This window comes from Sphingomonas sp. BRN-1R (assembly GCF_057748035.1).
This window is the reverse complement of record NZ_CM173236.1, coordinates 2362264-2477606: the sequence shown is the minus strand read 5'-3', so window position 1 is coordinate 2477606 and position 115343 is coordinate 2362264. Positions and strand designations below refer to the sequence as shown.

Below are 115343 nucleotides of genomic sequence, written 5' to 3'. Positions count from 1 at the left end.
CGGGCTGGGATCGGCTATTTCGACACCGCGCCGCATTACGGCTTTGGCCTTGCCGAGCGGCGGCTGGGGGCGGCCCTTGCTGCGCACGACCCGACGCAAGCCGCGATCGTGTCGACCAAGGTCGGCCGCCTGCTGGTGCCGACCGAGGCGACCGGTACGCGCCATGGCTTCGTCGACGCCGATCCGTTCGACGAGGTGTATGATTACTCGGTCGACGGCGTGCGCCGCTCCCTGGAGGCAAGCGCGGCGCGATTGCGGGGGCGGCGGATCGACATCGTCCTCGCGCACGATCTCGGCGTCGATACGCATGGTGCCGAGCATGCCCGTCACCGCGACGCGTTCCTGAACGGCGGCTACCGCGCGCTGTGCGATCTGCGCGATGCCGGTGTGATCGGTGCGGTCGGCATCGGCGTCAACGAAGTGGCGATTTGCGAGGAACTGCTCGACGCGGTGCCGCTCGACGTGATCCTGCTGGCCGGGCGGCACACGCTGCTCGAACGCGGCGCGGCGGACCTGCTCGATCGCTGTGCCTCGCTGGGCGTGCGGGTGATCGTGGGCGGCCCCTACAACAGCGGCATCCTCGCGCACGACACGATCGTCGCAGAGACTGGCGACCTGCATTACGATTACGCGCCGCCGCCGGACGCCATTGTCGCACGCGCGCGCGCGCTCGCGGAGGTCGCGGCGGAGGCGGGGGTTTCGCTGCCCGCGGCGGCGCTGCACTATCCGCTTCGCCACGCTGCGGTCGCCTGCGTGGTCGCCGGGCTGGTCGGTGTCGATCAGGTCGCAGCCATGGCGGCGCGGATCGCGGCGAAGATTCCCGAACCGGTCTGGGGCGCTTTCGATATGGTGGCGACGGACCCGCCGGCCCAGGCTCCGGACAAGCTCATCCTGCTCCACCCGGACGACAATGTGCTGGTCTGCGTCGCGCCGATCACGGCGGGGGACGTCCTGCCGGTGTCGGGCGGTACGATCCCGGCGCGCGAAGGCATCACGGTGGGTCACAAGGTCGCGCGGCGGTCGCTCGCCGCCGGCGAGAAGGTCATCAAATACGGCGCGCCGATCGGTTCGATGACGGCGGCGGCAGCGCCCGGCGAGTGGGTCCACATGCACAATATGAAAAGCGACTATATCGCCGCCCACGACCGCAACGCGGTGTCGGGGGCGCAAGCATGATGCTGGGGTACGCGCGCGCGGACGGGCGCAAGGGCATCCGCAACACGGTCGCGGTCGTGTATCTGGTCGAGTGCGCGCATCACGTCGCGCGCCGTATCGTGGAGAAGGCCGACGATGCCGACGTGCATCTGATCGGCTTCCCCGGCTGCTACCCCAACGCCTATGCCACCCGCATCATGGAAGCGGTGACGACCCACCCGAACGTCGGCGGGGTGGTGCTGGTGTCGCTCGGCTGCGAGAGTTTCAACCGCGAGCGCTTGCAGGCGCACATCGCCGCGAGCGGGCGCCCGGTCGAGCTGTTCGTGATCCAGCAGGTCGGCGGCACCGCCGCGACGATCGCGGCGGGCCTCGCCGCCGTCGAGCGGGTGCGCGCCGCGATCGCCGATAGCCCGCGCGTGCCGATGCGCGTTGACGAACTGGTGGTCGGCACGATCTGCGGCGGTTCGGACGGCACCAGCGGCATCACCGCCAACCCGGCCGTCGGCCGCGCGTTCGACCGGCTGGTGGCGGACGGCGCGACCTGTATCTTCGAGGAGACCGGCGAACTGGTCGGGTGCGAAGGCATCATGGCCGAACGCGCGGTCACGCCCGAACTCGGCGCGGAAATCGTCGCCTGTGTCGAAAAGGCGGAGCGCTATTATTCCATCATGGGCTTCGGCAGCTTCGCGCCCGGCAATGCCGAGGGCGGGCTGACGACGCAGGAGGAAAAGTCGATGGGGGCCTATTCGAAGTCGGGCTCCTCACCGATCAGCGGGCTCATCAAGCCGGGCGATGTGCCGCCGGCCGGCGGGCTCTATCTGCTCGACGTCGTGCCCGACGGCGAACCGCGCTTCGGCTTTCCCAACATCTCCGACAATGCCGAGATCGTGGAGATGATCGCGAGCGGCTGCCACCTGACTGTGTTCACCACCGGGCGCGGATCGGTGGTGGGCTCGGCGATCTCGCCCGTCATCAAGGTGTGCGCCAACCCGGAAACGGCGCGGCGACTGGCGGCGGACATGGACATCAACGCGGGCCGCATCCTCGACGGCGACGCGACGCTGGACGAGGTTGGCGAGGAGATCGTCGCGGCGGTGCTCGCGGTCGCGGGCGGCGAGCGTAGCGTGTCGGAAACGCTCGGCCACCGCGAGTTCATCCTCACCTACAAGGCGTTCGAGCCGATCGGGCCGGCATGTCTCCCGGCGGCGCGCTGAGCCGCGACCCCAGATTTGATCGTTAAGGAGTAAGACGTCATGGTCGATGTGACCCGCCGTGAGCTTGGGCTGGGGTTGGGCGGCGCTGCGCTCGCGACGTCGCTGGCGGCACCCGGGCGGGCAACCGCACAGACGCAACCCGCACCCCGCGCGGCGCTCGCCGACGGAACTTTCCCCCGCGATTTCCTGTGGGGCTGCGCGACGGCGGCATATCAGATCGAAGGCGCGGTGAACGAGGACGGGCGCGGCCTCACCAACTGGGACGTGTTCTCGCGCACGCCGGGCAAGGTCGCCAACGGCGATACCGGTGATGTCGCCTGCGACAGCTACCACCGCTATCAGGAGGATATCGCACTGCTGAAGGCGCTGGGGGTCGGCGCGTATCGCTTCTCCGTCGCCTGGTCGCGGATCTTCCCGGAAGGGCGCGGCAAGCCCAACCCCAAGGGCGTTGACTATTACGACCGGCTGGTCGACGGGCTGCTCGCCGCCGGCATCACGCCGCACGCGACCTTGTTCCACTGGGATCTGCCGCAGGCGCTGCCGGGTGGCTGGCAGTCGCGCGACACCGCATATGCCTTCGCGGAGTACGCCGGCTACATGGCGGGCAAGCTGTCCGATCGCGTCAGCCATATCATGACGATCAACGAACTGCGTTGCTTCACCGATCTGTCGTACATGACCGGGCTGAAGGCACCGGGCCTCAAACTGCCGATGCACGACGTCAACCAGATCCGCCACCACGGCGTGCTGGCGCATGGTCTGGGCGTGCAGGCGATCCGTGCGGCGGCGCGTGCGGGCACGCAGGTCGGGCTTGCCGACAACACCACGATGTTCGTGCCCGTCATCGAAACGCCCGAGCATATCGCCGCGACCCGGACGGCGATGCGCGAGGAGAATGCGATGTTCCTCACCGCCATTCTCGAGGGTCAATATCTCGACAGCTATCTCACCGCGCAGGGCAAGGACGCGCCCAGGGTCGCTGCGGGCGACATGAAGGTGATCGGCAGCCCGCTCGATTTCGTGTCGCTCAACATCTACACGCCGAGCTACGTCCGTGCCGCGCCCGACCATGCGCCCGGCTACGCGATCCTGCCGCATCTGCCCAATTCGCCGCGCATGGTCTCGCCGTGGCTCTACGTCGCGCCGGAGGTGCTGTACTGGGGCATCCGGCTGGTGTCGGAGCTTTGGAAGCCCAAGCGTATCTTCATCTCCGAAAACGGCTGCTCGGCCGACGACGTGTTGTCGCCCGACGGCAAGGTCTATGATGCCGACCGCGTGATGTACCTGCGCAACTGCCTGACCCACATGCAGCGCGCGGTGCGCGAGGGCTATCCGCTCGACGGCTATTTCGTGTGGAGCCTGATGGACAATTTCGAGTGGGAAGACGGCTATCGCACCCGCTTCGGCATCCACCATGTTGATTTCAAGACGCAGAAGCGCACGCCCAAGCTGAGCGCCGACTGGTACAAGGAGCTGATCCGCACCGGCAAACTGGTGTGAGGGAGTGTTCCGTGCGCGGTCGATGCCGCCTTCTCAGGCTCAGCCGCGCAGCAGCGCCAGCACCGTTGCGGCATGGCCGGGACGGGCGATGAGCAGGTCGGGCAGGTACACGTCGGCGTTGTTGTAGGTCAGCGGCGTACCGTCGATGCGCGAGCAATGCAGCCCGTATGCGGCGGCGACCGCGACGGGAGCGGCCGAATCCCACTCATACTGCCCGCCCGAATGAAGGTAGATGTCGGCATGCCCTTGCACCACCGCCATCGCCTTCGCGCCGGCCGAGCCCATCGGCACCAGTTCCGCGCCTAATCGCTCGGCGACCGCGAGCGCCTCTGGGGCAGGGCGGGTGCGGCTCACCACCATACGCAACCGCGCGGGTGCGGGCGGGATCGGGGCGGGTCGGTCGGTCCGCAACACCAGCCCCGCGTCGGGCAGCGCGACCGCGCCGATGCTGGCCACCCCGTCGATCGCGAGACCGATATGGACCGCCCAGTCGGCGCGCGCCTCGCCATATTCGCGCGTGCCATCGACGGGATCGACGATCCACACGCGCTTCATGCCGAGCCGCGTGCCGTCGCACTTCATCTCCTCGGACAGCAGCCCGTCATCGGGCCGCGCCTCACGCAATGCATGGACGAGAAACTGGTTGGCGGTCTGATCCCCCGCCTTGCCGAGCGCCTGCGCCGAAAACACGCCGCTCGCGCGCACGTCGCGCAGGATGCGCCCGGCAGTTTCGGCTAGGTGCGCAGCGAGTTCGGCGTCGGTCATCACAGGTCCGGGCTCCATATGCCGACGATTTTTTCGACGATCAGGTCGGCGGCATCGTGCGCGGTCAGCTTCGTCGTGTCGATGCGGATTTCGGGCGCGAGCGGCGGCTCATACGGGCTGTCGATGCCGGTGAAGTTCTTGAGCTGCCCGGCACGCGCCTTCTTGTAGAGGCCCTTCACGTCGCGCGCCTCGGCATCGGCGAGCGGGGTGTCGACATGCACCTCCAGGAACTCGCCGGCGGGCAGCATCTGCCGCACCATGTCGCGCTCGGAGCGGAACGGCGAGATGAACGCGGTGATGACGATCAGCCCCGCGTCGGTCATCAGCTTCGCCACCTCGCCGACGCGGCGGATGTTCTCGACCCGGTCGGCATCGGTAAAGCCGAGATCCTTGTTGAGCCCGTGCCGCACATTGTCGCCGTCGAGCAGGAAGCTGTGCTTGCCGAGCGCGTACAGCTTCTTCTCGACGATATTGGCGATCGTCGATTTGCCCGATCCCGACAGACCGGTCAGCCAGACGAGGCGCGGCTGTTGGCCCTTCTGGCTGGCATGCGCGGCGCGGGTGACGTCCATCGCCTGCCAGTGGATGTTGTCGGCCCGGCGCAAGGAAAAGTGGATCATCCCCGCCGCGACGGTGGCGTTGGTGATCTTGTCGATCAGGATGAACCCGCCGAGATCGCGGTTATCGGCATAGGGTTCGAACGGGATCGGACGATCGGTGGCGAGGTTCGCGACACCGATCGCGTTGAGATCGAGCGTCTTGGCGGCGAGATGCTCCATCGTGTTGACGTTGACCTGATATTTCGGCTGCTGGATCGTCGCGGAGACGGTCTGGGTGCCGATCTTCAGCCAATAGGCGCGGCCGGGCAGCATCTCGGCCTCGTCCATCCACACGATCGTCGCCTCGAACTGGTCGGAGACTTCGGGCGGCGCATCGGCGAGCGCAATCACGTCACCGCGCGAACAGTCGATCTCGTCGGCGAAGGTGAGCGTGACCGACTGGCCCGCCACCGCCTCGGCAAGATCGCCGTCGAGGGCGACGATGCGCTTTACGTTCGAGGTCTTGCCAGAGGGCAGCACGCGGATGGCGTCGCCGGGGCGGATCGTGCCGCTGGCGATCAGCCCGGCAAAACCGCGGAAGTCGAGATTGGGGCGGTTGACCCATTGCACCGGCATGCGGAACGGCTTCTGCGCGTCGGCCGTGGCATCGACCTCGACGGTTTCGAGATGCTCCATCAGCGCCGGGCCGGCATACCACGGCGTATTCGCACTGCGGCTGGTGATGTTGTCGCCCTTGAAGCCGGAGATCGGCATGGCGACGAAATCGGTGATGCCGATGCTCGCCGCGAACGCGGTGTAGTCCGCGACGATCGCGTCGAACACGGACTGGTCGTAGCCGACCAGATCCATCTTGTTCACCGCCAGCACGATGTTCTTGATGCCGATCAGATGCGCCAGATACGAGTGCCGCCGCGTCTGGACGAGCACGCCCTTGCGCGCGTCGATCAGGATCACGGCGAGGTCGGCGGTCGAGGCGCCTGTCACCATGTTGCGCGTGTACTGCTCGTGCCCCGGCGTATCGGCGACGATGAACTTGCGCTTTTCGGTCGCGAAGAAGCGGTAGGCGACGTCGATGGTGATGCCCTGCTCGCGCTCGGCGGCGAGGCCGTCGACCAGCAACGCGAAGTCGATCTCGTGCCCTTGCGTGCCCACGCGCTTGCTGTCCGCCTCCAAGGCGGCGAGCTGATCCTCGAAGATCATCTTGGCGTCGTACAGCAGCCGCCCGATCAGCGTCGACTTGCCGTCATCCACCGACCCGCACGTGATGAAGCGCAGCATCGTCTTGTGCTGGTGCACGTCGAGATACGCGTCGATATCCTGCGCGATCAGGTCGTCGGTCTTGTAGATCGTGTCGAGAGTGTCGGTCATCAAATCATCCCGTCGCCCCGGCGCAGGCCGGGGCCGCTAGGTTGTGGAGGGTGGCGCTTCAACACGCAGCGGCCCCGGCCTTCGGGCCCCATCAAAGTATTACTTTGATGGGATGCCATTCGCCGGGGTGACGTGTGCTAAAAATACCCCTCCTGCTTCTTCTTCTCCATGCTCGCGTCGCCGCCGTCCTTGTCGATCGCGCGGCCCTGGCGTTCGCTGGTGGTGGTGAGCAGCATCTCCTGGATCACCTGCGGCAGCGTCGTCGCCTTACTCTCGACAGCGCCGGTGAGCGGATAGCAGCCGAGCGTGCGGAAGCGGATCGAGCGTTCCACCGGCACCTCGCCTGCCCGCAAGCGAAAGCGATCGTCGTCCACCATCAGCAACAGCCCGTCGCGCTCGACGGTGGGACGCGGCGCGGAGAAATAGAGCGGCACGATCTCGATGCCTTCGAGGTGTATGTACTGCCAGATATCCAGCTCGGTCCAGTTGGAGATCGGGAACACGCGCATGCTCTCGCCCTTCGCTTTGCGCGCGTTGTAGAGGTGCCACAGCTCCGGCCGCTGCGCTTTGGGATCCCAGCGATGCGAGGCGGTGCGGAACGAGAAGATGCGCTCCTTCGCCCTCGATTTCTCCTCATCGCGCCGCGCCCCGCCGAACGCCGCGTCGAAGCCGTGGAGGTCGAGCGCCTGCTTGAGCCCCTCGGTCTTCCACATGTCGGTATGCAAGGGGCCGTGATCGAACGGGTTGATGCCGCGCGCCTTCGCCTCCGGGTTCTGGTACACGAGCAACTCCATGCCCGCATCCGCCGCTGCCTTGTCGCGCAAGCGGTACATTTCCTGAAACTTCCACGTCGTATCGACATGGAGCAGCGGGAAGGGCGGCGGCGCCGGGTAGAACGCCTTCTTGGCGAGGTGCAGCATCACCGCCGAATCCTTGCCGACCGAATAGAGCATCACCGGCTTGTCCGCCTCCGCAACGACTTCGCGCAGGATGTGGATGGCTTCCGCTTCGAGCCGCTGGAGATGGGTGAGGGTGTTCACGGGCATTCCGATACCAAAGGATGTCGCTCCTAAGTCGGTGCGCGGCCGCTTTCGGCAAGCGAGCGTTTCTAGGGAGCCCCCAACCCCAGCTAGGCGGCGCTACGCCGTACGGCTGTCGGCGCCCGCCCAGTGCAGCATCGCCTCGATCAGTGCGTCCGCTACGGGATGGCCGGCACCGGGGCCGAGCACGACGAATTCGATCTCCGGCAGCGCGGGCAGGGCGGCGTTAAGGCCGACCGGCGCGAGGCCGGCGGGGATCAGCCGCGCCGAATGCGGCATCAGCCCTATGCCGGCACGCGCCGCTGCGCTGAGCCCCGACAAGCTCGCGCTGGTGAAGGCGATCCGCCAGCTTCGTCCGGCCCGCTCCAACGTCTCGATCGCTTCGGCGCGCGTAACGCTTGGCGGCGGATAGAGCAGCAACGGCAGCGGCGCGGCGGGATCGGCACGGAAATCGGGATGCGCCACCCAGCGGATCGGCTCGCGCCACGCCGTCACCCCGCGCCGGTCGCCCGACCTGCGCTTGACGAAGATCACGTCGAGCAGCCCCGCATCGAACGCGTCGTAAAGATCGCGGCTGAGCCCGGCGCTCAGTTCGAGATCCACGTCGGGGTGCCGCCGCGCGAAGGCTGCCAGCACGTCGGGCAGCGCGGAAAGCACGAAATCCTCCGAGGCACCGATGCGCAGCCGCCCGCGCAGCCGCCGGTTCGACAGGCTCGCCTCCAGCCGGGCCTGCGCATCCAGCACCCGGCGCGCATGGTCGAGCAGCACTTCGCCCTCGACCGTGGCCGCCACACGGTGCGTATCGCGGTCGATCAGCCGCCGTCCGGTGAGCGCTTCCAGCCGCCCGATCTGCTGGCTGACGGTCGATTGCCGCAGCCCGAGCGTGCGGGCGGCGCGCGTGAAGCTGCCCGCTTCCACGACGGCGACGAAGGTTGCGAGCAGGTCGGGCGGAATCATCGTCATTCATATATACGATGAGCGTTATCGTGACGATCGCAATTGTGCATGACGGGTAACGATCTACATGGGCGTTCGGTCGCGCCGACGTGCGGTCTTGAGGAACCCTGTATGTCCGCTCTGCTCCGCCGGATCGACCGGTATCTGCTGCTGCTGATCGCCACCGTCGTGCTGGCGGCGGTGCTGCCGGCGCGCGGCGACGCGACCGTTTGGGTCGATCGCGGCGTGAACGTGGCGGTGGCGCTGCTGTTCCTGTTCTACGGCGCGCGGCTCAAGCCCGACGCGATCTGGGCGGGGCTGTCGCACTGGCGGTTGCAGGCGCTGATCTTCGCGAGCACCTACATCCTGTTTCCACTGGTCGGCGTGGTGGTGACGTTCGCGCTGCACGACGTGCTGTCGGCGGACGTGCGCGCCGGGCTGCTGTTCCTGTGCCTGCTGCCCTCGACCGTGCAGTCGTCGATCGCCTTCACCTCGATCGCGCGCGGCAACGTGGCCGGCGCCCTGTGCGCGGCGTCGCTGTCGAACATGCTCGGCGTGATCCTGACGCCGATCCTCGTATCGCAACTGCTGCCGGTGGCGAGCGGTGGCTTCTCGCTCAAGGCGCTGGGCGATATCGCGGTGCAGATCCTGTTGCCGTTCGTCGTGGGGCAGGCGCTCAGGCCGCTGATCGGCGCGTGGCTGCTGCGGCACCCGCGGTTGACGATGGTGGTCGATCGCGGATCGGTGCTTGTGGTGGTTTATGCCGCGTTTAGCGCCGGCATGGTTGCCGGTATCTGGCACCAGCTTTCTCCGGCGAGCATCGCTGGTGTGCTTGCGGTCGATCTCGGGATTCTCGCCTTCGTACTCGCAGCGACCACGTTTGCGAGCCGCCGGCTCGGCTTTTCGGTGGAGGACGAGATCGCAATCGTGTTCTGTGGATCGAAAAAGAGCATGGCGGGCGGTATCCCGATGGCGGCAATCCTGTTCCCAGGCCACGCGGTCGGGCTGATCGTGCTGCCGCTGATGCTGTTCCACCAGGCGCAATTGTTTGTCTGCGCGACGCTGGCGCGGCGCTATGCCGGGCGCGGGGCGTCTCTGCCGGCGTCCCGGCCGGTCGTGGCGGCGTGACATGAACCTCCGACGCCGTCCCGGCGTTGCAGCACCATGACGAAGCGATCGCGCATGCGGCCGCGCTACCAGCGCGCCACCCTGTCCGTCCGGCTCGGCCGCAGAGTCGGGCTGAGCGCGAACGTGAAGGTGACGAGCGACGGGTTGCTGTCGATCGCCACCCTCGTATCGAGCATCCTCGTGTCGACCGCGTTGCTGGTCCACATCGCCGTGTCAGACGGCGCGCAGGCATCGCGCAGCGACCGCTAACCGGCGCGGGCGGTACGCCGCGCCGCCCACTCGCGGCGCAGCAGGGCATAGCCGACCTCGTCGTGCCAGCGGTCGCCGAGCCGGCGGCTCTCGATCGTGTGGCTCTCCGGGCGCATCCCGATCCGCGTCATGATCGCCACCGATGCCGCATTGCTCGCCAGACAATGCGCGGTGACGCGGTGGAGCGCACGCCCGGTGAAGCACCACGCCATCAGCGCTTCCGCCGCCTCGGTCGCATAGCCGCGCCCGCGATGATCCGCGTTGAGCCACCAGCCGAGATCGGCGGTACGGCGATCCTCCGGCGCAACGAACAGCCCGATCTCACCGATGATGCCGCGCCGGTCGTGCCGCTCCAGCGCAAACATCCGCCACCCGGTCGCATCATCGCCGAGATCGGCTTGCGCCTGGAGGAACTCGAGAGCGGCAGCCTCGTCGAGCGGCGGCATGTCCTCGCCGGTTTCCTCGGGCGCGTTGCGATATGCCAGATAGCCGGCGAGATCGGCGCGGTCGGGCGTGCGCAAGGTCAGGCGGGCGGTGCGGATCGGCAGGGGCATGGGCGGACCCCTATCGCGCCCGCCGGCGGCGGACCAGCGGCGATGTTCGCGCTGGCCCTCGTTCAACGACCGGCATCCACCGCGTCGAACAGCGGCAGCGCGTCGTCCTCCGCCGCTTCGAAGTTGGAGACGGTCACGCCGACCAGCCGGATACCCTTGTCGGTCGGCAGCACCGATCGCACCAGCGCGAGGCTCGCCTCGTGCAGATCGGCGCGGCTGCGGATCGGGCGGGGCGCGCTGCGGCTGCGGGTGATCTGCTGGAAGTCGCGGTACTTGACCTTCACCGTCACCGTGCGGCCGAACGCCTGCGCCTTCTCGCACCAGTCCCACACATCGTCGGCCATCTCCAGCACGCCGGTCTCGATCTCCGCGGGTTCGGTCAGGTCGTTGCGGAAGGTGGTTTCCGAGCCGGAGGATTTGCGCACCCGGTCCGGATTGACCGGGCGATCGTCCACCCCGCGCGCGATCGCATGATACCAGTCGGCCGAACTGCCGAAATGCCGGCTGAGGAACGCGTGCGACTTGGCGCGCAGGTCCGCGCCCGTCTCGATACCGAGCGACGCCATCTTACGCGCCGTAACGGGGCCGACGCCGTGGAAGCGCGACACCGGCAACGTCTCGACCCAAGCCGCGCCCATCTCGGGCGTGACGGCGAACTGGCCGTTGGGCTTGCGATGATCGGAAGCGAGTTTCGCGAGGAACTTGTTGTACGAAATGCCCGCCGATGCGGTGAGGCCGGTCTCCTCCAGGATGCGCGCGCGGATCGCCTTGGCCGTCGCCCAGGCGGTCGGCAGGTTCTGGAGATTGGCGGTGACGTCGAGATACGCCTCATCCAGCGACAGCGGCTGGATGACGGGGGTGAACTCGGCGAAGATCGCGTGGATCTGCCGCGATACCGATTTGTACACGTCAAAGCGCGGCCGCACGAACACGAGGTCGGGGCACCGCCTGAGCGCGGTAACGGAGGGCAGGGCCGACTTCACGCCGAATACGCGCGCCTCGTAGCTCGCCGCTGCCACTACCCCGCGCGCCGACGCCGAGCCGACCGCCACGGGCACCCCCCGCAACGCCGGATCGTCGCGCTGCTCCACCGACGCGAAAAACGCGTCCATGTCGATGTGGATGATTTTCCGCACGGACGAGTCCATGCGGGGGCTATAGCCGATTACGAACGTAAGGGGAACGCCGCTGCACTCGCCCCGTGCTCCCACCTACGCGGGAGCACGGGGTGGGGGCTGGCGGAAGTTGATACCAACCGCAGCGGAAACTGGCGCTCCGCTCCGGTATGACGATCCTCGCAACTGGACCCCGGCCTTCGCCGGGGATCAGGTCAGCCCGTGACCGGCAGCGCTACGCTGCCGTCATCATGGCGCGTCAGCGGACCATAAGCCACGACCGTCTCCAGCAGCAGCGGGCCGCCGTACAGGTGCGGGAACAGCGCACCGCCGCGCGACTCCTCCCACTTCACCCCCTCGCCGAGCGCGTCGAGATCGACTGCGGCGACGTGCAGATCATCCTGACCGGCGAAATGCTTGTCGACCGTCTCGGTCAGCTGCGCGGCGGTGGAGAGGTGGATATAGCCGTCCGCCAGATCGACCGGCGCGCCCGCGAAGGCGCCCGTCTCCAGCTCGGCCATCTGTCCGGCGGTCAGCACCTTGTAGGCGGTGGTGGGCAACTCGCTCATTCGCCATTCTCCGGGCCGGCGATCGAATCCTCGGCCGTGTTGGCGCCATCGTCGGGCGCGGTTTCCTGCGGCGCGAGCGGATCGCGCACGTCGGCCTCGGCCTCGCCCTCGGTTTCCTCGATGCGCGCCGCCGAGACGACATGCTCGTTCGCCGCGACGTCGAACAGCCGCACGCCCGCCGAGTTGCGGCTGATGACGCGCAGCGACCCCAGCGACATCCGGATCAGCTTGGCCTGATCGGTTACCAGCATCAACTGATGCCCCTTCGACGCGGGGAAGCTCGCCACCACCGGACCGTTGCGCTTGACGTTGTCGATGTTGGTGATGCCCTGGCCACCGCGCCCGGTACGGCGATAGTCATAGGCCGAAGACAGCTTGCCATAACCGTTCGCGCAGACCGTCAGGATGAACTGTTCGCGTGCGACCAGTTCGTCGTAGCGCGCCTGTTCGAGGTTCGGCTCGCCTTCCTTCTCGCCCTTCCACGGTGCAAAGCGGAGGTAGTTCTCCCGCTCCTCGGGCGTCGCGCCGACGCGGTGGAGGATCGACAGCGAGATCACCGCGTCGCCCGCACCCAGCCGCATGCCGCGCACGCCGGTCGAATTGCGGCTCTGGAACTCGCGCACCTCGTCGGCGGCGAAGCGGATCGCCTTGCCCTGCCGTGTCGCCAGCAGCACGTCGTCGCTCTCGTCGAGCAACGCGACGCCGATCAGCCGGTCGTCCTCGTCCTCGCCCTCGAACTTCATCGCGATCTTGCCGGCGGTCGGCACGTTGGTGAACAGGTCCATTGAATTGCGACGGACGTTGCCCTTGGCGGTCGCGAACATGACGTGGAGCTTGCCCCAGTCATCCTCATTCTCGGGCAGCGGCAGCACCGTCGAGATGACTTCACCCTCGGCCAGCGGCAGCAGGTTTATCATCGGCCGCCCGCGTGTGGCGGCACCGCCCTCGGGCAGCTTCCACACCTTCATGCGGTACACCTTACCCGCGGTCGAGAAGAACAGCACCGGCGTGTGCGTCGAGGTGACGAACAAGTTGGTGACGACATCCTCGTCCTTGGTCGCCATGCCCGCGCGACCCTTGCCGCCGCGTGCCTGCGCGCGGAACGTGTCGAGCGTGGTGCGCTTGATGTAGCCCTGCATCGTCACGGTGACGACCATGTCCTCGCGCTCGATCAGGTCTTCGTCGTCGATGCCGTCGGCGGCGGCGGCGATCTCGGTGCGGCGCGGCGTGGCGAACTCGTCGCGCACCGCGATCAGCTCCTCGCGCATCACCTCGTACAGACGCACGCGGTTGCCGAGGATCTCGAGCAGTTCGGTGATCGAATCGGCCAGACCCTTCAGCTCGTCGCCGATCTCGTCGCGGCCGAGTGCGGTCAGGCGGTGGAGGCGCAGATCGAGGATCGCGCGGACCTGGATTTCGGACAACGTATAGGTGTCGCCGGTCGCCTCGACATCGAAGGCTTCGACCAGCTTGAGATAGGGCGCGATCTCCGCGATCGGCCATTTGCGCGCGAGCAACGCCGCGCGCGCTTCGGCGGGGGAGGCGGAACCACGGATGATCCGCACCACCTCGTCGAGGTTGGTGACGGCGATGACGAGCCCGAGCAAGATGTGCGCGCGGTCGCGTGCCTTCGCCAGTTCGAACTTCGAGCGGCGGGTGATGACCTGCTCGCGGAACTGGATGAACGCCTGGATGAAGTCGCGCAGGTTGAGCAGCTCGGGCCGGCCGCCGCGAATCGCGAGCATGTTGGCCGGGAACGACCCTTGCGCCGGCGTGTGCCGCCAGAGCTGGTTGAGCACCACGTCCGCGGTCGCATCGCGCTTGAGGTCGATGACGATGCGCACGCCTTCGCGGTTCGATTCGTCGCGAATATCGCTGACGCCTTCGATGCGCTTGTCCTTGGCGGCCTCGGCGATCTTCTCGACCAGCGCGTTCTTGCCCTGCTGGAACGGGATTTCGGTCAGCACGATCGAGCGACGGTCGCCGCGCGCTTCCTCGATCTTGTAGCGCGATCGCACGATGATCGAGCCGCGCCCGCCCTCATAGGCCGAGCGGCAGCCCGCGCGGCCGAGGATGATCGCCCCGGTCGGGAAGTCCGGCCCCGGCACGATCTCCATCAACTGCTCGGTCGTGATCGCGCCGTCGTCCATATAGGCGAGGCAGGCGGTGATGACCTCGCCGAGATTGTGCGGCGGGATGTTGGTCGCCATGCCGACCGCGATGCCGCCCGCGCCGTTGACGAGCAGGTTGGGGAAGCGCGCAGGGAGGACCGACGGTTCGCTCTCCGAACCGTCGTAGTTCGGCACGAAATCGACGGTATCCTTGTCGAGATCCTGCATGAGGAAGCTCGCCGATTTGGCGAGCCGCGCCTCGGTATAGCGCATCGCGGCAGGCGGATCGGGGTCCATCGAGCCGAAATTGCCCTGACCATCGATCAGCGGCAGCCGCATCGCCCAGTCCTGCGTCATGCGGGCCAGGGCTTCGTAGATCGAGCTGTCGCCGTGCGGGTGGTATTTACCGATGACGTCGCCGACGATGCGCGCCGATTTGCGATAGGGCCGGTTGTAGTGGAAGCCGCTTTCCTGCGCCGAATAGAGGATGCGGCGATGCACGGGCTTCAAGCCGTCGCGCACGTCGGGCAGCGCGCGCGCGACGATCACGCTCATCGCATAATCGAGGTACGAGGTCTTCATTTCCTCGACGATCGAAATCGGGGAAATGTCCGAAGGGTCGGCGAGCATCGTCTCGTCGGTCAAGTCTGGTCTTCCGGGTTTGTTTCGATTGGATGACGAACCCTAGCCCAGTGGGCCACCCCTGTCACGCGCGCATGTCACGCGCGCCCGCGTACGCGGGCGCGCGTCCTGAACGGTTTGCGAGATGCCCGCGCATGCATCTTCCCCGGCGCGTGCCGGGGAAGACATGGTGCGAACCCTATTTGCAGACCTTCTTGGTGGCGTTGCCCGGCTTCGAGCAATCGTAGGTGATCGTCTTGCCGGTCGCGGTCTTGGTCGTGACCATGCGGCCGCCGGTGGTCTTGGCGGTCTTGCTGGTCTTGGCGACGGTCGTCTTGGCGGTCGTCGTCGTGGGCTTGGCCGTGGTGACGGTGGTTTTGGTTGCGGTGGTGGCCGTCTGCGCGGCGAGGACCGGGCTGCCGGCGAGGGCGGCAACGACGAACAGCGGCGTCAGGATCTTCATGATAGCTCTCCTCGGTTCGATCGACGCGGCGCGTATCCGGGCCGGTCTGGCCCCATCTTACGCGCACCGGCGGCAAGCGCGAATGACGTTTGTGTCATGGAGCGATTTCGGTGCCGTCCCACGCGAACAGCTTGCCCGAATCGGGTGCCTTCAGCCCGTCGATGACGTCGAGCAACTGCACCGCCGCGCGGTCGGCATCGAACAGATGGCCGGCGGCGACATTGGCCTGAAACGGCTTGGACAACGCGGTGTCGACCGTGCCCGGGTGCAGCCCGACCACGATACCGCGCGGGTTGCGCCGCTTGTCCTCGATCGCGAGCGTCTTCACCAGCATGTTGAGCGCCGCCTTGGATGCGCGATAGCCGTACCACCCGCCGAGCCGATTGTCGGTGATGCTGCCGACCCGTGCCGACAGCGCGCCGAACACGCCGCGCGTGCCTGTCGGCATCAGCGGCAGGAAATGTTTGGCGACGATCGCCGGGCCGACCGCGTTGATCGCGAAGCTGCGGGCGAGCCACGCCGGGTCGAGATCGGCGATCGCCTTCTCGGGGCCGTGTTCGCCGTCGTGGAGCAGGCCGGTGGCGACGAGGATCAGCGTCGGTGCCGGTCCCTTTGCGACGCTTGCAGCGGCGGCGGCGATGCTCGCTTCGTCCTCCAGATCGAGGTGCCGCGCGCCCGCGAAGCTGCGTGCGAAGCCGTGGACGACATCGAACGTGCCTTCCTCCTCCAACGCGCGGACCAGCGCCGCGCCGATCCCGCCCGAAGCGCCGATGACGACCGCGCTGCTCACGCGCGCACGAACCGCCAGCGGTCCGCCTCGCTCGTCTCCGGGTCGAAGCGGTAGCCGTCGCTGTCGAAGCCCTTCATGCCTTCCACATCGGTGATGCGGTGTTCGCACAGCCAGCGCGCCATCATCCCGCGCGCGCGCTTGGCGTTGAAGCTGACGAACCGGGGGCCGTCCGGGCCGGGTTCGCGAAAATCGACGTCGATCACGCGAATGTCGCCCAGCCGGCCGGCGACGGCCGCGAAATATTCCTGGCTGGCGAGGTTGAGCACCACGCCCGATCCCTCCGCCGCGACGTCCTCGCGCACCAGCGCGGCGATGCGATCGCCCCACCAGTCGGTGAGGCTCTTGCGGCGCGGCGCCCAGCGCGTGCCCATTTCCAGCCGATAGGGGCGCATCGCGTCGAACGGGCGCAGCAGCCCGTACAGGCCCGACAGCATCCGCACATGATCCTGCGCGAAGTCGATGGCGGGTGCGTCGAGCGTCTTCGCTTCCAGTCCGGTGTAAACGTCGCCCGCGAAGGCGAACAGTGCAGGCCGTTCCGGTCCATCTGCGAAGCCGGTGAAACGATCCGCGTTCAGTTTCGCCAGCTTGGGGGAAATGTGCATCAGCTCGCCGAGCTTCTTCGGCCCCAATCGCGAGGCAGCAGCGGCGAGCGTGCCGGCCTCCTCGGCGAAGCGCGGGCGCGTCGGCGTCACGTCGGGAATCGGCTTCTCGTAATCGAGCGTCTTGGCGGGGGAGAGCAGGGCGATCATGCCGCGAGCGGGTAGCGCCGCGGGCGCGAAGCGTCAAAGGGAGCCACGCGCGAGTTCAACCGTTGTTCAGCCCGCGCCGGCCAGAAGCGGGCGCACGCGCGGTCGCTTGAACGCGACGAAGCGGATGGGTAGAGCGGCGCGGCGATCGGCTCCAGCGCCGTCTTTAGGAGAATTCAACGATGCAGGGTGTTTCAAAGGTTGCGATTGCCGGGGCGCTCATGCTCGGTCTTGGCGGCACGGTGGTCGCGCTTCCCGCCAGCGCGAAGAAGGAAAAGCCGGCCGAGGCCGCACCGGCGGGTGGTTTCGACCCCAAGAACCTGTCGAACGAGGCGCGTCCCGCGCTCTCGGCGATCCAGACCGCGCTCGCCGCGACCCCGCCCGATTATGCGACCGCCGAGGCGAAGCTGACCGAGGCCGATGCCGCCGCGAAGAACGATTCCGACCGGTACATCATCGCCAAGTTCCGCCTCCAGGTCGTGAACAACAAGATGCAGGCGCTGCCCGAGGCGCAGCGCAACGACGTCGTGCTCGCGCAGCCGCTCGAAACGCTGGTCGCCAACCCGATTACGCCGCCGGCGGAAAAGGCGAAGTTCACGTATCTGCGCGGCACCATTGCCTACAACCAGAAGGATTACGCCAAGGCGGCGCAGTACTTCGGGCAGGCGCGGTCGCTTGGCTATCAGGACACCGATCTGTCGCTCAACCTCGCGCGCGCGAAGGTCGAGGGCGGTGACGTCGCGGGCGGTATCGCCGAACTCGATACGGCGGTGAAGGCCGAGCAGGCCGCCGGCCGCAAGCCGCCGGAAGCGTGGTACAAATATGCCGTGGCGCACGCGATCAAGGCCAACCTGCCGGAGCAGACCAACACCTGGACCCAGATGTGGCTGGCCAATTACGGCAGCAAGGAAAACTGGCGCACGGTGATCTACACGTTCGGCTTCTCCGGCCCGGGCGCGCAGCGGATGAACGATCGCAACCGGATCGACCTATACCGCCTGATGCGTGTCACCAACTCGCTGGCCGGCGCGAAGGAATATATCGACTACGCCGACGCCGCGAACAAGACCGGCCTGCCCACCGAAGCCAAGACCGTCATCAAGGAAGGCTTCGATTCGAAGATCATCCCGGCGGGCAACGCGACCGCGACCGATCTCGCCAAGCAGGCGAACGAGTCGATCGCGTCGGACAAGCCGCTCGCCACGCAGGAGCGTTCGGCCGCATCCGCGCCGAAGGGCGATCTCGCCTCGCAGGCGGGCGACGCCTATCTCGGCGAGCGCAACTACGCCAAGGCGACCGAGCTGTACAAGCTCGCCGCGACCAAGGGCGTGGCGGACATGGACCGTCTGAACCTCCACCTCGGCATCGCGCAGGCGCTCGGTGGCGACAAGGAGAATGCCAAGGCGACGCTGCTGAAGGTGACGACCTCGCCGAATGCGGACATCGCCAAGCTGTGGGTGACGTGGCTCGCCTCGCCGCCTGTCGCGGCATAAGTCTGACAGGATGAAGGGCCGGGCAGCGATCATGCTGCCCGGCTTTTTCGTGTCTGGATCCGGGCGAAACCGGGCAAACCGTTCGGCCGGGCGAAGCCGGGCTGCCCGCGAGCGTTACGTCAATCCGTCCGTACCGGTACGCCCGGCAGCGCCTTGGCGGTGCGGATCGTCAGTGACGTCTTCACGCTCGCGACGTTGGGCGCGGGCGTCAGATGCGTCATCAGGACTTCCTGGAACCCCTTGAGATCACTCGCGACGATCTTGAGGATGAAGTCGATCTCGCCGTTCAGCATATGGCACTCGCGCACCTCCGGGATCGTGGCGACATGCGCCTCGAACGCGGCGAGATCGTGCTCGGCCTGGCTGCGCAGGCTGACCATCGCGAACACCGTGATCGGGTAGCCGAGCGTCGCCGCGTCGAGATCGGCGTGATAGCCGCGGATCGCGCCCGCTTCCTCCAGCGCACGCACGCGGCGCAGGCACGGCGGCGCGGTCAGCCCGACGCGTTCGGCGAGGTCCACGTTCGTCATGCGGCCGTCGGTTTGCAGCAAGTCGAGAATGCGCCGGTCAATTGCGTCGAACGCCATTACCAGCCGCTCCGATGAGACATGTTTTTTCCAAAGCCTGAGGTGCCATAAGCATAAGATAATTGCCGGCGAACGCAATTGTCCCACATTGCTACGCTCCGAAATCGGCTATTTCGATCGAGCCTTTTGCGGGTTAAGAAATCGTTACGGCGCGTCGGTTCGCGTGCCGGAGCCGAGAGGTGTTTGGGTTGCGGTTCGACGACAGTCTCGACACGGTGCTTTCGGCCGACATGTCGACGCCCTTCGGCGCGCAGTCGGCGTGGCGGCAACTCGTCGATCTGATCGGACGCGGTCGGGTCGAGGCGGATGCGGCGACGGTGGCGCGGCTGCGTGCGCTGCGGCCGAGCGTGCCGCCGGCGGTGCGCGCCGCCAGCGCGCGCGCGCTCGCCTTCGCCAATCCGCCCGCTGCGCTGGTGCGGCTGTTCGCCGAGGACGATGCGATGATCGCCGCGCCGGTGCTGCGCAGCGCCAACATCGCGGAAAGCGACTGGATCGACCTGCTGCCCAAGCTCTCCTCGGTCGGGCGGTCGGTGCTGCGCCATCGCCGCGATCTGGCGCCGGGCGTGGAGCGCGCGCTGGAGGCGTTCGGCAGCGTGGATTTCGTGTTGCAGGCGTCGGCCGAAGCGGCGCGCGCCGGCGCGGCGGTACGCTTCGTGCCGCAGCCCGAGCCGGTGGTCGAAACCGTGGCGGCGCCCGAATCCTCCTTCGTATCGTTCGCGAGCATCGCCAACGGCCTGCCCGTCGTCGCCGAGGCGTTGCGCCAGAGCGCCGCGGCGCCGCCGACACCGGCGGCTGACGGCACGTTCGAGATTGCCGATATCGTCGCCCGGCTCGATGCGTTCCACCGCGAGCGTGACGAGAGCGGCCCGCAGATCCAGAGCGAGCTGTTCAAGCTCGATCCTGCCGAGGCGCGGTCGTTCCAGTTCGAGACCGATTCGCGCGGCGTGATCCGCTGGGTCGAGGGGGCGTCGCGCGCGCCGCTGATCGGGCTGTCGCTCGATCAGGCGGACGCGGGCGCGGCAAGCGTCGATGGCGTCGCCTCGGGCGCGTTCCGCCGCCGCTCGGACTTCTCCGACGCGCGGCTCGTCATCGGCGGCACCTCGGACGTGGCCGGCCAGTGGCGGATCAGCGCGGCGCCGTTGTTCGATCGGGCGAGCGGGCGTTTCACCGGCTATCGCGGCGCGGCGCGTCGCCCCCGCGTCGAGGAAAGCGCCGAACTCGCGCGCGATCGTCGCAGCGCCGGGTCCGATGCGTTGCGTCAGCTCGTCCACGAATTGCGCACCCCTGCCAACGCGATCGCCGGGTTCGCCGAGATGATCGAGTCGGAGATGCTGGGGCCGGTGCCGCAGACCTATCGTGGTCGTGCCGGTGCGATCCGCGAACAGGTCCACGCGCTGCTCGGCGCGATCGACGATATCGACATGGCGGCGCGGATCGATTCGCGCGCGCTCGATCTGCGGACCGCGAGCGTTACGCTCGCACCGCTGCTCGCGCGGATCGTCGGCGATCTGGGGCCGCTCGCATCGTTGCGCTCGGCGACAATCGATTGCCGCGCCGCGCCCGATCTCGTCGTCGCCGGAGACGATCGCGCGGTCGAGCGGCTGATCGGACGGCTGCTCGCCACTCTGGTCGCATCCGCACAGGCGGGCGAGCGGATCGGCGTGACCGCGATCCGCGAGGAGTCGCAGGTGGCGATCGCGTTCGATCGCCCGCAGGCGCTCGCCGCTTATGCAGCGGAGGCGTTGCTCCAGATCGACGCGGAAGCAGAGGCAGAGCGCGACGGTGCGCCGCTGCTCGGCACCGGCTTCGCGCTGCGGCTGGCGCGCAATCTCGCGGGCGAACTCGGCGGGTCGCTGACGCTCGGCGCGGCGGCCTTGACTTTGCGGCTGCCCGCCGCCGTTAGTGTCGGGATGGGACAGGCTTCTTCCAACTAGATCGTGGCGTCTGCGCACACGCCGCCAGGGTTCCGGCCGGAGCCGCCGCAGCCCGCCGATCTGATCGAATGGCCGGCCGATTTTGGCACCCGCTTCACCGTCTTCGTCGATACCGAGGAGGAATTCGACTGGACCGCGCCGCTTGCGCGGACCGGTCACACGCTCGCCTCGGTCGCGGCGATCCCGCAAGCGCATCGCCGCTTCGCCGATCACGGCGTGCCGCTCACCTATATGGTCGATTATCCGATCGCGACCGATCCTCATGCGGGCGAGGTGCTGCGCCAGGTGCTTGAGGATGGTGTCTCGGCGATCGGCACGCAGCTTCACGCATGGGTGAACCCACCGTTCGACGAGCCGCTCAGCCCGGCGAACAGCTATGCCGGCAATCTGCCCGTAGCGACCGAGGCGGCCAAGCTCGACGTGCTGACCGATGCGATCGCGGCGATGTGCGGACGGCGGCCGGTCGCCTACCGGGCGGGTCGCTACGGCATCGGCCCGGCGACGCTCGGCCTGCTCGCCGCGCGCGGCTACCGGCTCGATAGTTCGATGCGCGCGCGCTACCGCTATGGCGCGGACGGCGGCCCGGACTTCGCGGCGATCGGCAACGCCGCGTTTCGTTGCGGCCCGGCACGCGCGATGATCGAACTGCCGCTGACGACGATGTTCACAGGCGGGCTGCGGCGCGGCGGGGTGCGGCTTTACGATGCGCTCGGCCATGTGCCGAAGGGGCGGGGGCTGTTCGCGCGGGCCGGCCTGCTCTCACGCGTCGCGCTGACGCCCGAGGACATGCCGGTCGCAGAAGCGCTGGAGGCGATTGCGGTCGCAGCGGGGGAGGGGGTGCGCGTGCTCAACTTCGCGTTCCATTCGCCGTCGCTCGCGCCCGGCCACACGCCGTACGTGCGCGATGCCGCCGACCTCGCCCGCTTCCACGGCTGGTGGCAGGCGGTGCTGACCGATCTGGGGCGGCGCGGCATCCGGCCCGCCTCGCTCGACACGCTGATCGCCGCGGCCGGGTGACATGCCTTGCCACCGCGCGCCTCCTTCCGCTAACGCAGCGCGATAGGTGGGGCCTGTAGCTCAATGGTTAGAGCTGGCCGCTCATAACGGCTAGGTTGCGGGTTCGAGTCCTGCCGGGCCCACCATCATCGCACCCGCGCGGAGTCGACCGGCATGTCTGCAATCCGTCTTCTCGCGGCACTCCTCGTCGCGTCATGGCCGTCGCTGACCGTGGCCGATGTTCGCGCCGCGCAGCCGATCGACGACGCCTATCGTCGCGAGTTCGGCGTGTGCGATCGGACGGACACGTTCCACGGCCATGCCGTCCACGGCTGCCGCAACGATCCCAATGCGGTCACGTCGCTGCGCCGCCATCCCGATGGCGCGATCGTCTATGTGTCGAAGCTGGCGGTCGATCTCGATGGATCGCCGTTCGCCTGTAGCCCCGATCACGGCGCGATGGACCAATGCCCGACCTCGCTGATGTTGCCGGACGGCAAGGGCGGCGCGGTGCCCGTCGATGCGGATGCCATCCCTTATGTCGTGATCCCTTGGGAGGGGCCGCGCGGCGAGCGTAACCGCTTCACCGCGCTGACCGGGGTCGGCACCGGCGATTTCGGCTATGTCACCTATCGCGGCGTAACCGTGCCGGTGATCGTCGCGGACACCGGCCCGTTCGAGAAGCTGGGCGAGGGGTCGCTCGCGCTGCACCGCGCGTTGGGGCGCGAACTGTGCGCACGACGGGACCGGAGAGGCGTCTGTACGCGCGTGGTCGATGCGACGGAGAGCATCGACGGCGGCGTGACGACGGTCCTGTTCCCGGGCAGCGCGCGGCACGATCTGACGCCGCACACGATCGCGCGTGTGATCCGGACCGAAGTGGCGAAGCTGCGGAGTGGAGCGACCCGCAGCCGGTAACGCCACGTCGCGTTAATGGGAGTGTGGAGCCTCGGTCGCGCCGCGACCGGCCGGATCGAGCGCCGGATAGCGACCGAGCAGCGCTTGCGTGACGCCGTTGGTCCAGCCGAAGCCGTCCTGCACCGGATATTCGCCGCCGCCGCCGGCCGAGCCGGTCTCGACATCATATTTCTCGATCATCAGCCCGCTGCGATCGTAATAGGCTGAAACCGTACGGATCCAGCGCCGCGCGAGATCCTCGGCGAGCGCGGTCTTGCCGTAGCGGTCGAGTCCCTGCACGCCGACCCACAGCAAAGGTGCCCAGCCGTTGGGCTGGTCCCATTGCTGGCCGTTGCGAACCGTCGTCGTGCGAAGCCCACCGGGGGCGAACAGCCTGGCCTGCGTCAGAGTCGCGGTGGCGTCGGCCTGTTCGCGTGTGGCAAGCCCGACGAACAGGGGATACAGCATCGCCGCGCTGATCGATAGCGTCGGTTTGGCGGTCGCGCGGTCCCAATCGGCGAAGCGCCGCTCGGGCGCGGACCAGAGATACTTGGAAACCGCCGCCGCACGGTTGGCGGCGCGCGCCTCGAAGTCACGCGCGCAAGGCACGTCGCCAGCGGCGGCGCAGCGCCGTGCGATCGTACGTTCGAGGTTCCACATCAGGCTATTGAGATCGACCGGCACGATCTGCGTGGTGCGGATCGTCGCCAGCGTCTTGCCATCGGCCAGCCAGCGCGAGCTGAAGTCCCACCCGCTCTCCGCCGCCGCGCGGAGATCGCGGTTGACCTCACCGGGCGCGCGGCCCGAGGCGGTGGAGGTGGCGACATCCTCGGTATAGGATTCGTCACGCGGCGTCTCGCGCGCGTCCCAATAGCGGTTGAGCAGGCTGCCGTCGGGCATGCGCACGACATGCTCGCACGCACCGCTCGCATCGAGACAGGCGGCACCTGCCATCCAATAGGCATGTTCCGCCTTCAACGCGGTCAGCCGCGCCGCGTCGGTCGTGGCGTCGTGCGTGTCCGACAGGTCCATCATCAGCGCCAGGAACGGCGGCTGCGACCGCGACAGGTAATAGCTGCGTGTGCCGTTCGGGATGTGCCCGTATCTGGCGATGAGCGCGGTAAAATTGGCGAGCATCGAGTCGATCAGCGCCGTCTCGCCGTCCGCCTTCAGGCCCAGCATCGTGAAGTAGCTGTCCCAATAATACATCTCCTGATAGCGGCCACCTGCCACGACATAAGCGTAAGGCAGCGGAAGCGCGGAGGAGCCGGGCACGACCGCCATCGGTGGCTTGGCGAGCACCGGCCACAAAGCGCGGATATGCTCCCGCATCGTCGGCTTGGCAGGGGCGGCACCGCCGATCTTGCGGAAATGGCGGGTGACGAACGCGGCGAGCGCCTCGCGCCCCTGCGGCGCCTCGGCACGGAAGGCAGCGAGGATCGCGGCGGGCGTGTCTAGCGGCACCATGTCGGCGAACGTCTTGCTGTCAGGGAAGACACGCGCGAGTTCGACCGCGCGGTAGAGCGGGCCGTAGATATCCTCGGGCGTTCGCGCCGCACGGGCGGCATCGGCCGGAGTCTGCGGGCGCGCCTCCGCTGCGACGGGTGCGAGCAGGGCGAGCGCGAGCGCGAGCGAAGAGCGGAGGATCATTCAGGGCCTCGTCAGGAAAAGGAGCCGGCCGGGGGTGCGCCCCGGCCGGCAATCACATCAATGATCCGTTCGCCCCGGGTAGCTGCCGAGTAGCCCGCAGGGCGCATCGAGGCGGTGTATCGAAGAGCAGGCCCCGAGCGTGACCTGTGCTTCGATACAGGCTCTCGATACGGGCCTGCGGCCCTACTCGATCCCTACTCGGCACGAACGGACGGGGGCATCAGAACTTCACCGCAGCGGTGATCGTGCCGTGGCGCCCGAAGATCGGCCGGCCGAGGAAGAAGCCGTTGTTGTCGGCCGATCCCACCGTGCGGACGTTGCCTTCGGTCAGCGCGAGTGTGTTCGTCACGTTGTCCACGGTCGCCTGCAACGAGAAGCGGTCGTTCACGTCGATCGACGCGCCGAGATCGAGCGTCTCGTAGCTGCCGAGCCGCTGCTGGTTCTCGATGTCGGCGAAGCGGTTGCCGATGTGCGTGAACGTGCCGAACAGCCGCGCCTGACCGAAGGCGCTGCGGAATGTGTACGACGGGATCGCGGCGATCTGGAACTTGGGCTGGCGGTTGACGTCGTTGCCCGTGTTCGGCCCGAAATCCTTGAACTTGCCGTCCTGCACCACGCCGCGCACCGCGAGCTGGAACCCCTCGACCGGGCGGATCGCACCTTCGAACTCGAGGCCGTACGCGCGCGAGCCACCGAACTGCACGACGTTCTGCTCGACGCCGTTTACCACGCGAATGTCCTGGAAGATCAGATTGTGGAAGCGGTTGTAGAAGCCGGTCAGATAGACGTCGTACAGCCGCGTCGAGGTCTTGAGGCCGACCTCATATTGATCCGCCGTCTGCGGCTTGATGTTCTGGAGCGTGGTGGCATTGCCGCGCAGATCGTCGAACTGCGGCAGCAGCGCGCCCGAGTTGGCGCGCACGAAGCCGTTGAGCGTGTTGGTGAACGCATAGTCCGCGCCCGCCGTCCACGACACCTGCGTCTTCGCGTACCGCACCGTGGTGAAGGTGCCGTTCAGATAGGTCGCGCCGTTGTTGTACGCGGTGAGCGGATTGGCATCGAGATCGCCGGTCGAGCTGTTCTCGAACGTGTCGCGCAGCTTCACCCGTTCCACGCGCACGCCGCCGTCGAGGCGCAGCGCGCCCAGCTTCCACTCGTCGCTGACATAGCCGGCGATGTTGGTGCTCTTGTAGAACGCGTTGACGTCGTAGCTGTTCGCGCTGGTGAAGCCGTTCCGCGTCAGGATCGTACCGTTGGCGAGGCGGGCGTTGAGCACGCGCGCGTTCGGCTCGAGCGCGAGCAGGATGTTGTTGCCGAGGTTCCAGGTATCGTGATCGAGCACGCTGGCGAAATAGCCGCCGAGCGTGAGCGTGTTGCCCTGGAACAGCTCCTTCGACAGCTTGAGTTCGTCGGTGAAGCTCTGGATGTGCTTGGCGACGCTCCAGATGCCGGCCTGGATGGTCTGCTGGCCGCCGGTCAGCGCCTGACCGGTGCCGGCGTAGGTGACGGTGCCGGTTCCGCCCGAGGCGGCGAGATATTGCGCGACGGTCTGCGGGTTCGATCCGGTGAACAGCGCATTGGTTTCCGACGTGCCCTTGGTGAAGTTCACGTTGTTCTGCACGCCGAAGCCGCTGCCGAGATCGTAATTGAAGGTCGAACCGAACGTGTAGAGGTTCGCGCCGCGCCCGCGCGACAGGTCGACCGCCTTCTTCTGAGTGACGCCGCCGACGGCGGGGCCGGTTTCGATCAGCGTACGTTCGATTTCGCGGCCGACCAACGTGTCGGTGCGCGCGTCGAAGCCGGCGAAGGTGCTGAACTTGCCGTTGGTCTCGACCAGCGGCATGGGCGTGTAGAAGGCGTTCTGGTCGTCGAGATAGCGGGCATAGACGGTCAGCTTGCCGGCATCAAACTTGTGGGTGATGCTGCCGGTGACCTGCCCGCCAAGATCGCCCTGGAAGCCGGTGTGGCGGAAGCCGTCCGAATAGCGGTAGAAGCCGCCGATCATGTAGGTGGTGTCGGCCGCGATCGGCCCCTGCGCGACCACGTCGCCGCGATAGGTGCCCTCAGTGCCGTAGGTGCCGCGCAGCGACAGGTGCGGCTCGGACGTGCCTTCCTTGAGGATGAAGTTGGTGGTCGCGCCGGGCTGGCCGTTCGAGAAGATCGGACTCGGGCCGCCGCGCAGCACCTCGACCCGCTCGATCGTGTCGTCGAGCCGGAACAGCGAGCTGTTCTCCATGAACGACAGCGACGACGGCGCGACCAGCGGCGAGCCGTTCAGCTCGAGCGTGAGGAACGGCGCGTCGCCGGTCGACGGGAAGCCGCGAATGAAGACGTTGGCGCCGGCCTGGCCGCCCGACGTCTCGACCCACAGACCGGGCACGATCTTGAGCAGATCGGCGGTCGAGGTCGGCTGCACTTCGCGGATCTGCTCGGCGCTGGCGGTGGAGATCGAATAGCTCGCGTCGAGCTTGCGCAGGCCCTCGCGGTTGGCGTTGCCGGTGACGACGATGTCCGCCATTGGCGCGGCGTCGGCGGTGGCGGCGGGTTCGGGCGCGGCGGCGGGTGCGGGCGGCGTGTCCTGCGCGAAGGCCGGCGTCGCGGCGAGCGCGGTGCCCGCCAGCAAGGCGAGGGTGAGCGTGTGGGTACGGATCATGGGAAGTCCTCCTGATGGTCTTTTGTTTTGGGGGCGGCATGTGCGCTGCGCGGCGCACGCCGCCGTCGCGTCGGACGGGTACCGACGCGGCATTCGGACGGAAATGTACGCAGGTCCGGATGGTCTCAGGGTGGGTGTGGGCGGATCATGGTCAGAACCGGAAACTGGCGGAAAGGTCGACCGAGCGACCCGGGATCGGCCGCGCGAAGACCGCGCCGGGCGCCTGCTGCCCAAGCGCGCGCGGATTGCCCTCGGTCAGCCCGATCGCATTGGTAATGTTGTCGGCAGTGGCTTGCAGGCGCAGCCGCTCGGTCAGGTCGAGCGTCACCCCGGCATCCCATTTGAGGAAGCCGGGCAGAAGCTGCTGGTTCTGCACGTCGGACCAGCGATCGCCCATATAGCCGAGCGTCGTGAACAGGCTCGCTTTGCGCGCGGCGACGGTGAAGTCCCACGTCGGCGTCACGCGCCATTGCCACACCGGCTGACGCTGGACGCGGTTGCCGCTGAGGTCGGTGCGACCATCATCGGTGAAGAAGCGGCGGTAGCGCGCGTCGAGCCAGGTGCCGGTAAACGCCACCGACAGCGGCTTCGCCACCCGCCACGTTCCGTCGAGTTCCACTCCGGTCGCGCGCGCGCCGCCGATCGAGGCGATCGGCGCACCGCCGGCGATGACGGTGGTGGCGAGCCCCCGGAACGTGTTGCGGAACACGGTCGCGTAGAGGCTGAGCGGCCCGGTCAGCTTGACGCCGCCCTCGATCGTGTCGATGCGCGGTGCGAGCGTGATACCGTCGCGCAGATTGTCGAAGAACGGGAAGCTGGTGCCCCGGCTGAACCGCGCGAACGCGCCGAAGCGCCGCGTCACGTCGACATTTCCGCCCAGCGTCCACGACCATGCGCCGCCACGATAGCGCACGCGAGAGCGGGTATCGCCGAACACCACGTCATCATTGTCGTACAGCGTGCGCGGATCGCCATCGAGCCCACCCGGCCCCGCTGCATGCGTATCGCGCACGCTGCCATCGACGCCGTGTCGCTGGTGCCGCACGCCGCCGTCGAGGCGGACGTGATCGCCGAGCGCGACCTCCTCGACACCGTAGAAGGCAAGGTCGCTGCCCCGGTAGCGCGCATCGACGAGAAAGCTCGATCCGCTCGCGAAGCCGTCGCGCGTTACCACCGTGCCGTTCGCCAGCGTCAGGTCGAGCCGGCGCGCCTGCGGCTCTGCGGTGAGCAGCAGCGCGTTGCCGATGTCCCAATGGTCGCGCGATCCGTAGCTGGTCGCATAGACGCCCACGGTCGCCTTGCTCGCGCCGGTCGCCCATTCGACCGTGGCGTCGTTGACGAACGCGTCGATGCGCTTGGCAACCGTCCAGATGCCGGCCTGCACCACCGCTTGCTCAGGCGAGACCGCGCGACCATCGGCGGCGGTGACGAGCGTGCCGATCGCGCCGCCCATCCGCGCGGCATACGCGGCGGCGGTTTCGGGGGGCACATTGTCCGAGACGAGCCCGGTTGTGTCGGCATGGCCCGCCAGCCAGCTCGCCTTGTCGCGCAGCGTCAAGGTGTCGCCGAGCCGCAGCTCGACATTGGTGCCGAGGTTGACGATGCGCGCGCCGCGCCCGTTGTTCAGGTCGTAGCGGTTGCCATCGCTCCGCCTGCCGGTGCGGGTGTCCGGCCCGGCGAGCGTGCCGGTGCCGGGATCGAAACCGGGGTAGGCGCCGATGCTGCGCCCGGTCTGCTCGACCGGGATCGGCAGCAGCCACTGGCTGCGATCGTCGAGGTAGCGCGCGAATACCAGCACCGACCCGCGCGCGAGATCGCGGCGCACGTTGGCAGTGATCTGCCCGCCACGATCGGCGGCGAAGCCGGGCGAGCGGATGCCGTCGCCCCGCGAGTAATAGCCGCCGATCATGACGTGCGTGCGCGGGCCGAGCGGGCCGGAGACATACGCATCGCCGCGCACCTCGCCATCGTCGATCACGCTCGTCTTGATGAGCCCGGCGAGGTGATCGCCACCCTCGCGCTGGACGACGTTGACCGTCGCGCCCGGCTGGCCCGAGGCGAGCAACGCGCCGGTGCCGCCCCGCACCGCCTCGACGCGCTGCACCGTCTCGTCGATGCGATAGAGCTGCGAGTTTTCGAGGAACGAGAGCGTCGCCGGCGGGAAGAACGGCACGCCTTCGGTCTGGAAGGTGACATATTCGGCGTCTCCGCCCGAAGGATAGCCGCGCACGAAGATGTTCGCGCCGTTCTTGCCGCCCGACGTCTCCACGGTGAGGCCGGGCACCAGCCGCAGCACGTCGGCGGTGGCGGGCGCACCGAGCTGGTCGATCCCGGGACGGCCCGCCGTCGTCACCGCGAACGCCGCCTCCTGCCGCCGGCTGCCGCCGCCCGGCGTGCCGACCACGACGATATCGGCGATCTGCGCGACATCGGCCGGCGCGATCGCGCGGGGCGGAACGGGCGCAGGGCGCGGCGCTGGCACCGCTTCGAGCAGATACGCTCCGCCCGGCGCGGGGCGCGCGCGAAAGCCCGTGCCGGCGAGCAGCCGCGCGATCGCACGATCGGGGTCCAGCCGCTTATGCACGGGCGCCGCGCGTCGCCCGCGCACCTGCGCTGGCGCGAACAGGATCTGCCGTCCGCTCTGCCGCGAGAACCGCACCAGCGCATCGGCCAGGTCGCCGCCGGGAATGTCGAAGGGCAGGGCGGGGGCCGCCAGCGAAGCGACGGGCGTGCCGAGCGCCACGGCCGCTGCGATCGCGCCGCACAGTCGCCATGACACTCCTTTCCCTCCAAGCGACCCCGTCACATGCGGGGCCTTCCGAAGGACAAGACGCAGCGCCGCTGAAAGTCCGAACCCCGCTGTCGTCTTTTTTCGCGCCTCAGCGCGCGGCAATGACGATGCCACCCTGCGCATCCCGCTGCACGCGCACCGGAAAACCGGTGGCGAGCGCGCCGACGAAGGCGGACGCGCCGCTCGTACGGAACGCGCCGGAGACGCGCAGCGCCCCGGCTCGTCCGTCGGTAAGGCGGATCGGATCGCTGCGATAGCGGTTGAACTCGGCCACCGCATCGCTGAGCGGCGTATCGTCGAACTGCAACTGCCCGCTGCGCCAACCAGTGAAGCTGACCGGATCCTCGGGCGTGCGGATCACCACGTCGGCATCGCGCACCGCGAGCAGCCGGCCGGGCGCGAGCGCCACCGAGGAGCCATCGCTTTCGAGCGTGAGATGCCCCGCCGCCGCGAACGCGCGAACCCGGTCGGCATCGGTGCGCACGTCGAAGGTGCCCTCGCGCGCGGTGAAGTCGCGCCCGCCTGCGTGGATCCGGAACGGCGCGTCGCCGGGCGTGATGCGGAACCAGCCCTGTCCATCGAGCATGGCGGCTCGCACGCCTGCGCCGAACCGCACCTTCAACGTGCTCGCGGTGTCGAGCGTCACCACCGATCCGTCGGGCAGGGCGACGTCGCGCTGTTCGCCGATCGCGGTGCGGAAGGTCTGCACATGGATCGCGGCCGCAGGGGGCACCGTCAGAGCACGGAGGCCGAACGCGGCAAGCGGCGCAGCGGCCAGCACCAGCGACCCGGCGGCAGCGAGCCGCCAGCGCCCGGTGCGCGCCCGCCGTGCGGCCGAGACGCGCGCCAGCGTCTCCCCGCGCAGCGCGCGCAACGGATCTTGCCCGGCAAGCGTCTCGGCCCGGTCGTGCGCCGCGCACACCCGTTCGTAGGCCTCCGCATGGTCGCCACGCGCTGCCCGCCAGCCGGCGAACGCCGCCTGTGTGGCGTCGTCGGCCCGCGCCAGCCGCGCATGCCACGCCGTCGCTTCGGCAAGGAGCCTATCGTCAGCGATGGCGCCAGTCCTCCAGCGCGGCGGTGACGCGTACGAGCGCCTTGGCCTGATGCTTCTCGGCGGCGCGTGTCGAAATGCCGATCGCCCTGGCGACCTCCGCCATCTTCATTCCTTCCAGCACCCGCAGCACGAACACGTCGCGCGTCCGTTCGGGAAGCTCCAGCAAGACCGCCTGCAAGCGATCCGCCGCCTCCCTGCTCTCCAAGACGCGGTCAGGCGGAATCTCCGAACCGGCAAGTTCCTCGTCGATCGCATCGTGCAGTCCGCTACCGCGCGCCGCGCCCCGCCGTGCCCGGTCGCGCAGCACGTTGGCGGCGGTGACGAACAGGAAATGCTCGGGTTTCTCGATGGCCGCCGGATCGGGCATGCGGCTGAGGCGGAGGTACACGTCCTGCACCAGATCGGGCACGTCGGCATTCACCGTCACCCGCCGCTCGAAAAACCGGCTGAGCGCGCGTTCATAGGTCTGCGCGAGCCGCGTAAGCACGATGCGCCGATCCGCAAGCGGGTCGCCGACGTCGATCCTCCCCAGCATGGACGTTCTCTCGCGCTCCATCGCGGCTCTGTGCCACCGACGCGGCGCGCCAGCAAGCAGCGAACCGGCGCGCGAAGGTGCGGCGCATCCTGCGCGACGAAACGCGCGCCGGAACCGACACGTCCCACGAAGTGCTGACCGCGCCGCGCACTGGTCGAGGGGATCGAACTGGCCGCGTCGTATCAGGCGACCGGAGCCGACGCCGCGCTCCGCCGGACTGGCTTAGACCGTCGCGGCATGGCTGCGTGTCGATCGAGCGATTGCCGAAGGCGCTGGTAAAGGCCAAGGTGCGGCGATGCGTACCGTTTCAACCACCGCGAGCGTTCGCCTGTATCACCTCAGCGAGGAGGACGCCGCCGCTCAGACACTGTTCTACGGTTCGCTCAGCGATGCGATCGCGGTCGCGCGTCAGCAGCCGGAAGCGGTACAGACCGGGCTCTGGCTGGCGACGGAGAACGACGTGGTGGCGTTCCTCGATCTCGACGACGGTTGACGCGGCGTCCGGTCAATAGCACCAACACCACCACGCCGCTCTACTTCGTGGGCAACCCCGATCTGGTGCCCGAGATCGCCAACACGCTGACTGCGGGCATCGTCTTCCGTCCGCAATTGCTGCCGGGCTTCTCCGCATCGCTCGATTATTACGACATCAAGATCGACAACGCGTTTGGCACGCTGACCGGACAGAACATCGGCAGGGATCCGCCAGCGTCACGCTCACGCACGGCGGCACGTTGGCCTTCCTTCAGGCGCGCGTGATCGGTTCGGGCATCTACAGCAACCAATATGTCGGAGGCGGCCGCGCCTCCAACAGCCTCGACTATCATCACGTCGATGGCCGCCGTTCTCGACGTTCTCGCTCTACTTCGCGCATGCGTTCTTCCCAGCGGGCAACCAGACCGCGCAGTTGATGAAGACGGCGGCCGTGTTCGCGGTCGGGTACATCATGCGGCCGGTGGGCGCGGTGGTGTTCGGCTATCATGCGGATCGGCGTGGCCGACGCGCGGCGCTGTCGGTGCTGATGATGTGCCGCGGGTCGCTGCTGGTCGCGCTTACGCCGGGGTGGGATATGATCGGGCTGGCGGCGCCGGTGATACTGGTGCTCGCGCGGCTGTTGCGGGGGCTGAGCGTCGGCAGGGAATATGGCACCAGCGCCGCGTATCTGATGGAGGTGTCACCGGCACCAGCCGCGGCTTCTTCGTCAGCTTCCATTATACGACCTTGCTCGGCGGCCAGTTGCTGGCAATCCTGACGCTGCCGATCATCGGCGACGTGCCTACATCCTTACGGGCTGACTGACGCACCCGTCGCGGCGGCCGACAGACGACCTTACGGTATCGAGCAGGTGGTTCAGCCGGTGAGGCTGACACCTGCCGCCTTCGATGGCGCGCCGACATCGCCGCTTCGGCGCGCCACCATCCGGAGTCGTTTTAGCGAAAAGTCCACGACAATCGTAGATTCCGCTATGGCTAAGCCGGGCAGTTATCAACAAAGTCGTGCGCTGACAGGATTGGGCGCTGCGTCATGATCCGGTCGCACGGGGGCAACGCCCTGGCAGCGGGAGGATCACGGAGCATGGCACGCATCATCGGCGCGATCGCGACATCGCACACGCCGACTATCGGGTTCGCGCTGGATGCGAACAAGCAGGACGATCCGGCGTGGAAGCCGATCTTCGATGCTTACGAACCGATCCAGCGCTGGATCGCCGAGCGCCGGCCCGACGTGCTGCTGATCGTCTATAATGACCACATTACGTCGTTCTTCTTCGATCATTATTCCACTTTCGCGATCGGGGTGGACGATCGCTACGAGGTCGCCGACGAGGGCGGCGGCGCACGCGGGGTGCCGCCGGTCGCGGGCCATGCCGCCCTGTCGCGCCACATCGTGCAGTCGCTGATGACCGACGAGTTCGACCTGAGCACGTTCCGCGACAAGCCGCTCGATCACGGCTGCTTTTCGCCGCTGTCGGTGCTGCGGCCCGACGCGGCGGCAGCGCTGTCGATCGTGCCGCTCCAGATCGGCGTGTTGCAATTCCCGATCCCGAGCGCGGCGCGCTGCTACAAGCTCGGCCAGGCGCTGCGCACCGCGATCGAGAGCTATCCCGAGGATCTCGACGTCGCGCTGGTGGCGACCGGCGGACTGTCGCATCAGGTTCACGGCGAGCGGTGCGGCTTCAACAATACCGCATGGGACGAACGCTTTCTCGACCTGATCGAGAAGGATCCGGTGGCGCTGACCCGGCTGACCCATGCCGATTACGCGCGGCTCGGCGGCATGGAAGGGTCGGAGGTCATCATGTGGCTGGTGATGCGCGGCGCACTCTCGGCGAGCGTGCGGTGCGTCCATCGCAGCTACTATCTGCCATCGATGACCGCGATCGCGACGGCGGTGTACGAGAACGAAGCCGCCCCGCTCGACCCCGCACAGGCCGAGGCGCACCGCAGCCGCATGGCCGAGCAACTGCACGGGGCCGACGCGATCGAGGGCACCTATCCCTATACGCTGGAGCGCAGCGCCAAGGGCTACCGGCTCAACCGCTTCCTGCACACGCTGATCGACCCCGCCGCGCGGGATGCGTTCCGTGAAGACGAAGCGGCGGCCTATGCGCTGGCCGGGCTGTCGGCGGAGGAGGCCGAACTGGTGCGTGCACGCGACTGGCGCGGGCTGATCCACTACGGCGCGATCTTCTTCCTGCTGGAGAAGCTGGCGGCGGTAACCGGCTTCTCCAACCTCGACATTTACGCGGGAATGCGCGGCCAGACCGTCGCCGAGTTCCAGAAGACCCGCAACCAGCAAGTCACCTATTCCGTCGCGGCAGGCGGCGAGAAGTAACAAGAACACGTGTTTCAGGAGATGAGCATGGAAGACCCCCGCGCGATCATCGCGCGCGAGCCGATGCATTACCGTCAGGTGATCGCGATCGGTATCGCCACCGCGCTCAACGCGCTCGATGGCTTCGACGTGTTGTCGATCAGCTTCGCATCGCCCGGCATCGCCAAGGATTGGGGCATCGACCGGGCGGCACTCGGCCTGGTGCTGTCGATGGAATTGTTCGGGATGGGCGTCGGCGCGTTCCTGCTCGGCGCGATGGCGGATCGGATCGGCCGCCGCCCGACCATCCTCGCCTGCCTCGTCGTCATGGCGCTCGGCATGTTCGCCGCCTCGACCGCGCACAGCGTGCCCGAACTGTCGGCGTTCCGCCTGTTCACCGGCTTCGGCATCGGCGGGATGCTTGCTGCGACCAACGCGATCGTCGCCGAATGTTCGAACGCGCGGCGGCGCAACCTGACCGTCGCGATCATGGCGGGCGGCTATCCGATGGGCGCGATCGTCGGCGGTTCGATCGCCTCCATGCTGCTCGCCGCGACGGGGCGCTGGCAGTCGGTGTTCGAGTTCGGTGCGGTGGCGACGATCTGCTTCGTGCCGCTGGTGCTGTGGCTGGTGCCCGAGACGATCGCGTTCCTGCTGCACAAACGCCCGGCGGGCGCGCTGGTCCGCATTAATCGCACGATGGTGCGGCAGGGCCGCGCACCGCTCGACGCGCTGCCCGAGCCGGAAGTCGCCTCGGCGCGCCGCACCAGCATCGCCGACATGTTCGCGCCCGGTCTGGCGAGCGTCACGCTGCTGCTCACGCTCGCCTATTTCGCGCACATGATGACCTTCTACTTCCTGGTAAAGTGGATCCCGAAGATCGTCGTCGATCTCGGCTTCGCGCCCGCCGCCGCCGGTGGCGTGCTGGTGTGGACGAACGTCGGCGGCGCGACCGGGTCGATCGCGCTCAGCCTGCTGACGCAGCGCTTCGGCGTGCGCCCGCTGGTGATCGGCGCGATGCTGTGCGGCGCGGTCGCGGTGGCGGCGTTCGGGCAGGGCTTCACCACGCTCGCGCAACTGTCGATGATCGGCTGCATCGGCGGCTTCTTCACCAACGGCGCGACGGCAGGCCTGTATGCGGTGATCGCGCAGTCCTTCCCCGCATCGCTGCGCGCGGGCGGCACCGGGCTGGTGATCGGCGTCGGCCGCGCGGGCGCCGCGCTCGGGCCGATCATGGCGGGGCTGTTGTTCACCAGCGGCTGGGGGCTGTCGCCGGTCGCGCTGGTGCTCGGCTGCGGCACGCTGTGCGGCGGTATCGCGCTGTCGCTGGTCCGCTACCGCGAGAACGTCATCGCCTGAACGGCGGACATTATAAAACAAGACGATCGGGAGTTAGGAAATGCTGTTCTCTGGAACCCGCCGCGCGTCGTCGCGCGGCTCTGCGGCGCGCTGTCTGGCGTTGGCGGCGCTGATGTCGGGCACATCGGCGTGGGCGCAATCGACCCCGCAAGGCGCGCCGCCGCCCGACGCGGCCGGCGGGCCGCTCGGCTCCGCCACCCCGCCGGGGGAGCGGCCGCCGCAGTCGCAGCCGCTCGCCGCGGAGGCGATCCCCGGCGGCCGCACCGGTCCGCAGGGGCTGCCGCAGGCGATCCGCTGGACCGAGAACTGGTCGAAGCCGCCCGCGGCCGACGCGCCGATCCTCGACAAGATCCGGCACATCCCGCTGGGGCGTGACGATATCTACCTGTCGCTCGGCGGGGAGATGCGGCTGTACTACACCGACTGGGATCACGCCGCGCTCGGCCGCACCGCCGGCGACAGCAACAATCTGCTGCAAAGCCGCGCGCGCCTGATCGCCGACCTGCACGTCGGGCCTTACGTGCGCGGCTATGTCGAGCTGGGCGACAACCGCGAATATGGCGAGGAATATGCGACCGGCCCGAACCGCGACAAGGTCGACATCTATCAGGCGTTCGTCGATGTGACGGTGCCGCTCGGCAAGGCGGGCAAGATCACCGTGCGGCCGGGCCGGTTCGAGATGCCGCTCGGCAACGGCAAGCTCGTCGGCGTGCGCGAGGGGCTGAACATGCGCTTCACCTATCAGGGCGTGCGCGCCACCTATATCCTGCCGGGCAAGATCTCAGTCGATGCCTTTGCGGTGCGGCCGGTCAACATCAAGCCCGAGACGTTCGACGATGGCCCCAACCATACCGCCAGCTTCAAGGGCGTGTACGTCAGCGCGCCGCACGGGCTGGCCGGGCTCGGCACCGACGTCTATTGGTACGAGGTCGATCGCAATCGCGGCACCGTGCGCGAGGCGACCGGCGAAGACCGGCGCGACAATTGGGGTGCGCGGCTGTGGACGCGCAACGCCCGCTGGGACTTCGATCTGGAGGCGGATCGCCAGACCGGCCGTCTCGACACGCAGGAGATCCAGGCGTGGGCGGTGCTGTTCGAGGGCGGCTACACTTTCGCCGATACGCCGTGGAAGCCGCGCCTGGGGCTTCGCGCCAACGCGTTCAGCGGCGACGGCAATCTGAAGGACGGCAAGGCCAGCACCTTCGTGCCCGCGTCGCCACGCCTGCCGCTGATCAGCGAGGCGGCGTTCTTCAACCTGTCCAACCTCGTCGACGCCTATCCGTCGGTCACGGTCAAGCCGCGCAAGGACATCACCATCATGGCCGGGCCGGACTTCCTGTGGCGGCAGCGCAAGGCGGACGGCGTCTATATCGGGCCGACCGGCGCCTCGTTCGCGCCGTACACCGCGACCAACTACATCGGCACCGATCTCAACCTCGAAGCGTCGTGGCAGGCGACCAAGCGGCTTCAGTTCCGCTTGTTCGAGACGTATTTCTCCGCCGGCAACGCGTTCGGCGCAGCGGGCGGGCGCAACGGCAATTACTTCGGCGTGCTGTCGGACTTCCGCTTCTAGAACGCTTTTTTGCGCCGATAGGCGGTCGGCGGTTCGCCGGCCGCCTGCGTGAAGAACCGCGAGAAATAGGGTGCGTCGGAAAAGCCCAGCCAATCGGCGATCTCGCCGATGCTCATCGGCGTATAGGCAAGGCAGCGTTGCGCTTCCGCGAGGATGCGATCGTGCATAAGTTCAAGCGGCGACATGCCCGCGATCGACCGGCAGGCCATGCGCAACTGCGACGCGCTGACACCCAACTCGCGGGCAAGCTCGGGAAGGTGGGGCTGCTCGCGATAGCGGCGCTCAACCAGTTCCTTGTAGCGTTCGACCAGCCCGGTGCGGCTGTCGGCGCCCTTACGGCGCTGCGTCTCGTCGGCGGGCCAGTGTCGCAGCAGCGCGAGGAGGACCGATAGCAGGCGGATCTCGGCTCCGATCGCTTTCGCCTCGCGCGCATCGTTCAGCTCGTCGTGCAGCGCGGTGATGTGCTCGACGATCGCGTCCATCACCTCCGCATCGAACGCGAAGACGCCGGCGGTTTCCACGATGGCCTTCAGCGCGGGCGCGCGCACCAGCAGGTCGGCAAGGTAATTGCGCTCGATCGTGACGATCCAGCCGGCGCTGCCCTCCTGATAGCGGAAGCCGTGAATGGTATGCGGCGGCACCACCAGCACGCCGCCGGGCTCGAAGGTGCGGGTTTCGCCCTCGATCGACATGTCGCCGCCACCCGCCGTGCAGAACGCCAATTGCGTGAAACGGGGATGGGTGTGCGGCGCGATAACCCAGCCTCTGTCGCGCGAGCGTTGATCAAGCGGCTCGACATTGACGAACCAGTCGGGCCGAACGCTCTCATCGCCGAACAGGATGTAGCGCGGAACGTCCGCCGCGCTGAGGCTACCGACGTGTGCGGCGGTAGCTGCGCCACCCTGATCGGTTGCGTTTGCCATGCAGCAGCATAACGACCGGGGGGAGGCGGGGCAACTCATCGACGCTTCACCCGCGAATGAGGACTCCGTACCTGCCGGCAGCTTCAGGCTTCTCAGGATCGCTGGACTGTCGGGGCCATCTTGCTCCGGCGCTCACGCGTCGAACCGGTGGTGCGAGACGCAGTTGTTCTCGACCAGATCCCAGTCGATCTCTATGCCAAGGCCCGGCCCGCCTGGTACGTGGATGGCACCGTCCGCATCCATGAAATCGCGCAGGCTTTGCTTCATCGGCACCTGAAACGCATCTTCGGGCACGAACAGTTCGAAATATTGCGAATTGCGAACCGCGCAGGCGACATGGAGGTTGGCGACATCCATCGGCCCCATCGTGGTGGTATGGAGTTCGCAGTCGATGCCATGCGCTTCGGCGAGGTGGCAGACCTTGAGCGTGCCGGTGATCCCGCCTTTCCACGATACGTCGGCGCGGACGATGTCGACCGCATTGCTTTTGATCGCCTGCGCCACGCCCCACGGCCCGCCCCGCGTCGTCTCGGTGCCGACGATCGGCATGTCCACCGCCGCGCTCAGCTTGGCGTATTTGTCGAGTTCATAGTCGCGGAACGGTTCCTCCAGCCAATGATACCCCAGGCTTTCCATGTGTCGTGCGACGCGAATGGCCTCGGGCAGGGTATATTCGGCGACCGGATCGCTCATCAGCACCATGTCGGGGCCGACCGCCGCGCGCACGGCGGCGTGGATTTCCATATCCAGACTGCTCGGGCCGCGCGGATGCACCTTGTACGCTTTGAAACCGCGCGCCTTGTACGCGAGCGCCTCGCGGACATAATCGTCGACGCCGGGCAACCACAGGCTGCTCGCATAGACGGGCAGGCTGGTGCGGTATGAGCCGATATACTGGTGCAGCGGCAGCCCGGCGGTGCGTGCCGCGGCGTCCCACAAGGCGACGTCGATCGGACCGGGCAGGAACACCGGGAAGAACGCGCCGTGCCGGTCGATCGTCCAGAAATCGTGCCAGATCCGTTCGCGATCATGGATCGAGCGGCCGAGGATGACGGGCGCGATCACGTCGGAAAGGTAGGCGTCCGTCACCGCGCCCGAGCGCGCCGCCCAGAATGTCGCGATCCCCTCCACGCCATCCGAGGTGGTGATGCGGCCGACGCCATAGCTCCACGGCATCGGCGCGGCACCTTCGCGGTCCTCGTCGAACAGACCCTTCGGGCGCTTGCAGATCCACGTCTCGAACCGCTCGATCCGCATCGCGATGTCCTCTCCTGATGAACCTGTCTGACAGGATAGAAGCCGGAGCGAGGCGGCGCAAGTGACGCGGCTCAGGTCAGGGCACGGGGCCGAGGATCGCGCTGATCGCATCGTCGAAATGCTGCGTCATCGCCCGTGCGGCGGCGACGGGATCGCGCGCGACCACCGCCGCGACGATCTCGACATGGAGTTCCTGCACGCGTTGCAGCTTCGGTGTCGCCGCCCAGCGTTCCATCCCCTCGATCATCGACGTTTGAATGAGTTGCCGGAACGCCTCGATCAGCAGTGCGTAAAGCGGATTGCCGGTCGATCGCGCGAGGATGGTGTGAAGGCGCATGTCGAGTTCGGCATAGCGCTCCGCATCGCCGAGCAGTCCGGCCATTTCCGCCGCGATCGCCTCGAGCGCCTGGGCGTCCGCGTCGCTGCGGCGCTCGGCAGCGAGCGCGACCATCGCGATTTCGATGCCACGCCGCATCTCCAGAATATGTGCGATGTCGGCCTGACCGATCAGCACCGCATTGCCGATCACGCGCGAGATCATCTCGCCATCCACCGACACGATGGTCGCGCGCTTGCCGACCGCCATCTCGACCAGACCGGTCGCCGCGAGTGTGCGCATCGCTTCGCGCACCACCGGCCGGCTGACGCCGAGCGTCGTGCTGATCGCGGTTTCGCTCGGCAGCCTCGAGCCGGGGCGCAGTTGCTCCGCGGCAACGTGATCGCGCAGATATTCGATGACGTGATCGACCAGTCCCACGCCCTTGGGCGCGGCGCTCAGAGGCGAATCGTTGGTCGCCGGCACGGCTCGTTCCTTGAACTGGGATTCCATCCTGTCAGACGGCATAGCAGCGCACACACGCCTGCGCAGCAAAATCACGCTTGTCATCACAATCCGGGCTGCTAAACCTGTATTACAGGATCGGCGCACGATCGTCGATCCGGAGAGGAGCGGCCGTGTCCATCATCGCAAGCGCGAGCGCCGCTGCGGCACCGACGGCGATGCCGGTCGGGCGCTATCGCTGGACGGTGGTCGCGCTGCTCTTTGCCTCGACCACGATCTGCTACATCGATCGGCAGATCTTCGGGCTGCTCAAGCCGACGCTCGACGCCGACCTGCACTGGTCGGAGACCGATTACGGCGACATCGTCGCGGTGTTCTCGCTGCTCTACGCCTGCGGCTATCTGTTCGGCGGGCGCATCATGGACGTGATCGGCGTGCGGCGGGGGCTCGGCGTCGCGGTGGCGGGCTGGAGTCTCGCTGCGATGCTGCACGGGCTGATGGCGAGCGTGATCGGCTTTAAGATCGCGCGCGGTGCGCTCGGGCTGGCGGAGGGCGGCAACTTCCCCGCCTCGATCGGGGCGATCCGCGCGTGGTTCCCGCCGCGCGAGCGCGCGCTGGCGACCGGGCTGTTCAACGCCGGCAGCAACATCGGCGCGATCGTCACGCCGCTCACGCTGCCGTTCGTGGTGATGGCGTTCGGCTGGCGCGCGGCGTTCCTGATCGCAGGCGGCCTCGGTCTGATCTGGCTGGTGGTCTGGCTGCGTTTCTACGAGGCGCCCGCGCGGCAGCGCCGGCTCTCGGCGGACGAGCGCGCCTATATCGAGGGCGGCGACGGTGACGATAGCGCGCCGGTGCGGTGGCTCGCGCTGTTCCGCTATCGCGGCACCTGGGCCTATGTGGTCGGCATGCTGATGACCAGCCCGGTGTGGTGGTTCTATCTCAACTGGGTGCCGGGCTTCCTCGCCGCCCGCTTCGGCGTCGATATGGTCGCGGCGATCGCGCCGCTGGTGGCGATCTACCTCGTCGCCGATCTCGGCAGCGTGATCGGAGGGTGGATATCGTCGCGGCTGGTCGGGGGTGGCGTTGCCCCCGTGCCTGCGCGGATCGTGGCGATGCTGTGCATGGCGGGCTGCACCGTCCCGGTGGTGTTCGTCGCGGGTGCGGGCGGGCTGTGGGGCGCGGTTCTGCTGATCGCGCTCGCCGCCGCCGGGCATCAGGGGCTGTCGGCCAACCTCTACACGCTCGTCTCAGACACGCTGCCGGCGGGCGCGGTCAGTTCGGTGATCGGCATCGGCGGCTTCGCGGCGGGAGTGTGCGGCATGTTCGTGGCGATGGCCGTCGGCCGCATCCTCGATGCGAGCGGGGGCGATTACCGTCTGCTCTTTGTGGGTGCCGGTGTCGCCTATCCGGTCGCCGTCCTCATCATGGCGCTGATCCTGCGCCGTCCTCCCGCGCTGGAGCGCTCATGACCGACGCCGAACTTTTCGACCTGTGCCGCACCGAACTCTATACGCCGGTGGTCGGCGACGTGCTCGACACGCTGGGGCTGGTCCACCAGTTCCTGCCCCAGCCGATCCAGCCGATGCGGACCGACATGATCCTGGTCGGGCGCGCGATGCCGGTGCTGATGATCGACGTTTATGGCGTGCAGGCCGAACCGTTTGGCAAGCTGACCGACGCGCTCGACCAGCTCGAACCCGGCGATATCTACCTCGCCAGCGGCGGCGAGATGCGCTGCGCGTATTGGGGCGAGATCCTCACCGCCACCGCGCGGGCGCGGGGCGCGAACGGCGCGGTCGTCAACGGCTTCCACCGCGATACGCCGATGGTGCTCGAACAGGATTGGCCGGTGTTCAGCCGGGGCCGCTTCGCGCAGGATTCGGGCGTGCGCACCAAGGTGGTCGACTATCGCTGCCCGATCGAGGTCGGCCGCGCGACCGTCCAGCCCGGCGACCTGATCTTCGGCGATCTCGACGGCGTGCTGGTGATTCCACGCGCGCAGGAGGCGGAGGTGATCGCGCGGGCGCTGGAGAAGGCGCGCGGCGAGAAGCTGGTCCGCCGCGAGATCGAGGCGGGCATGTCGAGCACCGCCGCCTTCGCCAAATACGGCATCCTGTGAGGAGAGTGTGATGTTCGGACGGACCTGCCGCGATGCCGCTTGATCCCGCCACCGCCTTTCGCCTCGACGGTGAGGTCGCGCTCATCACCGGCGGCGGCACCGGGCTCGGGCTCGGCATGGCGCGCGCGATGCACGCGGCGGGGGCCGAGGTGGTGCTGGTCGGCCGCCGTGCCGAGATGGTGCAGGCCGCCGCCACCGAGCTTGGCGCGGGCGCCCATGCCGAAGTGGCGGACGTGACCGCGTTCGACACGATCCCGGCTCTGGTGGAACGGGTGCGCGAGAAGCTCGGCCGCATCTCGATCCTCGTCAACAATGCCGGCATCAACTTCAAACGCCCGGCGGTCGAGACCAGCGTCGAGGCGTTCGGCGAGATGCTCGACACGCACGTCCTCGCCGCGCACAATCTGACGACGTGCGTGCTGCCGGGCATGCTGGCGGACGGGCACGGCAGCATCCTGTTCACCGCCTCGATGACATCGCTGATCGGAATGCCGGGGGTGATCGCCTATTCGGCCGCGAAATCGGCCTATGTCGGGATGGTGCGCGCGCTGTCGACCGAAGTCGCCGGGCAGGGTGTCCGCGTGAACGCGATCGCGCCGGGGTGGATCGAGTCCGCTATGCTGCGCAAGGCGCTCGACGGCGATCCCGCGCGATCGAACCGCATCCTGCAACGCACGCCGATGCAGCGTTTCGGCGACGCGGAGGATATCGGGCTGGCCGCCGTCTATCTGTGCTCGGCGGCCGCGAAGTTTGTGACGGGCGTGCTGCTGCCGGTCGACGGCGGCGCGTCGCAGGGGTTCTGAGGGTCATGACGCAACCGCTATCGCCGCACCCCGACCGCCTGTTCCCCGCCGATCCGGCGACGCGCGCCATCGCGCGCGACCTGTATGCGTCGGTGAAGGCGCTGCCGATCATCAGCCCGCACGGCCACACCGATCCGCGCTGGTTCGCGGACGATCAGCCGTTCGCCGACCCGGCGAGCCTGTTCATCATTCCCGATCATTACATCTTCCGCATGCTCTACAGCCGGGGCGTGCCGCTGGAGGATCTCGGCGTACCGCGCATCGACGGCGGCTGGACCGAGACCGACCCGCGGAAAATCTGGCGGCGCTTCGCCGAGCATTTTCACCTGTTGCGCGGCACGCCGAGCCGGATGTGGCTCGACCATGCGTTCCACGAGATCCTCGGCATCACCGAACGGCTGTCGCGCGACAATGCCGACCGCATCTATGACCGGATCGACGCGCAGTTGCAGCGCCCCGAGTTCCGCCCGCGCGCGCTGTTCGCGCGCTTTGGGATCGAGGTGCTCGCCACCACGGAGAACCCGCTCGACGATCTGCGCCACCACAAAGCAATCGCGGCGAGCGGCTGGGGCGGGCGCGTCGTCACCGCGTTCCGGCCCGACAATGTCACCGATCCCGAGCATCCGCGCTTCCGCACCGATCTGCCCGAACTCGGACGCATCACTGGCGAGGATGTCGACACATGGGAGGGCTATCTCGCGGCGCTGCGCGCACGGCGGCGCTATTTCATCGAACATGGCGGTGCGACCTCGACCGACCACGGCCACCCGACCGCGCATACCGAGAATCTGTCGCAGGACGAGGCCGCCGCTTTGTACGCCCATGTCGCCGCCGGGCAGGCGAGCGCCGCCGATGCCGAGCGCTTCCGCGGCCAGATGCTGACCGAGATGGCGCGGATGAGCCTCGCCGACGGGCTCGTCATGCAGATCCACCCCGGCGCATTGCGCGGGCGCAACCCGGCGGTGTCGGACGTGTTCGGCGAGGCCAAGGGCGACGACTGGCCGTCGCGGACCGAGTATGTCCATGCGCTGAAACCGCTGCTCGACGCGTTCGGCAACCGGCGCGAACTGACCATCATCCTGTTCACGCTCGACGAGAGCACGTACGCGCGCGAGATCGCGCCGCTCGCCGGCCATTATCCGGCGCTGCGGATCGGCCCGGCCTGGTGGTTCCACGACAGCCCCGAAGGCATGCGCCGCTTCCGCGAACAGGTGACCGAGACGGGCGGCTTCTACAACAGCGTCGGCTTCAACGACGATACGCGCGCGTTCTTCTCGATCCCCGCGCGGCACGATCTCAGCCGGCGGGTGGACTGCGCGTTCCTCGCCGGGCTGGTCGCCGAACACCGGCTGGAGCGCGACGAGGCGTTCGAGGTGGCGCGGGCGCTCGCCTATGATCTGGCGAAGGCCGCGTACCGGCTGTGAGCGTCAGGCGTCGACCACCAGGGCTGCGCCGTTCACGCGCACGGTGTCGATGATGAGGCCCGGCACGCCCCTGGCGATCAGATGCGTGCGCTTCGGGTCGGTCAGCGTCACGTCGATATCGCGCAGCGTCACGTTGGAGATTGCGGTGGTGGCATTGCCGGAGATGTTGCCGAACCCGCGCGTGGTGCCGCGCACGTCCTCGATCACGATGTCGCGGATGATGCCGCCCGGCGGCGCGGCGGGCACCTTGGTGCCGTGCGTCAGCCGCGCGTTGACGATCAGCCCGATCGCGGGATCGTCCGCGCCGAACTTCGGGTTGTTGAGCCCGTAGAACACCTCGCCGCGATGCCAGAAATCGACCGGCGTCTCCGCCTGCTGCAAGCGGATGCCGCGCACGTGCAGCCGTTCGTACACCTGACCCGGCGTGTCGGGGCGGATCTTGAAGCGGATCGTCGGAATGTCGCCGACATTGGTGATCCGCTCGACCTTCACGTCGCGCACCACCGTCGCGTTGCTGCCGTAGGTGACGCAGCCGAGCCCCTTCACGAACACGCAATCGTGGATGTGGATGCGCTCGGTCGGTGGTGCCGCGCTGTACGCCGCCGCGCCCGCGCCCTGCGTGCCCTTCAGCGCGATACAGTCGTCGTCCACCGAGAAGCGGCAGCGCCGCACGGTGATATCCTGACAGGAGTCGATGTCGATCGCGTCGCTGCTCGGCGCGCGGATGACGTGGGGCACCTCGTACGAACACTCCTCCACCACCGAGCGGCGGCAGCGGTAGAGGTGCAGGTTCCAGAACGCCGCGTCCTTGAAGGTGACGCCGCTGACCAGCACGTCCTCGCAATCCTGAAGGAAGGCGATCTGCGGAAAGGGATAGACTACCTTGGTCGTGCCGACATGCTCGTCGGACGCGTCGAAGAACGTCCGCCAGAACGGCTCGCCATTGCCGTCGAGCGTGCCCGGCCCGGTGATGCGCAGCCCGCGATGCCCGGTCGCGTTGACCAGCGCCATGCGCAGCGCCTCAGGGTAGGCCTCCACAAAGCGGCGCAGCACCAGCGGATAATCGGACAGGTGCGGCGAGCCCTTGAGCACCGCGCCCTTGGCGAGTTCGAGGCCGACGCCGGGCCTGAGCACGATCGAACCCGACAGGAAAGTGCCCGCCGGCACCACGATCGCGCCGCCCCCCGCCGCCGCGCAGGCGTCGATCGCGCGCTGGATCGCGGCAGTGTTGATCGTGCTGCCATCCGCGACCGCGCCGTAGCGGCGTATGTCGATCCGCCGCCGGGGCGCGGCAACCGCAGGAACGGCGGGGAGCGCGCACAGTAACGCGCCGTGGCGCAGCACGTCTCGCCGCAACAGGTCCATCGCCAACCCTCCCCATTATGGTGCCGGTCAACAGCAGATGATGCCGCTGCCATCTTGTCTTACAGGTTAGTCTGTCTTACAGCTTTGTCCACCCAGAACGACATCAACAGGCGAATGGGGGGAGGACAATCATGATTTCGCGTGATGCACTTGCGCGGGCGACGGTTTCGGCGGCGGCGCTGACGATCGGGCTCGCATTGCCAACCGTAGCCGCGGCGCAGGACAAGACCGGGCCGACCACCGATGGCAGCGCCGCGAAACGCCCAGACGGCACGGCGGGTGACGACACCGACGTTCAGGACATCATCGTCACCGGTTTTCGCGAATCGCTCGACAGCGCGCTTGCGATCAAGCGCAAGGAAACCGGCGTCGTCGACACGATCGTCGCCGAGGATATCGGCAAGTTCCCCGACTCCAATCTCGCCGAATCGATGCAGCGCGTGCCCGGTGTGGCGATCACACGCGGCGATGGCGGCGAGGGCAAGACGATTTCGGTGCGCGGGCTCGGCTCGCAATTCACGCGCGTACGGCTGAACGGCATGGAGGGGGCCAGCTCTACCGGCGCGTCGGACATCCGCTCGGGCTTCGTGTCGTCGCGCTCGTTCGATTTCAGCGCATTCGCGTCCGAGCTGTTCAGCTCGCTGTCGGTGCGCAAGACCAGTTCGGCCGACGTGGAGGAGGGCTCACTCGGCGCGACGGTCGATCTCGAAACGCCGCGGCCGTTGTCGTACAAGCAGGATTTCACCGTCGCGGTGAGCGGGCAGGGCACTTACGACGATCTGCGCAAGCGCTTCAATCCGCGTGCGACGGCGCTGGTGGCGAAGAAGTTCCTGAACGATACGTTCGGCATCGCCGCCTCGGTCGCCTACACCAAACGCTACACGCGCGAGGAAGGCTGGTCGGGCATCGACGTGTTGCAGGGCAGCTCGAACCACTTCTGCTCGCCGGTCGGCTACACGCCGCAAAGCCCGGCCAACAGCGCGCTCAACGGCACCAACGCGGCGAATTGCGCCACCGGCGATCCGCGCCTGCCCAACACGCCGACCAACGCCGCCAATTACGCGGCGGTGGACAGCGCCAACACCTATGTGCCGCGCAGCCCGCGCCTGATCCGTTCGGACCAGGATTATTCGCGGCTCGGCGCGACGGTGACGTTGCAGGCGGAACCCGCGCCCGGCACCAAGTTCAGCCTCGACGGGCTGTTCTCGCGCTACGACGTGACGCGCAGTGACCAGTCGATCACCGCCATCTCCTTCTCACGCAATGCCGCGCAGCACGGCAGCGCCGAGACCTCGGTGCTCGATCAGGTGCGCGACGCCAACGGGACGCTGCAATACGGGCTGTTCAACGGCGTGGACGTCACCAACGATCTTACGCTCACCAAATACACGACCACGTTCAGTCAGATCGATCTGCGCGGCTCGCAGGAGCTTGGGCGGGTGACGGTGGACGGCTATGTCGGCATGTCGCGCACCATCATCGACCGGCCGATGCGCACGCAGATCGGCATCTTCGCCAACAATGTGAACGGCTTCTCCTACGATTTCCGGGGCGGTGGACGCTTTCCGACGCTCAACTGGGGGTTCGACGTCAACAACCCCGCCAATTACGCCTTCGGCCCACCGGCGGTGGACAACACCGTGTTCGGCACGCTCGCCCTCACGCGCGGGCGCGACGAGACCAACAACCGCACGATCGAGCTGAACACCGCCTGGTCGCCGGTCGACGAGATCAAGATCCGCATCGGCGCGCAGTACCGCGATTCGAAGTTCGAGACGGTCAGCCTAAGCCGTGTTACGCAGAACCTCGCGCCCGCGCTGCCCGCCGGGGTGACGATGGCGCAGCTCACCAGCCCGCTGACCGGCTTCGGGCAGTCCGCGCCGGTCGCCACGACGACGGGCTGGGCGATGCCGGACTATCAGAAGTTCGACAGCGTGTTCCACTTCAGCAGCGAAACCGGCGCATTCGCGCTCGCGCCAGCGCCGACCAATACGCTGAAGGAGACGATCAAATCCGGCTACGGCATGGTCGAGTTCCACACCGATGCGCTGCCCGTCGGCATCCGCGGCAACATCGGCGTGCGCTACGTCCACACCGATCAGCAGGGACAGGGCACGCTGGCGGGCGCGCCGATCACGCTGATGCGCAGCTATGACGACTGGCTCCCGTCCGCGACGCTGACCGCCGATATCACCAACAACCTCATCGTGCGCCTCGCCGCCGCCAAGGTGATGGCGCGGCCCGAACTGTCCGATCTGATCCCCGGCGCGGTGTCGATCGCGCTCAACACCCGCACCATCTCGAGCGGCAACTTCCTGCTCAAGCCGATCCGCGCGAAGACGGCGGACGTCTCGCTCGAATATTATTTCGGCAAGGGCGGGCTGATTTCGATCGGCGGTTTTTACAAGGATATCGACACCTACATCCAGACGCTCCAGCGCAACATCCCGTTCAGCGAGACCGGCCTGCCGCTGTCGCTGCTGCAAGGATCGAGCAACACCGCGAGCACCGAATTCACCGTTTCGAACAAGACCAACACGCAGGGCGGCCCGCTGAAGGGCGTCGAGGTCAATTTCCAGATGGGGCTGAGCTTCCTGCCGGGCTTCCTGTCGAACCTCGGCGTGCTGGCGAACTACACCTATGTCGATTCGAAGATCAGCTATTGTACCAACGCGACCTGTACGACCACTACGGTCGCCGATCTCGTCAACCTGTCGAAGAACACCGTCAATGGAACGCTGTACTACGAGGACAGCAAGTTCAGCATCCGCGCGAGCGGATCGTACCGCGACAAATATCTGTTGCAGGTGCCCTCGGGCCGGCCGGGCAGCGACGTACGCGGCAACATCCCGACCTTCTACCTCGATGCATCGGCCTATTATCAGGTCACGCCCGCGTTTCGCCTGATCGTGGAGGCGCAGAACCTGACCAATCAGCAACTCGGGCTATACATGGATTCGGTGCGCGAGGATTCGTTCTACAGCAGCTATAGCGGGCGCAAATTTACCGCCGGTTTCTCGTTCAAGTTCTGATCGGGCGCGGGCGGGCACGGTAGAGCTCGCCTTCGCAGCAAAGTCGGCCGGTGCGAGGACTACGCTTGCCCGCGCACAGCCCTCCTGATCGCACGTTAGCTGCCGTCGGTGATCACGGTGCCGCCATCGACCACGAGCATCTGACCGGTCACGAAAGCGCCGCCGGGACCGGCAAGGAACAGCGCGGCGGCGTCGACCTTCCACGGTTCGCCGATCCGGCGAAGCGGAGTGAGCTGCAACCGTGCCGCATGCGCTTCGGGGCTGCTCAGGATCGCGTCGGCCCAGCGTGTGGCGATCAGCCCCGGTGCGATCGCATCGGCACGGATGCCACGCGGCCCCCATTCCACCGCCAGGTTGCGCGCAAGCTGGCTGAGCGCAGCCTTGGTGAGCCCGTAGAGCCCGATCTTGCCGTTGCCGCGGAGCGCCGCGATGCTCGATGTGACGACGATGCTGCCGCCGCCGTGTTCCGCCATGCCTGGCGCGATGCGCGCGGCGAGACGGGACGGATGGCGCAGATTGACGGCGAAAGCGTCGTCCCACGCGGTATCGCTCGCTTCGCCGATCGGCCCGAAATGCGGGTTGATGCCGGCATTGCAGATCAGCGCGGCGATTCTCCCGAAGCGCGCCTCTGCCGCGCTGGCAAGCGCGTCGAGCGCGGCGGCGTCGCGAACGTCGGTCGGCACGCCGAGCGCGGGTATGCCGCGCGCGTCGAGCGCCTCCGCCAGGGCCAGGCACAGCTCCGCCTCGTTGCTGGCGATCACCAGCGAGGCGCCGGCGTCGGCGAATGCGTCGACCATCGCCCGGCCGATTCCTGTGTCGCGCCGGTTATCAGCACGACCTTGCCGGCCATGCCGAAAGAGCGGTCGAGCTCAGTCATGCGCCGGCCGCCAATACGGCGAGCGCGCGTACGACAAGCCGGTCGAGCGTCCCATCGTGGCGGAAGCCGAGCCGATCTGCGAGCGCGGTATCGAGTGGCGGGAGCCGACCGGACGTGGCTTCTATCGCGCGATCGGGCGCGAAATCGGCGAGCGATGCGGCGTTGCCGGTGATGCGGGAGAGCGTTTCGACAAGCTCGGCCATTGTAACGCGCAGCGCAGGCAGCGTCAGCACTGCCGGCCCGGCGCCGGGCATCGACGCTGCGTGGAGCAGGGCGTCGGCGCAAGCCTCGACCGAAAGCAGCCACATCGTCGCATCAGGCCCGACCGGCAGGGTGATCGGCTCATCGGCGTGGAAGGACGCGAACACATCACTCATGAACGCCGATGTGAAGCCGGCATCGGACCCGGGGCGGGCGACGATCCCCGGGAGACGCACCGAGACAGCGTTGGCCCCGCGGCGGGAAGCATCGGCGACCGCGATCTCGGCCATCCGCTTGTGGGCGCCATAGACGGACGACGGGGAGGGTGCGGTGGCGTCGTCGACCGCAGCGGAGATCGCGCCGAACACCGCGATAGAGCTGGCGTGGACCAGACGCGCACCCGGGGCGAGATCCGCAAGCATATCGAGCGTGACATCGAGATTGACTGCACGCGACGAAGCCGGGTCGACCTCGGCCGCGCCGCCGGGAAGCGCCGCCAGATGGATGATCCGGTCAGCGCCGGTCAATGCCAATCCCAGAGCGTCGCGCCGCGTTACGTCTACGATCATGTCCTGCTCCTTGTGGCGGCACGCGGTCGCAGAAATCGGGGCGTTTCGGCAAAGGTCAGCCGCGCTCCACGTTGATGATGACGCGCCTGTAGCGCGTCAGGCGCGGCGTGCCGTGATCGGTGACGGCGAGGATCACGTGGATCGTGCCGGTGCCGGGCGACACCACCCGGTCGGTCTTGATGCGCAGCCACGCCTTGGGCTGGTCGGCATCCTGCACGGCCAGCTTCACGCCCGAGACGTTGTTCGACATGCTGCGCGTGCCCGCTTCCTCATAGACGAACCAGTCGTAGGACAGCGCGTCGCCGTCCGGATCGGTCGTGCCGACGGCGCTGAGATCGACGCGGTCGCCGGGATGCGCGGTGATCCGCTCCGGCGTGGCGAGGTGCGGCACGGGCGGGTGGTTGGCCTCGGCATAGGGATTGGTCGTCCACGCCATGCGCGCGGCGAAGTCGTTCTGGAAGGCCTCGCGCCAGCGCCACACCGTGGCGTATTGGTCGTCGTGCCAACGCCCATCCTGGCCGAGCACCTCATCGCTGGCGTCGGTCCAGATCGGTCGCGTTTCGGGCGCGAGAAACCACTTTTGCATGCGCGGCGTGTAAAGCTCGTAGCGGCCGCCCCAACTGCCCCAATCGGGATGATCGGGATCGCCAAGGCCATTGTCGACCAGATACAGGAACGACGGCGTGTCGCCCTCCATCTGAAATTTCCAGTTGGGATAGGCGTCGGACAGCGGCCCCTTGCCGCGGATGTTGCGGTTGATCCACTCGTTGGTGACGAGCGAATAGTCACCGCCCGCGAACCGGCCGTGGAAGGTGTCGCCGCTGATGCCGATCCAGGTTGATTTGTGGAAGGTGTTGCCCGGGCTGACGATGTAGAACAGCCCCGGAAATTGGCGGCGGATCCACGGCCCGCTATCGTCCTGATCGGAGATGGCATAGACGCGCAGCTTCGCCACGAACCGGGCGACCGCCGCCTTGGAGCGGGTGGCGCGCACCTTCCACAAGGCCTGCGCGAGGACGCTCGGCCCGCCCCATACCGTCACCCACAGCGGGCGCGCATCGGCGCGGTCGGCGGCGCGGATCAGCAGGTCAGATCCGGTCGAATCCTTGCCCGCGCCGATATTCGCCTGCCCGTCGACCGGCAGGCCCTTGGCGATCACGCCCAGCAGCGCGTCGGCGGTCGGGAAGCCGGTCTCGTGCTTTTCGAGGTTCTCGCGCACCGCGCCGTAGGCGCGCACGACATGCTCGATCCGTTCGGGGAACAGGCCGTCGCCGTTCTTCGTCGCGACCAGCCCCTCGATGTCGAACTGGTTGGCATAGGTCATCAGCCGGACCATCGACATCTGGTCGTCCGGATCGCTGCCGATATCGGTCAGCACGAACAGCCGCTTCTTCGGCACCGGTGCGGCCGGCTCGGCGTGCAGCGGCGCGAGGCCGCACACCAACAGCGCAAGAAACGCGAGCGCGAGGCCGCGCATCACAGCATCTCCAGCACGAGCATGTTCCAGTCCATGAACCCCTTGTGGCTGAGCGGCTTGCCGGTGTCGGGATGGTAATATTCGTTGAGGCTGCCATCGGTGCGCAGCGACGCGGCGAGCAGCGCGACCGTCTTGTCCGCCAGATCGTCCGCCTCTTGGCGGAAGCCGTAGGCGGCGAGCGCCTTCCACGCGAAATAGTTGGCGATGATCCACACGGGGCCAAGCCAGTTGCTCGGGTTGCTGGAGAAGGCCATCGTGTACATCCGCTCCTGATTGGAGAGCGTGCGCACGCCATAGGCGGCGCGCAGCCGGTCGTCGGCGCGGTAGTTGCGCGCCACCAGCGCCTCGGCCTGTTTCGGCGTGGCGAGCCCGCACCACATCGGCAGGAAGCCGGTGAACTGCTGGATGCGCAAGGGCAGCGTCGACCATGACATGGCCATGCCCGGCGCGACATTGGTGATGAGCTCGGCGCGCAGGTCGACGCATTGCACGTCGACCGAGTAGAAGAACGCATCGCGCGCGTCCCAGCACTCCGCGAGGATCGCCGCGCCGAGCTTCTCCGTCCGCCGCGCCAGCGCGTCGCGCTCGGCGGCGGGACGGCCGAGCCGCTTCGACAGTTCGGCCAGCGCGCGCAGATCCTGATAGAGCAGGCAGTTGAGCAGCAGATTGGCCGAGGAGAAAGCCGGCCGGCCGAAGGTGGCGGGATCGTCGTCATTGCCGATCGCGACGTCGTTGCTCCACACCAGCAGCCCGGAGCGGCTCTCGTTATGCGCGTACCAGCTGTCGTGGAAACGCGCGATCTTGCCGATCAGCGGGGCGCACCACGCCGGATCCCCGCCATGCTCTACCGCAAGCAGCGCGAGCTGCGCCATCACCGGCTTGGCCTGGTTGCGCCTGGGATCGTTAAACGGGAAGCGGTTGGCGTCCTTGTCGGTCGACGCCATCACGATCGGCAACCGTCCCTGCGGCGACTGATTGTCGAGGAAGTTGATGAGGCTGCCCTTGGCATGCTCCGCCACGCGCCGCCGGAACGCGGCATCCCCCGTCACGTCGGCCAGCCCGAACAGCCCGCGCGCGGTCCACAACGTGTCCCAGTCCCACAACTCCGCCGAATATTGCTGCTTGGGCAGGGTCGGCGCGATCGAGGGTTCGCGGAACAGCCCCTGCGCCGGGCGCAGCAGGCTCTCTCCGTTCGCCTTGAAATAGTCGATCAACGGGCGTGCGGCGGCGCGCCGGTCGCCGCGTCCGCCGGCTGCGCCCACCGCCGCCGCCGGCACCATGCCGGCGGCGAGCGCGGCGCCGATCGCCTCGCGTCGTGAAAGACGTGTCATCGATCGACCCCCCTTAGAAACGTGCCCGCACGCCCGCATAGAATTGCCGGCCATTGAGACGGTAGTTCACCCAGCGGTCCGCCGCCGAGTCCGAATATTGCACGTCCGCCTGATTGGTGATGTTGATCGCATCGAAGCTGATCGTGATCGACTTGGTGATGTCGTACGAGATCGACGCATCGACATAGGTCGCCGCGCGCGTGCCCGCGACATCCTGATTGAACGCGGCCGGCACGCTGGTCAGGTACTTGTCGCGGTAGTTGGCCGAGACGCGCGCCTGGAAGCCCTGCTTTTCATAATAGAGCGTGCCGTTGAGCGAATTCTTCGACAGGTTGAGCAGGGTCGCCGTCACGAAGATCGGGCTGCCGTCCGGATTGCGCCCGGCGACGTAATTGATGTTCGAATCGACATAGGTGTAGTTCGCCAGCACGCCGAACCCGTCGAACGGTGCCGGCAGGAAAGTGAATTGCTGCTGCACGTTCAGCTCGACGCCCTTGAGCGGCCCGCCCGGCGTGTTGGTGACGTTGGTGATGACGAAGTCGGTATCGGGCGTCACGTTGGTGCCCGCCAGCAGATCGGCGGGCAGGCCCGTGGTCGAATAGGGCGCCGTCACCGTGTTCGACTGGATGTAGGTGCTGATGTCCTTGTAGAAGCCACCGACCGAGATGATCGAGCCGCGCCCCGGATACCATTCGAGCGACAGATCGAGATTGTTCGACTTGTACGGATCGAGATACGGATTGCCGGTCGACACGGTGCGCGAGCCGCCCGACACGCTCACCGTCGTCGCGCCGGCAAGGCTGGCGAGCGGCGGGCGCGAGATCGTCTTGGCGGCGGCGAAGCGCACCACCAGATCCTTGGTCGGCTCCAGCACGAGATTCAGCGAGGGCAGGAAGTTGCGATAGGTGCGGTCGACCTCGGTCGCCACCACGCCGCTCGCCGAGACGCTGGCCGGCACGGTGGTGAGGAAGTTCGATTGCTGGTTGGTGATGGTGAAGCGCCCGCCGACATTGCCGCGCACGCGCATGCCGCCGAGTTCGGTATCCCACGCCGCCATGCCGAAGAACGACCAGTCCTTCTCCGCGACCGAGCGGTTGTCGCCGCGCGCCGCCGACACCGTATCGGATAACGCCGTGCGACCGGTATTGCCGAAGATGTTATAGGCCGCGTCGAACGCCTCGATATTGGGCGTCACCCAGCATTTCGTCGTGCCCGACGGTATGTCGAGCCGGCCGAGCCCGCAGAAGCTCTGCGTCAGCGACTGGATGCTCGATCCGGCCGGGATCGCCGGGAAGTCCGCCTCGCCCAGCGTATAGCGCAGCGACTGCGAGGCGAATTCGTAGCGCTTGAACTCGGCACCAGCGGTCAGCTTCAGCGCGTCGCTCACCGCGAACACCGCGTCGGCGCGCGCGGTGGTGTTGCGGTTCTGGATGTAGTTCGGGCGCAGGCGGATTTCGGGTCCGGTCGGGCCGGTGCCGCCGGGCTGCGTCACGCGCGGGCCGAAATACCAGCTCGCCGGATTGGTGACGTCGGTGCCCCAGTTGATTGCGGGCAGGTTCTGCCCCTTGGGCCGCAGATCGAACGAAAAATTGTCGACGTTGAACGCGTCGATCTGCGTCGACAGGTCCATGAAATTGTCGAAGTCGGACCGCGAATGGCCGACCAGGCCATGCAACGTCAGCCGCTCGCCGATCTTCTGCTCGCCGCTCAGCGTCGCCTGGAAGAACTTGGTGGTGAAGTTGTCGCGGTTATGTTCGGAGCGCAAATCGACATTGTCGAACAGGCCGTAGATCAGCGAGTTGCTGCCGTCGATCACCCCGTCACGCACGATCGTCTCGGGCTTGCCGCCCTGCGATGCGGCGCGGCTGAAGCCGATCGGCTCCAGCGCCCAGTCGTCGCGGCGCACGTCAAATTTCGAATAGAGCAGGTCGAGCGAGATGTTGGTGCGGTCGCTCGGCTTCCACTGCACGCTGCCGGTCAGGCCGAGCCGCTCGGTCTCGCCGACGCCCTGCACGTAGCGCGGGAAGCGCGGATTGTAGACCTTGGGGTTTTGCAGCGCGTTATAGACGGCGAGGTTGGTGCCCGCGCAGGCCGCCGGCCGCGCGACCGGGTTGCAGAAGCCGCCGTCGCCGATGCCCTGGTTCCAGTCGCCCGAATTGCTCTGCTGGAAATTGCCCGACTGCTTGGAGTAGGCGCCCGATACGAGGAAGCCGAGAGTGCCGTCCCTGGTCTGGGTCGAGAACACGGCGGCGAGGCGCGGATCGACCGTCTTCGCCTGATCGTTGTAGCCGCCCTGCGCCGACAGCGTCAGTACGGTGCCCTTGAAGTTGAGCGGTCGCGCGGTGGTAAGATCGACCGTCGCGCCGAGCGAGCCTTCGGGCAGGTCCGCCGCCGCCGTCTTGCGCACGTCGATCTGGCTGAACAGTTCGGAGGCGAACACGTTGAAATCGAACCCGCGCGAGCGGTTGGCGCCGTTATAGCCGTCGGTGGTCGCCTGGCTTTCCATGCCGTTGATGCGCGTCGAGGTGAAATCCCCGCCGAGCCCGCGCACCGAGATCGAGCGGCCCTGACCCTGATCGCGCGAGATGGCGATGCCCGGCACGCGCTGGATCGATTCGGCGAGGTTGTTGTCGGGGAACTTGGCGATATCCTCCGCGACGATCGTGTCGACCACGCCCGCGCTCTGCCGCTTGATGTCGAGCGCGCGTTCAAGGCTGCCGCGGAAACCGGTGACGACGATGTCCTCAGCGGGCTGTGCGTCGGTCGGAAGCGGCGCGGGCGCGTCCTGGGCGAAGGCTTGGCAGGTCAGCGCCAGCGAAGCGGACGTTAGCAGCGCGGCACGGTTGGCCAGCCGACGAAACCTCAAGAGTTGCAGCATCATCTTCTCCCGGAGATTGATCTTGTTTTGATTACGTCACGCACCTGCGCGGCGAGGCCGGTCGCGTGCCGGTCGGCCGGCGGCGCGCGCCACGGCCGACCGTCGTTCAATTACATCTTGTAGCGAGCGCCGAAGAGGACGGTCCGGCCGAAGTGGTTGTTCTCATAGGCACGGTCGGTCGCCTGATCGACGTAGCGATCGCGATACTCGTCGGTCAGGTTTACGCCCTCCAGTGAGAGTTCCACCTGTTTGGTGAGTTTGTAGCGTATCGACCCGTCAATATTGATGGTCGAGTTGTAGCCTTCGAAGACGTTGCCGCTCGAACTGCCCTGATCGATGAAGCCGCTGCGGTAACTTGCCGATACGCGAGCCGAGAACCGCTTGCCCTCGTAATACAGCGTTCCGTTGAACGAGCGTTTGGAAAGGCCGTACAGCGTGCCGGCGAACAGGCGTGGTGCGGGGATCAGCAATCCGCCCGTCGCCTGGAAACCGGTCGACGGCGGTTGCAGCGTGTAGTTCGCGTTGGAGCCGACGAAGGTCGCGTTCACGATGCCGCCGAACTTCGACAGGAAGCCCGGCAGGAAGGTGAACGGACTTTGCAGCGAAACCTCGACGCCGCGCAGGTCGGCGCCAGTGCCGTTGACGGTCGTGTTGATCGTCCAGAGCTGCGCCTCCGGATTGCCGGCGGCGGTGGAATTGGCCGGGATGAGCGACACCGGCAGCCCGGTCGAGGCATAGGTGCCGACGATCGCCTGCCCGACCGGGAAGCTCTGCACATCCTTTTTGAACACCGCGACCGAGAAAATCGAACCCGGGCGGAAATACCATTCGATCGCCGCATCATACGCGGTCGCGCGATAGGGGTCGAGTTGCGGATTGCCGAACGTCACGCGAAAGTTGTTGCCGTCGACCGTGCCGCCCGGCGTCACCGCGCTCAGCGTCGGTCGCGTCATCACGCGTCCGACCGAAGCGCGCACGATCAGCTTGGAGGTCGGATAAAAAGCGGTGTTGAACGACGGCAGCCAGTCATCGTAGCTACGCCCGATCGTCACGTTCGCGCCATTGTTGTAGCCGGACGAACTCTGGTCCGTCCGAACATATCGAACGCCGCCGTTGAACGCGTAATCCAGGCCGAACAACGAGCCCTTGGCGTCCACCTGCATGTAGCCGCCATAGCTCGTCTCGCTTACCGACCGCACCGCCGTCAGATCGGTGACGGCGGTGCGCTGGTACAGCTTCACGAAGTCCGATGCGGCCGGATAGTTCGCCACGAGCCATGCGTTGGTATTACCCGAAGGCTGCCCCGTCGAGCCGAGCGTGAACAGTTCAGCCAGATTGGACGTCACCGGGAAGCCATAGACCGCGTTCGGCCCGAACACGCTCGACGGCGTGCATCGTAATGTGCCGAGCACCGCATCCGTCCCGCCCGCCGCGCTGGGGCAGACGACCGTGCCGCGCTCGGCGGCGGTGGTGGCGAAGTTGAAGCGTCGCCACACCCCGCCGGTCTTGAGCTGGAAGCCCTCCGCGACATCCCATTCGGTGCGAAGCTGCGCGGTGCGGAAATCGTTGACGACGCTGTTCGGCCGGTCGCGGATCTCGGACAGCTGGAAGGTCGACGGATCTGTCACCGACGTGCCGAACGACAATTTGGGATGCCGCGAGTCGGTGTAATCGTAGCTGTAGCCCTGCGCGTCCTTGTCGTCGAACATCAGCGTCGATTCATACGGCACGTCCGAATCGGACTTCGAATAGCCGCCGAGCACCGTGAAGCGCAGCTTGTCGGTGACGTCCTGATCGAGCGAGCCGCCGATCTGGTAGAAGGTGACGACCTGCTTGCGATTGAAATGCTCGGTGCGGACGTAAGCGTCGTTGAGCGTCGCCTTAATGAGATTGTTGTTCTGGTCGATCGCATAGTTCACCACGTCGACGGATCGTTCGTTCGAGCGCAGCAGCACTTCGGCCCAGCGTTCCTGGCGCAGATCCTGAAAGCGCGAGAACAGGCCGTCGATCGAAATCTTGGTGCGGTCGCTCGGCTCCCATTGCACGCTGCCGGTGATGCCGAGACGCTCGCGGTCATGATAGACCTCGCCATAGCGCGGAATGCGCGGATGGAACGCGAACGATACCGCATCGCAGCCCGCGTTCAGACCGGGGCGGTACGTGCCGCCGCTGTTGCGGCTCGGCGTGAGCGGACCGCCTGCGGCGCCGGTGTAGAAACACGGCGTCCCACCGACCGAGTCGAACTCGGCCTGCGCCCAGCGCACGGTGTTGTTGCTGAGTTCCAGCGTCTTCAACCGCGAGTAAGCGGCGGACAAGGAGACGCCGAACCGACCGCTCGGCGCCTTCCAAGCGAGCAGCCCGGCGACGCGCGGGCCGACCGTCTTCGACAGATCGTTATAGCTGCCGCTGGCCGACCCGACGACCGTCAGTCCCGTCTTGCCGCCAAGCGGATTGCCGGTGTTCAGATCGACCACCGCACCCAGCGACCCTTCGTCGAGCGACGGCTCGGCCGTCTTGTGCACGACCACCGAGTTGAACAGTTCCGAGGCGAAGACGTTGAAATCGAACGCGCGGTCGCGGTTCGCACCGGCACCGTCGCTCGCGGTGGCAATAGTCTCCAGGCCGTTGACGCGCACACGCGTGAACTGAGCGCCGAGCCCCCGTACCGTGATCGCGCGCCCTTCGCCGCCATCGCGCTGGATGCTGATGCCCGGGACCCTTTGCAACGATTCGGCCAGGTTCTGATCCGGAAACTTGGCAATATCCTCGGCGACGATCGCGTCCACCGAACCGACCGTGTTCCGCTTCAGGTTGAGCGCCGCCTCCAGGGATCGCCGGAAGCCGGTCACTACGATGTCGTTGCTGTCAGCTACGCCGTCCCTCGACGGCGTTGACCCTTGGTCCGCAGCCTCAGGAACCGAAGCCGCCGGATCACGATTTGCCTGCGCTGGTGCGACGTGAGCCTGCGCAGAAGCATTCGAGAGCGCCGCCCCTGGAGCCTGTGCCACCTGCGCCGACGCGACAGCAGGGAAAAGCAACGCGCTGCTAACGGCGACAACAGACGTACTCGCTACCACCCGTACACGCGAGTTGTGAAACAATACGCAAGCTCTAGCCATGAACGTCCTCCCTCTTGGCCACGCAACGCGCGATCCATTTGATTCAGAGGAGATTCACAGCCTCCCCCTCCCAAGACGCCGGTTTATGACCGATCGTTCATGAAGTGTTGCTACCGGTATCATCGTAAAAGATCAACGGTGTTCGAAGGAAAAGCGAAGCGTTCCGAAATTTTGGCGATGCCACCATGCTTGGCTTGAACGTGGCGGAGAAGACGGTCACGGCGTTGTCGACCCGCCCTCGTGACATGCCGCTTTTGCAGCGGGAAAGTGCGCGTGGTGCTTAAAACAGGCGCGGTTGTCACCGGTGTCGGCGCAGTTGGAGGAGGGGAGGGGGGTACAGCGTTCCAGCGCCGGGGCGGAATCATGTAGGCTGAATGCCGGCTCGCCGTAGCAGCCACGAAGCGGTGATGTAGTCGAAGTTGCGGATTACGGCAGCGCGATGCTGTTGTTTGATCGCGATCGGGAAGCATGGCAGGATCCGCAGGGCCGTGTGGTGCTTATTTCTGCACTGGCGAACGAAGGTGATCAGCGGCGCGGAACGGCGACTGTGCTTACGGCAGCACTGGTAAGGCTCCGGCAGCGAGACAATTGGTTCTGCAAGGCCTTCGAAGCCATGCTGCCGATCGGACTACAAGTACCCGCAGATGAAGGGTCTGTCCAACTTACAGCGGCTCAACTTCCGTGAACGAATTCTCAACAAAGCCTACGTAGTTCCCCTTATATGCGTCGGGGGGATTGCAATCATGGAAAACATAAGCACTCCACGCCAAGAGGTGTGGGGAATTGTGTGGGCGTATCTCGCCGCGTGCTTCTTGATCTTTTGCATCTCCGGTTTCAGTGTCCGTTTAGACGAGGGCGTAGGCAGGTGTGTTACCGTTATCGTCGGGGCGCTCGCGTGTGCCTTCCTCTACAGGTACAGAGTTTTCCCCATCCTGACGGCTGGATTGGGTGGTATCAACCAATATGGACTGATTTGCCTGGCGAGCGTAATGCTCATCTATTCGGCTGCAACATCGCACCAGCCATTGCATGATGAGATGATGCTCAACTTTGATGAAAGCTTGGGTTATAAGTGGTGGTCGTACGCGCACTTCGTAGCAGCAAACCCAAAATTTCTCATAATTCTATCATTCTGCTACGCAAGTATAGCGTGGCAGCCTATGATGATATCGCTGTTTGCATCCGTCTCACGTCAGCACCGCCGTCTAGATACATACGTACTGGCGACGATGTTTTCGCTTATGGCAACGGCGATCATGTTTGCTCTGCTCCCCGTTACAACGGCGTGGGACTACCTCCATTTGAGACCCAACGATCTACAAGACATCCTTCCAACGAGCACCTCTGGATGGGTGAAAAACTTGCTGGATCTGCGAGGCGGCATGATTACTCCGTCTCTCTTCGTGAAGACTCCAGTCTGGTCGGATTTCCCAGCTTTCACATGGAAGCTGTCGTTCTTGGGAGCTGGTTCTTTTGGAGTAATCGTGTCCTCCGCTGGCCGGCCATCCTGCTCAACGTCTTCATGGCAGCGGCGGCGCCGCTCTTCGGTGGCCACTACATCGCTGACCTGATCGCTGGTGCGTTCGTCGCCCTCGGAAGCATTTACATCTCGCCGAGTATATTGCGCTACATCGTGGATGACCGACAACGTCGTCAATATGTACTGATGCGGTTGCAGGACTCACAACGACTTTCTAGCTAATTGAGCTGAAACGATGTTCTTTCCGGCACCCAAGTCGTGGTCCATGGAAGGTCCACCCTCAAAAAGTCGGACACGAACCTTTGCCAAACGACCCAAAAAGCTCGTGATTCGCGGGCCCTCCCGACCAATGTCGGTCGTTGATCTGAGCTTTGACGAACGTCTGGTTCTGACGAAATCTGCCGATGACTTGATTGAACCAGACGATCTGCGACGCTCACCCGCACGCCCCAGGCATCGTAGCCCGCTACGTGCGTTATGGCCGCTTCAGATTGGTGATAATGCAATGCGTCGCGAGATACCGATGGCCGCTAGAAATTCCTCGTCGTGGCTGGTTACCAGCAAAGCACCGTCGAAGGCGGTTAGCCCCGCTTCAATCGCGGCGATGGAATCGAGATCGAGATGGTTCGTCGGCTCATCAAGAATGAGCAATTGGGGCGGGGTACCTCCAAAAATGCAGGCGAGTCCAGCACGGATTAACTGACCTCCGCTCAGCGTCCCGGCGAGCTGGTCCGCGGCATCCGCCTTGAACTGGAACCGGGCCAGGGCAGTGCGACACGCGAACGCGTCGGCGCCCTTGTTACGGGCTTGGAAATTACGGACGATCGAAAGGCCGGGATCGAGAATGTCGACAGTTTGATCGAGCATCGCAAAGTCAGGTGTTCGCAAGATCCGGCCGGTCCAAGGCTTCCTGCGGCCGCTAATGACCTTGAGCAGCGTGGTCTTCCCTGATCCGTTCGGTCCGTTGATAGCGATCCGCTCCGGCCCAATAACCGTGAACGACAGGTCGCGAATGATCGGCTTGGCCGAGTCATAGCCCGCCGTAACATGCTCCACCGTCAGGACGGTCTTGGCAGGTGACAGGGCCGTCTTCGTCAGACTGATTGCCATCGTCTGGAGGATTTCGACCTGCTCGCGCGCGGCTATCGCCGCAGCGGACGCTTCCGCGCGTTGCCGTTCGGCAAGCCGCGCGTTATCCCCGCCACTGTTCTCGGCACGTTGCTTGCGGGCGCCCACGAGGATGCGCGGCAAGTCGCCCCGAACACCTTTCCGATTTCCCGCAGCGTCACGCCGTTGCTTTCGCTCCACAGCAATCTGGTTCTTATGCGCGATCTCGGCGATCTGCCTTTCGGCGACATCAAGGTTATGCCGAAGCGTCGCGAGTTCGATCGCTTTACGCTCGCGGTACTGCGTCCAGTTTCCCCCATATCGCTTGGCGCCGAGCGCCGTCATGTCGATAATCGCATCCATGGTATCCAGGAGCTCGCGATCATGGCTGGCGATGATCGCTCCTGCTTGCCAGTCGCCAAGCAACTCGAGCAAGGCCGCACGGCCATCGCGATCGAGATTATTTGTGGGTTCGTCCAGCAGCAGGAAGTCGGGCTGGCGCAGGACCACGGCGGCCATCGCGGCGCGCGTGCGTTGGCCGCCCGACAATTGGCCGAGCATAGTTTGGGGCGCAGCATCGAGCCTGACACTGGCGAGCGCTGCTGCGATCTTAGCATCCAACGACCAGTCGGCGCTGGACATCTCGTCGATGCTCGCTTGGCCGCGTTCGGCACGGCGCAATACGTCTAGATCGGCAGAGACGCCGAACAGATCGGCGATCGTATCGTCTTGCCGTACCTGAACGATCTGGCGCAGCATAGCGGTCGTACCTTGAACGATGATCCGGCCAGCGATCGGTTCGTAGTCGCCTGAGAGTAGCTTCAGCAGGCTCGTCTTGCCAACGCCGTTACGGCCGACAACTCCGGCGCGTTCTACCTTGAAGGTCAGGTTGAGATTAGAGATGACCGGGTGGCCATCGGGCGTCGACCAGCAAAGGCCGACCGTTTTGATCGCGGGCATGGAACACTTCCTGAAGGCAACGTTTTTGCTTGCTGTCAGGCTTGAGATCACATGCGCTTCGCGGGTCCTTTCAGAAGGGGATCATCTTTAGAGCCTGCCTTCAAAACGGGCAAGATTGAGTAGCGTGCAGGAAAGCGACGACGCCAGCTCAGGACGTCTCGTCAGCCAGCGCAGTCGAACAGCGACGCTCCCACGCGACTGCGGTCTGCTCCCGCGCCAGCGTGATCGCTTCCCAAAGGATCGTCTCGGCCGCGCCGTTCTCTTGATGCATCTTCGAAATCGCCGCCTTGGCCCGAAGCAGCTCGGGAACGAGCAGGCGTTCGCCGTTCGCGTCGCACTGCGCGATCGTCGCGTCGAGCAGGTCGCGGGCTTCGGCCGTTCGGCCATCGAGCATCAGGCCGCGCGCGAGCGCGAGCGAGAAGGGGGTTGTCAGGAGTTCGTAGCGGGCGGCGCGCAGGCGGGAGAGGCTTTCCTCCAACGCGCCCAGCGCGCCACCGGCGCGGCCGCGCTCGACCTCCAGTTCGCCGCGCAGGCCTCCGACGGCGGCGATATAGGGGCCGAGCGCGTTAGCCTCCGCGCATCCGGCGAAGAGGGCGAGCACACGCTCCGCCTCCACCAGATCGCCCGCCCAGAGATGGACCGAGAAAGACCAGAGCATGGCGATGCAGCGCGTGACGGCGTGGTCGAGGTCATCGGCATCGGCGACGGTCTGCTTGGCGAGCTGCAACGCCGACTCGGCATGGCCCATCAGCCACAAGGCGCGGGCGAGGGCGATGGCCGAGCGGTTGCGATGGTCAAAGCCGTAATGGGCCGTGCGGCTGCGCTGCGACGGCGCGCTTTTCTCGAGCGAGAGCGTAAGGTCCGCGTGCGCGCGCGCCTGATCGCCAGCCAGATGATGCGAAATGCCCGACAACGAATAGGCGACACCTAGCGCCTCCGGCTCGTCGATCGCCTTCGCGACCTCGACGGCGCGTTCGGCATGGCCGAACGCGACCGCATAGTCGCCGAGCCGCTCGTGGAAGATGTGCAACCGGCCGAGGATGTGAAGCTGGTTCCAGCGATCGCCGAGCGCGGAGGCGACCTCGAGCGCGCGCGACAGCGCCGCGCTGGCCGCCTGGCTGTTGCCGCGCGTGAACATCAGCGCGGTGCCGAGGCCGGCCTGAAGCTCAAGCTCGATCGCGGTGCCGCGCTGAACCTCCTCGATGATCGTCAGCGCGCGGCCGCACCATGTCCGGCACTCGACCAGCGAGGAGAGGTTGAGGAACACGCGCGCGCTCGCGGCGGCGAGCCGCACCGCCAGCCGCATATTGCCCTCCCCGCCGAACACCCAGTCGAGCGCGCTACGGATGTTGCCGAGCTGCTGACGGAGCGCGCGCGCATCGTGCAACGCCTCGGCGTCCTGCGTCGCGGCAGCGTCGATCTCGCCGAGGTAGAAGGCGGCGTGGCGGCGCGCGGTCGCTCGGGGCTCGTCGGTGCCGCGCGCGTGCAGCTTCTCCCGCGCATAGGCCCGCGTCATCTCGAGCAGGCGGTACAGCCCGGTACCGCGCGCGCGTTGCGGTACGACCAGGGATTTGGCGGCGAGTTCGTCGAGCGCGGCGGCAACCTCGTCGGCGCTGATCCGCGTGTCGGCGGCCACCTCGAGCGCGGCGTCGATCGAAAACAGCCCGACGAACACCGCGAGCCGCGCCAGCACGATCTGCTCGACCTCCGACAGAAGGTCGTAACTCCAGTCTAGCGTGGCCTGCAGCGTCTGCTGGCGGGGGGCGGCATTGCGGCGGCCCGGCCAGCCGAGGCTGAACCGCTCGCCCAGCAGCCGCGCCGTCGCCTCTATGCCGTGCGTGGCGACGCGGACGGCGGCAAGCTCGATCGGTAGCGCCATGCCGTCGAGCCGCCGGCACATGTCCGCGATCAGCCGCGCGGTCGATTCATCGATGCGAAGCGCGCTGTCGCCGGCCAGCGCGCGCTCGCAGAACAATTGCACCGCCGGATAGGCCAGAAGCTGTTCGCGGCCCAGGCCCTCGGGATCGTCCGGATAAGCGAGCGCGTCGAGGCGATGGATATGCTCGCCGCGAATGCGCATCGGCTCACGCGAGGTGGCGAGGATGTGCGCGTTCGGTGCGGCATCGACCATGCGCTCGACGATAGCGGCGGTCGCCTCGATGACATGCTCGCAATTGTCTAGCACCAGCAGGATCTTGCGGTCGCGGATGTGGCCGAGGATGACGGCGAGCGGATCGTCACTGGGCACCGCGATCATCATCGCACCGGCGATCATCTGCGGCACCAGCGCCGGGTCTTCGAGCAGGCTGAAATCGACGAACGTCACCTGATCGCCGAACGCATCGCCGAGCCGGTGGGCAAGCTCGACCGCCAGCGTCGTCTTGCCAACGCCGGCCGGGCCGACGATCGTGAACAAGGGCGTGGTAACGATGCGCTCGGCGAGCAGGTGCAGGTCGGCGTCGCGGCCGATCAGATGCGGCAGGCGCGACGGCATGTTGATCGTGGCGGCGGGCCGGGGCGGGGGCGCCGCCACGGCTTCCACGGTGCCCTGCGCGGAACGTTTCTCAACCGGCGCGACGAAGGCGTAGCCGACGCCGACCTGCGTCGCGATGTAACGCGCGCCGTCCTGCCCGTCGCCCAGCAGCTTGCGCAGGCCCGCCATGTGGAAGCGCAGGCTGCCGTCCTCCACCACCACGTCTGACCAGACACGCTTCAGCAGCTCGCGCTTGGACAGGACGCGACCCGGCTGCTCGACCAGCACCGCGAGCAGATCGAACGAACGGCCGCCAATCTCCACGGCCACGCCGTCACGGGTGAGCAGCCGTTCCGAGACGGAGAGACAGAAGGGCCCGAAGCCGACCCGCTCGCCCACAGGATCCGCAGCCGCCATCGCTCAGCCGTCGCTGGGAAAATCGGTCGAAACGCTGAGCGCGCGCCACGCCGCCAGCTCGTCCAGCCGCGCGCGGTCGCTGCGTTCCAGCGCCGTCACCGCGTCCGAGCCGAGCGGCAGCCGCAGCGGCGGCCGCTCGGCCGCAACGGCGGTGAGGATCGCCTGCGCGCCGCGCCTGGGGTCGCCGGGTTGCTTGCCGTCATAGGCCTGCTGCATCCGCGCGGCCTTGCCCACCACCGCGTCATATTCGGGGCGGCCTGCGGCGATATTGGTCGAGGCGCCGGCGAAATCGGTACGGAAGCCGCCCGGCTCGACGATGGTCACGCGCACGCCGACCAGCGCCATCTCCTGCGCGAGCACTTCGGAGAACCCCTCCACGCCCCATTTCGCGGCGGAATAGGGCGCGCGGCCCGGCGCGCCGAGCCTGCCGCCGACCGAGGAGAATTGCACGATATGGCCGCTGCGGCGCTCCCGCATGTGGGGGATGGCGGCCTTGGTCATGATGATCGTGCCGAACAGGTTGGTCTCGATCTGCCGGCGGAACGCGTCGAGCGGCGTGTCCTCCACCGATCCGACATCGCCATAGCCGGCGTTGTTCACCAGCACGTCGAGCTGGCCGAACGCACCAATTGCGGCCGCGACCGCGTCCGCCGCCTGCGCCTCGTCAGTGACGTCCAGCGGCGCGGTGACGAGCTGGCCGGGGCGGGCCGACAGCGCTTCGAGCTGGCGCGGATCGCGCGCCGTCGCGACGAGATTGTCGCCCGATTGCAGCACCGCCTCGCACAGCGCCCGCCCGAACCCGCGCGAGCCGCCGGTAATCAACCATGTCCGTGCCATGATTCCAAGCCCTCCTAGGTTGATATAAATGATTCTGGAACTGTCGTTCAAGATGACTTTTCAGCCGAAGGTGAATACATAAGCGCGCACGCCCGGCCGGCTGAACTCGACCGTCACCGTGTGATCGCCGACAGCGCCGGCCTGCCGCACGAGCTGGTAGAGCCGATCCTGCCGCACCGCGCCCCAGCCCTCGGCATCGACATCGGCACCGTGGCTCGCGCCCGGCGCGGCCCCGTCGAGAAGCACCCGGAAGCGCACTGGCTTGCCGTCGCCCGTGCCGCCGAGCACGAGGTGAAGGTCGCGCGCATGGAAGTGATACCGGATCGTGCCACCTGCGCTCACCAGCGTCGCGAACTCGCGCCCGGCCGACCAGGCGCCGGCGAAATCCCATTGATTGAGCGCCAGGCTCGACGCCGGCATATAGGTTTGGACGGCATCTTGCCTCAACCCGCCCGGCGAGCGGAAGCCGTCCGCCTTGGCGTAACCGAGGTACGATTCCGGCGAGCGCAGATCCTGCCAGTCCGCGGCGGCCTGGCTGCCGGTGCCGGTCGCCGGCGCGGCCGGGATCGCCGACACGTCCTGCCCGGCCTCGGCCAGCAGCGTGCGGATGAGCCGCTCGGTCTCGTCGTAATGGCCTTCGCCGAGGCGGTAGCCGCGCACCTTGCCGCGCGCGTCGATGACGTAGAAGCCGGGCCAGCCCTCGTTGCCGAAGCGCTGCCATGTCGCGTAGCGATTGTCCTGCACAATGGGGTAGGTGACGCCGAGGGCGCGCAGCGCGGTGCGCACGTTGGCGGGATCTTTCTCGAACGCGAATTCCGGCGCATGGACGCCGACGACCACCAGCCCCTTGTCGCGGTAGCGCTGGTCCCATGCGCGCAGTGCCGGCAGCGCGCGCAGCGAGTTGATGCAGGAATAGGTCCAGAAATTCACCACCACGACCTTGCCGCGCAATCCGGCCGCCCCGCCTAGCACGGCGGTGAGCCAGGGCGCGGCGTCGGACAGCGCCGCCAGCGGCGCGGCGGGCGCCCCGGCCGTCGGCTTGGCGGCGACCAGCGCCAGCGCGTCATCAAAGCAAAGCGCCGTGGTGGTGCCGGCAGTCAGTGCCGCCACGGCGGCGAAGGTAAGCGAGCGTATTGTGAACATGGCCAGTCCCCGAACTGTGTGATCGCCAAGATAGGCACGTCGCACGCGCGCCGGTGTTAGGCATCGCCCGTGCGGCGTTAGGCGCTGCCAGCCGCCGGCTAACACCGCATCACCGGCGATAACGGGCGTTGCGCGCCGTTCCCGCTAACCTCGGCCGCATCGCAACGAGGGGCCAGGAACCGATGCTCGACGAACTGAAGACGACGCGCCGCACCTTCATCGCGGGGGCTGCCGCAGCGGGGGCAGCAAGTATGGTGCCCGGAATGCTGCGCGCCGCGACCGGCGGTGCGTCGATCCGCCCGTTCAGGGTCTCGATGCCCGAGGCGGATATCGCCGCGATGAAGCGCCGCATCGCCGATACGCGCTGGGCCGACGCGCAGCCCGCCCCGGACGATGGGCAGGGCGTGCGTCGCCAGACGCTGGAACCGTTGCTGCACTATTGGGGTGGGGCCTACGACTGGCGCAAGGTCGAGGCGCGGCTCAACGCGCTGCCGATGTTCATGACCGAGATCGACGGGCTCGACATCCACTTCATCCATGTCCGCTCGCGGCATGAGAAGGCGATGCCGATGATCCTGACGCACGGCTGGCCCGGCTCGATTCTGGAGTTCCTGAAGGTCATCGACCCGCTGACCAACCCGACCGCGCATGGCGGCACGGCGGACGACGCCTTCCACCTCGTCATCCCGTCGATCCCGGGCTTCGGTTTTTCGGCGAAGCCGACGCAGGTGGGCTGGGGCTCCGACCATATCGGTCGCGCCTGGGCGACGCTGATGCAGCGGCTCGGCTATGCGCGATACGTGTCGCAGGGCGGCGACTGCGGCTCGGTCATCTCGCAGCGCATGGCGCTCCAGAAGGTGCCGGGGCTGCTCGCCATCCATCTCAACATGCCGGCAGTGGTGCCGGCGGATATCGCGCGGACGCTCGCCGCCGGCGATCCCGCGCCCGCAACGCTCAGTCCCAAGGAGCGCGACGCGTTCGACCAGCTCGCCACCTTCTACCGCGACAATGCCGGCTATGCGATCGAGATGAACACCCGCCCGCAGACGATCGGCTATGCGCTGGTCGACTCGCCGGTCGCGCTGGCCGCGTGGATGTACGAGAAGATCGCGCAGTGGGTGGACGGCCAGGGCGATCCGCTCCGCGTGCTGACCCGCGACGAGATCCTCGACGACATCTCGCTCTATTGGCTGACCGGAACGGGCGCTTCGGCCGCCCGGATCTATTGGGAAGACCATAGCAACAATTTCAACGCGCGCGGCGTCATCGACCTGCCGGTGGCGGTCACCGTGTTCCCCGGCGAGATCTTCCGCGCGCCGAAAAGCTGGGCGGAGCGCGCCTACACGAACCTGTTCTACTTCAACGAAGCGCCGGGCGGCGGCCATTTCGCCGCCTGGGAGCGGCCGGCGATCTTCGCCGCCGAGGTGCGCGCCGCCTTCCGACACATCCGCTGACCCATCATCCGGAGACCAACCATGTCCGACACCAAGACCCTCTACACCGCCAACGTCCACGTCACCGGTGGCCGCGACGGCGCGGCGCGCAGCGATGACGGCCGGCTCGACCTCAAGCTTTCATCGCCGGGCGGGCCGGGGCAGGGCACCAACCCCGAGCAGCTGTTCGCCGCCGGCTGGTCGGCCTGCTTCCAGGGCGCGATCGGCCACGCTGCGCACGCCCGCGGCATCGCGCTGCCCGCCGGCCTCGCGATCGACGCCGAGGTGAGCCTGCGGCAGGGCGAGGACGGCTTCTCGCTCGCCGCGCGGCTGAACGTCCGCATGCCCGGCATCGAGCAGGAGGTCGCGCGCCAGCTGATCGACGCCGCGCACCGCACCTGCCCCTATTCCAAGGCGATCAAGGGCAACATCGACGCCGTCGTCACGCTCGCCTGACCTCGGCAGGATAGCCATGAAGCAATTCATCGCCGGCGCGCTCGCGCTCGCCGCCAGCCTCGTCGCGCCCGCCGTCCAGGCGCAGACCCCCGCCAAGCCTGTCATCGTGCTCGTCCACGGCGCCTTCGCCGATTCGTGGAGCTGGAACGGGGTGATCCCGATCCTGCGCCGCGACGGCTATTTCGTCATCGCGCTGGAAAATCCGCTGCGCGGCCTGCGCAGCGACGCGGCGGAGATCGACAGCGTTGTCTCGCGGCTTAAGGCGCCGGTCGTGCTGGTCGGCCATTCCTATGGCGGCTCGGTCATCAGCGCGGCCGCCGCCCGGAGCCGTAACGTCAAAGCCTTGGTCTATGTCAGCGCCTTCGCGCCGGAGGCGGGCGAGACCGCGCTCGGCCTCACCGGCAAGTTCCCCGGCAGCACGCTGGCGGGCGCGCTCGCCCCGGCGGTGCCGCTACCGGGTGGTGGCAGGAACCTCTACATCGTGCAGGGCAAGTTCCCGGCGCAGTTCGCCGCTGACGTTGCGCCGGCGCAGGCATCGCTCATGGCGGTCGGCCAGCGTCCGATCGCGGCGGCCGCACTCAGCGAGGCGTCGCCGCAGCCCGCGTGGAAGCGGATCGCCTCCTATTTCATCTATGGCGACCGCGACCGGAACATTCCGCCCGCCGCGTTGGGCTTCATGGCGACGCGTGCGCATGCCCGCCAGACGGTCGTCGTGCGTGGCGCGTCGCATGTGGTGATGGTCTCGCACCCGGTCGAGGTCGCGCGGCTGATCGAACGGGCGGCGGCGACCCGCTGAGGTGCCGCGCCGGCAGCCCCCCACCCGCCGGCGCGCACGCTCACGGCCGGCCAAGCCCCCCGGGCCGGCCGTGGGCTTTTCGTTCAGCGCGAATATTCCGTGAAGACCAAGTCCGCCGCGCGATCCAGCTTCGCATGGCAGGCGACGCACGAGCGGGTGAGAGCCTCGTCCTGGTTGGCCTTGCCGCCGTCGAACTGGCCATAGCCCCAGCCGCCGCTCGCCGCGTAGCGCTTTGAGTCCTTGACGCTGACCTGCACGTTGGTGGGCGCGCCCGCGACGAAGGATTGCGGTGCGGGAAACACGGCGTCGTTGCGCGGCGACGATCGATAGCGCCACGCCAGCCGCACGATCACCGAACCGTCGGGGAAGGGGCGCTTGCCCGCCCGAAAGGCGCGCACCGCAATGGCGTTGCCGAGGATCGCGCGGATATCGTCGTTCTTGCCGTTTTCCTGCGCGACGCTGATCAGCGTCCAGTCGCGATAGCCCACCGGGAGCCGCACGCCATAGACCGGCGACACCGATGGGGCATCGCCCGCCGCCGCCACCTTGGGCACCGCCACGGCGAAGAACACCGCCGTGGCGACGCCGAGTCCGGCCAGCCCCGCCCTCATGCCAGCGTCGCCACGTCGAGGATCGCGCGCGCGAAAGCGGCAGGCGCTTCCTGCGGCAGATTGTGCCCGATGCCGCCGGTGGTGAGGCGGTGCGCATAAGGGCCGGTGAACTTCGCGCGATAGGCGGCGGGCTCGGGATGCGGCGCGCCATTGGCGTCGCCCTCCATCGTGATCGTCGGGATGGCGACGGTCGGGCCGGTCGCCAGCCGCGCTTCCAGCGCGTCGTACCGCGCCTCGCCCTCGGCGAGGCCCAGCCGCCAGCGATAGTTATGAATCACGATCGCGACATGGTCGGGATTGACGAAGGACGCCGCCGAGCGCGCATAGGTCGCGTCGTCGAACGCCCATTTTGGCGACGCAAGCTCCCAGATCATCCGGTTGAACGCGGCGGTGTTCGCCGCATAGCCGGCCGCGCCACGCTCGGTCGCGAAGTAGAACTGATACCACCATTGGAACTCCTGGCGTGGCGGCAGCGGCTTCGCGCCGGCGGCGCGGCTGCCGATCAGATAGCCGCTTACCGAGACGAGCGCCTTGCAACGCTCCGGCCAGAGCACCGCCATGATGTCGGCGGTGCGCGCCCCCCAGTCGAACCCGGCGACTATTGCCTGTCGGATGCCGAGCGCGTCCATCAGCGCCCGCGCGTCGGAGGCGAGCGCGGCGGGCTGGCCGTTGCGCATCGTCTGGGCGTCGCGCAGCACGGTGCTGCCATAGCCGCGCAGGTGCGGGATCACGACGCGATAGCCGCGCGCGATCAGCAGCGGCGCGACTTCGGCGAAGCTGTGGATGTCGTAGGGCCAGCCATGGAACAGCATGACGACCGGGCCTTTCGCCGGCCCCATGTCGACATAGCCGATGGAAAGATCGCCCGCGTCGATCTGCCGTACCGGGCCGAGCGCAGGTGGCGTGCGGCCGATCGGGCGCGCCGGTGCGGCCGGCGTCTGCGCGGTCGCGGCGCTGCCGAACAGCGCCGCCGCGACGGCGGTGACGCCAGTGACGAAGTCGCGACGGCCGGTGTCGGCGATGGGGTTCGAGTCGGTGTGCATGGCGGTTCCTCCGGTCGAAAATCTCGCCGCATTGCTAGCGCATCACACGTGCGCGCGCCTGTTAGACGCTGTGATGCGCTGTCAGCCGCGCACCGGCCGAGCGACGGCTAACGCCACCTAACTGGCGCGCGGACACGGCGTGGCGATGATGGCGCGTCGGGGGACCCGCATCGTGCCGGTCCGCCTTCAGGATGAGAACCGACATGCTCCAATGCAGTCCGGCGATGGTGCGGCACGCCCGCGATGCCGAAGACGCCTGGAACACGCGCGACCTCGACGCGATCGTGTTCGGTCATACGATCGACTGCCATTGGCGCGACCGCGTCGATTTCCTGTGGGGGCGCGAGCAGATTCGTGCGTTCGTGCAGCGACGGTTGCGGCGAGAGATCGACTCGCGTCTGCTGCTGGAGGGTTGGGCGGAGGCAGAGGGGCGTCTCTCGCTGCGCTTCGCGCGCGAATTTCGTGACGACAGCGGCCGTTGGTTCCGCCTCTACGGCAACGAGGCGCTGGAGCTGGATGCGGCCGGTCTGGTCAAGCGCCGCCTGACCACGGCGAATGCGCAGCCGATCGAGATGCACGAGCGTGCCTTACTCTGGCCAATCGGGCCGCGCGCCGTCGATCATCCGACGTTGTTCGAACTGGGGATTTAACATGCTGTCTCTTGAATGAACGTTCCAATACCTTATCTGGAGAGGCATGGCGCGACCCAAGGAATTCAAAGAGGAGAATGCTGTCGACGCAGCGATTGAGGTGTTCCGCGAGCATGGCTACGAAGGAACGTCCGCGCAGATGCTCGTCGATGCGATGGGGATCGGTCGACAGAGCCTCTACAACACGTTTGGCGACAAATGGGGTATCTACCGTGCCGCCGTCCGCCGTTACGGGCTTTGCGAGATCGACGCGCACCGCGCCGCGCTCGCCAGTCGCTCCAGGGCGGTTGACGGCATCCGCGCGATGCTGGAGCGCGTCGTCGACGAGGCCGAGCAGGGTTGTCTCGGCGTCGGCTCGATCGTCGAGTTCGGGCAGACCAACCCCGAGCTCATCGAACTGCGCGCCGCCTCGGGCGGCGCGCTACGCGCATTGCTCGTCCGCAGCGTCGAGCAGGGACAGCGCCAGTGCGACATCGCCGCCGAGCTCGATCCGGCCGAGATCGCGACCTTTCTGATCGCGGCGATCGCCGGCATCCGCATCGCCGCGCGCGGCGGGGCGGCGGCGGCTCACCTCGCGCGGCTGGTCGACCTCGCGTTGCGCGCACTGCGCTAATTTTTTTTTTGCCCAGTTCTGGAATAAACGTTCAAGTTGGAGTCATGATCATGAAGGCCATCGCAATTTCCGCATTCGGCGGTCCCGACGTCCTGGAGCTTACCGATCGCCCGGATCCCGCGCCCGGCGCCGGAGAGGTTCTGGTGGACGTCGCGGCGAGCGGCGTGAACTTCATGGACATCGGCGTGCGGCGCGGCATGCTGAAGGTTCCGCTGCCGCACGTTCTCGGCGTCGAAGGGGCGGGACGCGTCGCGGCGGTGGGGGCCGGGGTTCAGGGCATAGATATCGGCCAGCGCGTGGCGTGGGTCTACGTGCCTGGCAGCTATGCGAGCCGGGTCATCGCTCCGGCCGAGGCGCTGGTGCCGATCGCCGACGACATGGACGACCGCACCGCTGCCGCCCTGATGATGCAGGGGTTAACGGCAAGCCATTTCGCGACCGACTTCTACCCAGTGCGGGAGGGGGACATCGCGCTCGTTCACGCCGCTGCGGGCGGCCTTGGCCAGTTGCTCACGCAGATCATCAAGATGCGCGGCGGCATCGTGATCGGCCGCGTCTCCAGCGAAGCGAAGGTCGCGGTCGCGCAGGCGGCGGGGGCGGACCACGTCATCGTCGATCGCGACTGCCATTTCGCCGACGCAGCCATGCGGCTTTCGGGGGGACGGGGCGTCGATGTCGTCTACGACGGCAGCGGGCCGGCGACGTTTGAAGGCTCGATCGCCGCGCTGCGGACGTCGGGGACGTTCTGCTGGTATGGCCCGGTGCTCGGCGCCGGAAGTGCGATCGAGATCATGGCGCTGCCGAAGAGCATCAAGCTCGGTTATGCGGTCTTCTCCGATCACATCGCTACGCCGGAGCTGCTGCGAGAGCGGGCAGCTCGCCTCTTCGACTGGGTGCGCGCCGGCACGCTGAGGCTCGCGCCGCCGCAAGTCTTCGCGCTCGCCGACGCAGCCGACGCACATGCGGCGATGGAAAACCGGAGCACGTCCGGGAAGCTTTTGCTCGCCGCCTGAAAGGGAGATCCCATGCAAGACGATTGCAACAAAACGGCGCTTGTCTTCGGCGGATCGCGCGGGGTCGGCGCTGCAACGGTACGCTGTCTGGCGCGTGAGGGCTACCGGGTCGCCTTCACCTATGTCTCGCGAGACGACGCGGCGAACGCGCTGGTGGAGAGCGTGCGCGCGACGGGCGGCGAGGCGATGGCGATCCGCGCGGACAGCGCGGAGCGCGACCAGATCGCCGCCACGGCCAATGCCGCCGCGGGGCGGTACCGCGCAATCGACGTCGTGGTCGTAAATGCCGGCCTGTACCGTTCGGCGACCATCGACACGGTATCAGTCGACGATCTCGATCGAATGCTAGCCGTCAATGTGCGCGGAGTCTATCTGTCGATACAGGCGACCCTGCCGCATCTTCGGGCCGGCGCACGGGTGATCACGATCGGCAGCAATGTCGCGATCCGCACTGGGTTCGCCGGATCTAGCGTCTACCACATGACCAAAGCCGCTGTTACCGCGATGGTCAAAGGGATCGCACTCGATCTCGCGCCGCGTGGGATTACCGTGAACAACATCCAGCCCGGGCCCGTGGACACCGACATAAATGTGGGCCGCCTCGAGATGCTCGCCAACCTGAGCCGCTGAAGCGCGTGGCACATGCTGACGAGATAGCCGGCCTGGTGGCGTATCTCGTTCGGGACGAAGCCGGTTACATCACCGGTGCTAGCATAACAATCGACGGCGGCTTCACGCTTTGACAGGCGCCGGAGGAGAGCAAGGCAGTGGCGAATCTCCGTAAGCGCTGTCCCGAACAGATATGCTCTGTGACCTCGCCGTTATGGATCGGCGTTTCGACGGCCGTGTCTATCCACGGTCAATGCGGGTTCCGGCCGTAAAAAGTGCGAGCATGGCCGGTACAAAGCTGGCAGCGCAAGAGGCCGTCGTTACGCATTTCGTATCGCCGCCAAGCTCAGCGGTAGAGGTCAGCTTGTCATAGGAGCTGCCGTTCGGCCTGCCCATCTATAGTGGCAGCAATGTCCCATTTGCGGTGGTGAAGCCCCTGAGCATTCGGGCCCCTAGCGAAGCCATCCCTCGACAAGCGCGGCAAGCCGATCGCTTAGCACCCGTCCCACCTCAGACAAGCCAGGCCGCTGAATTTCGTAGCGCTGGACGTCGAATGGACCATCGAACTGCGGAACGGGTGTCAGCAGTCCCGCAGCGATGTAAGGCGCTGCACGCTCCACGCTCATCAGGCCTGCCCCGGCGCCGGTCAGGACCAGTTCCATGGCTGCGGCGGCGTCGCATTCGATTATGGTGTGGGGACCAAGGAGACGCTTCTCGACGATCCGTCCAAGGCCGTCCCGCACGCGGCGGGAGGGTGCCGGAACAGCCACTGGGAGAGCGATCTTCGCTGCGCAACGATCGAGGAGCGTTGGGCTCGCGAACATGCTGTTGCGCTGGCGCGCGACGCACCGGGCGCCAGCGGGCGGGCGCTCGCCGTCGCCCATGGTCACGTAGAGCAGGTCGAGATTCAGCCGGTCGGCAAGTTCGATCGGTTCGCCATCACCTTCGGCCGCGACAAGCTCTAACTGATGCGGCGCCAGCGCCTCCGCGAGAGCCTGACGATGCGGTGTGAAGATGACGCCAACGATGATCTGGTCCCCTCCAACACGAAAAGTCTCGGTCGGCGTGCGCACAACTTCTGTGATGCGCCGCCGTTCCTCCAAGGCTGCCTGCGCATGGGCGAGGATCGCGAGGCCAATGGTCGAAGGCATGTTGGGGCGCCCCGGACTGCGCCGGAACAGCGGCTCGCCAACCTTGCGCTCGAGCGCGATGATCGTCCGGCTTACGGCGGCCTGCGACACGCCGAGCCGATTTGCGGCGGCCGAAACGCTGCCCGTCGCGCAGACGAGTGCGAAGACTTCCATTTGACGGAACGTACCCGGCATAAACCTATAACCTTTCGTTCATGCCTACGTATAACCAGTCGTGCCGTAGCCCACCAGTTTTTCGGATGTCATCGTCGTTGGACATCGGAAATGAACGGGATCAGGACCATGACGCGGGCAAGTAACGGATGTCGGACGGTCACACGACTGGCACTGACTGTAAGCCTGATGGCGAGCGCGAGCGGCGCGGCGGCGCAGAGTATCCCCGCTGTGGTCAGCCCGGCACCCACTTGGCAGGCCTTTCCGTCGCCGCCGCAGGCGCCCAAAGGTGCGCCCAATGTCCTGCTGATCATGACCGACGATGTCGGTTTCGGCGCGAGCAGCACCTTCGGCGGGCCGGTACCCACGCCGACATTCGATAGCCTTGCCAAGCAAGGACTGCGCTATAACGCGTTTCACACCACGGCGATGTGCTCGCCAACTCGGGCTGCCCTGCTGACCGGCCGCAACCACCATCAAGTCGGTTTCGGCGTCGTCGCCGAACTCGCGACTGACGCACCGGGTTACGACGCCTCGATAGAAAAGCGCGACGCCACGATCGCTCGGGTTCTGCAGATGAACGGCTATAGTACGGCCATGTTTGGCAAGAACCACAACACGCCATTGTGGGAGCGTACCCCGATGGGGCCGTTCGACCGTTGGCCGACCGGTCTTGGCTTTGATTACTTCTACGGCTTCAACGGTGGATGGTCGTCCCAGTACGCGCCCGAGCTGGTCGAAAACACTACGCCGATGGACCCGCCGCGAGGCGATGCAAGGTACATGCTCGAGAAGGATCTGGCCGATCACGCCATTCATTGGCTGCAGAGCCAGCACAATCTCAAGCCCGGTAATCCCTTCTTCCTGTACTACGCACCGGCGACTTCACACGCACCCCACCATGCGCCTGCAGACTGGATCGCCAAGTTCGACGGGCAGTTTACTCAAGGGTGGGACAAGTTGCGCGAGGAAACCTTCGCTCGTCAAAAGCGCATGGGCGTGATCCCCGCCAATGCGCAGCTGACCCCACGCCCACCGCAGATGCCGGCGTGGGATAGCCTGAGCCCCGACGAGAAGCGCGTGGCAACACGCCATATGCAGGTCTATGCGGCCGCGCTCGCCTATGCCGATGCCCAGATCGGTAGGGTGATCGAGCACTTGCGCGCTTCCGGGCAGCTGGAAAACACCCTGATCATGTTCATTCAGGGCGACAACGGCGCTTCCGGCGAAGATCGCGACGGCGCCATCGACATCTACACCACGCTCGCCGACCGCGACGGTAGTTATGCCGAAACCTTGCCGCGCCTTGGCGAGCTCGGCACCGCCACCACGATGCCCAACTATCCGATCGGTTGGGCATGGTCGATGGACACGCCGTTTCAGTGGAGTAAGCTCGTCGCTTCGCACTTCGGCGGCACGCGCAACGGCCTGGTCGTATCTTGGCCTGGCCATTTGACCCGCCCTGAGGCAGTTCGCACCCAGTTCGCCCATGTGATCGACGTGGCACCAACAATTTACGAGGCAGCCGGCATCACCCCGCCCGCAACCGTCGATGGGGTGGCGCAGGAACCGCTGTCTGGCACGTCGATGCTCTACAGCTTCGCTTATCCCACCGCGCCTTCGCGCCACCACTCGCAGTATTTCGAGCTGATGGGGAACCGTGCCTTCTACAAGGATGGCTGGATCGCTTCCACCACGCCCGCCAACATGCCGTGGGAACGCGGCGGCAAGCGTGTGCCGGCTGAGGATTTCAAGTGGGAACTCTATGATCTCGCGCACGATTACTCGCAGGCCCACAATGTCGCTGCAAAGTTCCCGGCCAAGCTTGAGGAACTGAAGCGCGGTTTCACCGCAGCTGCCACGGCGAACCAGGTCCTGCCGCTGGATGTTCGCACCGGCGCCCGCCTGCGGCCCGGCCTTGCGCCCAGCCTCACGATCGGCCGCAACCACTTCGAATACCTTGCCGGGCCGCAGCGCAACGAGATGGGCATGGTGCCCGACATGACAGGCAACTGGCGTTTGACGGCAACGATCGAGACCAGCCGCGCCGGTGAGTCCGGCATGATTGCAGTTCGCGGTAATCTTCACAATGGCTGGGGACTTTTCCAGCAGAACGGGGTACCCCAATTTGTCTACCGTGTAAGTGACAATCCAGGCGATGTCGTGCGGATCGCGGCCAATGCTCCGCTCTCTCCCGGCAAGCACGACCTTAGCATGGCAGCAGTCCATGATACGCCGTCTCCGTTTTCGGGCGGAACGCTGAGTCTGCTTGTCGATGGCAAGCCTGTCGCTTCGGGCCGCGTCGAACGTTTCGGGTTCTCCTATGGGCTGCTGTTCGTCGGACGCATCGGCTATGAACCGCTGTTCGAGGGGCAATCGCTGCCCGCTACATTCGAAGGCAAGATCAATCGGTTCACGATCGATCTCGGCGGCGATGGACCGCTGCACAAGTGATGGGTACTGCCGGCGCTGAACCGATGCGAACGTCTGCGTTGGAGCGTTGCGCGCGAACCGGTCTGGCAGGATTTTGACAGGTTGTGAGTGAACACGGCGGCATGATCTGGATCGAAGGTGGCGAGTTCACCATGGGCTCGCTGAACTTCTATCCCGAGGAAGCCCCGCTCGCCCGCGTCCGGGTCGACGGTTTCTGGATCGACGATGCTCCGGTCACCAACCGCGCGTTCGCAGATTTCGTTGCCGCGACGGGCCACGTCACGATCGCTGAAATAGCACCCGATCCAAGGGACTATCCCGGCATGCTGCCGGGCATGGACCGAGCGGGTTCGCTGGTATTTCACAAAAGCGCGGTGCCGGTCGGCACGGATGACCCGTCACGCTGGTGGTCTTTCGAGTTTGGCGCGGATTGGCGCCACCCATATGGGCCAGGGTCCTCGTGCGAAGGGCTTGACGACCATCCGGTGGTCCACGTCGCGTGGTCCGATGCCGTAGCCTATGCCAAATGGGCCGGGAAGGAACTCCCGACCGAAGCCGAATGGGAGTTCGCCGCGCGCGGGGGACTCGACGGCAAGGAGTACGCCTGGGGTGACGAACTCGCTCCGGGCGGGGCGATGATGGCCAATTACTGGCAAGGCCTGTTCCCCTTTGCCAATACCTTGCAGGACGGTTGGGAGCGCACCTCGCCGGTGCGCGCCTTTCTTCCGAATGGGTACGGGGTCTACGACATGATCGGGAACGTCTGGGAATGGACCAGCGACTGGTGGCAGGAGCATCGGAAGAAGACGAGCGACTGTTGCGCGGTGGCCAATCCGCGCGGGGGAACGCTGAAGACCAGCTTCGACCCCGACCAACCGCAGGTCCGCATCGGGCGCAAGGTGATGAAAGGCGGTTCGCACCTCTGCGCCGAAAACTACTGCCGGCGCTACCGCCCGGCTGCGCGTCATGCCGAAATGATCGACACCTCGACCAGTCACATCGGATTTCGGTGCATCAGGCGGCAGTCAGAACTTGGTTCGGGGCTGGCGAGACGGCACTGACACTTAATGGATTCTGCCATTGGATGCACGGTGGTTCTAACCGCTTTCATTACGGCTTTCGGCAGAACCTGACACACCGACCATCCCATGGCCAAGGCCGGACCTGGTTGGCAGCCACCGTTGGTCTCGCCTCGTCTAAATAGCCGCTACCCGGTTTCGCGGCCCGTAAGCTGCCTTTCGGATCGTCCCACATCGGGGTCGTTGTGAGGCCAGCGATCTGACGTACGCTTTTGGCGAAACCTGCCGTTCGACTGCTGACCCGCGAACGACAGGTAAGTCCCACTTTAGGCCTTCCAGGCTAGGATCAACGAGAGGCTGAAGTTGAGGTTGCCGGCGCAAGCATTGTAAGGCGACATATCGGTCTGAGTGTCGCTCGCAATCGTCTTCAGACCTTGGCGAACCGCTTGGTCAGGACGGGCAGGACTGCGGCGAATCTGTCAATTTGGTCAGCACTGGTAAACAGCGCCGGCGTCACGCGTACGCACGCACCGGCCTGTACGCCAGTACGGTGGACGGTAAAAATGCCGTGTTCGTCCAACAGAGTCTTCGCTATCGCGATATTGTCAGCGGGTGTGACGCAACCCTTTATGCGGAACGAGGTGATGCCGCCGTGCATCCGCGTGTCCTCCGGGGTGAGGATCTGCAAGCCGTCGAGCGTGCGCAGCGGTTCGGCCCAGCGGTCGCGCAGATAGCTAAGCCGCGCGGCGCGGGCGGGCGTGCCGATCGCCTGCTGGAAGTCGAATGCCTGCGCCACCGTCAGCAACGCGGCGAAGTCGCTGGTGCCGGTGTGGATGCGCGCGGCCACGCTGTCGGGGTCGCTCCCCTCATTGGCGGCATCGGGATCGATATCGCGCACGCGGCTCTTGCGCAGGTACATCACACCGACGCCGAGCGGCGCGCCCCACCATTTGTGCAGGTTGAACCCGGCGAAATCCACACCGAGATCGGCGAAGTCGAAATCGAGCTGCCCCCAACTGTGCGCGGCGTCGACGATCGCGTCGATCTCGTGCGTGCGCGCCATCGCGACAATCTCCTTCACCGGGATCACCAGCCCGGTGCGGTGACTGAGGTGGGTGAGCAGCACCAGCCGGATCCTGGGGTTGGCGGCGAACGCCCGCGCATAGGCGTCGATCACGCCCTGATAGGTCGCCGGTTCGGGAAGCGCGATCCGCACCACCTGCACGCCCCGCCGCGCCTTGAGCCCGCCGAAACAGCCCAGCATGCTGTCGTAGTCAAGATCGGCGGTCAGCACCGCGTCGCCCGGACGCAGCCGATTATAGCCGTCGATCAGCCCCTGCAACGCCTCGGTCGCGTTGCGAGTGAAAACGATTTCGTCTGCTCCGACGCCGAGCGCGGCGGCGACGCGATGCTGGACGCCGTGGAGTTCGTCCACGAAGCCGCGACGCGTGAAGAAGCTGTTCTCGCGATTGACCCGCTCGACCGCGCGTTCGTAGGCGGAGAGCACGGGTCGCGCCATGATGCCCCAATTGCCGTTTTCGAGCTGGATGACATCGCGGGTGACATCATATTGCGCGGCGATTCTGGCCCAATAAGCCTCGTCGTCCGGTGCGGCGGCACCGGCTTTGGGACCGGCCTGCGGCATCGCCGCGCCCAGCCGATCGGCGAGGGGCAGCGCCGCCGCCGTCAACATGGTTCTCCGGCTGATCGCCATGCCATTCGCCCCTTAGAACTTCATGCCGATGCGCACATAATATTGGCCGCCGTCGGTATCATATGGGGCGTTTCGCGAATAGATCAGCCCGCGCACGGCCTGGTTGGTGGCCTCGGCGGGGTAGCGGTTGAACACGTTCTCCGCGCCTGCGCGGATCGTGAAATGCTCGGCAAACGTGTAGCTGGCCGACACGTCGAACAAGGCGATGCCGCCGAAGCGCTGATAGATGTCGCCGGTCGCATTGCCCGACACGTCGGTCCAGCCGCCGTAATAGCGGCCGCGGAACAACAGTCCCACCGGGCCGACGTCATAGCCGATCGAGCCGGTCGCGTTATGCTGCGGCAGGCGTTGTTCAAACACGATACGCTGCGTCTCGTTGGGGATTGCCGCCGAGGTGCCGCTCGTCACCTTGGTCCTGTTGTAATTGTAGGCGAGCGTGACATTGGCCTTCCCCGGCCCGACCGCTTGCGCATAGTTCAGCACCGCTTCGATGCCACGCGTGCGCGTGTCGAAATCGTTGGTGAAATAGCTGACCGAGGTGAAGCGCAGCGGGTTGGCTATGCTCGCCGGCACCGCGAACGAGGCCGACTGGCTGAAACGACCGTCGACGTTGATCTGATAGGCGTCGACGCTGCCGGTCAGCCCGAACGCGGTCTTGAAGGTGAGGCCGGCGGTGACCGTGTCGGACGTCTCGGGCTTGAGCGGTTTGGCGCCGAGCGCGACCGCAATCGGATCGGTGGTGGCGAGACGGCCGCTGTTGAACACCTGAAGCGTCGTGGTGTCGAGCCCCTGCGAGGTGTTCGAGGTGTTGAGCTGACCCGGCGTCGGCGCGCGGAAGCCGGTCGAATAGCCACCGCGCAGTGCGATGCCGTCGGTCGGCTCGACGCGCGCGCTCAGCTTGTATGTGAACTTGCCGCCGAAGGCGGAGAAGTTCTCATAGCGTCCGGCCGCGCCGACGCTCAGCATCTTGACCGGCTGCCATTCGAGATCGCCGTAACCCGCATAGCTTTCCTGGCTGAACCGCCCCGCCTGAAGCGGGCTGAAGCCGGGAAAGCCGTTCGAATTGGGCGCAAGTCCCGCCGCCGCGCCCGCGCCGATCGCATAGGAGGCGGGGTCGCCCGGCCGCACGCTATATTGCTCGAGCCGGCGCTCGCCGCCGAATGCGATGTTGATCGGCTCCGTCCCGCCCACCGGCAAGCGATAGACGAAGTCGGCGTTGAGGTTGAACTCGCGCTGGCGCAGGCGGCCGAGGTAGAAGGCGGTCGGTGAATTGGGTCCGAGCGAGGCGTTGAGGCTCTCGCCCAGCGTATAGTCGATCACGCTTTGCCCGTAAGAAGCGCTGAGATCATAGGTGAACGCCTCGGCCAGCGCGCCGCGCGCGCCGCCGGTCGCCTGAATGTCGCTGGTGGTGGTGCCGAAGCGCGGCGTGAAGCCGGTCGGGTAGAGCGTCCGGAAGTTGAAGCCGGGAAAGGCCGGGCTCGCGCCGTAGACGGAGGCGGTGCCGGCGGGGTTGCGCCAGTTGAAGTCGGTCACGCCCTCGCCCTCGCCGAACGTGCCGAAACTGTAGAGCTTGAACGCATCGGACACGTCGAAATGCGTGTTGTAGCCGCCACGGATGCTTTCGAGGTCAGGCTGGCCCCAGCGCTGCACAGGATTGGGCAGGGCGAGCGTCGGGTTGGCGGCCTGAAAGGCGATCGCGTCGGGGCGCTGGCGCGTTCGCGAGGTCGCCTCGGAATGGTCGTATTCGCCGGTGAAGACGAAGCTGCCACGCGTCCCCAGCGCGATGCCGCCCTGAATACCGCTCTGATATTCCTTGCCGTCGCCTTTGTAATATTGCGAATATTGACCGAAGGCGTTGAGGCCGGGCTGATCGTCGAGGATGATGTTGACAACGCCCGCAATCGCGTCCGAGCCATATTGCGCCGATGCGCCGTCGCGCAGCACTTCGATGCGCTTGATAGCGAGACCGGGGATCGTCGCGAGATCGGGTGCCTGCGCACCGCGCGTGCCGAGCAGCGCCGAGCGGTGATACCGCTTGCCGTTGACCAGCACGAGCGTCTGGTCGGCGGAGAGCCCGCGCAAGGTGGCCGGGCGCACGAAGGCCTGACCGTCAGCCGCAGGCAGACGCTGCACGTTGAAGGACGGCAGCAATTGCGCGAGCGTATCGTTGAGATCGCCCGAGACGCTCGCATCGATCGCGGTGGCGGGCAGCACGTCAATCGGCGATTGCGAGTTGAACTGCGTCACGCCGCGATCCCGCGTGCCGGTGACGATGACAGTGTCCGCATCCGCAGCCTGATCCGCGGCCGGCGCCTCGACCGGCGCGGCAAGCGGCGCGGCATAGGCGAAAACGGGTGCGCACAGCGCGATGGGCAGCGCGGCAAGCGCGCCCGCCGGGGTAAATTTCGTCAAATGGTGTCCCCTTGAGCAGCTCGGCTAGGCGTTATGTTTTTGCCGGCTGGCGTGGCTCTATTGGCACATTGTTTCAGTATCGCTGCATCGGTGCGTCGGAACGATGGCAGTTGCGCGACGCGGCCGACCCGGCTCAGCGCGGCGTAGTTAGCTGCGGTTGTTTGGTTTAGTTGATGAGCGAGACAGACCAGATTTTGCCGCACGACACGCTGGCAGACCAATCCCGTCGGTACCGAGACGGCTGAGTTCGTTCGGAATGACGGCTCACGGTCAAACCCGCCGTTCAGCGGAGTCGTTTCTGCTGGCAGCAACGGTCCAAACCAAGCCGTTTAGACCCGCGCTCCTACGACATGAACCAACGGCAGAAGTTGGGGAGGCGAAAAAGCCCGCGAGTGTCGACTTTTGGGTTGAGACGGACAGCTCATAACGTCGCTCGTTCTGACAGCTCAAAATATTCTTCACATCAACACCAGAGTAGCGAACGGTACTCTCGATCTTGGCGTGGCCGAGCAGGATTACCCGAGGACAAGTTTCCGGTTGCCTTGTAGATGATAGTCGCATCTGGCGTCGCGGCAAAGCGGATGTACGCCATTACCTCATACCCGCATTCCGCCGGGTCAGGGCTGCGATCAGCGTTGGAAGGAACACCAGCACCAGCGGAACCGCTGCGGCCAACCCGAAGATGATCGCAGTGGCGAGCGGACGTTGCAGGCCAGCGCTCCGCGAAACGCCGAGGGCGAGGGGAGCCAGCGTCAGTGCGGCGATCAACGCCGACATCAGGATCGGTCGCAGCCGTTTCGCGCTCGCGTCACGCAGCACCGCCGCGTCGATCGTACCGGTTTGCGGCAGTTCGGCGAGGAAGAAGATCACCAGTTCGGTGACCATACCAACCACCATCGTCAGCCCCATCAGCGCTGAGATGTCGAGTTCGGTGGCGGTCGCCCACAGCCCGACCAGCACCGCCGCCGCCGCCAGCAGTACGGTGACGATCGCCGCCAACGTCCAGCTCAGCCGTCCGAACAGGATGGTGAGGAGCAGCGCGCTCAGCAGCAACGCGGCGAGGAACACCATTGTCAGGTCGGCGAAGCTCTGCTGCTGTTGCGCGTAGAGGCCGCCATAATCGACCCGCACAGTTGCCGGCAGGTGCAGCCCCGCCACCGCGGCGCCCACGTCGCGCATGCTCGAGCCGAGATCGCGCCCTTCCAGCCGCGCGGTAACGGCGATGAACGGCGCGAGATCCTCCCGGGCGATCTGCGTCTGCCCGGCCACGACCACAACGCGTGCGATCTGCCCGAGGCGGACGAGGTGCCCGTCGGGCGCCGTCAGCGGCAGGCGGCTGAGCAGATCGGCACGCGCTCGCAGGTCTGCCGCCGCCCGCACGCGGGCGGTGACGAGCTGCTCGCCAATGCGGACCTGAGTCGCCTCCGTTCCGGCGATCAGCGCCTCCGCCTGCGTCGCCACCGAGTCGGGATCGAGCCCCTGCTGGAGCGCAGCCGCCGCATCAACCCGGATCGCGAGCGCATCGCCGGCGACCCTCAGGCCATCCACGACCTCGACTACGCCGGGAATTGCGCCAATCACTTTGCCGACGCGCTTGGCCGAAACCGCCAGCAGCGCCGGATCGTCGCCGAACAGCTTGACCTCGATCGGTTGCGGCACGGCGGTGAGGTCTCCGATCAGGTCTTCCATCAATTGTGCGGTCTCGATCTCCAGCCCCGGCACCCTGGCGCCGACCTGACCGCGAATGTCGGCCATCACCGCCTCGGTGGATCGGCGCGCACCGCCTTTGAGCCGGATGAAGATATCGCCCTCGTCCGCTTCGGTGAGGCCACCGCCGAGCTGCGCACCGGTGCGTCTGGAATAGCTCGCCACCTCGGGCGTGGCGGTGATGATCTGCTCGACCTGCCGCAACAGCCGATCGGTATCGCCGAGCGCCGCGCCGGGCTGCGCCTTGTAATCGAGGATGAAGCCGCCATCGTCCATCGCCGGCATGAACCCCGACGGCACTTGCGTCCACGTGGCATAGCCGAGTGCCGCAAGGATCACGCCCGTCACGACCACGAATACGCCCGGCCGCGCGAGTGCACTGCGCGCCGCCCGGTCATCCCAACGCACAATGCGCCGCTGGAACGCACCCGCGCGCTCCGCCGCGGCGATGTCGCGCGGGCGCACCCAGCGTTCAGCCAGCAGCGGCAGCACGCAGCGCGCGAACAGCAGCGACAGGCCAAGCGCCGCCACCATCGTCAGCGCCAGCGCCTTGAAGAAACCGCCTGTCACTCCGCCGACGAAGGCAAGGGGGGTGAACACCACGATCGTCGCGGCGGTCGATCCGATCAGCGGGCGCGACATCTCCGCCGCTGCGCGCCCGACCGCTTGCTCGCCCTCCTGCAAGCGGCGCATGATATGTTCGAGCATCACCACCGCGTGGTGCGAGGCGGGATGGTACAAGGCGACATCGGGATCGTTGCCGACCGTGATCTTTGCTTTCTCAACGCCGCTGACCGGATCGATCAGGCGGACGCTGTCGTCATGATCGCTGCTGACCAGCAACAGGTGCAGATCGGGGATCGGCACGACCGCGTGGCTCTTCGCGGTCGCGCCGACGAAGCGGACCTTCCCTGTCGTCGGATCGGCGATGGTCACGCCGGTCGCCTGCGCGACATAGACGTCGTGGCTGACCGGATCGACGCTTGCATAGTTCCAGCCGCCGTCCGGACCGGCGATGCTGCCAGCGACCGTGTAGGTCGGCGCCGCCAGCGCGCAGGCAGCCACCGGCAGAAGCAGCGCGGCGATCGCGACACCAAGAGAAAAGGGAGTGCGCATCGGTCGGTCCTATTCGGTGAAGTCGGTGTTCGTCTGCGCGCCGAATATTGCAGGTTTGCGCGTGATCCGACCGCTCACCGCCACGTTGAGGTTATTTAATCTGTCACCGCCGAAAACCGGCACGATCGGCCATTAAGTTTTCCCAACCTTGAGATCGTCACATCCGCGCAACCGAACTGTCATGCGCGATCCATAGCGCCCCGTCGCACAGAGGCATGGGGGACGAACGATGATGAACGGAAAGACGACGGCGCGCGTGCGCGGGCTTGGCGCGAGCATGGTTGCTATCATGATGGCGACAACGGCAACGGCCGCAATCGCCGATCCGGCGCCTGCTGCCGATGCCTCGGCTGACGCGGCGAACCAGACCGGCATCGCCGAAGGGTCGGACATCGTCGTCACCGCCACCTGCGCGAACGAGATCGCGCCCGTTACCGCGTCGCTCCAGACCACGCAGCCGCAGTCGATCATCTCGCGCGCGTTCATCGAGGATTCGCTGCCCGCCACCTCCGATTTCAACCAGATCGCGCTCATCAGCCCGAGCGTTTCGGGCTATGGCAACGCCAACGGCAACGGTCTGTCGGAAAGCAAGGCGCAGATCCGCGGCTTCCAGGATGGCGAATACAACATCACCTATGACGGCGTGCCGTTCGGCGACACCAACGATCCGACGCATCATTCCAACACGTTCTTCCCGTCGAACACGATCGAGACGCTGATCGTCGATCGCGGACCCGGCAACGCCAGCCAGTTGGGGCAGGCGACGTTCGGCGGCAACATGAACCTGTTCAGCCGCGCCACCCGCGAGGATGCCAGCGTCGAGCTGAAGGGCACTTACGGCAGCTACAACACCTATCTGCTGCGCGGCGTCGCGCAGAGCGGAGCGATCGAAAAGCTCGGCGGCACCGAGATCGTGTTGAGCGGGCAGCATATCAAATCGGACGGACTGCGCAGCTACAGCCCGTTCACCTCGAACAACGTCTTCGGCAAGATCATGATCCCGGTCGGCCCGAATGCGAAGCTGACCATCCTCGGCACCTACAACGAGAATGATTTCAACCAGCCCGACAAGGATGGCGTCACGCTCGGTCAGAAGGCGCTGTACGGCCGGTACTTCAGCCTCAACAACGATCCCAACACGCAGAATTATTATAAATACAATCGCACCCACAAGACAACCGACTTCGAGATCGTCAAGTTAGAGCGGTTTTCGTCGGGGCTGAATCGTTGGGGATTCACACGGCACCCGTTTTCTGATTCACGATCCGTGCTGGCGAAGGAGGCCGGGATGGATGGGCCGAGCGTTATCGCGTGATCTTCGGGATCGTGTCATCGCTGCTGTCGAAAGCGGGGTGTCTTGCCGGCAGGCGGCAGAGCGGTTCGGCGTCAGCGCGGCAAGCGCGATCCGCTGGCGACAGCTGGTGCTCGCTCATGGCACGCCGGCGGCCAAGCCGCAGGGCGGTGATCGCCGAAGTCCCAAGATTGAGGACCATGCCGCCTTCATTCTGGAGGCGATCGAGCAGCAGCCGGATCCGACGCTGGCAGAGCTTCGTGGGGTGCTGGCCGAGCGTGGCGTGAGCGTCAGCATCGCCACGCTCTGGCGCTTCTTCGCCCGCCACGGGATCACGCGCAAAAAAAGACCGGCCACGCGACGGAGCAAGATCGTCCCGACGTCCTGAAGCGTCGCGAGGAGTGGTTCGAGGGCCAGCTCGATCTCGACCCCGACAAGCTGGTCTTCATCGACGAGACCTGGGCGTCTACCAACATGGCGCGGCGCCATGGTCGCTGCCGGCGGGGCCAGCGCTTGCGCGCCGGCATCCCCTTCGGACATTGGAAGACCACGACCTTCGTCGCCGGCCTGCGCCGCACGGGCATGGTAGCACCCTGGGTGCTCGACGGACCAATGAACGCCGATGCGTTCCTCACCTACGTCACGCGCGTGCTCGTGCCGGAACTCGGCCGCGGTGACGTGGTCGTGATGGACAACCTGTCGAGCCACAAGGCGCCGGCCGTGCGAGCCGCCATCGAAAGCGTTGGCGCAACGCTCCTCTTCCTCCCGCCCTACAGCCCAGACTTCAACCCGATCGAGCAGGCCTTCTCCAAGCTGAAGGCGCACCTGCGAAAAGCGGCCGAGCGGACCGTCCATGGCCTATGGAACGCCATCGGTCGCATCCTCGATCTCTACTCGCCCCAGGAATGTGCCAACTACTTCGCCGCCTGCGGCTACGATGCAGACTGATCGAAAACCGCTCTAGAGGCGAACATCGCACCCAGCTCGACCTTCGAGAACCGCGCCTATACTTACAGCTACGACAACGAGACGCTGAGCGGCAACGACGTCACGATCTATGGCACCGCGCCGATGCTGGGCGCGACCGCCGCCGATATCGCCGCGGCGGTGACGAAGGCGAACGTCGTCACGCTCACGCAGGGCGGCAAGACCAGCTTCGGCGTGCCGGGCTATACCAAGACCAACCGCTACCGCGTGTACGGCGATATCGTCAAAACGCGGATGGACTTCGGCTTCGGCGCGATCACCGCCGGCGGTTGGATCAAATGGTCGGACACTTATCGCCAGCAGCGCGACGTCAACCTGCTGACCGGCGCACCCAATTATGCGGAAAAAGCGCTCACCGCCGCGCAGCTTGCCGCCGCGCCCGCCGACACGGTGCAACCCCTGCCAACGTCAAGTTCGACCAGAACTCGCACACCAACCACACCGAGGAATTCGTCGAACTCGAACTGCGCCCGCTGCCTGGGCTGAAGATCACGCCCGGCTTCAAACATGTCGATTTCAATCGCAAGGTCGATGCGCTCTACAACCAGACCGTCCGCTTCGCGCAGCGCACCAGCGACACCTACAGCGCCAATCTGCCGTTCGCGACCGTCAACTATGCGGTGACGGACGCTCTCGCCGCCTACTTTCAATATGCGCGCGGCTTCCTCGCGCCGTCGCTGAGCGCGCTGTATGTCGCCAACCCGGGCTTCTCGACGATCGCGCCGGAACGCTCGACCAATTATCAGGGCGGCGTCGTCTACCATGGCGGCAATCTCTCGGTCGATGCCGACGTCTACGAGATCGACTTCAACAACAAGTTCGCCTCGTTCAACTCGCCCGATCCGACCGTAGGCACGATCTTCATCAATCAGGGCGCGGTGCAGTACAAGGGCGTGGAAGGGCAGATCACCTATGCGCTGCCGCGCGGCTTCGCGGTGTTCGCCAACGGCTCGCGCAATTACGCCAAGACGGACAATCCCGGCGCGATGAAGCTTCAGGTCGCCGATGCGCCCGAGTTGACTGCGGCTGGCGGGGTGCTCTACAAGCAAGGCTCGATCCGCTTCGCCGTTATCGACAAATACATCGGGCGCCAATGGTTCACCGACCCGACCGCCGTCGCAAACGCGGCGACCTTGGCCACTTACAATTCTTACCGCAGCAAGGGGTATAATCTGGCAATCGTCTCCGTGCGATACGACGTCGGCCCGGTCCGCGTCGGCTTCGAGGTCAACAATCTCTTCAACGACAAGTCTGTCACGAACGTAAGCACCGGCAAAACCGCCGCGTATGATCAATACATCTTCAACACCGGGCGCGCTTATACGGGGGATATCACGCTTACGTTCTGATGCTAGGGTGGCGTGGCTATGCCGGTTGCATCCGCTGCGGCCTGTGATCAGGTCGCAGCGCCGGTGTCGACGCGAAATGTCGATCTCCACCCGTCGACCTTCTACCGCTAACGTCGGCAAATATTGGAGCTGAACAGGGGCCGAAAGTAGGAAGCCGGAAAGCGTCGCTTAGCGTCGCTTTGTGGGTCTCTGCGGACCATGCGGGCGGAAGCTTCGTTCGAGTACGATGCTGACCAGCTTAACCAGCTAGTGCAGCGCTGCCGAATCGATACCGTGTTCCGACGATCAGGCAGACCACCTTGTCGGGCATGGCGGCCTGCGCAGCGGCGATGAACGTTTCTCCCGTGCAATAACCCGGTATGATGTAGTCGGGACCTTACGGCACAGCTCGGCAGTCTTCACGCCGGCCTCGTGCTCACGCAGTACGCCAATGATCTGATCCTCGGTAAACGGCCTCGCCGCATCGTTCGTCTCCATCTCACGAGCTGACTCACCGGTGACATGATCTCCGGGGAGCAGGTCAGAGGACACCGAAGGGCGGAGGGCCCGGCCGTGAAGGATTTGTGGAAAAAGGTTCCGAAAACCTCAGAAACGTATCAAAACCGCGATGTTGTCACAATCGTTGCTCATCCCCACCGTACGGTGTTGGCTGAACGGGCGTACGCGGCCCTAACCCATAGCGGTGAAGCTCATGTTGATCGACCGTCGCGGATTTCTCAACGGCGCCTCCAGCCTCGCTGGTGTGGCGAGCATGCGGGCTGCGGCACGAGAGCGGCCAGGGCCACGGGGCTCGCTCGCCGATGTCGAACACATCGTGGTCCTGATGCAGGAGAACCGCTCGTTCGATCACTATTTTGGCACGTTGCGCGGCGTGCGCGGCTTTGGCGATCCCCGTCCGGTGACGTTGCCGAGCGGCCGACCCGTATGGGAACAGCGCCGCGCCGACCGCGACAGCGGTGAAATCGCGTTACCGTTTCGGCTTGATTACAACGCCACCAACGCGCGCTGCTTCACCGGGCTCGATCATAGCTGGAAGGACAGCCAGAACCGCTGGCGCAACTGGGATGTGTGGGCAGAGCAGAAGGGGCCTCTCACCATGGCGCACCTCACGCGCGCTGACATACCCTATTATTACGCGCTCGCCGACGCGTTCACGCTTTGCGACAGTTACCATTGCTCGCTCCAAGGGCCGACCGGGCCGAACCGGTTGTTCCACTTCACTGGCACGAGCGGCCTGAGCGTCGGTCAGGCGGGCGAATATTGCGTCACCAATGGTGGCACCGACGCCAATCCCGGAGCGGACATGGCCAGGGACGACGCTACCGAAGGCCTGCCGTGGCGCACCTATGCCGGCCGGCTCGAGGAGGCCGGCGTGTCCTGGCAAGTCTATCAGGAACAGGCGAACTATTCCGACAACCCGCTCGGCTATTTCGCCGAGTTTCGCAAGCTGGATCGAAATTCATCCCATTACAGACGTGGGCGCGCGATGGTCGATTGGATCGACGGAACGCCACCCACCGACCCCGAGAAAACCCGCGCCCAGCATCTGATCGCCGCGTTCGCCAGCGATGCCGCCGCCGATCGCCTGCCATCGGTATCTTGGATCGTGCCGATGATGGAGATGAGTGAGCATCCCGACGCGCCCGTGCCGTATGGCGAGGTGTTGGTCAGCAGCATCGTCGCCGCGTTGGCGGCGAACCCGAAAGTGTGGGCGAAAACCGCCCTGATCGTGAACTATGATGAAAATGACGGCTTCTTCGATCACGTGCCCGCGCCCGTGCCCGCGATCGACCGCCGTTACGGTGCAAGCAATGTCGATGTTCGCAGCGAGACCTACCAAGGCGAACCCGTCGGGCTCGGCCCGCGCGTGCCGATGATGGTGATCTCGCCGTGGACACGTGGCGGCTGGGTCAACTCGCAGACGTTCGACCATACCTCCGTGCTGCGCTTCCTCGAACGTCGCTTCGGCGTGGCGGAACCGAACATCTCGCCGTGGCGTCGTGCGGTGTGTGGCGATCTCACCTCGATCTTCGATTTCGACGTCGCGCCGCGCGACCGTGCCGACACGTCCTGGCTGAAGGCGCTGCCGTCGGTGGCGGGTGTGTTCGACGAGACGGTGGCACTCTGCCACACAGCGCCGCCACCGCCGATCGCCAAGGCCACGGCACTGCCCGTGCAGGAACCCGGCACGCGCCCCGCGCGCGCGCTGCCCTACCGTTTCGAGGTCGAGCCGCGCTGGACCGATGCTGGCCTCGCGCTGCGCTTCGTCAACCAAGGCGCGGACGGAGTGGTGTTCGGCGTGCAGGACGAAATGCGATTTCCCGGCTGGCGCTACTTCACCGTGGCGGCGGGGTCGTCGATCGAGGAGACATGGCCGATCGACAGCGCCTTCGCGCTCGTGGTGCGCGGCCCCAATGGCTTCTTCCGCGAATATCGCGGGCGGGAGGGAAGCGCGCGAATCGAGGTGTCGCTGCCGGTCGGCAGCGACACTCTGCATGTCCGGAACCGCTCGGACGTGGCGCAGTGGCTCAACTATCACTGCGCTCACAGCGGCGCGCGCCGCTCGCTCGCGCTACCGCCTCGCGCGGCAGGCACGTTTACGCTGGCGCCTGTTGACGGGCACCGCTGGTATGACGTGGTGATCGCCACGGCAAACGGCTGTCGCGAGCGCCTCGCCGGTCATATCGAGCCGGGCGGCCCTGACATCAGCGAGCCCGCACCGCGCTATCCGCACCCCGTCTGATCGGCACATTCGCTGTCATGATCGTGTTGCGCGGTGTGCTTATGGCCGCTGGCATGAGCGATACAGCAACGATGTGCGTGGGATCGGGAGGCCATAGGTCGCTGATCCTCGAACGGCGTTTCCTCGGCCTGGCAATGATGGAGTTCTGGGAGCGCTTCGCGATGGCGGGCGTCAAGTCGCTGCTCGTGCTCGTACTGGTCGATCAGGTGTTTGCGCATGGAGCGGCGCCAGCGCTCGGCGCAACCACCTTGCGCGCACTGTTTGGACACTGGTTGGGCGCGAGAACACCGGTCGCGCTCGCGTCGCAAATCTATGGCTATGCGGGGGCGCTCCTGTATCTTGCGGTGCCGCTAGGCGGGTTGATCGGCGATGTGTTTGCGAACCGGCGCATCGTTATCTTCGCGGGTGCCGGCCTGATGTTCTTGGGGCTGCTGATGATGTTGCAGCTTTACGGCTTCCTGCCCGGCCTCGCGCTGTTCATGGTCGCAACCGGCACGGTGAAAGGCAATCTGTCCGTCGAACTTGGCCGCCTCTACCTCGACGAGGCGACGCGCCAGCGCGGCTTTGCCGCCTATCTCGGCTTTTTGAATGCAGGCGTGATCTGCGGGCCTTTGGTTTGCGGCGCGCTTGCCGCCTTCGCGGGATGGAGCTACGCGATCGGCGCGGCGGCGTTGGCAGTAGCGATCGGCAGCGCGGGCTATGCCGTAAGCGGTGCGCCCGACGCTGGCCTCTCCGCCCGCGGCGGGCACAGCCCCAATGCTGCGCCGATACCAAGGCGTTCGGCCGCAGCGGCGGTCCTCGTTGCCGCCATTCTCAGCGTGTATTTCTGCTGGGCGGCGTACGAGCAACTCGGCGATGTCTTCCTGCTTTGGGCGCGCGGCCGGGTCGCGCTTCATGTCGGGGGATGGACGATGCCGGTCGGCTGGTTCGTCTCGCTCGATGGGCTGTTCACGATGCTGCTCATCGCTGCGATGCAGGCGCTGATGCCGTGGCTCGCGCGGCGCGGCATCGTGCTGGGGGCGCATCGCGGCATTCTGCTCGGCGGGCTGTGCTGCGCCGCAGGTTATTGCCTGCTCGCGCTGGCGAGTGCGACCAATGGTGGCACGCCTGTGCCGATCGCGTGGGCACTCGGCTATCTGCTGCTGGTCGACATCTCGGTCGTGCTGGTCTGGCCAAGCGGGCTAAGCCTGATCGCCGACGTCGCGCCGCCGCGCTTCGTCGGCTGGTGGACCGGCATCTTCTACCTGCACGGCTTTTTCGCAAGCCTTTGGGCGGGCGTGAGCGGTGGTTTTTACGGCCATATGCCAGACGCGCGTTTCTGGCTGATCCAGGCGGGCGTGGCCGGGATCGGCGTGCTGCTCGCCATACTTGGCGCCGCGCTCGCGTGGCGAGTGCCTCAGGCGACTATCACTTCGGCGTGAGCGAAACCCTCCTCGAAGTCCGGCTCGAGCGCGCGATCGGTGACAAGGATGTCGACCTGCGATAATTCTGCGGTCTTCAGCAGCGCATAACGCCCGAACTTGGAGGCGTCCGCGCCAAGCAGGACCTGTTTGGCGGTGGCGTACGCGATCCGGCTCATTGTGGCTTCGCCCGGGTGGAAGTCCATCAGGCCGCGATCGAGACTGATCGCACCCACCGAAAGGATCGCAAGGTGCGGGGTGAAGCCTTGCACGAACGCCTGCGCATGATGATCCGAGAAGGCACGGTAATCGTAATCCATCTGCCCGCCGGCCAGGAACAGCCGGTTGCCGTTGATCGCGCCGAGGTCGCTCGCAACCTGAAGCGAGTTGGTGATGACGGTCAGCGATTTGCGTTCGACGAGTTGCTTGGCGGTGAAGATGCTGGTCGTGCCGGAGTCGATGAACACGATGCCGCCATCCGGCACTAGATCCGCCGCCGCGCGGGCGATGCGCAGCTTGGCATCGGCATTCTCCTCCATTCGCTGGTTGAGAGGCCCCTCCAGCGCCGCGCCCGCCAATCGCGCGCCGCCGTGCTCGCGGATAACCGCACCCTGATCCTCCAGCGTGCGCAACTCGCGGCGGATCGTCTCGTCCGATACGTCGAGCTCCGCCGCCAGACTCAGCACCGACAGCGTACGGCCGCTGCGAAGCCGTGAGATGATCTCGCGCTGGCGCTCCGATCGCTTTTGAATGGTGTCCTCCTGTACAATCGCCCGTTTTGGGCCGCCGCGCGAAACCGTGTCAACGACCCCGCGCGGGCGGCGGCGTTTCAGAAGCCGAGGCGGAACTGCAACCGCACGTAGCGTGGCGACTGATATGCTTCCGGCTTGCGATAGTTCGAGTTGGGCGAATCGTCGCTCAACTGCCCGAACTCGTTGAACGACGTCACGGCTTGCGTGTTGAACAGGTTGAACACGTCGATGCGGATCGAGGCGTCGTAGCGGGTCGGCACCGGCAGATGGACGACGGCGCTCACATCGAACTGGGTCAGCCAGTCGCCGTCGAAGGCGGTTCCGCGCGGCACGAGCGTGTTGTTACAATAATAGCTGTAGCCGTGGTACGTGTTGGCGTAGGCGTCGACGCTGGCCGGCACGGTGCCGATGCAGCTGTTGTGCTGCGGCGATTGCACCAGCAGGTTCGCGCCGAGATCGAGCAGCGCGAAGGGCCGGTAGCTGCCATAGGCCTTCAGCGTGTGGCGGCGATCGTTCGGCAGGTAACCGTAGGCGCCGTTGACGAAGCCGGGGGAATCGAAATCCGCGCTGCGGTTGACCGCAAGCTGGCCGTTCTCCGAGCGCACGCCGCCCTCGTAATTGCCCTTGTCCATTGCCCAGGTGTAGCTCGCCGACAGGCTCCACACCTGATCAAAGGTGCGATCGAACGTCAGCGTCACCGCGTTGTAGTTGCGGCTGGGGTTGGGATAGAGCAGATCCTTGGCCTTCAGGGTCACGGTTGGCTTGGTGCCATCGGGCAGGGCGTTGATCTGGGTGGTGACGTCTTTGCCGGGATTGCCGATCACGAAGTGGCTGCCGCCCGGATACGCCTTCTGGCACGCCGCCGCGCTGAACCCTTGGCCGAGGCAATAGGCCTGCTCTCCCGCATCGACCGAAAAATCCTCGATCACGTTGGTCAGTTCGCGGTGGGTGAAATAGGCGCCGATGCGGATATGGTCGCTGATCTGTCGTGACGCGCCAAAGATGAATTCGTTGTCCGACTGGGCCGAGATGTTGTGCGCGATCGCGCCGGCCGGGTCAGACGGCGTACCGTTGGCGGAGACCTCGCAATTGGCGATCTTGGTGTCCGGGCAAGCGGTTGTGTTGGCAACCGACAACAGCGCCGCGCCCGCGACCGGTACATTGCCCGCACCGCTGACGCCGTTGAACAGATTGTAGCGCGTATAGGTAACGAGCTGCCCGGCGACGTTGAGGTTGATGTCACCTGCGAGCGGAAGGTAGTATTTGCTAAACGATCCATAGACCTTCGTCTTGCCGTTGCCGAACAGATCGTAACTGGCGCCGAGCCGTGGTGCCCACTGATCGCCGGACGTGTAATAGCTTTGGCCATTCACGCCTTGGTTGCTGAACCGGTCATCGCGCACGCCGAGTTGCAGACGCAGGCGGTCGTTGAACAGCGTCCACTCGTCCTGAAGGTACAGCGCCTCGTTGCGCACGGTGCCGACGCCGTCCTGCGAATAGACCCGCGTGGTGTAGTAATCGGTGCCGACTGGCAGCCCGATCCGCGCCGCCGAACTCGCGGTGGTGCGGAAGATCTTGTAGAAGCCGTCGCCGATCGTCTCATAGGTCTGCGTCTGCGTGTCGTCCTCGTGGTCGTAGCCGATCCGGACGTGGTGCGAGCCGAGCAGCTGAAACTGGAGATCCGCGTCGATCCGGTAAAATTCGCGCTTGTCATCGGTGCGGCTATACGCGTCGGTGACCTTGTTTGCGCCGATGTCGATGCCGGCATCGCTGGTGCGATAATCGATCACGCGAGGATTGGTGGTGTCGAGCGGCACGTTGCCAGAGCGCAGCTTGTTGACGCCATATGCGCCGGACAGCGTCAGCCACGGAGTGAAGGTGCCGGTGTAGCGCGCGACATAGTTGACACCGCCGGCGCGGGTATCGGTGCCGCCGGTCTTCGCGCCGATCGTGTTGGTGGCGCGATCGTAATCGTAACTGCGCGTGTGCGTGTCGTTGGTCGTGTCGAAGTAGGTGAACTCGAAGTGATGGTCGCCGGTGATGTAGCCATCGACCTTGCCGCCCCAGAACGGGCTGGTGTTGGTCACGCCGGTCGCGTTGTTCTGGTTGGAACTTGGCGTCAGCGAACGGATGTCGCGGAAGTTGTAGAGGCCGTAAACGAACAAGTGATCCTTGATGATCGGGCCGCTTGCTTGCAGCACCAGTTCCTGCCGGCTGGCGGTAGCGTGGGCGTAATCGGTGTCGTAGGTGGAGGGCGAGGAGTCGCGCAGACCCTTGGGCTCCCACGTACCGGTGATGCTGGCGTGATAATCGTTCGAGCCGGACTTGGTGGTGGCGACGACGTAACCGCCGGTTGCGCGTCCGAACTCCGCAGGCGCACCGCCGGTTTTCACTTCAACAGTCTGGTAGAAGTCGAACGGCACCTCGGTAGGTTGCAAGCCGGACACGAAATCCGTGATGTTGAGACCGTTGATGTAGAACGCGTTCTCGGTGAACGATGCGCCCGCGATCGACACCTGATTGGCAAAACCGCCGTTGGCGCCCGACGAACCCTGCACCGCGCCCGGCGTCAGCAGCATCACGTCGCGCAAGGTTCGGCCGATCGGCACGCGGTTCTGGAGCGACCCCAGATCAATGACCGCGCCCGTGGTGGTTTCCTGAAAATCGGCAACGCGCTGACGCGTTCCCTTCACGACGATGTCGCCGCTGTCGCTCGCCGTAATAAGCTTGAAGCTGTTCGCACCGCCGTTGCTACGGGTCAACGCGATGCGCTTCTCGGCGTAGGCGCTGAAGCCGGGCGCGCTCACCTCGAAATCGTAATTGCCCGGCGCAAGCTGCGGAATCGTATAGGCGCCGGCCTCGTTCGTGGTGGCCGAGCGGCTGATGCCTCGATCCGACGAGGTGATCTTCACCTCCGCACCGGCGATCGCCGCGCCCGTATCGGAAGTGACACGCCCGGAAGCGGCGATGTTGGTGTAATCCTGCGCGTGCGCGGGCGCGGTCAACAGCGCCGCCGCCGGCAGCGCGGTTCCAAGCAAAAGTACGGCGCGCACGACGAAGGCGCGCGAAAATCGCGTTGAGCGGTTCAAGGTTTTGGCTCCCCATTCAGGATCGGACGGGTGATGCGTAGCGTTCGCGTCCTGAAACGCTCTCTAAGCTGCGCTTGTTGAACTTTTGTGACCTGCGGTAACAATTACCACAGTGCCGCTGCCGCTGCCTGCTTCCGTGGAGAACTCATCGAAGATCGAGTGGGATGACAGCAAGCCCACATCATCCCATGCTACCGCCGCGAGGCGGAAAATGAAGGAGCGATGGGAGTCGAGCAGTGACAAATGGCCCGTGAACGCGGTCTTGCGGGTCAGTCTGTCACGGGGACGACCGTTGACTCCCATCGAGCGAGGATATCTGGCGCATCAGCCATAGCGACGATCTGCCGATCGTTCAGACCAATTTCTGGATGGCTCGACAGGTCGGCGGCCGCGGCGAACGGCACGCCGGCGCCCCTTCGTTCCGAGTGCCGATCACGATCTGCTGCGCCCGCCCACCACCTTAGCTGGTTGAGATCCTGCGCTCATCGGCCGCTGATCCGCAGCGCGAGCGCGGCGAGCGTCACCAGCAGCACCGGGATGGTCATGGTCACGCCGACCCTGAAGTAGTAACCCCAGCCGATCCGGATGCCCTTTTGCCCGAGGACGTGTAGCCACAGCAGCGTCGCGAGCGAGCCGATCGGCGTGATTTTGGGGCCGAGATCGCAGCCAATCACGTTGGCGTAGATCATCGCCTCCCGGACAACGCCGGTGGCGTGGGTCGCGTCGATCGACAGGGCACCGACCAGGACTGTCGGCATATTGTTCATGACCGACGACAGCAGCGCGGCGATGATGCCGGTGCCTAATGCCGCGCCCCAGACGCCGCCCTGGGCGGTGCGGTCGAGGAGACCGGCGAGATGCTCGGTCAGCCCGGCGTTCCTCAGGCCATAGACGACCAGATACATGCCGAGCGAGAAGAGTACGACCTGCCACGGCGCGCCGCGCAGAACCTTGCGAGTCTCGATGATGTGGCCGCGCGCAGCGACGGCGAGCAGCAGGACCGCGCCGGCAGCGGCGACCGCGCTGATCGGAACGCCGATGGGCTCGAGCAGGAAGAAGCCGGTCAGGAGGGCGGCGAGGACGACCCAGCCGGCCTTGAACGTGGCGGGATCCCGGATCGCGTCTGCCGGTGTGCGCAGCTGCGCGACGTCGTAGCCGGTCGGCACCTCGCGGCGGAAGAACAGCAGCAGCACTACCAGCGTCGCGGCGATGGACGCGAGATCCACCGGCACCATCACCGAGGCGTAGTCGGCGAACCCGATCCGGAAGACGTCGGCCGAGACGATGTTGACCAGGTTCGAGACGATCAGTGGCAGACTGGCCGTGTCGGCCACGAAGCCCGCTGCCATCACGAACGCCAGCGTCGCCTTGTCGCGGTAGCCGAGTGCTCGCAGCATCGCGATGACGATCGGAGTGAGGATCAGCGCCGCGCCATCGTTGGCGAACAGCGCGGACACGGCTGCGCCGAGGAGGATGATCAGGACGAACAGGCGCCGGCCGTGCCCGCAGCCCCAGCGGGCGACGTGCAGCGCCGCCCATTCGAAGAAGCCGGCCTCGTCCAGCAGCAGGCTGACGATGATGATCGCGACGAACGTCGCGGTCGCATTCCAGACGATGTCCCAAACCACCGGCACGTCGGAGAGCGAGACGACCCCGGCGAGCACCGCCACGGCCGCACCGCCCAGCGCGCTCCAGCCGATACCGAGGCCTCGCGGCTGCCAGATAACGAGGGCGATCGTGACGACGAAAATGGCGAGGGCGAGGAGCATCAGGCGACGCGCTGCCCGGCGGCATTCACCACCTGTTCGCCGTCCTCCTTGGCAAAGGCGCCACGCTGCGCCTCGTGCAGCAGATCGAGGACGGTCTCCGATGGTCGGCACAGCCTCACCCCGAGCGGCGAGACGACCAGCGGGCGGTTGATGAGGATAGGGTGGTCCATCATGGCATCGATCAGAGCGTCGTCGGTCAGCGAAGCGTCGCCGAGGCCGAGTTCGCCGTATGGCGTGCCCTTCTCGCGCAGCAGATCGCGAGGCGTGATGCCGGCGCGGTCGATCAGCTCGACCAGCAGGGCGCGGGATGGCGGTGTCTTCAGATACTCGACGACGTGCGGCTCTATTCCGGCGTTGCGGATCATAGCCAGCGTGTTGCGCGAGGTGCCGCAGGCAGGATTGTGGTAGATCACGACGTCGAAGGCAGCATCCCTGGTCATCTTGGGCGTCCTTTCAGCAGCAGGGGTTGAGTTCGGCGAGGAGCGGCGCGCACAACTCGGGCGAGCCTTCGCAGCAGTCCTTGGCCAGGAACATCAAAAGCGCCCGCAAGCCGTCGAGGTCGGCACGGTAGATGATGGAGCGGCTATGCCGCTCGGATCGCACGATGCCGGCGCGCGCGAGGATGCCGAGATGCGCGGACATTGTGTTCTGCGGCACGTCGAGCTGACGAGCGATCTCGCCCGCCGCCATGCCGTCTGGCTCATGCCGCACAAGAAGGCGGAAAACATCCAGGCGGGTGGCCTGGGCAAGTGAACCAAGGGCAGCGATGGCCGAATTATTATCCATGAATCCAGCATAGTGGATTTATCAGGGCGCGTCACTTCCGATTTTAGGGCGTGGTTGTTCATCCTTTGTCAGAAGGTAACCTGCAGATTGGTCTCAAGAAAGCGCACCGTGTCAGATTTCGCGGCGAGCGCCTTGGGAGCATCCCTGAGGAAGCCTCCCTTGAACAACACCGCGAAGTTGGTTTCGAGCCGCAGGTGCTCGGGGACGAGCCAGTAGCGCAGCCGACCCTCGACCTGATTGCCTGCGAAAGTGCCCGACCGCCCGGTTGCGTCCGTCACGCCGGCAAAGCGATCGAAGCGCGATGCGAGCCAGATCGGGCGGTAATCGGCAAGTCCTTCGAAGCGCTTGCCGGGCTTCATGTCGATGCGCACGCCTGGCGCGCTGATGTTCTCGCGCGCGATCATCGAATAGGTGCCCGACGGCCCAAGATCCTCACGGCGGCTGCCGAAGAGTGTGTCGAAACGGCCAAAGCTGCCGCCCGGGCGGTCGCCGCTCGCATAATCGTAGAACAGGCCGAGCCGCAGTTTCAGCGCCGTGTCGAACGTATAGCCGAGGGCCGCATGCGCGAAGCCGGCGGAGACGCGCCGGAAGGTGGCGCTCGCCGTGGTGGAGGCGCTGGCATGGCCGAACTGGTACACGCCTTCCACGTCGTAATCGACCAACGCAGGCTTGGGCTCGCGGAACAGCCGTGCGTCGACCGTGTGGAGCCGGCGGTCGGCCGTGGCGCGGCCAGGCGTGTCACGCTCGACCAGACGGTAATAGGCGATCTCGCCCTGAGCGCCGCCGAAGAGGCCTTTGCGTTGCAGGTGCGCCCCGAACAAGGCGTCGTCGAACGTCTCGCGATCGAACTCGACCCGGTTGTGTCGGAGGCCGCTCGTGTCGCTCGGCAGGCGCTCCTGCGGCAACACGTAGAACAGGGTCAGCTCGGTCTTCTTGTCCGGCGCGAGATCGACGCGCATGCCCGTAAAGCCGTTGACGGTGTTGCGATATTCGTCGGTGGCGATCAGCCGTCCCGAGCCGAGATTGAGCAGGAAGCGGCCGCCCTGGAACGCGATTTTGCTGCCCGCCCCAAGCGCATCGTCGAGCCGGAGCTTCAGATAGGCCTGCGGCAGTTCGACCGTGTTGATATCGTCGCGCCCGAGAAAGGTCTTGCGGTCGAGATCATAGGCGCGGCTGTCGATGAGTTCCCCGCCGATCGCAAGCGGTCCCGGGCCGTATTCCGCCGCCACGCCGGTGCGCAGTTCGACCGCGTCTTCCGAGGTGGCGTAATCAGGCCGCGGCCGCCCGGCGACGGTTTCGAAGCGGGCGCGGCTGGAGAAGGACAGGATCAGACCATTGTCATCCTCCTTGGGCGCGGTCTCTTCCTTGCCGGGCTTTTCGGTCGAAGATGCGGGCGACGCGGGCGGCGACTGCGCCCACAGGCTTGTGGGCGCACCTGTCCAGAGAAGCACCAGACCAGCGTAGTGGCGGTATCGCATGTCGGTCTCCAGATCGGCAGGATGGATTCAGGCGGCGGCGTGTGTGCCCGGCACCCGCGTGGGGTTCATGCCAGCAGCCAGAACAACGCACCTGAGATTACGATCGTGGACGGAAGGGTGAGGATCCACGCGAGGGCGATTTGCCACACCGTCCCCATCTGCACGCCGGAGCCCGAACCGACCATCGTCCCCGCGATTCCTGACGTGACAACGTGCGTGGTGGAGACCGGGCCGCCGGTGAGGCCCGCGACGCCGATCACCGCCGCGGCAACGACTTCGGCGGAGGCGCCCTGCGCCGGCACCAGATGCTTCTTGCCGAGCCGTTCGCCGAGCGTCTTCACGATGCGCTTGTAGCCGACCATCGTGCCAAGCCCGAGGCAGACGGCCGAGACGATGCGTACCCACCACGGCACATAGTTCACCAGCCCGGTGAGATCCTTCTGAAGTGCCTTCGCGGTCGCTTGCTCGCTCTTGGATGCGTTTCCACCCGTGTTTTCGCCGACCGTCTTCAGCTCGGCGATAACGCGGTTGGTGTCTGCGCGTAGCCGTACGCGCTTGTCATGCGGCACCGCGCTCAAGCGCGTGACGCCCTTGACCAGCGCCATGGCATCCGCAGCGGCGTTGAGGCCTTCGGCCTTCTTGCTGCTTCCATCCTTTGCGATGAGCGACGTCGCGCTCGCAAGCTGAGGCAGGATGCCAGCAACCTTGCTTGGCGCTAGATCCTCGTTGATCGCGAAGGTGAAGGGCGCAAGCCCGATGACGGTCAGCATGATCAGGCCGATGCTCTTCTGACCATCGTTGCTGCCGTGCGAGAACGAAACGCCGGTGCAGGTGGCGATCAGGATCGCCCGCATCCACCAAACCGGTGGAGTGTCGCCTTCCGGCGGCTCGTACAGGTGCTGGTCCTTGAACAGCAGCCGCACCAGGCGGAACAGCAGCCACGCAAGCGCAAAGCCAAGCACTGGCGAAACGAGCAGAGCGTCGAGCACTGCGACGATCTGCGACCAATCGACGCCTTCGTGCAGCGGACGCGACTGTCGTAGCGTCGAGGCGATCGAGACGCCGACAAGAGATCCGATCAACGCGTGGCTGCTGGAGTTGGGTATGCCCAGCGCCCAGGTGCCGACATTCCAAAGCAGTGATGTTGTGAACAAAGCGGCGAGCATTCCGATCGCCGGGTCGCCATTCGGCGGGCTCAACACCTCGGGCGGCAGGATTTCGACAAGGGCGTAGGCGACCGCGATTCCGCCGACCATGACGCCGGTGAAATTCATCAGACCGGACCAGACCACCGCCTGAGCCGGCTTGAGGGAGTTCGTGTAGATTACGGTCGCGACGGCGTTCGCGGTATCATGAAACCCGTTGGAGAATTCGAAGATCAGAACGAGCACCAGGCAGGCGCCGAGAAGCATCAAAGCAAGCGACGACCCAGGCGGTACGGCAGCGAACATCGGCATGTTCCTTTCGCCGGGTCAGAATGCCAGGCGATCCCCTCTGGGCCAGCAACATGACAGGCCGGTTTCACTGCGGACGATCGACTGAGACCGGGAAGTGCCATTTACCGAAAGGTGTGCGTCATGACAGCGTAATACCTCCGTCCCCGGCGTGTCATGTCGCGTCTCCATGGGGCTTGCGACGCCAAAGCGGCGCAAGGGGGCACCATGAAAACCGTTGTTCGACTTCTGACCAGCATCGCATTCGCGGCCATTGTCGCGCCGCTAGCTGCCGAAGCGCAGACCGATCCCGTTGATCGGCCGGCCGCGGCGGCGAACGGCGCAGGCGCCGACCCGACTGCGACCGCTGCGCCCGGTGCCGATATCGTCGTGCTTGGCTTCGGCCAAAGCCGCCAGGTGCAGAGCGTCAACGCCGCAGATATCGCACGGCTGACGCCCGGCTCGAGCCCGTTGAAAGCGATCGAGAAGCTGCCCGGCGTCAACTTCCAGGCGGCGGATCCGTTCGGCGCTTATGAATGGGCGGTGCGTATATCGCTGCGCGGCTTCAACCAGAACCAGCTTGGCTTCACGCTCGACGGCGTGCCGCTTGGCGATATGAGCTACGGCAACGTCAACGGCCTGCACATCAGCCGCGCGATCATCTCCGAAAACGTGGCGCGCACGGACGTGGCGCAGGGCGCGGGTGCGCTCGGCACCGCATCGACCAGCAATCTCGGCGGCACGATCGAATTTTTCAGCGCGATGCCGCACGCGACGCCCGCGATCACCGGGAGCGGTACGTATGGCTCCGACAACACCTATCGCGCTTATGCGCGGCTCGACAGCGGCGACATCGGCCACGGGCTGAGCGGCTATGTCAGCTACGGCTATCTCACCACGGACAAGTGGAAGGGCTATGGCACCCAGCGCCAGCATCAGGCCAATGCCAAGCTCGTCGAGGATCTCGGGGCGCTTGGCAGTATCTCGGCGTTCTTCAACTTCTCCGATCGACGCGAGCAGGATTACCAGGATCTGAGCAACGACATCATCGCGCGCCGGGGCTTGCGCGATGACAATATCGCCAACAACTATCCGCTCGCGCTGCAGATTGCCAAGATCTACCAGAATGAGGTCGCCGCCGCAGCCAAGGCGCCGCTCCCGTGGGCCGGTGTCGGCACGACCTTGCCGACGGGCTTCGGTACAGTGGACGACGCCTATTACGACGCCGGCGGCCTGCGTCGCGACTATCTCGGCGGCGTGACGTTCGACGCGCATCTTACGCCCGAACTGAGGTTGAAGACGACCACCTACTACCATCAGAACAAGGGGCAGGGTTCGTGGGTCACGCCCTACTCGCCAACGCCCGTGGGTGCTCTGAACGATGACGGATCGGTCATCACCGCGCCGAGCCCGCTTGGTTTTCGCACCACCGAATATGCCATCAAGCGGTTCGGCGGCATCGGCACCTTGTCCTACGAAACGGGCGCGAACCGTATCGAGATTGGCGGCTGGTACGAGAATAACGACTTCATACAGGCGCGCCGCTTCTATGGAATGACCGACAGCGCGACGCCGAACCGCGACACGCTCAGCTTCCAGCGCAACGCCTATGCGACGCAGTGGGATGGCAAATACAATACCGAGACGCTGCAATATCACGTCGAGGACACGCTGCGACTGCTCGACGATCGTCTGACGGTGAACGGCGGCTGGAAAGGCGTGTACGTCGTCAACCGCGCCGTCATGCTCGGCGATACGACCTCGCCGCTCGCCACGGGGCGGATCACCGCGCGCGATCTGTTTCAGCCGCAGGCGGGCGTGGTGTTCAAGCTCACGCCGCAAGCGGAGGTGTTCGCCGATTACACCGAGAACATGCGTGCGTTCGTATCGTCTGCGACAACGGGTCCGTTCTCGACCACGCAGGCTGGTTTCGACGCGATCCGTGGCCAGTTGAAGCCGGAACGCTCGAAGACGGCCGAGGGCGGGCTGCGCTTGCGTGAGGGGCCGTTCGAGGCATCGGCAGTCGGCTATTACGTCGACTTCACCAACCGCCTGCTCGCCTTTGCCAATGGCGCAGGCATCATCGGCAATCCCGCGACGCTAAACAACGTCGGCGCGGTTCATACGTACGGTGCGGAGCTTTCGGCAAATTACCGCGTGTTCACGCCGCTGTCGCTCTTCGCGAGCTATTCATACAACCACTCCACCTACGCCGACGACGTGCGCAGCGCGCAGGGGGCGCTGCTGGTTGCGACCAAGGGCAAGATGGTGGTCGATACGCCCGAACACATGGTGAAGGGCGAGGTCGTGTTCGAACAGTCCGGCTTCACCGCGCGCGTCGGCGCGGATTACATGAGCAAGCGGTACTTCACCTATCTCGACGACGAATCGGTCTCCGCGCGCGTGCTGGTGGATGCGAGCGTCGGCTATCGCTTCGAGGGGGAGGGCGTGCTGCACGGCGTCGCGATCGAGGGCAGCGTCACCAATCTGACCGACAAAAAGTATATCGGCACGATCGGCTCGAACGGGTTTACCGCCAGCGGGGACAACCAGACCCTGCTCGCAGGTGCCCCGCGGCAGTTCTTCATCTCCGTGAAGAAAGGGTTCTGATTTTCCGGTCTAAATGAACCTGAATACTTGCTTCGAGGCTTTGTGCGACCGGCGGCGCCCAGGCGCCGTCGGCTGTGATGCTCTCGCTTGACGGGCTTTGATCTGATGATGTGACGCTTGGAAGGCATCATGTGGAACCCGACCGCCCGCGCGCAGCATAGCCGCGCCGGTGATCAGCATCGTTCTGCGATCGAGCTGTACGAGTGTGACTCCACTGTTCCCGGCAGCATCTCACAATGATCGACGGACGCAGGCGCAGATCGCTTGCAGCGAGGATCACGCAGGCGGTGATCGGGTGGCGCGAGTCGTGGGCAAGCGGCAACTCCGCCCCGCCGCAACGAAATGTTAGCCACGTCTGGCTATACAGTCGCGGCAATGGAGCGGATGGCGGCGATGAATCAGGTGGCTGGGCGGACCCTCAAGACGGTTCTGCTCGCCGTGTCCTTCTTCCTGCTCGCCAGCGCGAGCATAAAGCTGACCCGCTTCACCGGGGGTGCGGCCTTCCTCTGGCCGGCCACCGCGCCGCTGTTCGCGTTCCTGGCGGTGAGGCCCGCGCGCACATGGCTCTGGCCGATGCTCGCCACGTGTCTCGCCTCCTGGACGGCCTCTTCCATCTTCGGCGTCGGCCCGATCGCAGGCGTTCCGCTGTCCATCGCGATCGTCGCGGAGGGCGCGCTCGGCGCGCTGATCCTGCGCAGGAGCGGTGAAGATCTGACGTCCTTCGACGGTCTGCGGTCTCTCGCCGTCTTCGTGTTCGCCGCCGGTCTCGTCGCGCCCGCGCTCTCCGGCCTGCTCGGTGCGGGCGTGATCGCGCTCCACACCGATCAGCCGTTCTGGCCGAACTGGCAGGCGTGGTTCGCCGCCCACGGTCTCGGCACCATCAGCGTGGCGCCACTCCTGCTGCTCGTGCTGCGCGGGGAGGGCGCCACCTGGTATCGTGCGACATCGTCACGGCACAAGCTCGAGGCTCTCCTTCTGCTGGCGGCCGTCTTTGTCACATCGCTGTGCGTCTTCGGGCAGGAGCGCTACCCGCTTCTGTTCCTTCCCATTCTGCCGCTGATCATCGCGACGTTCCGCCTCGGGCGGTTGGGGGCGACCAGCTCGGTTCTCATCCTGATGGTCGTCGGCGGAGCCTTCACCCTGCACGGCCACGGCCCCATCGGCCTCATGCAGGGTTCGGCCGGAACGCGCGCGCAGTTCTTCCAGCTATACCTTGCGGTGGCGGTGATGGTCGTTCTTCCGGCGGCCACCGAACTGCGTCGTCGGGAGGCGCTCGCGATGCGACTTCGGCAGAGCGAGACGACCTACCGCCTGCTGGCGGAGAACCTGGGCGACACGCTCATCCACACGGACCTCGACGGGGATGTGCTGTACTGCTCGCCGGCGATCCGGTCCCTGACCGGGTTCGGCGCGGAGGAGGTCGTCGGCCGCAACTCGCGCGACTTCGTGCTTGCCGACGACATCTCGACGTTCCGCGCCGCGCGCGCCGAAGCGATCTCGAAGCCCGAGGCGACGATCGCCCTCGAGTACCGCGCGACGGTGCGGGGCGGCAGGGTCATCTGGTGCGAGACGCGGATGCGCAGCTACACCGACGCGGAAGGCACGCCCGCCGGTCTCATTCTGGTCGTGCGCGACGTTACCGACAGGAAGGCGGCGGAGGCCGAACTCGTCCACGAGGCGGTCACCGACCAGCTAACCGGCATTCCCAACCGGAAGGCCTTCTTCAGCCGCCTCGAATATCTCCGGAGGGAGGTGGCCGCAGGACAGGGGGTGGGGTGCGTTGCGATCTTCGACATCGACTTCTTCAAGGCCGTCAACGACACGCACGGACACGCGACCGGCGACAGCGTGCTGAGGGTCGTCGCCGCCGCCGCGAAGGCGGCGACCCGGAGCGGCGACATGGTGGCGCGGATCGGCGGTGAGGAGTTCGGGATCGTTCTGTGGGGCGCGGCTACGGAGACGGCGGCGCAGACGTGCGAGCGGGTCCGCAAGGCGATCGAAGCCTGCGTGGTCGACGCGTTCTCCGGCCGCAAGGTCCGCGTGACCGCGAGCTTCGGTATCGCCGATATCCGACCCGACGCGGACAGTGAGACGGTGTACCGTGCGGCCGACGAAGCGCTGTACGCCGCCAAGTCAGCCGGGCGGAACAGGCTCCGCCTCGCGGCCTGACGTGGTTCTGGCGAAAGCCTTCCGGCATTCGCTTTCGAACTAACCGCCCGTCGCGCGCTGTCGTCTAGCGCAGCACATGTCTCCCGCGTGCCGTGTCCGAACTGGCCACACGCAGCCCGAAGCCGGCGCTGCGATACTCCGCCACGATGCGACGCGGCGGCGGCGCGTAGTTGCGGGCAGCCGATCGGACGAGGGCGGGCGTGTCGCCCCAGGTGCCACCCCGCGCCACGCGGAACTGGCAAGGTTCTCGCAACACCGCGGCGCCGGAGGACGGCCGTCCCGCGAGCGTGTCGACGTAGCAGTCCTGCGTCCACTGCCAGACGTTGCCGATCATGTCGTAGAGACCAAAGGCGTTCGGTGGGAAGGAGCCCACGGGGGATGTGTACTCCCACCGGTCCGCGCCGCCTGTGGCGGAGGTGCAGCAGGTCTCCGAGCCGTAGTTCGCCTGATCGTGCGAGGCGGTGTCGCCCCAAGGGTAGGCCGTTCTGGTGTCGGCCCTCGCGGCATATTCCCACTCCGCTTCCGTGGGGAGACGGTATTCCCGCCCCGTCCGGCGACTTAACCACCTGACATACGCCTGCGCCTCGTTCCAGCTGACGCAGACCACGGGCTGGTCGTCGCGCTGAACGAAGCCGAGATGGCGCCACGAGGCCCGTCCGCTCTCCTCCTTCGGCAATCCGCTATAGGCCCAGCCTTGGCCGTCCGGTTGATGCGTATCGGCGACGAAGGTGCGCCATTGTTCAACGGTGACGTCCGTCGCGCCCAGCGCGAAGCGTTCGACTGCGACCTTCGTCACCGGCTCCTCGTCTGTCTTGTGGCCTACTTCGGAGACGGGGGATCCCATCGTGAAGCTTCCGCCAGGTATGACGATCATGGTCGAACACTCGGCACAGTCGCGAAACGTAACTCGTGAGCTCGCACGCTGCGCTTGCTTGGCATGCGCTCCGGGTCCGCCAATGAGTACGAGGCCAAGAACCGCTGTTGCTAAGGCCTTCATGTCTTTTTCCTCGCTCAATCATTGGCGGTGATTGTCTCGGGAGAGCCGTGACGCTTCAGCGCCTTCCTCATAAAACAAAGCGCTGCAACCTTGTCGCGTGTCCTGGTGATGTAGCTATCGAGGATATCACCTTCGTGGGCGACGGCACGCCGGAGGGATATCATCATGCCGTTGAGCTTCACGTACATCTCGTCGAGGTGCCAGCGCCAACGGCGGAAGCCGCGCATGCGCGAAACGCGCTGCCGGCGGATGTCGCCGGCGAACAAAAGCTGTAAGATCCTCCTATAAAGGAGGGAAAGCGCCGGTCGGGGACAGATTATCATGCGGCGACATGCCAGCGCCGGGGTGCTTTCCGGGACCCCTATGAACACAGTCGCCGTGTCCGTCGAACCTACGCTGCGACGAGGGCCGGCCGGCTCGACTAACTTGTCGCACGACACCACGCTCGATCCCGCCGACTGGAGCAGCACGCGCACGCAGGCGCACATGATGCTCGACGACATGCTGGACCACCTTCAAGCTTTGAGCGCCCAACCAGTCTGGCAGGCTCCATCGGATCGCGGTCGCGCCGCAATGGCTGCGCCGCTACCGCTTGACGCCGTCGATCTTGCCGACACGCACGCGATCTTCCGCGAGACAATTCTGCCCTATGGCAGCGGCAATCTGCACCCTGGCTTCATGGGGTGGGTGCAGGGCGCGGGCACTCCGGTTGGGATGCTCGCCGAGATGCTGGCGGGTGGCCTCAACGCCAACTGCGGCGGGCGCGACCATATGGGCATCGAAGTCGAACGCCAGGTGGTCGCCTGGATGCGCGAGGTGTTCGGCTTCCCGGCAAGCGCAGACGGCCTGTTCCTGACCGGAACCTCGCAAGCGAACTTCGTCGCGCTGCTGATCGCGCGCACGCGCGCATGTCATGCCACTCGGCGCGGCGGAGTGGCGGTGGCGCCGAGGCTGCTGGCTTATGCGTCGGCGGGGGTTCACGGCTGCGTGCCGCGCGCGCTGGAAATGGCCGGGCTCGGCAGCGACGCGCTGCGGCGGATCGCGACGGATGAACACGGCGCGATCGACATCGCCGCACTCGCTCACCAGATCCGGGCCGATCGGGCCGCTGGTTTTGCGCCCTTCCTGCTGATCGGCACCGCCGGCAGCGTCGATATCGGTGCGATTGACGATCTCCACGCGCTCGCCGATGTTGCCGGGCAGGAGGCGCTGCACTTCCACGTCGATGGTGCACTTGGCGCGCTAGGGATGTTCTCGGATGCAATCGCGCCGCTGCTCACGGGTATTGAGCGCGCCGACAGTCTCGCGTTCGATTTCCACAAGTGGGGCCATGTACCTTATGACGCCGGTTTCCTCCTCGTGCGCGATGGCACGTGGCAACGCGATACGTTTGCGGCGGAAGCAGGTTATCTCACCCGCGCCAACAGCGGGCTGGCCGCGGGCGAGCGCTGGCCATGCGACATGGGCCCCGATCTTTCGCGTGGGTTCCGCGCACTGAAAACGTGGTTCACGCTCAAGACCTATGGGCTGAAGGCGCTCGGCGCGGCGATAGAAGCCAATTGCCAGCTCGCACAGATGCTGGCGGCACAGGTGAAGGCGCATCCCGATCTGGTTCTGCGCGCGCCAGTCGCGCTCAACATCGTCTGCTTCGGCTTCGCCCGCAACGGGAAGGAGGATGGCGACCGCAACCGCCGCATCGTCGAGCGCCTTCACGCCGCCGGACGCGTCGCTCCGTCAATAACGCTACTGGAGGGCGTTCCCGCCATCCGCGCCGCTTTGGTTAATCACCGCACAACGCTGTGGGACGTCGACGCGCTGATTGAAGGCGTACTCGCCTTCGGCCACGCCGAGAGTGCCTGAGGGACATCGAATGAACAATCCCGACATCGCCGGCCTCCACCGTATCCTGCCGATGGCGTTTGAGCGACAGGATATGACCGAGTTATGGGCCGACCGCGTTGCGCGGGTCACCGCCGACCGTGACGACGCGGCGGCGATGATGGATCTTTCGATGATGCTACAAAGCCATGCTCGCACGGATGAGGCGCTGGCGATTATGACGAAGGCGCTCGCGATCCGTCGCAGCTACCGCGTAGTGCACGGTGATGGCAGTGGCGTGCGGCTGTTGGCGTTCGTTACACCCGGCGACTTCATGGCAAACACGCCGGTGGATTGTCTGCTCAAGGGGTCCAACGCCGTGCTGTGGCTCCATTACGTCGATGCCGACACTGCTGATCTTGACGATCTGCCCGAGTATGACGTTGCCTTGCTCGCGATCGGCGAGGCGACCGCGCACCGCCCGGTTTTGGCCAGGATGGCGACCTTGCTGCCTCGGTTGAGCAAGCCCGTCCTCAACGCCGACCCACGGAAGATTGCGAACCTCACCCGCGACGGCGTGAGCGCGATGTTTGTGGATGAGCCCGCACTGCTGGTGCCGCGTACGCACCGGATCGATCGTGCCGCGCTGAGTGCGCACCTGGCCGGGGAAGCGACGGCCGATGAACTTGCCTCGGGGCTGACATTCCCGATCATTATCCGTCCGCTCGGTACGCACGCTGGCGGCGGCCTCGATCGCGCCAGCAATGCAGGCGAACTTGCCACCTATCTGGCGAGTTCTACCGATCAGACCTTCTTCGTTGCGCCGTTCATGGATTATCGTGGCACGGACGGCCTGTTCAGCAAGCAGCGCATCGTACTGATCGGCGGCAGGCCTTACCCCAGCCACCTCGCGCTCTCTAGCCACTGGATCGTCCACTATTTCGGCGCAGGCATGACCGAAAGTGCCGAAAAGCGCGCCATGGAGGCGGAGTGGATGGAGAACTTCGACCGGGATTTCGCCATCCGTCACGCCAGCGCCTTCGATGCGCTCCACCGCCACCTAGGCCTCGACTATTTCGGCATTGATTGCGCCGAGTTGCCCGACGGTCGGTTGCTGGTGTTTGAGGTAGATGTTGCCATGATCGTCCACGACCTCGATGACGCGATGACATTTCCCTACAAGAAGCCGGCGATGCAGCGATTGTTCGATGCCTTCGTCGCGATGGTTCAGGCGAATGTGCCCATGATCCGCGAGGCCGCGTAGAACCACGTGCGCGGGTCATCATAGCATTGGTGGCGGGCGGCGCACGGCCAAGGGTCTTCGATTGTGACGCCGGGTTGGTGAAGATGCCTACTATGGCCAGCCACGCTCGCTTACGTTGGCTGCGACGAGGCGTCTGCCTTTCTGCTCAGTGCTTGAACCAGTCAAAGTGCGCAGCGGTGAACCGACTAGGCGGTTGTCCATCGTCCCAGGTGGAAAAACGAGCGTGGGGATCGGGACGTCGCGGCCGACCCGCGGAGTGCCGCACCTGCTGCGGCCACTCAGCCTCAAAATCGAGCGGATCGGTCCGGGCATGGGGATCGAACAGTCAGTGCTGGTGGCGCCGCATACCGAGCCGCTCGATGCCGTCGATCCTGGCGCGGTGTTGGCGGAGATGTCCAGGTGAGTAATCCCGCCCAGCTGGTCGATGTCGTCGCTGGTCGCATTGGTGAGCAGACTGTCTTCCAGATCGCGCCGGTGCCAAGCCATGTTACCGAACGCGCGGTCCGACCGATACCGAACCTTCCGCAGTCGAACGCCTGATATTGGACATTCAAGCGACATGAACGGGCGACCGGAGTTGGGAAGCCAAAACGTCTCGCAAACGGCTGGGATTGGGTCGTTGCGGTCGCGAAGCGCCCAAACGATCGACGTCCCAATTGACGTGGTGGGATCAAAAGCAGGCAAGATACCGCAGATTTCTGCGGTTTCTACAATGTTCTCAACATGCACTGGTGCCGGTTGCAGGAATCGAACCCGCGACCTTCGGTTTACAAAACCGCTGCTCTACCAGCTGAGCTAAACCGGCATCCGCGCCCCCAATGCGTCAGGAAATGCCGAAGGTCCAGCCCTCGCTGCGCGCGATTGTGGGAGTCAGGCTGGGTGGATGCCATAATCCGGCGTCGGCGATGTTCGCACGCAGCCACGCCGAGGCAAGGATCGCGTCGGTCGCATGATCGGTGTAGCGTGTCAGCGGTACGTGTCCGCGCGATCCCAGCGCCGCGAGCGCACCATCGAGTGCGTCGGCATCCCGCAGCTTGCTCAGCCCCTTGCGCAGACCGGCGGCGCGGGCGGCGATGGTGGTGTAGATCTCCACGACCAGCGCGCCGGATGCAGGCACCGGGTCGAACGGCCACACAGGGATCGCGGGCCCGAGATGATGGAGCAAGCGCATGCCCGCAAAGCTCGCCTTGGCGACCTGCGCCGCGCCGATCGCATCGTACAGCGTCGACAGCTTGCCGCCGCCGTTCGCCTTATACTGCATCTCGCAGCGGCGGTGGTGCAGGAAGCTCGCCTTGGGGCCATCGGCGGCACCGAGATAGAAGTGCGTGCCGCGTCGCTGTTCGAGAAAAGAGGCCGCGCCAAGGTCCGCGTCCGGGCTGTGCGCATCGACATAGGCCCAGAAGGCGCGGGCGGTGGTGGGCGTGTCCTCGCCCGGAAGATATGCGCCGCGCTCGATCAGCGGCGGTGCGAAGCTGAAGTCGAAGCCGATGAGGAGCGGCTCGTCGGCATGCTCCTTTAGCCACGCCAGCACCTGCGTGCGAGACCACGCCCCGCCCGGCGGCGCGACCAGCGCGGGCGCCGCGTCGCCCGCTTCGCACGTCGCGAGCGCGATGCCGGGATGGCGCGCACCCTTGGCGCCCGACCAGTCGATCGCGGCGAAGCGGGTGAAGCGATCAGGGGCGATCACCGAAGTCCTTGCGTTGCTTCGCGCTCGCCTTGTCCCACCATGCGCGGCGGATGACGCTGGCGACACGCTCCGGGTCGGTGCTGCCGTAGCGGACGAGCAGCCCCGGCCAGCCTTCGTAATGCGGCGTCTGCCAGAAGGTTTCGGGATCGGTTTCGAGCAGGACCGCTTTCTCGTCATGCGGGCTCGGCACGTGGAAACTGGTGGCTTCCTCACGCCCGGGCGAGACGAAGGCCTTCTTGTTCACCTTGGGGCAGGGGCGGCCGTAGAACGGATCGAGAGACGTTTCGGGCAGCGACAGCGCGAACGCGACGACATCGTTCCACGTTTCGAACCGCAGGCTCATTCGCGCGCCGCCTTCAGTTCCGCCCACCACGCCATCCGCTCGGCGATGCGCTTTTCGAGGCCGCGATCGGTCGGCGTGTAGAAGGTCTGCGGGGCCATCTCCTCGGGCCAGTAATCGGAACCCGAATAGCCGGACTCGGTATCGTGATCGTAGGCATAGCCCTTGCCGTAGCCGATCTCCTTCATCAGCTTGGTCGGCGCGTTGAGGATGTTGGGAGGCGGCATCAGCGAGCCGGTTTCCTTCGCCACCCGCCACGCCGCCTTCTGCGCGGTGTAGGCGGCGTTCGATTTGGGCGCGGTCGCGCAATACAGGCACGCCTGCGCGATGGCGAGTTCCCCCTCGGGGCTGCCGAGGAACTCATAGGCATCCTTGGCGGCGAGACATACGGTCAGCGCGTTCGAATCGGCGAGGCCGATGTCCTCGCTTGCGAAGCGGACGATCCGGCGCAGCACGTAGAGCGGTTCCTCGCCCGCCGTCAGCATCCGCGCGAGATAGTAGAGCGACGCCTGAGGGTCCGAGCCGCGCAAGGATTTATGCAGCGCGGAGATGAGGTTGTAATGCCCCTCGCGATCCTTGTCGTACACAGCGACGCGGCGTTGCAGGAACGCCGACAATCCGGCGGCATCGAGCGGCTCGGGCAGATCGACCGAAAACAA

The 115343-nt window shown here is 66.2% G+C and carries 89 protein-coding genes, 2 tRNA genes and 2 pseudogenes (2 of these 93 only partly in view); 43 read left to right on the top strand and 50 right to left on the bottom strand.

The genetic code is table 11. The features are described from left to right. The 3 genes in view from AC3ANX_RS11295 to AC3ANX_RS11285 are tightly spaced (at most 39 nt apart) and all read left to right on the top strand, a layout consistent with a single transcriptional unit that may run on beyond the window. On the top strand, positions 1-1176 hold the 3' portion of the coding sequence (locus AC3ANX_RS11295; RefSeq protein ID WP_488333380.1) for an aldo/keto reductase. Its footprint begins 111 nt before the window's first position; the window shows 1176 of its 1287 coding nt (coding positions 112-1287); its start codon lies off the left edge, out of view; the stop codon is at positions 1174-1176. Then, positions 1173-2369, top strand: coding sequence for a UxaA family hydrolase (locus AC3ANX_RS11290; protein ID WP_488333379.1), 1197 nt, complete (start codon positions 1173-1175; stop codon positions 2367-2369). Before AC3ANX_RS11295 ends, AC3ANX_RS11290 begins: the two co-directional genes overlap by 4 nt. Positions 2370-2408: 39 nt before the next feature. Beyond that, on the top strand, positions 2409-3869 hold the full coding sequence (locus AC3ANX_RS11285) for a GH1 family beta-glucosidase (RefSeq protein WP_488333378.1): 1461 nt from the start codon (positions 2409-2411) through the stop codon (positions 3867-3869). A gap of 39 nt (positions 3870-3908) precedes the next feature. Here the strand turns inward: AC3ANX_RS11285 and AC3ANX_RS11280 are convergent, their stop codons facing one another. The 4 genes from AC3ANX_RS11280 to AC3ANX_RS11265 all read right to left on the bottom strand — a co-directional run bounded on the left by AC3ANX_RS11280 (position 3909) and on the right by AC3ANX_RS11265 (position 8559). Continuing rightward, positions 3909-4634: a 3'(2'),5'-bisphosphate nucleotidase CysQ gene (locus tag AC3ANX_RS11280; protein ID WP_488333377.1), complete on the bottom strand. Its 726-nt coding sequence runs from the start codon at positions 4632-4634 to the stop codon at positions 3909-3911. Then, entirely contained in the window at positions 4634-6562 is a 1929-nt protein-coding gene (cysN, locus tag AC3ANX_RS11275; protein ID WP_488333376.1) for a sulfate adenylyltransferase subunit CysN, read from the bottom strand. The genes AC3ANX_RS11280 and cysN overlap by 1 nt, the downstream gene beginning before the upstream one ends. 137 nt (positions 6563-6699) lie before the next feature. After that, positions 6700-7608, bottom strand: coding sequence for a sulfate adenylyltransferase subunit CysD (gene cysD, locus AC3ANX_RS11270; RefSeq protein ID WP_488333375.1), 909 nt, complete (start codon positions 7606-7608; stop codon positions 6700-6702). Between the two features lie 93 nt (positions 7609-7701). Further along, positions 7702-8559, bottom strand: coding sequence for a LysR family transcriptional regulator (locus tag AC3ANX_RS11265; protein WP_488333374.1), 858 nt, complete (start codon positions 8557-8559; stop codon positions 7702-7704). 111 nt (positions 8560-8670) lie between these two features. On the opposite strand from AC3ANX_RS11265, the gene AC3ANX_RS11260 reads away from it, so the two are divergent. Both AC3ANX_RS11260 and AC3ANX_RS11255 read left to right on the top strand, forming a co-directional pair. Continuing rightward, complete coding sequence (locus AC3ANX_RS11260) at positions 8671-9666, top strand: bile acid:sodium symporter family protein (RefSeq protein WP_488333373.1); 996 nt, start codon at positions 8671-8673, stop codon at positions 9664-9666. 54 nt (positions 9667-9720) lie between these two features. After that, a complete protein-coding gene (locus tag AC3ANX_RS11255; protein WP_488333372.1) occupies positions 9721-9915 on the top strand; it encodes a hypothetical protein in 195 nt (64 codons plus the stop codon). On the opposite strand, the gene AC3ANX_RS11250 is transcribed toward AC3ANX_RS11255, so the two are convergent. The 7 genes from AC3ANX_RS11250 to yaaA all read right to left on the bottom strand — a co-directional run bounded on the left by AC3ANX_RS11250 (position 9912) and on the right by yaaA (position 16887). Then, positions 9912-10469 carry a GNAT family N-acetyltransferase gene (locus AC3ANX_RS11250; protein ID WP_488333371.1) on the bottom strand — a complete coding sequence of 186 codons (558 nt, stop codon included), beginning with the start codon at positions 10467-10469 and terminating at the stop codon, positions 9912-9914. The two genes, AC3ANX_RS11255 and AC3ANX_RS11250, sit on opposite strands and share 4 nt — an antisense overlap. A gap of 62 nt (positions 10470-10531) precedes the next feature. Beyond that, positions 10532-11617, bottom strand: coding sequence for a DNA polymerase IV (gene dinB / locus AC3ANX_RS11245; RefSeq protein WP_488333370.1), 1086 nt, complete (start codon positions 11615-11617; stop codon positions 10532-10534). 182 nt (positions 11618-11799) lie between these two features. Further along, the gene (locus AC3ANX_RS11240; protein ID WP_488333369.1) at positions 11800-12153 is read right to left on the bottom strand and encodes a DUF952 domain-containing protein; all 354 of its coding nucleotides are present in this window, start codon (positions 12151-12153) and stop codon (positions 11800-11802) included. Then, entirely contained in the window at positions 12150-14909 is a 2760-nt protein-coding gene (gene gyrA, locus AC3ANX_RS11235) for a DNA gyrase subunit A (protein ID WP_488333368.1), read from the bottom strand. The genes AC3ANX_RS11240 and gyrA overlap by 4 nt, the downstream gene beginning before the upstream one ends. Positions 14910-15084: 175 nt before the next feature. Beyond that, a complete protein-coding gene (locus AC3ANX_RS11230; RefSeq protein WP_488333367.1) occupies positions 15085-15348 on the bottom strand; it encodes a hypothetical protein in 264 nt (87 codons plus the stop codon). Between the two features lie 94 nt (positions 15349-15442). Continuing rightward, positions 15443-16138: an SDR family NAD(P)-dependent oxidoreductase gene (locus tag AC3ANX_RS11225; protein WP_488333366.1), complete on the bottom strand. Its 696-nt coding sequence runs from the start codon at positions 16136-16138 to the stop codon at positions 15443-15445. Then, the gene (yaaA, locus tag AC3ANX_RS11220) at positions 16135-16887 is read right to left on the bottom strand and encodes a peroxide stress protein YaaA (RefSeq protein ID WP_488333365.1); all 753 of its coding nucleotides are present in this window, start codon (positions 16885-16887) and stop codon (positions 16135-16137) included. The genes AC3ANX_RS11225 and yaaA overlap by 4 nt, the downstream gene beginning before the upstream one ends. Before the next feature lie 179 nt (positions 16888-17066). Here yaaA and AC3ANX_RS11215 point away from each other — a divergent pair, with 179 nt between their 5' ends. Further along, on the top strand, positions 17067-18377 hold the full coding sequence (locus AC3ANX_RS11215) for a tetratricopeptide repeat protein (protein ID WP_488333364.1): 1311 nt from the start codon (positions 17067-17069) through the stop codon (positions 18375-18377). Between the two features lie 119 nt (positions 18378-18496). Here AC3ANX_RS11215 and AC3ANX_RS11210 read toward each other — a convergent pair whose 3' ends face one another. Next, positions 18497-18964, bottom strand: a complete 468-nt coding sequence (locus AC3ANX_RS11210) for an Lrp/AsnC family transcriptional regulator (RefSeq protein ID WP_488333363.1) — start codon at positions 18962-18964, stop codon at positions 18497-18499. Between the two features lie 179 nt (positions 18965-19143). Between AC3ANX_RS11210 and AC3ANX_RS11205 the strand changes: the two genes are divergently transcribed. The 4 genes from AC3ANX_RS11205 to AC3ANX_RS11190 all read left to right on the top strand — a co-directional run bounded on the left by AC3ANX_RS11205 (position 19144) and on the right by AC3ANX_RS11190 (position 22812). Beyond that, positions 19144-20898 (top strand): sensor histidine kinase, encoded by a 1755-nt coding sequence (locus AC3ANX_RS11205; RefSeq protein WP_488333362.1) that lies wholly within the window; start codon positions 19144-19146, stop codon positions 20896-20898. Positions 20899-20901: 3 nt separating this feature from the next. After that, a complete protein-coding gene (locus tag AC3ANX_RS11200) occupies positions 20902-21915 on the top strand; it encodes a polysaccharide deacetylase family protein (protein WP_488333361.1) in 1014 nt (337 codons plus the stop codon). A gap of 49 nt (positions 21916-21964) precedes the next feature. Then, a tRNA-Ile gene (locus tag AC3ANX_RS11195) sits at positions 21965-22040 on the top strand. Between the two features lie 28 nt (positions 22041-22068). After that, on the top strand, positions 22069-22812 hold the full coding sequence (locus AC3ANX_RS11190) for a hypothetical protein (protein WP_488333360.1): 744 nt from the start codon (positions 22069-22071) through the stop codon (positions 22810-22812). 12 nt (positions 22813-22824) lie between these two features. On the opposite strand, the gene treF is transcribed toward AC3ANX_RS11190, so the two are convergent. From treF to AC3ANX_RS11165, 5 genes are all read right to left on the bottom strand, one after another. After that, entirely contained in the window at positions 22825-24441 is a 1617-nt protein-coding gene (treF, locus tag AC3ANX_RS11185; RefSeq protein WP_488333359.1) for an alpha,alpha-trehalase TreF, read from the bottom strand. A gap of 220 nt (positions 24442-24661) precedes the next feature. After that, positions 24662-27094 (bottom strand): TonB-dependent receptor, encoded by a 2433-nt coding sequence (locus AC3ANX_RS11180; protein ID WP_488333358.1) that lies wholly within the window; start codon positions 27092-27094, stop codon positions 24662-24664. Between the two features lie 151 nt (positions 27095-27245). Then, the gene (locus AC3ANX_RS11175) at positions 27246-29873 is read right to left on the bottom strand and encodes a TonB-dependent receptor (protein WP_488333357.1); all 2628 of its coding nucleotides are present in this window, start codon (positions 29871-29873) and stop codon (positions 27246-27248) included. A 100-nt stretch (positions 29874-29973) separates the two neighbouring features. Then, positions 29974-30891: a FecR family protein gene (locus tag AC3ANX_RS11170; RefSeq protein ID WP_488336934.1), complete on the bottom strand. Its 918-nt coding sequence runs from the start codon at positions 30889-30891 to the stop codon at positions 29974-29976. A 40-nt stretch (positions 30892-30931) separates the two neighbouring features. After that, entirely contained in the window at positions 30932-31474 is a 543-nt protein-coding gene (locus AC3ANX_RS11165; RefSeq protein WP_488333356.1) for an RNA polymerase sigma factor, read from the bottom strand. Between the two features lie 295 nt (positions 31475-31769). On the opposite strand from AC3ANX_RS11165, the gene AC3ANX_RS11160 reads away from it, so the two are divergent. The 6 genes from AC3ANX_RS11160 to AC3ANX_RS11135 all read left to right on the top strand — a co-directional run bounded on the left by AC3ANX_RS11160 (position 31770) and on the right by AC3ANX_RS11135 (position 37220). Further along, positions 31770-31967 carry a hypothetical protein gene (locus AC3ANX_RS11160; protein WP_488333355.1) on the top strand — a complete coding sequence of 66 codons (198 nt, stop codon included), beginning with the start codon at positions 31770-31772 and terminating at the stop codon, positions 31965-31967. Next, positions 31964-32233, top strand: a complete 270-nt coding sequence (locus tag AC3ANX_RS11155) for a TonB-dependent receptor domain-containing protein (protein WP_488333354.1) — start codon at positions 31964-31966, stop codon at positions 32231-32233. The genes AC3ANX_RS11160 and AC3ANX_RS11155 overlap by 4 nt, the downstream gene beginning before the upstream one ends. A 151-nt stretch (positions 32234-32384) precedes the next feature. Then, a complete protein-coding gene (locus AC3ANX_RS11150; RefSeq protein ID WP_488333353.1) occupies positions 32385-32726 on the top strand; it encodes an MFS transporter in 342 nt (113 codons plus the stop codon). A gap of 323 nt (positions 32727-33049) precedes the next feature. After that, positions 33050-34309: a gallate dioxygenase gene (locus AC3ANX_RS11145; RefSeq protein ID WP_488333352.1), complete on the top strand. Its 1260-nt coding sequence runs from the start codon at positions 33050-33052 to the stop codon at positions 34307-34309. 21 nt (positions 34310-34330) lie between these two features. Further along, the gene (locus AC3ANX_RS11140) at positions 34331-35647 is read left to right on the top strand and encodes an MFS transporter (RefSeq protein ID WP_488333351.1); all 1317 of its coding nucleotides are present in this window, start codon (positions 34331-34333) and stop codon (positions 35645-35647) included. Between the two features lie 40 nt (positions 35648-35687). Beyond that, positions 35688-37220, top strand: coding sequence for an alginate export family protein (locus AC3ANX_RS11135; RefSeq protein WP_488333350.1), 1533 nt, complete (start codon positions 35688-35690; stop codon positions 37218-37220). Here AC3ANX_RS11135 and AC3ANX_RS11130 read toward each other — a convergent pair. The 3 genes from AC3ANX_RS11130 to AC3ANX_RS11120 all read right to left on the bottom strand — a co-directional run bounded on the left by AC3ANX_RS11130 (position 37217) and on the right by AC3ANX_RS11120 (position 40202). Next, the gene (locus tag AC3ANX_RS11130; RefSeq protein ID WP_488333349.1) at positions 37217-38143 is read right to left on the bottom strand and encodes a helix-turn-helix domain-containing protein; all 927 of its coding nucleotides are present in this window, start codon (positions 38141-38143) and stop codon (positions 37217-37219) included. The two genes, AC3ANX_RS11135 and AC3ANX_RS11130, sit on opposite strands and share 4 nt — an antisense overlap. A 132-nt stretch (positions 38144-38275) precedes the next feature. After that, positions 38276-39400, bottom strand: a complete 1125-nt coding sequence (locus AC3ANX_RS11125) for an enolase C-terminal domain-like protein (RefSeq protein WP_488333348.1) — start codon at positions 39398-39400, stop codon at positions 38276-38278. 76 nt (positions 39401-39476) lie between these two features. After that, complete coding sequence (locus AC3ANX_RS11120) at positions 39477-40202, bottom strand: FadR/GntR family transcriptional regulator (protein ID WP_488333347.1); 726 nt, start codon at positions 40200-40202, stop codon at positions 39477-39479. Positions 40203-40354: 152 nt separating this feature from the next. Here AC3ANX_RS11120 and AC3ANX_RS11115 point away from each other — a divergent pair, with 152 nt between their 5' ends. From AC3ANX_RS11115 to uxaC, 4 genes are read left to right on the top strand one after another with little or no spacing between them, the layout of a single operon-like run. Next, positions 40355-41650 carry an MFS transporter gene (locus AC3ANX_RS11115; protein ID WP_488333346.1) on the top strand — a complete coding sequence of 432 codons (1296 nt, stop codon included), beginning with the start codon at positions 40355-40357 and terminating at the stop codon, positions 41648-41650. Next, positions 41647-42300 (top strand): RraA family protein, encoded by a 654-nt coding sequence (locus AC3ANX_RS11110; RefSeq protein WP_488333345.1) that lies wholly within the window; start codon positions 41647-41649, stop codon positions 42298-42300. The genes AC3ANX_RS11115 and AC3ANX_RS11110 overlap by 4 nt, the downstream gene beginning before the upstream one ends. A 32-nt stretch (positions 42301-42332) precedes the next feature. Continuing rightward, the gene (locus tag AC3ANX_RS11105) at positions 42333-43103 is read left to right on the top strand and encodes an SDR family NAD(P)-dependent oxidoreductase (protein WP_488333344.1); all 771 of its coding nucleotides are present in this window, start codon (positions 42333-42335) and stop codon (positions 43101-43103) included. A gap of 5 nt (positions 43104-43108) precedes the next feature. Beyond that, a complete protein-coding gene (gene uxaC, locus AC3ANX_RS11100; protein ID WP_488333343.1) occupies positions 43109-44527 on the top strand; it encodes a glucuronate isomerase in 1419 nt (472 codons plus the stop codon). Positions 44528-44530: 3 nt separating this feature from the next. Here the strand turns inward: uxaC and AC3ANX_RS11095 are convergent, their stop codons facing one another. After that, positions 44531-45892 (bottom strand): glycoside hydrolase family 28 protein, encoded by a 1362-nt coding sequence (locus tag AC3ANX_RS11095; protein WP_488333342.1) that lies wholly within the window; start codon positions 45890-45892, stop codon positions 44531-44533. 131 nt (positions 45893-46023) lie between these two features. Here AC3ANX_RS11095 and AC3ANX_RS11090 point away from each other — a divergent pair, with 131 nt between their 5' ends. Beyond that, positions 46024-48924, top strand: a complete 2901-nt coding sequence (locus AC3ANX_RS11090; RefSeq protein ID WP_488333341.1) for a TonB-dependent receptor — start codon at positions 46024-46026, stop codon at positions 48922-48924. 95 nt (positions 48925-49019) lie between these two features. On the opposite strand, the gene AC3ANX_RS11085 is transcribed toward AC3ANX_RS11090, so the two are convergent. From AC3ANX_RS11085 to AC3ANX_RS11060, 6 genes are all read right to left on the bottom strand, one after another. Then, positions 49020-49721 (bottom strand): SDR family NAD(P)-dependent oxidoreductase, encoded by a 702-nt coding sequence (locus tag AC3ANX_RS11085; RefSeq protein ID WP_488333340.1) that lies wholly within the window; start codon positions 49719-49721, stop codon positions 49020-49022. A 76-nt stretch (positions 49722-49797) separates the two neighbouring features. Next, on the bottom strand, positions 49798-50571 hold the full coding sequence (locus AC3ANX_RS11080; protein ID WP_488333339.1) for an NAD-dependent epimerase/dehydratase family protein: 774 nt from the start codon (positions 50569-50571) through the stop codon (positions 49798-49800). 55 nt (positions 50572-50626) lie between these two features. Further along, on the bottom strand, positions 50627-52048 hold the full coding sequence (locus tag AC3ANX_RS11075; RefSeq protein ID WP_488333338.1) for a nucleoside hydrolase-like domain-containing protein: 1422 nt from the start codon (positions 52046-52048) through the stop codon (positions 50627-50629). Next, the gene (locus tag AC3ANX_RS11070; RefSeq protein ID WP_488333337.1) at positions 52048-53379 is read right to left on the bottom strand and encodes an MGH1-like glycoside hydrolase domain-containing protein; all 1332 of its coding nucleotides are present in this window, start codon (positions 53377-53379) and stop codon (positions 52048-52050) included. Before AC3ANX_RS11070 ends, AC3ANX_RS11075 begins: the two co-directional genes overlap by 1 nt. Before the next feature lie 13 nt (positions 53380-53392). Then, positions 53393-56257 (bottom strand): TonB-dependent receptor, encoded by a 2865-nt coding sequence (locus AC3ANX_RS11065; protein WP_488333336.1) that lies wholly within the window; start codon positions 56255-56257, stop codon positions 53393-53395. Between the two features lie 110 nt (positions 56258-56367). Continuing rightward, a complete protein-coding gene (locus AC3ANX_RS11060; RefSeq protein ID WP_488333335.1) occupies positions 56368-59376 on the bottom strand; it encodes a TonB-dependent receptor in 3009 nt (1002 codons plus the stop codon). Between the two features lie 644 nt (positions 59377-60020). Between AC3ANX_RS11060 and AC3ANX_RS11055 the strand changes: the two are divergent. Together AC3ANX_RS11055 and AC3ANX_RS11050 are read left to right on the top strand one after the other, a co-directional pair. Next, a pseudogene (locus AC3ANX_RS11055) lies at positions 60021-60656 on the top strand (phosphatase PAP2 family protein); the annotation flags it as partial. Positions 60657-60724: 68 nt separating this feature from the next. Next, positions 60725-61078: a phosphatase PAP2 family protein gene (locus AC3ANX_RS11050; RefSeq protein ID WP_488333334.1), complete on the top strand. Its 354-nt coding sequence runs from the start codon at positions 60725-60727 to the stop codon at positions 61076-61078. Positions 61079-61342: 264 nt separating this feature from the next. On the opposite strand, the gene AC3ANX_RS11045 is transcribed toward AC3ANX_RS11050, so the two are convergent. The 4 genes from AC3ANX_RS11045 to AC3ANX_RS11030 all read right to left on the bottom strand — a co-directional run bounded on the left by AC3ANX_RS11045 (position 61343) and on the right by AC3ANX_RS11030 (position 67793). Continuing rightward, complete coding sequence (locus AC3ANX_RS11045; RefSeq protein WP_488333333.1) at positions 61343-62923, bottom strand: ABC-F family ATP-binding cassette domain-containing protein; 1581 nt, start codon at positions 62921-62923, stop codon at positions 61343-61345. A gap of 148 nt (positions 62924-63071) precedes the next feature. Further along, positions 63072-65813 carry an ATP-binding protein gene (locus AC3ANX_RS11040; protein ID WP_488333332.1) on the bottom strand — a complete coding sequence of 914 codons (2742 nt, stop codon included), beginning with the start codon at positions 65811-65813 and terminating at the stop codon, positions 63072-63074. 3 nt (positions 65814-65816) lie between these two features. After that, a complete protein-coding gene (locus tag AC3ANX_RS11035; protein ID WP_488333331.1) occupies positions 65817-66650 on the bottom strand; it encodes an oxidoreductase in 834 nt (277 codons plus the stop codon). A gap of 60 nt (positions 66651-66710) precedes the next feature. Then, positions 66711-67793 (bottom strand): redoxin domain-containing protein, encoded by a 1083-nt coding sequence (locus tag AC3ANX_RS11030; protein ID WP_488333330.1) that lies wholly within the window; start codon positions 67791-67793, stop codon positions 66711-66713. 182 nt (positions 67794-67975) lie between these two features. Between AC3ANX_RS11030 and AC3ANX_RS11025 the strand changes: the two genes are divergently transcribed. From AC3ANX_RS11025 to AC3ANX_RS11015, 3 genes are read left to right on the top strand one after another with little or no spacing between them, the layout of a single operon-like run. After that, the gene (locus AC3ANX_RS11025) at positions 67976-69247 is read left to right on the top strand and encodes an epoxide hydrolase family protein (RefSeq protein ID WP_488333329.1); all 1272 of its coding nucleotides are present in this window, start codon (positions 67976-67978) and stop codon (positions 69245-69247) included. 21 nt (positions 69248-69268) lie between these two features. Next, a complete protein-coding gene (locus AC3ANX_RS11020; protein ID WP_488333328.1) occupies positions 69269-69682 on the top strand; it encodes an organic hydroperoxide resistance protein in 414 nt (137 codons plus the stop codon). Positions 69683-69698: 16 nt separating this feature from the next. Next, positions 69699-70478, top strand: a complete 780-nt coding sequence (locus tag AC3ANX_RS11015) for an alpha/beta fold hydrolase (RefSeq protein ID WP_488333327.1) — start codon at positions 69699-69701, stop codon at positions 70476-70478. Positions 70479-70561: 83 nt separating this feature from the next. Here the strand turns inward: AC3ANX_RS11015 and AC3ANX_RS11010 are convergent, their stop codons facing one another. Together AC3ANX_RS11010 and AC3ANX_RS11005 are read right to left on the bottom strand one after the other, a co-directional pair. Then, the gene (locus AC3ANX_RS11010) at positions 70562-71089 is read right to left on the bottom strand and encodes a cytochrome P460 family protein (RefSeq protein ID WP_488333326.1); all 528 of its coding nucleotides are present in this window, start codon (positions 71087-71089) and stop codon (positions 70562-70564) included. Next, positions 71086-72132 (bottom strand): alpha/beta fold hydrolase, encoded by a 1047-nt coding sequence (locus tag AC3ANX_RS11005; protein WP_488333325.1) that lies wholly within the window; start codon positions 72130-72132, stop codon positions 71086-71088. Before AC3ANX_RS11005 ends, AC3ANX_RS11010 begins: the two co-directional genes overlap by 4 nt. Positions 72133-72356: 224 nt before the next feature. Between AC3ANX_RS11005 and AC3ANX_RS11000 the strand changes: the two genes are divergently transcribed. From AC3ANX_RS11000 to AC3ANX_RS10980, 5 genes are read left to right on the top strand one after another with little or no spacing between them, the layout of a single operon-like run. Next, a complete protein-coding gene (locus AC3ANX_RS11000) occupies positions 72357-72782 on the top strand; it encodes a DUF1348 family protein (protein WP_488333324.1) in 426 nt (141 codons plus the stop codon). A 46-nt stretch (positions 72783-72828) separates the two neighbouring features. Next, positions 72829-73395 carry a TetR/AcrR family transcriptional regulator gene (locus AC3ANX_RS10995; RefSeq protein ID WP_488333323.1) on the top strand — a complete coding sequence of 189 codons (567 nt, stop codon included), beginning with the start codon at positions 72829-72831 and terminating at the stop codon, positions 73393-73395. Positions 73396-73445: 50 nt separating this feature from the next. After that, a complete protein-coding gene (locus AC3ANX_RS10990; RefSeq protein ID WP_488333322.1) occupies positions 73446-74408 on the top strand; it encodes a quinone oxidoreductase family protein in 963 nt (320 codons plus the stop codon). Positions 74409-74420: 12 nt separating this feature from the next. After that, a complete protein-coding gene (locus AC3ANX_RS10985; protein WP_488333321.1) occupies positions 74421-75038 on the top strand; it encodes an SDR family NAD(P)-dependent oxidoreductase in 618 nt (205 codons plus the stop codon). A gap of 5 nt (positions 75039-75043) precedes the next feature. Next, positions 75044-75151, top strand: a complete 108-nt coding sequence (locus AC3ANX_RS10980) for an SDR family oxidoreductase (protein WP_488333320.1) — start codon at positions 75044-75046, stop codon at positions 75149-75151. Positions 75152-75469: 318 nt separating this feature from the next. Here AC3ANX_RS10980 and AC3ANX_RS10975 read toward each other — a convergent pair whose 3' ends face one another. Continuing rightward, complete coding sequence (locus tag AC3ANX_RS10975; RefSeq protein WP_488333319.1) at positions 75470-76342, bottom strand: LysR family transcriptional regulator; 873 nt, start codon at positions 76340-76342, stop codon at positions 75470-75472. A 168-nt stretch (positions 76343-76510) separates the two neighbouring features. Between AC3ANX_RS10975 and AC3ANX_RS10970 the strand changes: the two genes are divergently transcribed. Together AC3ANX_RS10970 and AC3ANX_RS10965 are read left to right on the top strand one after the other, a co-directional pair. Beyond that, positions 76511-78775, top strand: coding sequence for a sulfatase-like hydrolase/transferase (locus AC3ANX_RS10970; RefSeq protein ID WP_488333318.1), 2265 nt, complete (start codon positions 76511-76513; stop codon positions 78773-78775). Positions 78776-78876: 101 nt separating this feature from the next. Continuing rightward, positions 78877-79815: a formylglycine-generating enzyme family protein gene (locus AC3ANX_RS10965; protein WP_488333317.1), complete on the top strand. Its 939-nt coding sequence runs from the start codon at positions 78877-78879 to the stop codon at positions 79813-79815. 385 nt (positions 79816-80200) lie between these two features. Here the strand turns inward: AC3ANX_RS10965 and AC3ANX_RS10960 are convergent, their stop codons facing one another. The 3 genes from AC3ANX_RS10960 to AC3ANX_RS10950 form a co-directional block, all read right to left on the bottom strand. Next, on the bottom strand, positions 80201-81487 hold the full coding sequence (locus AC3ANX_RS10960) for an aminotransferase class V-fold PLP-dependent enzyme (RefSeq protein ID WP_488333316.1): 1287 nt from the start codon (positions 81485-81487) through the stop codon (positions 80201-80203). A gap of 12 nt (positions 81488-81499) precedes the next feature. Then, positions 81500-83899, bottom strand: a complete 2400-nt coding sequence (locus tag AC3ANX_RS10955) for a TonB-dependent receptor plug domain-containing protein (RefSeq protein WP_488333315.1) — start codon at positions 83897-83899, stop codon at positions 81500-81502. 591 nt (positions 83900-84490) lie between these two features. Further along, positions 84491-86722, bottom strand: coding sequence for an efflux RND transporter permease subunit (locus AC3ANX_RS10950; RefSeq protein ID WP_488333314.1), 2232 nt, complete (start codon positions 86720-86722; stop codon positions 84491-84493). 229 nt (positions 86723-86951) lie between these two features. On the opposite strand from AC3ANX_RS10950, the gene AC3ANX_RS10945 reads away from it, so the two are divergent. From AC3ANX_RS10945 to AC3ANX_RS10925, 5 genes are all read left to right on the top strand, one after another. Continuing rightward, on the top strand, positions 86952-88037 hold the full coding sequence (locus tag AC3ANX_RS10945; protein WP_488333313.1) for a TonB-dependent receptor plug domain-containing protein: 1086 nt from the start codon (positions 86952-86954) through the stop codon (positions 88035-88037). After that, a protein-coding gene (locus AC3ANX_RS10940) for an IS630 family transposase (RefSeq protein WP_488333312.1) occupies positions 88015-88961 on the top strand; the annotation gives its coding sequence in 2 pieces (ribosomal slippage) (positions 88015-88351 and positions 88351-88961; 948 coding nt in all). The genes AC3ANX_RS10945 and AC3ANX_RS10940 overlap by 23 nt, the downstream gene beginning before the upstream one ends. Next, complete coding sequence (locus AC3ANX_RS10935) at positions 88874-90349, top strand: TonB-dependent receptor domain-containing protein (RefSeq protein WP_488333311.1); 1476 nt, start codon at positions 88874-88876, stop codon at positions 90347-90349. Before AC3ANX_RS10940 ends, AC3ANX_RS10935 begins: the two co-directional genes overlap by 88 nt. Positions 90350-91040: 691 nt before the next feature. Next, complete coding sequence (locus AC3ANX_RS10930; protein ID WP_488333310.1) at positions 91041-93092, top strand: phosphocholine-specific phospholipase C; 2052 nt, start codon at positions 91041-91043, stop codon at positions 93090-93092. 53 nt (positions 93093-93145) lie between these two features. Then, positions 93146-94513 carry a POT-type proton-dependent oligopeptide transporter gene (locus tag AC3ANX_RS10925; protein WP_488333309.1) on the top strand — a complete coding sequence of 456 codons (1368 nt, stop codon included), beginning with the start codon at positions 93146-93148 and terminating at the stop codon, positions 94511-94513. On the opposite strand, the gene AC3ANX_RS10920 is transcribed toward AC3ANX_RS10925, so the two are convergent. The 7 genes from AC3ANX_RS10920 to AC3ANX_RS10890 all read right to left on the bottom strand — a co-directional run bounded on the left by AC3ANX_RS10920 (position 94489) and on the right by AC3ANX_RS10890 (position 103817). Then, a complete protein-coding gene (locus AC3ANX_RS10920; RefSeq protein ID WP_488333308.1) occupies positions 94489-95178 on the bottom strand; it encodes a DeoR/GlpR family DNA-binding transcription regulator in 690 nt (229 codons plus the stop codon). The two genes, AC3ANX_RS10925 and AC3ANX_RS10920, sit on opposite strands and share 25 nt — an antisense overlap. Positions 95179-95321: 143 nt before the next feature. Continuing rightward, positions 95322-98297 (bottom strand): TonB-dependent receptor, encoded by a 2976-nt coding sequence (locus tag AC3ANX_RS10915; protein WP_488333307.1) that lies wholly within the window; start codon positions 98295-98297, stop codon positions 95322-95324. Positions 98298-98815: 518 nt separating this feature from the next. Beyond that, positions 98816-100102 (bottom strand): arsenic transporter, encoded by a 1287-nt coding sequence (locus tag AC3ANX_RS10910; protein ID WP_488333306.1) that lies wholly within the window; start codon positions 100100-100102, stop codon positions 98816-98818. Further along, entirely contained in the window at positions 100102-100542 is a 441-nt protein-coding gene (arsC, locus tag AC3ANX_RS10905) for an arsenate reductase (glutaredoxin) (RefSeq protein ID WP_488333305.1), read from the bottom strand. Before arsC ends, AC3ANX_RS10910 begins: the two co-directional genes overlap by 1 nt. Positions 100543-100555: 13 nt before the next feature. Then, positions 100556-100888 carry an ArsR/SmtB family transcription factor gene (locus tag AC3ANX_RS10900; protein ID WP_488333304.1) on the bottom strand — a complete coding sequence of 111 codons (333 nt, stop codon included), beginning with the start codon at positions 100886-100888 and terminating at the stop codon, positions 100556-100558. 68 nt (positions 100889-100956) lie between these two features. Beyond that, positions 100957-102366 carry an alginate export family protein gene (locus AC3ANX_RS10895; protein ID WP_488333303.1) on the bottom strand — a complete coding sequence of 470 codons (1410 nt, stop codon included), beginning with the start codon at positions 102364-102366 and terminating at the stop codon, positions 100957-100959. A gap of 65 nt (positions 102367-102431) precedes the next feature. Next, on the bottom strand, positions 102432-103817 hold the full coding sequence (locus AC3ANX_RS10890) for an inorganic phosphate transporter (RefSeq protein ID WP_488333302.1): 1386 nt from the start codon (positions 103815-103817) through the stop codon (positions 102432-102434). Positions 103818-104027: 210 nt separating this feature from the next. Here AC3ANX_RS10890 and AC3ANX_RS10885 point away from each other — a divergent pair, with 210 nt between their 5' ends. Then, positions 104028-106409, top strand: coding sequence for a TonB-dependent receptor (locus tag AC3ANX_RS10885; RefSeq protein ID WP_488333301.1), 2382 nt, complete (start codon positions 104028-104030; stop codon positions 106407-106409). A gap of 384 nt (positions 106410-106793) precedes the next feature. Continuing rightward, a complete protein-coding gene (locus AC3ANX_RS10880; RefSeq protein ID WP_488333300.1) occupies positions 106794-108578 on the top strand; it encodes a sensor domain-containing diguanylate cyclase in 1785 nt (594 codons plus the stop codon). 64 nt (positions 108579-108642) lie between these two features. Here the strand turns inward: AC3ANX_RS10880 and AC3ANX_RS10875 are convergent, their stop codons facing one another. Together AC3ANX_RS10875 and AC3ANX_RS10870 are read right to left on the bottom strand one after the other, a co-directional pair. Next, a complete protein-coding gene (locus AC3ANX_RS10875) occupies positions 108643-109422 on the bottom strand; it encodes a formylglycine-generating enzyme family protein (protein ID WP_488333299.1) in 780 nt (259 codons plus the stop codon). 173 nt (positions 109423-109595) lie between these two features. Next, positions 109596-109841: pseudogene (locus AC3ANX_RS10870) on the bottom strand (DDE-type integrase/transposase/recombinase); the annotation flags it as partial. Positions 109842-110001: 160 nt separating this feature from the next. On the opposite strand from AC3ANX_RS10870, the gene AC3ANX_RS10865 reads away from it, so the two are divergent. The 3 genes from AC3ANX_RS10865 (at position 110002) to AC3ANX_RS10855 (ending at position 113060) form a co-directional block, all read left to right on the top strand. Then, positions 110002-111435, top strand: coding sequence for a pyridoxal phosphate-dependent decarboxylase family protein (locus AC3ANX_RS10865; protein WP_488333298.1), 1434 nt, complete (start codon positions 110002-110004; stop codon positions 111433-111435). 10 nt (positions 111436-111445) lie between these two features. Beyond that, positions 111446-112657, top strand: a complete 1212-nt coding sequence (locus AC3ANX_RS10860) for an ATP-grasp domain-containing protein (protein ID WP_488333297.1) — start codon at positions 111446-111448, stop codon at positions 112655-112657. Between the two features lie 223 nt (positions 112658-112880). Next, positions 112881-113060 (top strand): hypothetical protein, encoded by a 180-nt coding sequence (locus tag AC3ANX_RS10855; protein ID WP_488333296.1) that lies wholly within the window; start codon positions 112881-112883, stop codon positions 113058-113060. 326 nt (positions 113061-113386) lie between these two features. Here the strand turns inward: AC3ANX_RS10855 and AC3ANX_RS10850 are convergent. The 4 genes from AC3ANX_RS10850 to AC3ANX_RS10835 form a co-directional block, all read right to left on the bottom strand. Next, positions 113387-113462, bottom strand: a tRNA-Thr gene (locus AC3ANX_RS10850). A gap of 18 nt (positions 113463-113480) precedes the next feature. After that, on the bottom strand, positions 113481-114341 hold the full coding sequence (locus AC3ANX_RS10845; RefSeq protein WP_488336933.1) for a hypothetical protein: 861 nt from the start codon (positions 114339-114341) through the stop codon (positions 113481-113483). Continuing rightward, entirely contained in the window at positions 114331-114687 is a 357-nt protein-coding gene (locus AC3ANX_RS10840) for an MmcQ/YjbR family DNA-binding protein (RefSeq protein WP_488333295.1), read from the bottom strand. Before AC3ANX_RS10840 ends, AC3ANX_RS10845 begins: the two co-directional genes overlap by 11 nt. Then, positions 114684-115343: the 3' portion of a replication-associated recombination protein A gene (locus AC3ANX_RS10835; RefSeq protein ID WP_488333294.1), read on the bottom strand. It continues 657 nt past the right edge of the window; 660 of the gene's 1317 nt are visible here — the last part of the coding sequence; its start codon lies beyond the right edge, outside the window — the gene reads right to left on this strand; its stop codon occupies positions 114684-114686. The genes AC3ANX_RS10840 and AC3ANX_RS10835 overlap by 4 nt, the downstream gene beginning before the upstream one ends.

Bases quoted from the DNA above. Each gene is read 5' to 3' on its own strand.
- AC3ANX_RS11290 (WP_488333379.1), top strand. From the start codon at position 1,173: ATGATGCTGGGGTACGCGCGCGCGGACGGGCGCAAGGGCATCCGCAAC.
- AC3ANX_RS11285 (WP_488333378.1), top strand. From the start codon at position 2,409: ATGGTCGATGTGACCCGCCGTGAGCTTGGGCTGGGGTTGGGCGGCGCT.
- AC3ANX_RS11280 (WP_488333377.1), bottom strand. From the start codon at position 4,634: ATGACCGACGCCGAACTCGCTGCGCACCTAGCCGAAACTGCCGGGCGC.
- cysN (WP_488333376.1), bottom strand. From the start codon at position 6,562: ATGACCGACACTCTCGACACGATCTACAAGACCGACGACCTGATCGCG.
- cysD (WP_488333375.1), bottom strand. From the start codon at position 7,608: ATGCCCGTGAACACCCTCACCCATCTCCAGCGGCTCGAAGCGGAAGCC.
- AC3ANX_RS11265 (WP_488333374.1), bottom strand. From the start codon at position 8,559: ATGATTCCGCCCGACCTGCTCGCAACCTTCGTCGCCGTCGTGGAAGCG.
- AC3ANX_RS11260 (WP_488333373.1), top strand. From the start codon at position 8,671: ATGTCCGCTCTGCTCCGCCGGATCGACCGGTATCTGCTGCTGCTGATC.
- AC3ANX_RS11255 (WP_488333372.1), top strand. From the start codon at position 9,721: ATGCGGCCGCGCTACCAGCGCGCCACCCTGTCCGTCCGGCTCGGCCGC.
- AC3ANX_RS11250 (WP_488333371.1), bottom strand. From the start codon at position 10,469: ATGCCCCTGCCGATCCGCACCGCCCGCCTGACCTTGCGCACGCCCGAC.
- dinB (WP_488333370.1), bottom strand. From the start codon at position 11,617: ATGGACTCGTCCGTGCGGAAAATCATCCACATCGACATGGACGCGTTT.
- AC3ANX_RS11240 (WP_488333369.1), bottom strand. From the start codon at position 12,153: ATGAGCGAGTTGCCCACCACCGCCTACAAGGTGCTGACCGCCGGACAG.
- AC3ANX_RS11230 (WP_488333367.1), bottom strand. From the start codon at position 15,348: ATGAAGATCCTGACGCCGCTGTTCGTCGTTGCCGCCCTCGCCGGCAGC.
- yaaA (WP_488333365.1), bottom strand. From the start codon at position 16,887: ATGATCGCCCTGCTCTCCCCCGCCAAGACGCTCGATTACGAGAAGCCG.
- AC3ANX_RS11215 (WP_488333364.1), top strand. From the start codon at position 17,067: ATGCAGGGTGTTTCAAAGGTTGCGATTGCCGGGGCGCTCATGCTCGGT.
- AC3ANX_RS11210 (WP_488333363.1), bottom strand. From the start codon at position 18,964: ATGGCGTTCGACGCAATTGACCGGCGCATTCTCGACTTGCTGCAAACC.
- AC3ANX_RS11190 (WP_488333360.1), top strand. From the start codon at position 22,069: ATGTCTGCAATCCGTCTTCTCGCGGCACTCCTCGTCGCGTCATGGCCG.
- treF (WP_488333359.1), bottom strand. From the start codon at position 24,441: ATGATCCTCCGCTCTTCGCTCGCGCTCGCGCTCGCCCTGCTCGCACCC.
- AC3ANX_RS11180 (WP_488333358.1), bottom strand. From the start codon at position 27,094: ATGATCCGTACCCACACGCTCACCCTCGCCTTGCTGGCGGGCACCGCG.
- AC3ANX_RS11165 (WP_488333356.1), bottom strand. From the start codon at position 31,474: ATGCTGGGGAGGATCGACGTCGGCGACCCGCTTGCGGATCGGCGCATC.
- AC3ANX_RS11160 (WP_488333355.1), top strand. From the start codon at position 31,770: ATGCGTACCGTTTCAACCACCGCGAGCGTTCGCCTGTATCACCTCAGC.
- AC3ANX_RS11150 (WP_488333353.1), top strand. From the start codon at position 32,385: ATGAAGACGGCGGCCGTGTTCGCGGTCGGGTACATCATGCGGCCGGTG.
- AC3ANX_RS11145 (WP_488333352.1), top strand. From the start codon at position 33,050: ATGGCACGCATCATCGGCGCGATCGCGACATCGCACACGCCGACTATC.
- AC3ANX_RS11140 (WP_488333351.1), top strand. From the start codon at position 34,331: ATGAGCATGGAAGACCCCCGCGCGATCATCGCGCGCGAGCCGATGCAT.
- AC3ANX_RS11135 (WP_488333350.1), top strand. From the start codon at position 35,688: ATGCTGTTCTCTGGAACCCGCCGCGCGTCGTCGCGCGGCTCTGCGGCG.
- AC3ANX_RS11130 (WP_488333349.1), bottom strand. From the start codon at position 38,143: ATGGCAAACGCAACCGATCAGGGTGGCGCAGCTACCGCCGCACACGTC.
- AC3ANX_RS11125 (WP_488333348.1), bottom strand. From the start codon at position 39,400: ATGCGGATCGAGCGGTTCGAGACGTGGATCTGCAAGCGCCCGAAGGGT.
- AC3ANX_RS11110 (WP_488333345.1), top strand. From the start codon at position 41,647: ATGACCGACGCCGAACTTTTCGACCTGTGCCGCACCGAACTCTATACG.
- AC3ANX_RS11105 (WP_488333344.1), top strand. From the start codon at position 42,333: ATGCCGCTTGATCCCGCCACCGCCTTTCGCCTCGACGGTGAGGTCGCG.
- uxaC (WP_488333343.1), top strand. From the start codon at position 43,109: ATGACGCAACCGCTATCGCCGCACCCCGACCGCCTGTTCCCCGCCGAT.
- AC3ANX_RS11095 (WP_488333342.1), bottom strand. From the start codon at position 45,892: ATGGACCTGTTGCGGCGAGACGTGCTGCGCCACGGCGCGTTACTGTGC.
- AC3ANX_RS11090 (WP_488333341.1), top strand. From the start codon at position 46,024: ATGATTTCGCGTGATGCACTTGCGCGGGCGACGGTTTCGGCGGCGGCG.
- AC3ANX_RS11085 (WP_488333340.1), bottom strand. From the start codon at position 49,721: ATGGTCGACGCATTCGCCGACGCCGGCGCCTCGCTGGTGATCGCCAGC.
- AC3ANX_RS11080 (WP_488333339.1), bottom strand. From the start codon at position 50,571: ATGATCGTAGACGTAACGCGGCGCGACGCTCTGGGATTGGCATTGACC.
- AC3ANX_RS11075 (WP_488333338.1), bottom strand. From the start codon at position 52,048: ATGCGCGGCCTCGCGCTCGCGTTTCTTGCGCTGTTGGTGTGCGGCCTC.
- AC3ANX_RS11070 (WP_488333337.1), bottom strand. From the start codon at position 53,379: ATGACACGTCTTTCACGACGCGAGGCGATCGGCGCCGCGCTCGCCGCC.
- AC3ANX_RS11065 (WP_488333336.1), bottom strand. From the start codon at position 56,257: ATGCTGCAACTCTTGAGGTTTCGTCGGCTGGCCAACCGTGCCGCGCTG.
- AC3ANX_RS11060 (WP_488333335.1), bottom strand. From the start codon at position 59,376: ATGGCTAGAGCTTGCGTATTGTTTCACAACTCGCGTGTACGGGTGGTA.
- AC3ANX_RS11050 (WP_488333334.1), top strand. From the start codon at position 60,725: ATGGGTGAAAAACTTGCTGGATCTGCGAGGCGGCATGATTACTCCGTC.
- AC3ANX_RS11045 (WP_488333333.1), bottom strand. From the start codon at position 62,923: ATGCCCGCGATCAAAACGGTCGGCCTTTGCTGGTCGACGCCCGATGGC.
- AC3ANX_RS11040 (WP_488333332.1), bottom strand. From the start codon at position 65,813: ATGGCGGCTGCGGATCCTGTGGGCGAGCGGGTCGGCTTCGGGCCCTTC.
- AC3ANX_RS11035 (WP_488333331.1), bottom strand. From the start codon at position 66,650: ATGGCACGGACATGGTTGATTACCGGCGGCTCGCGCGGGTTCGGGCGG.
- AC3ANX_RS11030 (WP_488333330.1), bottom strand. From the start codon at position 67,793: ATGTTCACAATACGCTCGCTTACCTTCGCCGCCGTGGCGGCACTGACT.
- AC3ANX_RS11025 (WP_488333329.1), top strand. From the start codon at position 67,976: ATGCTCGACGAACTGAAGACGACGCGCCGCACCTTCATCGCGGGGGCT.
- AC3ANX_RS11020 (WP_488333328.1), top strand. From the start codon at position 69,269: ATGTCCGACACCAAGACCCTCTACACCGCCAACGTCCACGTCACCGGT.
- AC3ANX_RS11015 (WP_488333327.1), top strand. From the start codon at position 69,699: ATGAAGCAATTCATCGCCGGCGCGCTCGCGCTCGCCGCCAGCCTCGTC.
- AC3ANX_RS11010 (WP_488333326.1), bottom strand. From the start codon at position 71,089: ATGAGGGCGGGGCTGGCCGGACTCGGCGTCGCCACGGCGGTGTTCTTC.
- AC3ANX_RS11005 (WP_488333325.1), bottom strand. From the start codon at position 72,132: ATGCACACCGACTCGAACCCCATCGCCGACACCGGCCGTCGCGACTTC.
- AC3ANX_RS11000 (WP_488333324.1), top strand. From the start codon at position 72,357: ATGGTGCGGCACGCCCGCGATGCCGAAGACGCCTGGAACACGCGCGAC.
- AC3ANX_RS10995 (WP_488333323.1), top strand. From the start codon at position 72,829: ATGGCGCGACCCAAGGAATTCAAAGAGGAGAATGCTGTCGACGCAGCG.
- AC3ANX_RS10990 (WP_488333322.1), top strand. From the start codon at position 73,446: ATGAAGGCCATCGCAATTTCCGCATTCGGCGGTCCCGACGTCCTGGAG.
- AC3ANX_RS10985 (WP_488333321.1), top strand. From the start codon at position 74,421: ATGCAAGACGATTGCAACAAAACGGCGCTTGTCTTCGGCGGATCGCGC.
- AC3ANX_RS10975 (WP_488333319.1), bottom strand. From the start codon at position 76,342: ATGCCGGGTACGTTCCGTCAAATGGAAGTCTTCGCACTCGTCTGCGCG.
- AC3ANX_RS10970 (WP_488333318.1), top strand. From the start codon at position 76,511: ATGGCGAGCGCGAGCGGCGCGGCGGCGCAGAGTATCCCCGCTGTGGTC.
- AC3ANX_RS10965 (WP_488333317.1), top strand. From the start codon at position 78,877: ATGATCTGGATCGAAGGTGGCGAGTTCACCATGGGCTCGCTGAACTTC.
- AC3ANX_RS10960 (WP_488333316.1), bottom strand. From the start codon at position 81,487: ATGGCGATCAGCCGGAGAACCATGTTGACGGCGGCGGCGCTGCCCCTC.
- AC3ANX_RS10950 (WP_488333314.1), bottom strand. From the start codon at position 86,722: ATGCGCACTCCCTTTTCTCTTGGTGTCGCGATCGCCGCGCTGCTTCTG.
- AC3ANX_RS10945 (WP_488333313.1), top strand. From the start codon at position 86,952: ATGATGAACGGAAAGACGACGGCGCGCGTGCGCGGGCTTGGCGCGAGC.
- AC3ANX_RS10935 (WP_488333311.1), top strand. From the start codon at position 88,874: ATGGAACGCCATCGGTCGCATCCTCGATCTCTACTCGCCCCAGGAATG.
- AC3ANX_RS10930 (WP_488333310.1), top strand. From the start codon at position 91,041: ATGTTGATCGACCGTCGCGGATTTCTCAACGGCGCCTCCAGCCTCGCT.
- AC3ANX_RS10925 (WP_488333309.1), top strand. From the start codon at position 93,146: ATGAGCGATACAGCAACGATGTGCGTGGGATCGGGAGGCCATAGGTCG.
- AC3ANX_RS10910 (WP_488333306.1), bottom strand. From the start codon at position 100,102: ATGCTCCTCGCCCTCGCCATTTTCGTCGTCACGATCGCCCTCGTTATC.
- arsC (WP_488333305.1), bottom strand. From the start codon at position 100,542: ATGACCAGGGATGCTGCCTTCGACGTCGTGATCTACCACAATCCTGCC.
- AC3ANX_RS10900 (WP_488333304.1), bottom strand. From the start codon at position 100,888: ATGGATAATAATTCGGCCATCGCTGCCCTTGGTTCACTTGCCCAGGCC.
- AC3ANX_RS10895 (WP_488333303.1), bottom strand. From the start codon at position 102,366: ATGCGATACCGCCACTACGCTGGTCTGGTGCTTCTCTGGACAGGTGCG.
- AC3ANX_RS10890 (WP_488333302.1), bottom strand. From the start codon at position 103,817: ATGTTCGCTGCCGTACCGCCTGGGTCGTCGCTTGCTTTGATGCTTCTC.
- AC3ANX_RS10885 (WP_488333301.1), top strand. From the start codon at position 104,028: ATGAAAACCGTTGTTCGACTTCTGACCAGCATCGCATTCGCGGCCATT.
- AC3ANX_RS10880 (WP_488333300.1), top strand. From the start codon at position 106,794: ATGGCGGCGATGAATCAGGTGGCTGGGCGGACCCTCAAGACGGTTCTG.
- AC3ANX_RS10875 (WP_488333299.1), bottom strand. From the start codon at position 109,422: ATGGGATCCCCCGTCTCCGAAGTAGGCCACAAGACAGACGAGGAGCCG.
- AC3ANX_RS10860 (WP_488333297.1), top strand. From the start codon at position 111,446: ATGAACAATCCCGACATCGCCGGCCTCCACCGTATCCTGCCGATGGCG.
- AC3ANX_RS10840 (WP_488333295.1), bottom strand. From the start codon at position 114,687: ATGAGCCTGCGGTTCGAAACGTGGAACGATGTCGTCGCGTTCGCGCTG.